Source organism: Ferroplasma acidarmanus Fer1, assembly GCF_000152265.2.
Lineage (GTDB): Archaea > Thermoplasmatota > Thermoplasmata > Thermoplasmatales > Thermoplasmataceae > Ferroplasma > Ferroplasma acidiphilum.
The window spans coordinates 1,672,475-1,787,817 of record NC_021592.1 but is presented as its reverse complement, the minus strand read 5'-3'; the positions used below and the strand labels follow the sequence as shown (position 1 = coordinate 1,787,817).

Below are 115,343 nucleotides of genomic sequence, written 5' to 3'. Positions count from 1 at the left end.
CATGTGAGGTAATGTTTTTCTTATAGATAATTGTTTAGGTGGTTCTTTTTATATTCATTTAAAAGGAAATTACACCGGTACTGTGGCAATATTTTTACCATTTAAGACAAAATGGTTTTATCTTATAGTTGATTTCAGAATATGGAAAAATATTACGTTGAAGTTAAGGCATATCCTACTATAGGGATATTACTTCTGGGTGGAGTATCGGACAATAAGAAACGCCTCCCCAGGCATACAACTGCAGGAATAGCATATACAGGGCTTGATGATGATATATATGTCAAAACTGATCTGTACCTTTCTAACCAGAAATCAGGCATTATAAACGGAAAGGAGGTTTCACCCGATTCTCCACGATCCCCCTTTGTTGTCATAGACAAATACAGGCATGAGATTCTTATGCGCCATCCGGAATATTCTGAAGTTTCATTTGTATCTGAAAACAAAAACGTGATCAGCGGGAGTTCTGATGCAGGTGCTGCCGCAATTGGCGAGTGCATACAATCTATATTTGAATACAATATAAATATATTTAATTTCGAAAACGACCTGCAGCAGATATCTGAAAGTGCTGGAAGAAGCATGTTCGGCGGCTTTACAATAAATCATGCCAACGGAAAGGAATCATTAACAGATGAAATCCTGGGGCCTGAGGACTTTGAGGATTTTGTAATAGTTGCATGCAAATTTTCGGAGGATAGAAAACCGTCTGATACCATACACAGCAATATCATAAATCATGAAAAATATGCGGAAAGGGTAAAAAACTCTGAATTGAGGGCGAAGGAACTTGAAAAAATGGCCGATAGCGGCGATATTAAAGGCATATTTGAAGCAGGTGAAAAAGATACGCAGGAATACCACTCCATGCTAAGGGAAGTTGGTGTGTCTATAATTACCGATGAAATGCAGAGGCTTATAGAGAAAGTTGAGGAGCTGAAAGCTGAATTCTGGAATGCGTATATAGTGACCGGTGGAACCAATGTATTTGTTGCAGTGGAAAGGAAGAATATGGAAAAGATGAAAAATGCGGCAATGGAGTTTAAGTGTACACCGGTGTATCTTAAGGTAGCAGGGAAACCGGACGTTATATCTAAGAATTTCTAGTCTTTCTTTTGACTTTATTGTATACCTTTCCATAGGGGAACAGGATAATTGTCAGTATGGCTGCAATGGAGAGAAATAGCCCGGCATATGAATACTCAGGAACATGTGTGTAATATTGCCTTGGCCACTCACCCTCTAGCCTTAGAATATTTAGCTTTACCAGCCCGAACCATGGTACATACCCATAAGCTTTGCCAACTATCTGGTTCAGTGACACTGGCTTGATTCCCCAGATATTCTGGTCAGAAGCATAATATGCATTGTATGTCCTGTTATAGTAGCCAGAATTATAAGAAAGGCACGCTAGGTTGTGGTCGCCAACAGTTATAAATCCAGAATCGCCTGCGTAACCGGATACATTGACTATAAGATTTCTATGTGCATATCCTATGCCATCCAGAACTATATTGTCTTTATAAAAATGGATATAGGATTGGTTATGGTATCCTGCTATTTCCGGGCTGGTTCCATTCCATTCCAGATAGAATATAGCCCTGTGTATGGTCACAACATTCAGTGCACTGTTGTGGTATAGTATTACATTTCCATATTCGCCGTATGTACTAATATTGCTGCTTCTTCCCTGGACATAGGTTACTATATCGTTTATATTATTGACTTTTTTTACCAGCACTACAGTTCCCTCATCTATAATTCCATACTGCCATTGAGCTGAATGTTCCATACTGTACGATTCCACAACTGATGCAGGAGGGAAAACGCCGGAATATACAGTTATGCCTACCAGGGCAATAATCACTGCTGCAATGAAAATGATAGTAAGTACCCTGTATTTCCTTTTATTTCCTGCGTTTCCCATATGCAGTAATGGCATTTTTATATATTAAAATATTTTGCTTATTGGTGGGTTTTTTAAATAGTAACAAAATTATTATTTATTCTGAACTATTATAAATATATGATAAGGAAACTATATTACTTTCTGTCAGTATTTGCCGGGTCAATTGTACTGGGCCTGATAGTTTCACTTAGCTCCAGGAACTTTATTGCAGTTTTCCTTCTTTACACTGCCATATTTTTCATTCTCGGTGTTTCATTTACCGTTTTTCCATTCGTCTATTACAACCATTTTTCGGAATTGAGAGTACTTAGCAAAATACCTAAATACCCTCCGGGCCAGATTATCAATATTATGGATGCTACAGCAACATTTAATGTATCAATAAAGAATAATAATTTTGACATTATTCAGGGACTGGAACATGAAAAATATATTGATGCAAAGGTTGCTTTTGTTGGCCATTTCATAGAATTTTATCAGTACTCACATCCATATGTGCTATCATATATACCATTTCTAAAAATAAATTCCCTTTCCATAACAGGAATAAGGCAGGGGAAAAAAAGCCACTCTATTATTAATCCTGAACTGCCATCCATGATTAAATGCAATTACTTTGAAATATTAACGGATTCGGGAATATACAAGATTATAGTTCTCCAGATAAGCACGGACAGATTCATAGACGCTATACAGAATTCAAGGAAAAGCTAAATGGGTTTACTTTTACAACCATACCAAAACACTTAAATTATAGTGTTAAATTAATGACAAGTATGGCAAAGGACAACCAGAATGAAAACTTCCAGTCAGGAGCAGGTTTAATACGTTATTTCAATGAAGAGGAAATTAAAGGTCCTGCCATAGACCCGAAATTAATTATTTATATTGGAATAGCCATGGGAGTAATAGTTGAACTTGCAAAGGTATTCTGGCCAGTCTAGATTTATTAATTATTATCAATAACCAGTTCCATGGATATTTTTCATTTCTGTTTTGACAAATAATTTATATAACTTTATATTAACCAATAGATGACTCATTCTGTTTTGAAATGCCCTTCCTGCAATGCCGAATATACCATAGACAGCAACATATATATATGCGGGAAATGTGGAAACATACTTGATGTGTTCCATCATAATATGGAATACTCATTAACAAATATGAAGGGGGTATGGAAATATAAGAATCTTATACATCCCGAAATCCCGGAAAAAGCTATAATTACAAGGGGAGAAGGCAATACAATGCTTTACCGCAATGCCAGAATTTCAAATTACTCCGGAGTTGATAAAATATTCCTCAAACACGAGGGTGAAAATCCAACCGGGTCGTTCAAGGACAGGGGAATGACAGTAGCTGTTTCTGAAGCTGTAAGACTTAACTTTAATAAAACCCTCTGTGCCTCTACCGGAAATACATCAGCGGCTGCTGCAAGCTATAGTGCTTTTGGTGGCATAGAGAGTTATGTAATGATTCCTGGCAAAAATGTCTCGGCAAATAAATTATTCCAGGCTATTGCATACGGTGCAAACATAGTGGATATTGAAGGTGATTTTGACACCGCCATGGAGAATGTGAAGAAAGCTATAGCTAAACGGAATGATTTTTATATTCTCAATTCATTAAATCCATGGAGAATAGAGGGGCAAAAAACAATAATATACGAGATCATGGAAAAGATTAAACCGGATTTTATAACGTTCCCTGCCGGAAACCTCGGGAATACATCTGCATTTGGCAAAGCCCTCATGGACCTTAGAGCCCTCGGAGTTATAGACTATGTGCCAAAGCTTGTTGCAATCCAGGCTTCAGGCGCGTCACCATTTTATGATTATATCAATGGAAAAGAAGACACTATTCATCCGGTTAAGGCAGAAACCATAGCAAGTGCAATTAAAATTGGAAATCCGGTAAATTATAAAAAGGCTAAAAGGGCCATAGAGTTTACAAAGGGAATAGTTGAAAAGGTTACGGATGAACAGATAATGGAAGCAAAAAGAGAAATAGACAGGTCGGGAATCGGGTGTGAACCGGCTTCCGCTGCATCTGTAGCCGGCGTAAAAAAACTGAAGGAATCTGGAATAATAAGCAGGGGAGATACAGTGGCATCCATACTAACAGGAAACATATTGAAGGACGTTAGCCTGGTTCCTGAACATAAGACATTGAGTATACAGGATATATTTCAATAAAAGTTAAAATCTATTAACTATATTTTCATGATGGAATTAAAAAAATAACTTATTATTTATAAAGAATATATTTGTAGACCTCAATATCCTGCAATATATGTGGTATAAGGCAGTATTCATCCGGCATGTGCGCACTCTCAATTACGGTGGTTGACCATACGGCAACAGAAAACCCCTTTCCCCTTAGAAAAGATGCAAATGTCTCACCACCAATTCCTACCGTAAAGGCATCTTTCCCGATAACAGATTTTATTGCCTTTTTTAACAATACTACTATCTCAGCACCATCAGGTGTTGGGTCCGGTGCATCAACCCTGTCAATAACAGTGTATTTAATTTTGGCACCGGATGTTTTGGAAAATTTCTCTATGAGACCATCTATGCTTTTTAATATTTCGTCTGCAGGATACTGGGGAAGTATTCTAAAATCCCAGTAAAAAACATCCCTGCCCGGTATAGTGTTAATGTTATCAATATTCTGTTCGTGCTTTGTTGGTTCAAATGTGGAATATGGCGGCACGAACAATTTATTTGTCTTCCCGAACTGATCATGCAGGTTGAAATCCATCAGGTCTATGAATTTGCACGCTACACGGAAGGCATTCAATGAATTTTCAGGCATGCTGGCATGGCCCTGAATGCCATTTATTTCAAACTTTAACTGCATGGTGGATTTCTCTGCTGTTTCTATAATAAAGCCGCCCTCTGTTCCTGCATCAGGAACGATAATAAGATCATCTTTAGCGAATATGCCTTTCGAGATAAGGTATTTAATTCCGTAATCATTTCCTGTTTCCTCATCCGATACGAATGCTACGTTAAGGTTCATTTTCATTTGCTCTCTTTTAATATGCTTGAGCAAAAGAAGCATGGTAAATATTGATTGGCCATTATCTTCTGACCCCCTGCCATAAATTCTATCTCCTTCTATGGTAGCCTTAAAAGGCTCATGCTTCCAGAGTGATATATCCCCCACAGGAACAGTGTCCATATGGCATATGACCCATAAGGTTTTACTGGAACTCCCTAATTTTAATACAATATTCGGCCTTATTGTCCCGGTATTGTCCGTGGTATTATACTCGTTATAACTGTCATAGCCAAGTTCGTTCAGGATTTTTTTTAATTCCAGAGATTTTTTAAGTTCGCCTTCTCCACCGGATTGTGGTGAAATAGATTTAATGGCTAATAGTCTCTGTGCAACTGCAACTATAAATTCCCTATCTGATGCTTTAACCAGTTCCATGCCTTGTCATACATTTGAATGATATAAGAGTTTTTCAGGGATTGCACATGGATATTGAATCTTTTAAAACAATTTCACCACCACTGGATGAAAATACCAGGTACTGGAATTTTACCCCGTGTTCCAGAGTTGAATAATATGCATGTGAAAATTCAGGGTCCCTGGCAGTATTTGGAAGAAAACATTTGGCATTCTCATTGAAAATGAGAAATAAAACAAATGATTCATAACCCGAGGCTATAAGATCCATAAGGGTTTCAAGATGCTTTTTTCCCCTCAGGGTGGGTGCATCGGGAAATCTGGCAATCCCATTTTCTACAAGTGTTGCAGACTTTACTTCTATGTATGCATTGTTAAGCCTGAAATCCAATCTGCTGTTTCCCACTTTAACCTCCCTCTGCCACCCTTCCTGGATAAACATAGAGGCTATACCGGAATGGTATCTAGAATCGTTAAATGTCCAGATATCATCATTTTTGCAAAAAGTTACAGAATAATGTGTTTTTGTACCATTAGTTTCCCTTATCAGTATTGAATTCCCGGGAAATATAAGTTCTTCAAGCCTTCCTGGATCGTGTATATGAACATCCACTTCCTTATCATCTACCATTGCTTTTACCATGAATCTATTTGGACGGGAGACAACTTTTGCTTCAATAAGGTTCGGAAATTTTGCAACAACATATCCCGGTTCCCTCTCTATAAATGGATACATTAAACTTTATTTTCAATTTTTATATATAACTTTGGAAAAAATAATGGATAATGAATAGATTAATCATCCAGTTGCATGGTGCTGAATCCGTAAACCATGGGATTTTTCAACATGGAAGTTTTTTCTGCATTGATCTTTACATGCTTGAATTTATTGAGAATATCATTAAGGGCAATTTCTGCTTCCAGGCGGGCAAGTGGTGAACCAAGGCACATATGTATTCCCATGCCAAAAGCAAGATGGTCATTGTTCTGCCTTTCCATGTTAAAGGTGTCTGGGTCTTCAAATTTTGCTCCGTCACGGTTTGCTGATCCCAGCCATATGGATAGCCTCTGGCCTTTTTTAATTTCCTGTCCATTGAGAACAGAATCCCGTGCGGCAAATCTATGCGGGAGGAACTGTATGGGAGAGTAGTATCTCAGTGTTTCTTCAATGAATCCCTTTTTAAGTTCTGGTTCTTGCCTCAACTTATCTGCAATTTCAGGATGTTCTGAAAGAACCTTAACCATGTTTCCTATTAAATTTGTGGTTGTTTCATTTCCCCCTATTACAAGCAGCATAACATAGCCTATTTTCTGGTTAATTGATAGGGGCTCTGAGTGAAATAACCCTTTATTGATTGTTGAAATAATATTGTCTTCAGTGTTGGTTTTGAAAATTTCTGCCATTGTAGAATACATGTACCTGTTCAGATCCTGGAATCCCGCATCTGACCTGTTTCCAATTATATAATCCGACCATTCCTTGAATTTGCTGCGATCGTTCTCAGGAACTCCGAGCAATTCTGAGATTACAGTTACCGGCAACATAACTGCATAGTCCCTGATGAAGTCTGAATTTTTATTAATGCCTTCCATAAGCCTCTTTGATGTGGATTCTATCATATCCCGGTATCCAGTTATTTTAGATGTAAGGAAATATGGTGTCGTTACATTGCGGAGTTCTTTATGGTCAGGGTTGTCCATTGTAATAAAACTTGCCCCGGGGCCCTGCCTGTTTTCCGGGATATTTCCGGCATATGATGGATCTGATGAGTATATGTCAGGGTTCATTAGAACAAAATAAACTGATTTATAATCAAATACATCCCATGAACCGGTATCATTATTGAAATGCACAGGGCTTTCCTTTCTCATTTTTCTGTAATACTGGAATACGTCATGTTCCATATTTCATAATAATCTAATTCTATTATAAGATTTTCAAATGGGTAGAATAAACAAAAGGTTAGTACTGTTTATTGCATCCATGATTCCATGGAAATATACAAGACGGACCCGCCGGGATTTGAACCCGGGTCATCGGCTTCGAAGGCCAGCAGGATATCCTAACTACCCCACGGATCCTTATGTATATTGCTAATTTGTTATTTAATAGTTCGATGTTGCAGGTCTACAACACCTGCTGTATCCATAGTATTGCTGCTCCTTGCCCTGCGATGATATACAAATATAAAAATCAGTGATGATAGGGAGATTATCGCGGTAAAAACAAGATATGCGCCGATGCCGGCTGAAATATCTATCCTGGCTTTTGATACAAATATTTCACCAATGCTAACATTGATTCTTGAAAAGTGAAGAATAAACAGTGGCAAAATTGAAATTGCAGTAATAATTCCAATGTTTCTCAATATGAACATTGCATTGTTCGCCTGGACACGGAATTTCTCTCCAAGGGCATCCGTTATCATTGTTGTGGAAGGAGACCAGAAAAATGAACCGCCAAATCCTGCTATAAGCAGTAGTTCAGGTATATATTTTAGATAAATTCCAATTATAAGTACAGGCACACATTCAAGTATTGTCCCTATTGCCATAATTGTCTCGGGATGTCTATACCGGTCGTATAATATCCCTCCTATGGGGCTTGAAACTATAGAAGCTACCGGATATGTAAATATTATAAGCCCGGTATCTATGCTGCTTAATCCCAGATCACTCTGGAAATAAAGGCTCAGAGCGAATAATACAGAGAAAAAGACAAAAGATTCCAGGAAAGATGCAAGGGTTATCAGGGAGAACCTTATATTTCCCAGCAATTTTCTGTCTATTACAGGTTGCTTTATCTGAACATATATAAATACTGGCAGGATAATAAGGGCAATAAGTAGATAGTATTCATTTATCAGTGCGATTCCCATAATTAACGGTATTAAAAACAATGCCATTGAAATTGTAGATTTGTATTTGATTGGCAGTTTATTTACTTTATCTTTCTTTATTATTTTATAACCGGCAAATATTGTGCCTATGCCTATTGGGACATTTATGAGAAAAATATATCTCCAGTTAATTGCAACAAGGAATCCTCCAAGAACAGGGCCGATAAGAGTTCCTATAGACCATGCAATAGAATTCAACCCTATGGCTTTGCCCCTTTCGCCTTTCCTGAAAGCTCCCAGGATTATTGGTATATCTGAAGATGTCATTATTCCGGCCCCAATGCCTTCCACAAACCTGAAAATTATAACCATTGCAATATTCAATGACACTGCAATAATAAGTGAAGAAACGGTAAATATAGAAAAACCGATTATATAGAAATTCCTGTTGCCGATCCTCTTTGTGATCTCTATTGCAGGTACCAGCATAACCGTTGTTGAAATTATATATGCAGCCACTACAAGTGTCAGGTATGATATCCCGGAGTGGAATGTTTGCCCCATGGCCGGGAGGGCAAGATATACGATAGTAGAATCTATAGCGGCCATCAATGTACTCAGTGTGGTCACCGTCAGAATTCCATACCTGTGATCCATTTCTGGACATGCCACAAACCTATAAATTACTTACCTGATTGGAAAATAATACTGGAATTCCCTTGGTATTAAAACAGATGTGCGGGCAATAATTTCTGGAATTATACCGGATTATGCTTTACTCTTTCAACAACAAGGTATTTTTCTTTTTTTATAAGAATGTTTTCCCGGGCAAGCAGGTCAAATATGTGCTCATCCATAGCTATTTCAATATCATCATTGATAAAATAATACATTTTAGGCTCATTGCAATGCCTTTTTACCTTTATAGAAATATCATGTATTGTCTCACAGAACCCGCCATCACATGATACAGTCTCCTCGTTATCCCTCATTACCAGAATTTTTTTGCTCAGGATATCTTTCAGATTTTCCTGAATTTGTATTTTGCCCGAATTTATATTGAAATCTATCATTATTTGCACCAGTATTTTTAATTTTGTACCGTATACACAATGTACATATTTAACTTTGTATGTCAACTATAATGGCAATATCAATATTTTAATAGGACGTGTTCATATATAATTATATGATAACGGTTTACAGCCCTTTGAGAATCAGTTTTGCAGGAGGAGGCACAGATATTAGCCCATTTTACGAAAGGTACGGTGGTGCAGTCCTGAACACTACAATAGATCGGGGAATTATGATACGTTATGAGGATGATGGTAGCTCGCTTGAGGTTTCATCCAGAGATTTCCTGAGAACTGCGCTTATTTCAACAAATAACAGAACTATGGAAAACAAAATTATTGACATGTTCATGGAAAACGGCATAAACACCGGCAGGGTAATAATGAATAGTGATGTCCCTCCAGGTTCAGGGCTTGGCTCCAGTTCTGCACTCATAAATGGAATATTAAAAATGATAAATGCAATAAAAAAAAGGAATGTAGACCCCTATGAACTGGCAAAAGAATCATATCTTACTGAAAAGGATAAATTTAACATTATACTGGGCAAACAGGATCCATATGCAATCTCTATTGGTGGTTTAAAGTATATGGAATTTCGAGAAAACGTTGATAGTACACAGAAATTTGACCTGTCGGATCCATTCGTGAAAGATCTCCAGAGTTCCATATTGCTGGTTTATACAGGCAATACGCGGGAAAGTTCCAGAAGCCTTCAGGATCAGGTAACTAAATCTGAACATGGTGATGAGCAAACAATGGAAAATTTGAATAAAATCAAACACCTTGCACTGGAAATGAGTAAAGCCATTAGCGCGCATAATAGAAATGAGGTATGCAATATAATTAATGAGGGGTGGAATATTAAAAAATCTCTTGGAGCAAATGTAACAAACCAGCGCATAGATGAAATAATAAGCTATGCAAAGGAAAATGGGGCAAAATCAGCCAAATTGCTTGGCGGAGGTTCTGAAGGTTTTATTCTTTTAATTGGAGAAAAGAATGGCATAGATTCACTTCAGAGGAAAATGATGTTAAAATCTGATTTTGTAATCCGCGTCCGTTTTGACAACTGCGGAACGAGGGTAATAAATAACTATATTTAGCCAGGCTAGGAGAAAGAAGAAGATGGAAAAATGAAATATATGCCCGTATAATATGTATGGTAAAAGTGAACTACCTCATGCTAAAGCATAGAGGCTTCCTGCTTCATTGACCATGCTTAACTTCACATAGGGGCTTATATTAAGCCCTTCAAAGCCAGAGGCAATAATCTCCACAGGCGTTAGTTCCCTACGCTCCATAGGTACATTTAAATTTATATTATATTTCTTAAAATAATTATTTAATTTTTTATTTTTAATTTTTAATAATTCATTTAATTTTATTGTTCCATAATAAATCATATTCAATGAAGAATTATAATCCCTATCAATTATAAAACCACAGTTATGGCATTGATATATTCTTTCATCTAATTTTATATCATATTTATTATGGCATTTAGAGCATTCCTTTGTGGTAGGAATAAAACGATCTATAAGTATAAGTGTTGATGCCTTATGTTTAAGTGCATCTATTATTCCACCTATGCCTGTAGACTCTATCCTTTTGCCAAAGAGATACTTCCATCCTCTTATATTGTCATTCTGTGTTACTACTATATCATAATTGGATGTTAGATAATGGGTTATTTTGTTAATAGTATCTTTTCTTTTGTTCATTGTCTTATTCTGTTCTTTGTTTAATTTGTTTTTATTTTTATAATAATTCCTGGATTGCCCTCTGCTTAGTTTTTTAGTTCCTTCTGCATATTTAGCTTTCCTTGACAATGACCTTTGCAATCTTATTTCTTTTCTGGATTTTGGTATATTATAGTTTAATATTGATCCATTAGAGCATGTCAACTGGTTCTTTATTCCTAAGTCAAATGATATTATTTTTTGATTATTGACAGGTTTTTCTAAAATGTATTTATTTTTGTATGCTGTTATGTTGATATAATAATTACTGTTTTTATTGATTAACAATGCACTTGCCGGTTCATAATAGCATTCTAAGTTATCCAGGCCATTTACTTTTAACAACTGCTTTATATTCTGTATTTTAATATAATTATTGTTTATTATTTTATATGTTATAGTATATTGATTCAATGGTATTGATGTTATAAATGATTTAAATTTCAATTTTCCTATCTTAAGTCCCTTTTCTTTTAATTTATGGAGGCCTCTTATATTGTCCATTGCCCTGTTAATAATTTCCTCCTTCATCTGTGATGATAAATATTTTAATTTCCTTGTTTCATAATGGTCTATTACATACACCTGTACATTCTTTATTTTAGGATCTATATTAAAAATATCATTGTTGAATTCTTTGTTTATAACATAATTATATAGCCATTTAGCTTCTAAAAAGATTGTGTTTAATGCCTTTATAGTATTATTATTTAATTTATCATTGTCTATTTTTAGTTTAAGTATTATTACATCCTGCGTTTTTCTTCTTTCTTTTGTTATTCTTAACGAATTTTTAATTTTGTTCCTCTTTTCTTCTATCATACTTCCTTCTATTAATTTTATTATATCAATTTAATATATAAATTATTTCCATTTATTTCTTTATTTCCAGAAATTCATCCACATCTTAAACTCAGTGTCTTTCTTTCTGGTAGAATGATTTGTAATTTCTATTACCCATGATATTTATGCAGAATTAAAAGCATTGAATGGAGATAAATCCTTTCCAGCCATTTTAGAAGAACTCCTGAACAATCAAAAGGGGAATCCACAAATACTGGATAATTGTATTGGAATTTTAAGCGAGGAAGAAGCAAACACAATTGAAAATGATACCAGTAATAACAGAAAGAGATCAATGAATAGAAATTGAGATAATTAAAGATTTTATCAATTTTAAGTATATAATTGCATCACCATACGTTTAAGGTTGAGTAAAGGATATTCCACCAATTGAAATATGGTATAATAAAAAATATCCCCGCTTCCAGTAGTTGCTGAAACAGTAGGATAATACCTTATTGCAGGTATGTCATAATTCTCTTTCTGCATGTGCCATATCCGTATTGGCATATACAGAATATTCATTATCGCTGATTGCTATGATTCCCACAGAAACTTTAAATTTATCTATTTCTTTTTTAACTATTTCGTTCAGGTCATCTGTTCCAATTTGCTGGTATATTCTGAAGGATAATAGGTCCTTTGCTATGTCCTCACCTATGCCGGTAGCCACAACAGCACCTTTTTCGCCCTGGTATATGCCTGCACCGATAACCGGAGAATCGCCCACCCTTCCCCTTAACATGGGAAAAGCTCCACCTGTCGAAACTGCAGCAGCAAATTTATCATCAATCCTTGCCACAGCCCCAACTGTATCACTGGAACTTTTAACCATAAACTTAAATTTTTCAGGAAGTGTATTGTTTTTAATAGAAGCTTTAAGTTTATCCATCATCTCCCTGCTTTTCTCTGTTTCAGGGTTATAATATTCATATCCAAGCTTGCGTGCGAACTCAACAGCTCCTTCCCCGGCGAGCATTATATGTGGGCTTTTCTCCATTACATCCCTTGCAACCATAACCGGGTGTTTCACATTTTCTATGCACATAACAGAGCCGAAGCCCGAATCCGACATTACTGCGGCATCCATCTGTATGGAACCATCAATCCTCGGCACAGAACCGGTTCCTGCATTGAATGTGGGATCATCCTCCATCATTACAACAGATTTTACTGCTAAATCCAGGGAAGAACCATTCACATCCAGATTATCCAGTATATTTTGAAGCTTTTCATTGAGCGTTGAGGGGCTATTAGCACCACCGTGGATAACTATCTGATTTTTCATTATAATACATTTCAATTCACATTATAAATTTAGTTACATGGAAACAACACTGATTTGTAGAATTTATAGGAAAATATGGATAATAATTACAAAGGTATAATACAAAAAGATGTGTGCTAATTATTTTATATCTCTTTCATGCAATAATTTTATAAACTCCCTCATCCATTGTGGGTGATCAGGCCATGCCCTTGAAGAGATTAGATTCCCATCAACTACCACGGCAGCATCTACGAACGTCCCGCCTGCTATTGTTACGTCTGGAGCAAGTGCAGGATATGCGGCCGTTTTTCTCCCATGCAAAACACCTGCTGCAGCTAATCCCAATGGTGCATGGCAAAGTTCAGCAACCGGTGCATTCTTTTCAAAGAAATATTGTACAATTCTGATAAAATCTTTATCATTCCTTATATATTCAGGTGCCCTCCCGCCAGGTATTATAAGTGCATCATATTGGGATGGGTCAACATCCTTAAACGCAATGTCTGCCTGAACCTTATAACCTAACTTTTCAGTATATGTATCAAAACCATCTTCAAAATCATGTACAACCAGCTGGATTTTCTTCTTTTCCGGTGCAGCCAGATCCACATCGAATCCTTCTTCCTTCATTCTTTGCAATGGGTACATAACTTCCAGTGATTCACCTGCGTCCCCTGTTAGAATTAATATTTTTGCCATAAAAAATTATGTTTTCAGTGTATATTATTTTTTGTATTTCATGATTTTATGTTAGCCTGCGGATGTGTGCGGTTATCACTTCACTTAACTATACAAAAATTGGAACTGGCATGAAATGTTAGCACTCAGGATTTTAACCTGGCAAGTTTATTTAAGGATTTGTCTGTTTTCCCATTGACATATTTTTTTATCAGGTTAACCATGAAACTTTTCCTGTATCCATTTTTCTTAACAAATATGTAATTATTGTCTATATTTAATATATTTCCGTTATTTTCATATTTAAATTCTATATCATTCCCCATAGCATTTTTCATGGCTACAACCGCCGATTTTCTTCCAGTGAATGCCGTTGCGGGAAATGATTTCCCATCTATGGCCATTGAATCGCCACAGGCAAATACGTCATCATATGATAGTGATCGCATTTTGCTGTTAACGAGAATCTTTGAATTTTTAGTTTTTATTGGCAAATCTGAAATTATTGAATTGCCATAAATTCCACCTGCATATATTGTTAAATCTGATGTTATTTCTTCGTTATCTGTGATTACAGATTTCCCTGTCACTTCCATAACCTTTGTACCTTTCGTTATATTTACATTCCTTGCCAGCAACATATTATTAACATACTCTGAAGCTTCAGGAGATGAATGGTTCAGCAACCTGTCATGCGGGTCTATTATTGTAACTTTTTTTCCATTTATCAGTGATGCAATCTCGACACCAAGGTATCCACCGCCTATGATTGTAACGTTTTTTGAAGTTTGCAATCTTTTACGTATATTAACGGCGTCATCTATAGTTTCAAGTTTGGCTATGTTGGTTGAACCTTTGATATTGTTAACGTTATAGCTGTGCCCGAGTGCAATTATTAACTTTGAATATTCGTGCTTTCCATTATCAGTAACAATTTCCCTGTTTTCAAAATTTATATCCTTAACATTTTCTTTCAGATCAATATTTCTCGGCTTGTATGCATAGGAATTCTCCATACCGCCTATTATAGTGATTAATCTTGTTGATATTGTAATATGGTCATCCCTATCAATTAACATGGCATCGGGATTTGTAAGTTTAGCATAAATTCCGGACAATCCTCCACCGAGAATATATATTTGTTTAGCCATGCGGTTGAATCCTTTTATCATATTATAAACATACCATATATGCCATTAACAAAAACATATAACGCAGGATTATTATATTTAAGCGGGTCATTATAAAATATATGGCGCCGGATTAAAGGAAACTGAAAAATACTGTTAGAAGTACATAGGTTAGTCTTTCACGTTCTGGCCGATATTACTCTGAGAACTTGAAAAGTTTGTACATTTCAAAAATATGGTATATAATTAAAAATGCCAGGATATTTCCTGAAACTGAACTTCTGTATTCAGTCTCCGTTTCCGTGTTTTGTGTAATGGTCCATAACATCTCTGCTTTCTGGTTTAAAGGCATCCAGGTACTGACCCAGAACGTTGTTTACAAATTTGGAAACATCACTATGGCTATCCGCTATATTCTTATATATTTCATCTCTTACAAATATTTCAGGCATTATATGTGAATCAATACCATGGTATATATAATTTGTGAATATTGAATACGTCAATTGGCGAATATTATAATGTCGTTTATTTCATAATTTCTCATTTTTATACCTGTTAATGAAATTATTGATTTCTACATCTGTGAATTTAAGTTTAAACAACAGTAAATATCGTATTTTCTCAGCTGAACCGATTTGTTCTAAAATATCACGTCCTTTATCGTAGTCGTCTATTCCAAGAATACATCCCTTGCAGGCAATACATATATCCTGCAATTCGCCTTCTGCCCGTTCTATTAAGGCATCAATAAATTTTATTGCCTGTATTTTCCACCCTTTTTCAAGATAAGTTTCTATTACCTCAAGTGGAAATGAACCAAGAAACTCATCGCCGATTCCATTTTCCATGGCTAATATGGCGTATTCATTAGCACGGTCATACTGATTGAGCATAGAGTATAAACTCCATAAAGACATTGAAATCCACGGGTCAATGTATAACTCTTCAAAATTTTCCAGTATCCTGAGGGATTCGTCAGAATTTCCTGTTAACGCCAGTTCAAGTGCATATTCAACTTTATACAGAATTGAATCCTTATTCTGGCCATATAACAGTTTAATGATAATTAATGCATCCTTATGGTCTCCACCCCTGGAAAGTGCATAGAACTTGTTATACAAAAACCCGTCATTATCAGGATACCTCGCTATTAACTCATCTACATTCTTCAGTACTGCTGCATACTGTTCAGTTTCGTTAAGGAATGTAATATACTGCAAATTGGTAAATTCACTTTTGTTTAACTTAATTGAATTTTTATAGACTTTCCCTGCATCCTGTATTCTATTTTCGAGGATAAATATGTGTGCAAGATTATGGGCGAAATTCATATTTCCCGGATTGATTTTATAAAATTTCTCAGCAATTTTTACAGCATCTTCACGGTTTCCCGACTCATATAAGCAGTTAGTAAGTTGTACTATATACCCCTCATAATGGGTATTTACATATGCGTCCGAAAGTGCCTTGATGTAATCCTCAATGCCACCATCAACCCTCGCTATGGAAACAAGCATGTTATTGGCCTTGATGTTATCTTTTTCAATGTTTATAGCCTTTTTAGCTGATTCATGTGCAGCATCAAAATTTTTCATTTCCATATGTAGCTCCGAGAGGACAGCATAGGATTCCGCATCCTGTGGATCAACTTTCAACGCACTGTAATATACATCAAATGCGTCATTTATTAGACCTATATTCTGCAATGCGATTAATTTATTTTCATAAGCTTGCATATAATTTCTGTCATGCTCAAGTGCTTCATCGGCTTTACCAACTGCGTCAAAGTTCTTCCCTAGATTTATTAAACATCTGCTTTCCAGGGAATAAACAGAAGCTTTGTCCGGGACAAGTTTTTCCATAACATGCAATTCCTTCAATGCGCCTTCATAGTCCCTTCGCTCAATTAAAAGATTTACCTTAATATAATGATATTCGTAATTTAAAGGGTCAAGTGCTAAGGCCATATCTATTCTCTTTTTTGCATCTGAATAATCATAATTTTCCATTAAACCAATGGCTTTTTCCATATTTTTAGATGCAGCTGGTTGAATAGATTTATTAGGCATACCGAAACTATACGAATAATATATATTATTTTTTGTGTCATTACATATTGTATTATACGTCCAGGCAGCCATTTTAATATTGCGTTTTTGTAACCGCCATACATTCGATGCATAAACTTCAATTATATAAATCCGTGCTATCAAAACTATGCTGAATGTTAGCTTGATTTGCCTGTTATACGGAGGACTAGTAACGTTATACGCATCTGCCTTATATTGCAAAGAAATGTAGTATTTTTCATTATACTATGCACAGGATGCCTGTGTTAAGCTGAATGTGTAGAATACTATGTAAACTACACATCAAAGCAGTGAGCTTGCACTTCCAGATTTACTGGCATGGCAACCCCCTGCGGGAACGGAGCGCAATAGGCAGGTTGACTGCAGGGAACAACCCTTACCAGTCCTTTCAAATGATAACATTGCCCTCGCAAGTCGGGCAACCTAAGACACAATCCATGTGAGTCGGAAGGTTTTTATTATAAAATTAATAACAGAATAGTATGTAATCGTGTCTCAATTCCTTCATAAAACAAATGTGCTTCCCTGCCACTTGATCGTGAACATTTATTTCTTCCGGTTCAATGTATCCGGAAAAAGTGATGGAAGCATTAGAAATAGAAACATTCCCTCATTTCCTGAATCATCCACCGATTTTTTAAGCTCGTTTTTTACAGCAATTGAAAGTTTTTCAAAAACTGAATTTGAACATGTTCCATAGGAAAAAACTGTATATTTTTCATGTTTTCTCATATTTTGAATTTCTTTCTGCGTCATAGCCTCAATAGACTTTCCTATAATTTCCAGGTTCAAGGATTGTGCCATAAAGAATGAACTCAAAATTTCCCTGTACTCGTTATCCGGGAGCCCTGTAATTTCATCATCTATATTTTCATCATGAAAAGCAAAATAATCCTCATTCAAACTGTAATATTTTTCAACGTAATTCTTTTTTGGCCTGATTTCCGGTTCATTTACTATTCCACTGGAGACAAGATTCGAAACTACCTGATACAGGTTGGAACGGGTTGTCTTTATGTATTTTGACATCCCTGTAACCGTCATTTTATTGTTGTTAACCAGCAATGTAATGATTTTCATTTTAGTGGGGTTCCGAAAAGCTTCCAGTATCTCCCGGTATTTTTCATCCATCTGGATAAATCTATATATAAGATATAAATATACGTATAAGCACTAATTATATGTTAACATCAGACTTATACAGGCATAACAGGAATGCCTATGCCAGATACCTTATTTCAAGGAATATAGCGAGATTCTCCAACACAGCATATTATATATATTTCATGTGGGAAATAATTGCAAACTACCATTCTGTATTGCTTGTAAGCCTTATTCCCGGGTTTTCATTTCTCGGTTATCTTATTATAGCTATTCCGGAGGGAAGCATAATTGACAGGTACGACAGGCACCTGATTTATATTGGCATAAATATATTGATGGTTTTAACTTACTCTATCCTCTTCTTCGGGCGTAGCCTGTTTATTATATATGCAGTAGATTTTCTGTCCTCAACATTTATGTGGGTTGTCTCCGATGATTTCAGGGCATTGACCAAGGAGATCATGCCAGCTGACCATATGGCAAAAGCCCAGTCTGCAGACCAGTTAAGTTCAGGAATATTCACCCTTGCAGGGATAATTCTCGGTGGTGCCTTCATTTTTATGAGATATTCAACGGTGTATGTTGCCCTGATAGGCATCTCTATTTTCGCCCTTGCAATTATTTTTGTTCCCCGAACTATAAAAGTTTCCCACAGGAGCATCGTTAAGAATGGATTCAGGAGTACTGTAAAGATAATGAAAAATATACTTCCATTTCTTTTGCTTACCTTGCTATTAAATGGCATGTTTGTTGCTATAGACGTGTTTGCCTCCGGGCTCATAAACATAATAATGCATGCATCATCCATCTATTACACATTTTTTATAGCTGGCTTCCCTGCGGGTATGCTTGCAGGCGGGCTTATTTCCATGCATGGTTTTTACCGTCCATATCAGAGAAATAAACGAATGATGGCATTTTACATATTTATGACGGGTGTCATATTTATCCTGATATCTTTTAACAGGCTCCCGGTGATGGATGGAATACTGACATTTCTTTCCGGGGTTATACTGGCATTTATCAATGTTTATATTGAGACTATGATAATAAATTCCATACCGAGCAGCATTACCGGGAAATTTAACGCACTTACCGCAATGTTTTCTGTAAGTTCGTCTCCTGTAATGGCATTCGTATTTGGAGAGCTTTCAAGATTTCTTTATTTTCCCTACATAATCACCGTAGTTGGTGTAATAATGCTACTTTCATCTTTTACCGTAATAAAAATAATGGAAGGTTTCAACTCTGCCATGGAGAAAATAGAAAAGGAAAATCCGGAACTGTTTTAGTTCAACCGTGACATATAAAATATCATATCTATTAACAAGTATAAAAGCCCTATTAGTATTTTACCTGGATATCCCTGTCTTCATTATTGCCCGTTGGAAATTAACAAGGTGCTTAAGTTCCCTATCGGGCATTACAGTCATATACTCTCCGGAGAATGTGACTTCTGTATCCCATTTGGCATGAAATCCAGTTACAATAAAAGTTATTTCCCTGATATTGGTATCTTCCGGAACGTCTGAATATACACCTACCATTCCATCCTTATCAAGCAATGTATAGCTGCTAAATGTGGCCGTGTATACAGTATCTCCGGCCTTATAATTCACAGTTTTTGATTTTCTGGCATTTGTTATCAAAATATTTATAATATCAGGGGAAAGAATTTTAATGCTGCCCCTGGGAAAATCTTCGCCTATTTTATCATAATTTTTCTTTGCTTCGTTCTCAAAAGAATCCATTTCATTAGACATACATTCAAAATTTGAAAGTGCATATAAACCTATGTATTATCTCATTGAAATGGATTATTCTTATCTAATAATTTCGGGATTTTCGGATAACACAAAGGATTGTTTCTTCATATTATAAACAAAAACCTTTCTCTTACTGAATCACCCGTAGAATTCAATTGCCTTTGCAGCTTATAATTATAAATTAACATTAGGAAATGTTAAATCCTAAGTATCAATCAATATAATGAATGGATGGAGTTCCATTGATTGCAATCGTGCTAATGACTCCTGTTTGCTATAAAAGGAGATGAGTTAATGGAGTTTAAAAGCATAACATTCAGTAGTTCCATAAATCTGCAGGAGCTGGACAGGAATAATACAATATTTGACGATTTTTCTTTGAGAAATATTTTTTCAGGATTCATGGGAAATACCCGGAATGATGAACTGGAAAGGCTCCTCTACATGCCATTGAGGAACATTGATGACATTTTCTACAGGCAGGAAATCTTTAAAGACCTGGAAAATCCAGAGATATACAGGATTATTACACAATTTGCTGGCACAGGGTCACAGATATTTTATAATATCAAAAGGTTAAAAGATCTTTATGACCTGCAGCGTGAACGGTGGTTACTGGACTCCGTTTATATGTATTCCCGATCAATTGAAAATATGTTAGACAATATGCGAAAAGCAGGAGCAAAATCAAGAGGATTCACCGGGTTCATAAACTATCTGGATGCTTATGTTGCCTCGGATGAATTTAAATCACTTAAAAATGACGCAGAACAACTTGAGGAGGAACTATCATCAATAAGATATCTCATAAATATCAAAGGCGTGAAAATAACTGTAAGGGAGGACCGGGATTCGAAAGATTATGCATCTGAGGTTAAAGAGGCATTTTCAAGGTTCCTGGATGAGGATGAAACAATCCCGGGATATGATTCTACTCCGGGTTTTGGCCATGTAGAAGCTGCTGTAGTGGAACTGGTGGCAAAATTCTATCCAGAGCAATTCAATAGATTAAAGGACTTTTATAAAAGAAGGTTAAATTTCATGGATCCTGTAATTTCCAGATTTCTTCATGAAATCTTTTTTTATTTGAAGTATTTACAGTATATAACTCCACTTGAGGAATCCGGATTGCAGTTCTGCATACCGGAGATTAAAGGTGAAACGGATAGAATATATTGCCTGGAATTTTTTGATCTTGCACTTGCTGCCAAACTTAATGAACGCAAGCAAATTCCTGTTACTAACAATATTATTGTAAATAGAAATTCATCCGTGATTATAGTTACCGGGCCAAATAATGGTGGTAAAACAACATTTGCCAGGTCATTCGGGCAGTTACATTATCTTGCCCTGCTGGGATGTCCGGTTCCCGGGAAAGAGGCAACTATACTTCATGTTGATAATATATTTTCACATTTTGAAATATCTGAAAATCCAGAAAATAATATGGGCAGGCTTGAAGAGGAACTGGAAAGATTACATGGCATACTTGAAAAGGCAACGGAAAGGAGCCTCATTATTATTAATGAAATGTTGAGTTCAACCACGCTTAAGGATGGAATTGAAATAGGCAGGAATATAATAGATAAAATAAAGAAAATGAAATCTATTTGCATGTATGTCACCTTTATTCATGAATTGTCTGATTTGCCCGGAGTGGTTAGCTACGTAAGCCAGGTTGACAGGAAATACCCTGAGAAAAGGACATATAAGGTTCTTCCAATGAAATCTAACGGTATGGCATATGCAATGGCACTTGCGAGGAAATATAACCTTACATATGAAATATTGAAAGGGAGGATATCATGATAAAAACATATTTGCTTGACAGTGATGGAGTTGACAGATATAAAGAGGATTTGCCATGGAATAGCGATTCACTAATAGGCGACCTCGGGTTAAATCCAATATTAAATGCAATGTCTTCCGGCGATCAATTTCTCCTGAAAAATTCAACCACGTTCATTCTCAATAGCCTGAATTCCATAGAAAATATAAAGTACAGGCAACAGGTAATGCAGGATTTTATAGAACACCGTGATTACGCAGATAAAATATATAACATCACCGTTTCATTCATAACAGAGGCACAGAAGCAATTTTTCTGGTTCAGCGATAACGCTTCACTGTCCATGCAGATATCTATAGGAATAATAAAACTGTTTTCAGAAAAGATTGCTGAGATCAGGGAAATAATAGGCAATATGATTGGGGAAGCAAAATCTACGGGATTAAAGAAATTTTACAGTACTGTATCTGATACATTTGGCCCGGAGTATATGGCAACAATACTGGAGAATCTTGAAAGGCTGCAGTTTAAAGACGGCATAACAATGAGCGTATCTCTGGGAATGGGCAACGAAGGGAAAGATTACATACTCCATAAACCGGATACGGGAAAAAAGAATATCAAACAGATCGTTGGTGATAAAATCGGGCAGCATTATACATATACACTTCCAGAGCGGGATATTAGCGGTGGAGAAGAAATAACAGATATAAGGAACAGGGGTGTGAAAAAAACGGCAATGGTTTTGAAAAGGTCTGCCCAGAATTGCATGGAATTTTTTAAAGAGTTAAGGTGTGAAATTGGGTTCTATATATCATCAATTAACCTTCTGGAACATTTAAAATCCAGATCCGGCCAATACTGTTTTCCTGAACCTCAGGAAACAGAAAGCACTGCACTTGAATTTTCAGGATTGTACGATCTGGGGCTCATGCTTACTACGAATTCTAAAATTGTTCCTAACAACCTGGATGGAGATGGAAAGAATTTATTTGTAATAACAGGAACCAATCGTGGAGGAAAATCAACCTTTTTGAGGAGTATAGGGCAGGCACAGTTGATGATGCAGGCAGGAATGTTTGTTGCAGCTGAAAGCTATTCTGGAAGCGTGGTTTCCGGTATATTTACACATTTCAAGCATGAAGAGGACAAAACAATGGAAAGGGGAAAATTTGATGATGAATTGTCAACAATGAATCTTATTGCCGATCACATTAGAAGAAATAGTTTGATACTGTTTAATGAGTCATTTTCATCGACCAACACACGTGAAGGTGCAGAAGTGGCAATGGGAATTACAAAGGCTTTGCTGGAAAGTGGAATAAAAATATTCTTTGTGTCACATCTCTTTGAATTTGCTTCGGCAATGATGGAGCAGAATAACGAGAGTTCAGTATTCTTAATAGCGGAACGGGCGGATAACGGTGAACATACATATAGAATAGTTGATGGAAGCCCGTCAATAACAGGTTATGGAATGGATTTATACAGGAAAATATTTGGATAATGTTTTGCTAAACTTATTATAATTTATAAAATGATTTAATGCAATCACAGGTATATTGTTTTATCATCTTATAATTTGATAGTGCATAGAAAATTGATTCAATATAGCCAGCAGGTTTCTTTATATAACTGCCCAAAGGACGGATTGATATATAGCAGGTAAATTTTTCTTATATTCCGATATCCAGTGTCATGGAAATAGAATACTTTCTTTCTATCGTATTCTGTACCAGGTGATTCCATGCTCTTTACCTGTTAATTTAAGACACTGCATTATTTCCTGGTAATGCTATTCTGGTTAATACTGCGGAATAATTTATATTAAATTCACCCGAAACAATTATCTTTACATTATTATATACACACGATATGGATAAAATTACAGCTATTGTTCTGGCTTCCGGCAAAGCCCTGAGATTCAAATCAAATAAACTTCTATATGAAGTAAACTCTAAACCAATTATATATTATGTAATAGATAATGTTGCAATGTCTAATTTCCAGCAGCGCATAATAGTATTGAGGAGCCCTGAAATATCAGATTATTCAAAGCAATTAGGGTTGAAGGTTGTGTGGAATAAAGATTTCGAAAATGGCATGTCAGCTTCAATTGTACATGGAATTGAAAATGTTTCTCCTGAAATTGATGCAGCCATGATTATCCCTGGAGATATGCCACTCCTGGATAATGACACATTGAATGGATTAATAGAGCATTTTAAATCCTCAAGTAAGGGGATATCTGGATTTGAATATAATGGGACTATAATCAGCCCTGTAATATTTGCCAGAAAGTATTTCAGTGAACTTACAGGACTCAGTGGAGACAAAGGTGCGAAATCAATTATTATGAAACACTACGATGATTTTTCTGGCATGATAATTTCTGGAGACCTGCTTATAGATATAGATACAATGGATGACGCTTTAAAATTTAAAAACTTAATAAAACATAAAAATTAAAATAATGTACGGCAATAGAAAAACATGAAAATAGCTATCAGGGCTTTGCAATTACGTAGAATGCCGTTGGAATCAGCAATGCAGTATATTTCTTCTTTAAATTTTCCGGAAAATGAAATCATTGTTTTCCCTGAGAAATTTATAACAACAAAGGTAGACGTGAATTCATTTAGCAGGCTCCTGAATTCTATTAAAATAAAAAATATGATTATACTTGGCAGCCTTTCATATGTTGACCGGTTTGTATATAACAGGTCTTTCCTGATCCAGAACAGAGAGATAATAGGCTGGCAGGATAAAATAAATTTATATAAGGCAGAAAGCACAAAATATACCTCAGGCAACCAGTTAAAACTGTTTAATATTGGTGGACTTAAAATTGGCATACTGGTATGCTACGATCTGGATTTCCCCGATTATGCACGAATACTTTTCAGGAAGCATTGCGATGTTATTTTTAATCCTTCCCTGATTAGAAGAGATTTCCACAGTGAATGGCATCTATATGTTAAAACAAGGGCACTTGAAAACAGGATACCAATTATTTCTGTAAATTCAATTTCAGATGATTTTCAGGGCGACTCAATCGTGGTGGCACCGGAAGAAGGAGTAGGTGGTGTTAGAATAAATGCCGTCACATCAAAAAGTGATGATATTGTATATCAATTCGATACATCAGATTATTCAAAAGCAAGAGAGCAGAGGTTGCGTGAAGAAAACCTCAATATACAGAAGGTTAACTTCCTTGAAAATAAAAAATAAGTTAAAAGTATTGCATATTTATGTTAGGTTTTTATTTTATGCTATTATAACCTTATATGGATTTTAAATTTGAGGGAGAAAATATAAAACACAAACTGGTAGATATGGACCTGTACAAGGAACTGATAAATTACGATACTGAGCTGGAACCAGGAAAGGTTTCAACCGGTCACAGTTATCCTATTAAGGCCTTCGAGAAATTTCTGGGTTATTACGATGATTACTACAAAATTGCAAATAATCCCTCAACATCATTCAACACAGATTTCTCATTTGTCTACAGTGCCTGCATGTACACTAAAAAAGAAAACTCTGATATGGCTATTCTTGATGGAAAACCTGCAACAGGATACGTTGATAGGTATGAAAAACCACTTGAAATATTCAGAAAAAATACCGGCATAAGGGGTAGCTTTATATTTTACATTAAAAGATATAGAAAATACAGTGAAGCTAAAGGCTTGAGCGAATCATCCGCTGTGGCTTCCGCTGTCGCCAGGAGTTTGATAAAAAATGTTTTTGGTGAAATGGGCGCTAAGGATGATAGCTTTGTATCCAGGTATGCAAGGCTGGTATCCGGATCCGGTACAAGGGCAGCAATTAATGGGCCATCCATATGGCTATCTTATCCAGGGATGCAGGAACAGAATTCATTCGCTGTAAAGATTCCAGCTGATGTTGATAAAATAAACTATGCCATATTTCCTAAAAATATAGATTACAGGACCTCTAATGCACATATAGAAGCTGTAAAATCTATATTTTATAATTCCTGGTTAAATGAGAAATATAACAAATTAAATGAAATCATTGATGAAGATTTTAACATTGAACTGATGATGAACCGTGCAATGGAGGATATGTTTGCCCTTAATGCTGTACTTCTATCAAGGGGAAATGTTATCCAGACAGCCGAAAGCATCATTTTATTGAAGAATTTTATAGAATTTTCAAAAAAACATGAAGGAATTTACATAACAGGTGATACAGGCCCGTCATTAATGGTTATGTCCGGAGATAAAACGCTTTTAAACCAGTTCCTTGACACTGTAGATGATCCAAAAATAGTAGGTTCCCACCACCCCAAAGACCATAAAAAAAGGGAAAATGAATTCCGTAAAGAATCAGAAGAGTATTTTCGATCAATATAAATCAATTTTTCAATGAATATTCTTTATCCGTTTTTGTTAATAACTGGGATAGAAGTTTAATATTATTATTTTTAATAGCTCTGCTTACCATTAATATATCTGTATTGATATTATAGTATTTTGTTTCAGTTGAAAGTTGCTTATTTGCTATGCCTTTTAATTCGTGCAGAAGCTGCTCTGATCTGTTCATAATTTCTGCCATCTTCTTCCGCTCTGAATCTACTTTAAAATATTTCTTTACCGCTTCCTTCATTTCTTTTATTTCTTCCTGGCTGTGCTGCATAGTCTCACTTATCTTAATCTCTTTTATTGCCGCGGTATCATTGTCCCTGGCGGAGACTGTCAGTATGCCATTTTTATCAACACTGTATGTCACATCAATAGCAACTTCCCCCCTGGGTGCCGGTTTTATGCCTGAAAGTGTAAAATGCCCTAGCACAATATTATCTGTGCCAAGTGGCCGTTCGCCCTGGACTACCTTTACCTCTATTTCGCTCTGGTAGTCCCTTATCGTGGTAAAGGGTCTTGTTGCTTTACAGGGCACCGGCGTATTTGCAGGTATCATGGTAACTACAATATCGTTGCGTGTGACACTGCCCAGTGATATGGGCACAACATCACTAACCTTAATTTTAGATATCTCACCGGTACCCATATGGATAAATCCTGAGGCAAGTATTGCTGCCCCTGTAGACACAGCTGTGTCAAACTTCCCCTGTTTTACCGCCCTGGTGGAAAGATAGTTTTCAATGGAATGAAATAAAAAAGGAATTTTAGTAGGGCCTCCTGTAATTATAACTGTGTCCAGTTCATTTCTCTTTATGCCTGAATTCAATATGGCTGTATCTATGCATCTGTAAATTTCAGGTAACATGTCAGATACTATGCTATCAAGCTGTTTTGAATCCATAGTGTATTTAATTTTTGTACTCCCTAACAGTGAATCCCCTGTTTCATGATTTGAGAGGTAAATTTTCAATTTTTCTGCGTCTTTTCTAAGGTCTGGAGGATATGGGGATATACCATTAATCCGGAGAAAAGATTTCATCATTTCCTCTATACGCCTATCCATATCGGTACCACCGAGTCCCGTGTTTCCGGATGTTGCAATAACCCTGAAATCCTTCCCCTGTGCCCTTACAATGCTCACATCTGTTGTTCCTGAACCCATATCAAAAACCAGTATATTTTTTGCCTCTGCCTTTGATGCACGATTCCAGTAAGATATTGCTACTGCAGCAGGTTCGCTGACAAATTGTTTTACCTTTATTCCGGCTATTGCTGCGGCTTCACGGGTGGCGTTCCTCTGATTATTGTTGAAATAAGCCGGTACAGCTATTACAGCATCTTTTACCCTGTCATGCATATATTCTTCAGCAATGTTTTTGACCCTTGCAAGAATAATTGCACTCAGTTCTACGGGTGAATGGAATTTTTCCCCTGTACGATACAGGTACTCGCTTCCCATTCTTGTTTTAAAACCAGAAACGTTTCCACCTGGGTATTTCTTGAGCATCCTGTCGGCATCGGCTCCTGTAAACATTATATCTGACCCGCCAAATGTTATAGAACTTTTCAGGGAACTTCCAGTTTTCTTACCGGATAGTGGAATTGCAATGGTTTTATATTCTCCGCCGGTAACTAGGGCTACAGCTGCTGATGTATTGCTGGTGCCAAGATCAATTCCAATGGAAAACATTTAAAACACCTTTATATTATACATAAATAGAGATTAATAATATATGCTTTTATAAAGATTGTTGTATGACAGATGGATGACAAAATTTAAGTACAATTACATATTATAAGTATTGTGCATTTAAATGGCATGGTATGAAGTAATTAACGGTTCTGCAGATTCCGTGTATAATAAGAAGCTTTATAGTATTATGGGGCAGAAATTTGGCCTATTCTATTTTAATAAAGAAAATCGTATTCATATATTTTTAAACACAAACACCAGATATTCATTTATAAAACAATCTGTTGAGCTTGACCCTATTGATGCCATGCCTGTGATGAATCATTATTTTGTGTCTGAAAGCAGGAAGGAAAAAGATTATTATGATACGGGGGTTGAATTTACCAACATAAAGGATGTGATTGAAAAACTTGCTGATGGGCAGGGTATGATGTTCTGGTTTCTGTATTACAATAGGAAACCGGATAAAGACCAGTATGTTCTCCAGGAGGATAAATACCTTGTGAAGATAATCTTCATGCAACGAAATGACAAATATATGAAAAAAAGGCCAGATGAAGATTTAAACAATGTTATCCTTGGAAAGATTCAGGATTGCATCAGGGCTGACATTAACTGGAAAGAGATAAAGGGGAAAAAATATAGCCTGTATTCCGGGAATTTTAGGAAACCCCTTCTTGTTGGAAACAAAAAAATACTCTACACCTATAAGGCAAAAATTGAAGATTTCCTGGAACTGGATTACAGCTTGAAAGAGCCCAAACTCGCGGCACCACAGCAGACAGCACAGGAATTTATAGATTTTCAGCGTGATGAATCACCTACAGGAATGATACTGGATACAAAGACAGAAACAATTAATGCTATAGCAGGTGGAGAAAAAACAACACTGATTACAGGACCTGCTGGTGACGGCAAAATTGGCCTGGCTGCAAAAATAATGTCAAGTGCAGAAAAAACCGGCCGGGAAATAGCAATACTGAATACCGGAAAGTTCGACCCGTTCAAAAGTATAATAAACGGAAACTCTAGCTTCAGCATTAAAAGATTTGATATCAGCCAGGAATATTACGATCAGAGGATTGTAGATTCAGCTGCTGATGCGGCTGCCCTTGCCTCTAAACTGTGGGCTGCAATAGTCACTGGAACCGAATCACTTCGCAATCCATTGATAGTAATTAACTCGGCTAATGATATTGTACCACTATCGCCCGGGGGGTCACCGGCTTATGAAAATGAACTATGGGGCAGTTTTTTCAAGTATTATGATGCCGGAAGCAATGGCATGGGCATAATATTCCTTAAGGATGGGAACCAGGATGCTTTAAGACTTTACACGGATTATATTCTTAAAGCCTCGAATGAAAGTGAAGGCAACGGATTTGAAATTATTAAAAATTAATCGTATCCGTGGACTTTAATAAATTTTATCCCCAGTTTTCTCGCCATCGTACCATCAACACTTGTTCTGTCTCCTATTACAACAGAATTTTTAATATCAATATTATATTTTTTTGCTGCTTCCTCTATCATTCCGGTTCCGGGTTTCCTGCATTTGCATCCCTGATCAGGAAGGTGCGGGCAATAAAAGAACTCTTCTATTTTAACGCCATATTTCATTAATTCCTCTGCCAGTTTATTATTGAACGCTTCCATGTCTTCTACAGTATAATACTCCCTGCCAATACCTGATTGGTTTGTTACTACTATGATAATATAATTTTGATCGTAATATTCTTTTAAAATGGGAATTATATCATCATAAATTTTGAGGTCAGATAATTTATGTGTATATCCAGTATCATAATTCAGGGTACCATCCCTGTCAACAAAAACAGCTTTTCTTTTGCCTGCCATTATCGTGGTATCTATAATGTATTAAAATATTTTCCCAATTTCCTTTATTTTTCAAATAGTGATGGCATAAATTTTAATTTATACGAATAACAATGTTTTAGAATGAAAAAATAAATGTTTAAATGTAAAATTAATTATAAGAGCCGGCCTATTTATGAGGGATTGGCGTATTCGGCGCAGATAAATCCTGTATCCCCGGTCACATTTTGCAAAGCCCTCTTCTCTATATGTGTTTTGAACCCTGCTTCCTGCAGCTTCTTTTCTATATCGGCGTAACTGCCTTCATACAGTATCTGAATTCTTTTAAAAATCTTCAGGCTTTCATTGTCCTCAGCCAGCAGTTTCTTTATGGAGTTTTCTCCATCTATTTTCAATACACCACTGTCAATCCCGTATTTTTCTGCAAGTTCCTTAAGTGATAAATCCTTTTTCCCACCGCAGTAAGTAGCATTAGAAATAGCTATTCTTTTTTCCAGGTCATTTGCCTTAACATTTTTCATCAGTATTTCGTAGAAAGAGTCTTCTGGAACAGATATAACATTTTTAGCCTCGTTTAATGTGAAGTATATCGGTGAATCGCCTACTTTGCTGCCAATATCCAGTACAATTTCGCCAGCAACTTTTAAAAATGCATATTCATCGGCTCCAAATGTACCAAGGAAATTATGATTCTGGTCCATATTGCACATAAATAGCTGCCCTGATTTATACTTGAAATTCATGCATCCTGGAACAATTGAATTTTCGAATGTAAAAAAATCCAAATTCCCGTTGCACAGTCCGTTTTCTACACAGATTGCATACAGATAGGTCTTTTGCCTGTTCCAGAAAGAATCTTTGCCGTTCCTTGCAATTATCTTTATATGCTCCTTCTTTGTGGCAAGATCGAGTTTTACATGCCTGTAATTTACATAGGCTTTTTTATAATCTGCCTTATAATTTGTCTGACTCATCTGGGGAAATAGAATAAATGCTTATAAATTTATATTTGCTTTTGAGGCAACAATTAACGTTTATTTTAAATATCAAGAAAAAACAGATATCACAGATGGTTTTTCCCTTATTGATAACACAAATACCGGCTGAAACCTGTATACAAAATCGATAGGTTGATTTAGAAAAATAGCATATTATCTATATGATTGACATTACCGATAAAAATACAGTTAAGCGTGAAGCTATGGCTACCGGGACAATAAAACTGAATAAAGAAACAATAAAACTTATCCGGGAAAAGCAGGTAAAGAAAGGAGATGTCATAGAGACTGCGAAAATTGCAGGCACCATTGCAGTTAAAAATACGTCCGGAATGATACCCTATTGCCATCCGGTGCCTGTAATGTCCATAGATTTCAATTTTGAGGTTGAAGATTCGAAAATTATTGTCACCTGCAGGGTAAAGGCAATCTACAGGACAGGCGTGGAAATGGAGGCAATAAATGGTGTGCAGGTAGCTCTTCTAACTATATGGGACATGGTTAAATATCTGGAAAAGGATGAAACAGGTAACTACCCGGATACCTCCATTGGCAATGTTACTGTCGTGTATAAAAGAAAAGGTGATGCATATACATCATGAGGATCATGAATACAGTCTCAGGTACAGAATAATCACTGTATCATCAACAAGGACTCCCGATACTGATATTTCTGGGGACAAAATGGAGAGTTATATTGGCAACAAGTCTTCCAGGTCACTGATCAGGGACGATGAGAAGGAAATACTTTCAGAGTTTTTCCTCAATTATAGCGATTCTGATATTTTTATATATATCGGGGGAACAGGAGTTTCCCGGCTTGACAGGACGTCACTGGTACTGAGAAAAATAGCTGATAAAGAAATGCCTGGATTCGGGGAACTATTCAGGCAAAAGTCGGGTGGCGTATTCCCGTACCTGTCCAATGCTTCACTATTCATCTACAGGGAAAAAATAATATTTACACTTCCAGGGTCTGAAGATGCCCAGGAAATAGCATATAGTATAATAAAAGAGATGGTACCGCATCTCTACCATGAAATAACGAAGGAATAATTTTATTAACAATTCGCCAATTGCATTTTTATGAAATTTATAGATTTACACGAGGATATAGCTTATTCTTCCATGTACCGGGATGTTATTCACGGAACAGGTCAATCCGGAGTGGATATGCTGAAGAGATTTCCGGGATCAATTATTTTTTCGGTAGTTTTTCCCCATGTCAATATGCAGTATGGGGAAGAATATGGAACGTCAATACCTAACACAACCCTTGCATACCAGCAATTCAATTATTACAGGGAAATATCTAAAAAATATGGCATTAACCTTATAGAGGGAAATAAGTATGTGGATTCAGAACTAAATTTTCTAATATCCATGGAAGGAACTGATGTTCTAAACAGGCCGCAGGATATAGACATATTTTATTCCATGGGGCTGAGAAACCTTGGATTAACATGGAATTATGATACAAAATTTGCATCATCATGTTACTCTAAGAAGGACTACGGACTTACCGGTTCCGGGGAGGAACTGGTAAAAATATGTAACAGTTCCGGAATAATTATAGATCTAGCACACGCAGGCAAAAGGACAATACTTGATACGTGCAATATTGCGTCAAAACCTATACTGGATTCACATACAAATTTTAAGGTTTTGAAAGACCACCCAAGGAACATAGATGAGGATTCAATTAAAGCCATAGTGGATACAGGCGGTGTTATGGGCATAACGGGAATAAGGCCTTCCCTGCATACACCTGATATAAATGGAATGTTAGAGAGTATTACTTATCTTGGAGATAACTTTGGATGGAAGCATGTGAGCCTCGGCACCGATTTCCTGGGCATACCTGAACCTCCTGATGGCTTCGCTGATGTTAATGCAATAGAAAAATTAAAGGAAATGATAGGACTCCATTCAGAGGATGTGCTTTTCAACAATGCATTCCGTGTTATAAAAGCAAATTTATAAAATTATAAATCGTACCAGCCGCCTTTGCTGTCCATTTTTACCTTTTTGCTTCCCTTATAACCTGCGTACACCATTTCTTTCAGTATGGGTGGTGGCAGTATTCTCATGTCTCCGGTTTCAGAATAAAGGTAATCGCCTATTTCTTTCATGGTATCCAGGCCGATAGTATCCATGAGCTCAAAGGGCCCCATGGGAAAACCAAATCCCAGTTTTACCATTTTATCTATATCCTCTTTCCCGGCAATTCCTTTTTCATACAATCTGAGGGATTCAACAAGCCATGAATGGACAAAATTTGTTGTGAAAAATCCCGGATAATCGTTTACCACTACCGGCTCTTTGCCCATTGACCTTGCCATATCAAGTACCATATTTACTGTATCACCTGATGTGAAACGTGTTTTAACCACCTCAATAAGCTTCATCACCGGTGCCGGATTGAACCAGTGCATTCCTATAAGCCTTGACTTGTCTTTAATATTCATTCCAATTTCAGATATCATAATTCCGGAGGTATTTGATGCTATTACGGACCTTTCAGGTATATTTTTTTCAATGCTTTCCATTACTTTTAATTTCAACGGCATTATTTCCGGCACAGCTTCTATTGCAAATTCCCTGTCGTTTAACATTCCATAGTCTGTGGATACAGATAGATTTTTCATATACTCTGCTTTCTGGCCTTCCGTGATTGTTCCACGGTCAACAAGCCTTGAAAGCCCGAATTTTCCATCTGCAATGCTATTTTTAGCATTTTCCAGTATACGGTCATTTATATCAATTAAAAGTGTATCCATTCCGTTTCTCATAAAAACCTGGGCTATGCCCTGGCCCATTATTCCTGAACCTATTACAGCTACTTTTTTTGCCATAATGCTTTATACATTGAAATGATAAAAACTTTGACAGTTGAACAATTTGTTGGGGGCAGTATTTTTATCTTGTCCCGAACTTTGATGCTATTTCAACCATGTCTTCTACATATTCATTGAAAAACTTAATTATATCCCTGGATGTGATTATCCCTGAAAGCTTATTGTTATCTATGACCAGCAGCCGCCTTATAGCTTTCTTTGCCATCAGGCTTGCAACTTTTTCCATAGGTGTATCGGATGTGACAGAGGTTAGCGGGGCAGTCATAATATCTTTCAGGAGAACTCTGGACGGGTCAGCTTCAAGCGATAAGACTTTGTTAATATAATCCCATTCTGTAACTATTCCCTCAGGGATTTTTCCATCTCCAACAATAATATACCCTTCCCTATTCGCTGCCATATGTTTTGAACCTTCAAGTGCACTGGTATTCCCGTTTATAATCTGGCAATTTTTCCTCATTATGTCCTCTGCATAAAGCACCATATCTGATAATTATGTGTTAATATTTAAAATAGATGTGGAGGACAAAAATCCAAACTGGATTTCTGTAGTAATTAATGATTTCATTCACATATAAAATATAGTTGAATGCTTTTATTCTGTGATTTGCCATTTAATTTTTATGATGTTTCATAAGACCCAGGGTGCAATAATTATTTATAACCATTTATAACAGTATTTATCTCGAAATACAAAAAAAGTTAAGTGTGTAACATATTAATGAATAATAAATTTAGAGGGTAGAGAAAATGGTTAATGAAGATTTTTTAACAATGTTCCACAGGCTTACATCAGTAGGATGGTCTGAGGAAAATGGAGTGAACCGGCTTGCACTTAATGAATATGATATACAGGCCAGGAAAAACCTTGAAGATGAAATGAGGGCAGTAAAAGCAGATATAAAGCAAGATGATGCCGGTTTAATATTTGGAACGCTGGGTTCCGGTAATGACAATACAGCCATAGGTTCACACATGGATTCCGTACCCAATGGGGGAAGGTTTGATGGCTTCTATGGTGTAATGTCCGGCATGCAGCTTTTAAAGGATCTTGGAAGCACATTAAAAAACAGGAAAATTACAGCTATAGATTTTACCAACGAAGAGGGTGCCAGGTTCCAGCCATCACTTTTAGGCTCTGGAATGTCAACAGGCGTATTCACAAAGGAATTCGCCTATTCCCGGAAAGACAGCGATGGAATTACATTTGAAGAGGCCTTGGAGAAGTCTGGATACATGGGAGAAGAACAGAACCGGGTTAAAAACCAGGACATAACACGGTACCTGGAACTGCATATTGAGCAGGGCCCTGTTCTGGAACTGGAAAATTACCAGGTAGGAATACCAAAAGGCATAGTAACAATGGTTGTTGACAATGTATCCTTTACCGGTGAATCTAACCAGGCGGGGCCAACACCCATGAAGGTAAGAAAAGATGCACTGGTAGCCGCATCAAGGTTTACTGTAGCAGTAAGGGACATGGCAAAATCATCAGGAAAGGAATTAACAATGACGGTGGGAAAAATTAATAATTTCCCCAATGCATACAATGTTATACCTGGAAAAGTAACGATGAACCTTGATACCAGGAGCCCGGATAAAAAAACTGCAGAAGAGTATTCAAAAATGGCAAAGGAAATATCAGAAAAAATAGCCTCAGAGGAAGGTGTACCGGTAGATTTCAAAAACCAGTGGACTACGGAAACTACAATCTTCGATGAGGATATGAGAAAGGAAATAATAAAATCCTGCAAATCGCTCAACCTGAAATATAAAGAATTATATAGCTGGCCAGGGCATGACGCACAGTATATGAACAGGGTAGTTCCCACTGCCATGATCTTTATTCCATCACATAATGGAAGGAGCCATACAAGGGAAGAATACTCATCTGATCAGGATTTAATTAATGGATATTCTGTGTTGAAAAGGACTGTTGAAAGCCTGTAGCCAGATAAAATCATAAATTTATATCAATGTGGATAGTCTGGAAAATATCAAATTCTCTTTACCCGAACAGATTATAACCATATGGTTTATCCACATTTACAATAAGTGCAGCGGGGCCTTTAATATTCCTGAGCCATTCAATATCTTCCATGGTTTCATCGTTCTCCCTTGATTCTATATTAAAGGAATCCAGTACTTTCTTTAATTCAATGGAAAATGAAAGGTATTTCTTGCTTTCGTTATAATTGACATCAGAGAATTTTTTGAGTATCCCGTATCCATGATTGTCCAGTATTATAATTTTTACAGGGAGGTTATAGTTCTGTATTGTCCACAGCGTCTGGCTTGTATACATGAATGCACCATCACCTATAACACATAATACCTTATCCTTTACCGTTGCCATGCCCGCAGCGGCAGGAAGAGCCCAGCCAATCTGGCCTGATTTCCCTATGAAATATGAATCCGGCTTATATCCTACAATGTTTCTCAGGAAAGGAGATGCTGATATGGATTCGTCTGATATGGTATAATCACCGAAGTTTTTTGATATTTTAAGCATAACTCTTTGAATCTGGGAATTTTTATCAATTGAAGGTTTACCCGGTATCACAGAAGGCTTCCTGGGCTTAATGTACTCTATTGCACTTTGAAGGAAAGCAGCAGGGTTCATGAAATAGGAATCTCCAATTTTTCCGGATATATCCATTCCTATCTTTATTATCTCTTTGCCTTCAAGGAGGTCGGCCTTGCTATATGGATATAGATTAATATCACCGCCAACGATAATAATAAGGTCATATTCTGAAAGTTTGTCATTTATTACAGCCGCAACAGGCGGGAGATCGCCGGCGTAGTTTCTATCGCCAGAGTCAAAGGGTGCCCTGCTTGCAAATGGCTCTGCAAATACCGGAATTCCAAGTTTGCCAGCAAAATCCTTTGCGTACTCTATCCCCTCATACATATCCAGTTCATACCCGGTTACCATAACAGGGTTCTTTGAATTATTAATTATTTCTACAATAGATTTGACCGCATTCATATCCACGATATTTGAATTGCTATCAGGCATGTTTAATCCAGAATATTTTCCTTCCTCCTCCATTATATCCATTGGAAAACCCAGGAAGGAGAGAGAGTATGGTGGTGTCATTGAACTGATATATGCCCTTCTAATTGACCTTTCTATGTCATTTGCAGAATTTACTTCAAATTTGTATTTAACATAAGGTGAAATCATATCGCTTATATTTCCTGAGAGGAGAGGATCATAGAATATATGCCTTGAATCCTGTTCACCTGCGGTAATTATAACCGGCACCCTATGCACAAATGCGGAATAAATAAATGCCATGGAATTACCGACTCCAAGAATGCTGTGTAGATTTACAAATGATGGCTTCCTGGTTAACTGTGCCCTTCCATCTGCCATGCCAACAGAAATAGAATCATGGAGTGTTAGAATATACTCATCACTGGATACACCTTCCAGCATCGGTATTTCTGTAGTTCCGGGATTTCCAAAAACAGGAAATAGTTTCATATTTTTCAGTGATTTATTGAAAATTGTATAACCTAGCATAATTATCGTTTCTCTGAATCTCCCATAGGATTACAAAATATAAGTTTTTTTAATTAAACATTGATACTTGTATTATATTCAGGAATTAAATATTAAACATAACTTGAATATTAATTTTTATATTAATAATAGAATTTATAATAATTCAAATTATATGGTTTTTGATCAACAAAATTTTCAAAATGTTGTTCTATTAAGTATATTCGATAATACAAAAATTTGCAATAACATTTATTTTACGAAGTCTCTATATTCTATAGAATACCGCGCGTATGAACTAAATTCCGTTCAATGTGGAATGGAAAATTATACTTTAAGCAATGTGCCACCTCTATAAATTTTATGATTTATTTTTCAATTCCAGTATTTTATTATCAAGTTTCTTCACCTTTATTAAAAGCGATAAAAACCTGGCGATAGTATATTCTGGTAATCCTACATAGAATCGCTTTAATCCTGTAATTTTATAGTATTTCATTAACCCATTGAAATGAAAATCTGATACAAATATGGCATCTGCGGCGCATTTTATTCTTCTTGATGCCTTCTTAAAAATATTATTTTCATACCTGCTTTCCCTGCCAGGGCCTACATGCCGGATTTTCATGCAATTATAATCAGTAACGAGATCTGTTGTTTTAATTATGCCCAGACTTTCACATACCTTTTCAAAGTAAACGTCCTCGAAACAATTAAGATCTGGCCATGCGTCTATATTTGTAAAAACTTCCCTTGCTCCTGCAAATATATTGGGGGTGCATGTAGACCCCTTCAGATGTATAACTACAATTTTTCCCTTCTCATATTTTGCTTCGTATGTATCAATAATTTCTTTTAAATTAAGTATCTCTACATCGAAATCTATTAAAATTATATTGCCCCCAGAAGCATTTTCTATTGCTATTTTTTTACCCATGCCTCTTGTGGATTTTCTATTTATTAATTTAATTCGATCATGGTAATTTGCTAATAATTTGCCTGTATTATCTGTTGAACAACTATTCACAATTACAATTTCGTGCTCTGTATCTATAAATTTTGATAAAAATTTGTTTACAATCTCTTCAGAGTTATACACAGTTGTACATATTGAATATTTCATGGAAGTTGATAATTTAAATATATTAAATTATGCCGGTGTCCGATAACATAGCAATAAATCTATAGAAATGGTTCTAACTGCATTTTTTTCAATCACGTTATAAGTATACTCAACATTATTAACGAAATGAGCGGTAATTAAATTTTAGGCACATTGTAAAGCAATCATTCACGAGTCCAGGGATAAGCATGATTCAAACTACAGTGAAAAAACTGTGATTAGCTAAATAAATCGGGATAGAGCCCCAAAATAGGGGATAAAAGTAGATTTACTCAAACTGGAACTTATTTTGATTTACTAAATTACAGATACATTGTTATTTTCTAACTTTCATAGAATTTTATTGCGTCAAGAAATTCTGTATATGTTTTATTAATATCATATTCCATTGCAGTAGCTTTCGCTGATTCCGAAATCCTTTTTAAGTCAATGCGCTCCTCCATCAATTTGGCAAATTGCAAAAATATTTTCTCTGGATCTTTTATTGGTACCAGGAAGCCATTCTGGCCATGTACGATAACAGTTTCCGGCCCACCACAGGCAGTTGATATGGCTACACATCCAGAAACCATGGCCTCAATAAGTGGTTCTGGGATTCCTTCTTCAATGGAAGGCAGAATAAAGAATGTTGCATCACCGTAAAGTTTTTTGAGGCTTTTCTGGTTTATATTGTAGTGAAACTGTATGTATTCTGGTAATGGCAAATTATAATCACCGAAGGCACTTATAGAAATATCCGGGTATTTATTATGTATTAGCTTTAAAGCGTCTATTGCATACTTAGCTCCTTTTGCCGGGTTCAGCCGCAATGGAACCAGCATAAGATGCTTATCTTTGCTATCAAAATCTGTACTGGATTTATATTCATCAAGATTTATTCCCTCTTTAACCAGTGGAAGGCTCTCGTCAAAATTCTTATTAATTAAGGGATTTACTGCGATTTTTCTACTGATACTGTAGGCCTTTGAGAGATATTTTAAATTTTCAGGATTACTATTCTGTATATCAACTGAATAATCATGATAGAGCAAAAAATAAATGTTTTCTACCATGTTTCTTTTATCTGGAACCAGTACGCCCCACCAGTAACTTGTGACCAGCCTCTTTATCTGCAATGCCGGGAGTTTATAATTTGAAAGGAAAAAATGGATTCTATCATCAAACAAGACTTCACTATGCCTCCACAATATATTTAAGTATATCTTTCCTAAAATTTTACTATAAAGGATCCTGCCAGCTATACCTTTAAATATATCCATCCTGCTATTTTTTTTAGAAAATCCATATAAATTTGAAATATATGAGTAAGACATATAAAGTATACCCACGGTCGCTCCGTCTCTGGCAAGTGAATTTGTTATGGAATAAATCTGCTTATTTACAGCGCCTGAGGAACTGCTAAATGGTTTTCCCCATGTAATAAACAGGTAATCTAATGTTTTCTTCTTTTCCATATGACTTTCATTTAATCCCAATATATAAAATAGTCCTATTAAAGGGACGTGGAGAGTTAACCTGAATAAACTATGGCTGGTTTTTCACTTATAAAGTAGATAATGGTTATTTATTCTGAATACTTGCAGTTCAGAACATAGAATATTTAAAATATAATTCATTAATTACATCCCTGTTTACAGTTGAGATTAGCTATAGTAGGATCGATGAATCTTGAATTCGCAGGCGGTGGCGAGGCAAATGCCCGTGATATTGCAGAGTTGTTTGTGAGGCAGGGATATGATGTAACCCTATTCGGTGCAGGAATCCCGAAAGGGTATGAAACAAAAGCGGGCAAGTATTCATTCAATTATGTTCCTGATGCTTTTACTTTTGACATAATGGCAACCGGCCCTGTTTTGAAAATCTCCCATATATTATCTATGGGGCTTATAGGGATATATACCTATAATCGCATATATGAAAAAATTAAGGATTTCGATGTTTATTATTTTGTTTCACCAACTTTACTTTTCAGAAATGTGGGTTACAGATTAATGAAAGAAGGTAAAACAGTTGTACTTGGAAATCATGGAACATACTTTGAAGTTCTTGATATGTATGGTTTTGCATCCAAAGCATATTCTAAAATACTTACGACCATGATATTCCATAAGCTTTTAAAAAACAGAATGAAATTTTACATCCATGTACAGAATAAGTACCAGGCACAGTACTATGAAAAAATAAAATGCGATCGATCATATATAAGGGAAATTCCGTACAATAATGTCAAATTCAATGGCTATAAATGCCTGGATAACGATAATTTTTCTGTAGTTTACCTTGGCCGCCTGATGGAAAGTAAAGGGGTTGATATGTTGCTCGAGCTTGAAAAGAAGGCAGACATAAATCTTCATATTATAGGCAAAGGGCCTTATATGGAAAAACTCCAGCAGATGAAAAATCAGAATACTATAATCCATGGATACGTTTCTTCTGAAGAGAAAATAAAACTCCTTGCGGAGAGCGATGTGATGATTGTCCCATCAATAAATGAGTCTTTATCTATTTCTGCCATAGAAGGGCTGGCGTCCGGGCTTTACCTTATAGTTTCATCCACTTCCATGGGCCCTAGGTACATTGTAAGGCAGGACAATATTTTTGGAGTTGCTGTACCTAGAAATCCAAAAAATTTTATTAAGGAGATAGAAAGGATAAAAATAATTAAAGAAAGAAGCAAAACTGATTTTTACAGGGAAAAAATGCTAAGGCGCGAAATAGCCAGTAAAATGTTTGATGCTGACGTTGTTGATAAAGAACTGATAGAGCTTTTCAATGATGCTATAAAAGACAGTAATAGGTAGATCTAATAACCGGCAGTTCCTTTTACAATTTTATGCGGTTTATAATTCCTGTCTATAGCCTCCATTTCTTCCCTGTCTAGTTTAACATCCAGTGCAGCTATATCATCTTCCAGGTATTCTGGCTTTGTAGCCCCTATGACAGGGATGAATCCTTTATTTAGCACGTATGCAAGGGCAAGTTGTGGCACTTTTACCCCTTTTTTCTTTGCTATATCCTCTACACTCTCAAGTATATCAAAATCCGAATCACTGAAATACCGTTCTTTCATAACTGGATATGTTTTTGTCCGTACCGTTTCATTCTCTAATCCTCTCTTATATTTCCCTGAGAGGAATCCGGCAGCTATAGGCGAGAATGGAGAGTATGCAATTCCATGTTTTTCACAGAATGGTATAGCATCCCTCTCGTCTTCCCTGTAAACTGCATTATAATGGTTCTGTAGTATTGCAGGTTTTATATTCTCCTGCATTTCCATTATTGTTGAAAATTCAGCAAGCTGGTATCCCATAAAATTGCTAAGCCCTATATATCCGGCTTTACCGGATGAAATAAAAGAGGATAGTGTATGTACCGTATCCCTGAAATCTACATTATCAAATATAGTATGCAGGAAATAAATATCTATATAATCTGTTCTGAGATTCTTAAGGCTGTTTTTCATTTCATTGAATAAAATTGCCCTGCTGAATCCCTGTGTGAAATCATTTACCTTTCCACCGCCTTTCGTACTCAAAACAAGCTGGGGCCTGTAACCTGTAATAGCTTCCCCTATGATTTTCTCAGATTCACCGGATGAATATATATTGGCCGTATCAATAAAATTAATGCCGTAATCTATGGCTTTTTTAATTATTTTCCCTGATGTTTCTGGATCAGCCATCCATTTTGAACTGCCAAATGACATCCCGCCAAGGCAAAGCCGGGACACTTTTAAATCTGTATATCCTAATTTAGTATACTCCATAATATAACAACATAATTTTATATTTAAAATTTGGTTAAATGCTTCAACTGGAAAATAGTTTGCCTGCGTGTAATCTCAAATAAAGTTACAGCCCTATTGCCATAAATACAGAATTCTTCCGGTTTACGTCTTATTATAAGAGTTACGTTTTTCATGGAACAACATTTCCTGCACAATTATTCTATCTACAATAGTTTAATCCAAATATTCTAATCCTTAAATATTATATAGAAACATGATTTGTGAGGATCTGGGATACATGATTTTATACAACAGATCAGGGAGGTCTGTAATTCTTACACATGACGAAACTGTAGATTTATGCCTGAAAGCCCAGGAAGCTGGGTTGGACCTTCCAAAATATATAATGAAAAATTATATGAAAGATTTAAAATTGATAAAGTTCAGATACGATGAATAATTGCTATCATTCATCTTTCATTCTTTTGAAGATAATATTTTTATTATACAACTCCTCTATCTGCCGTGGTGTCATTCCCAGTTTACCTAGAATTTCATCATTTCCACTTCCCAGAGATGGTGGCGGAAATCTAATTTCCCCCGGTGTCTTTGATAGTTTAAATGGCGTGCCTGGAATTTTAATTTTGCCATAACCGGTATCCATATCAATAATCATTTCCCTGAATTTTATCTGGCTACTGGATACGGCATCAGCTACAGAGTTTACCGGCGCGCATGGAATTCCGCTTTGAATAAGCGTCCTGTATATATCTTCTGTGGTTTTATTTTTTAATACATTTTCTATCTCCTTTTTCAACAGTTCACGGTGTGAAACCCTATCAACATTGGTTTTAAACTCAGGGCGGCTTCCCAGTTCTGGACCTATTGTTTCGCAGAATGTTTTCCAGAGCTTTTCTGTACCCACAGTTATAACTATTTAACTATCTGATGTCTTATATGCCTGGTATGGTGCAATGCTGGAATGAGCAGAACCCAGTTTCTCCGGATTTTTTCCTGTTGATAGGTATGACATTAATTGATGCGTCAGTACAAGGAAATTTGAATCTAACATGGAAAGGTCAATATACTGCCCTTCACCTGTGCGTTCCCTGCTATAAAGTGCCGAAAGTATTGATACCGTGGCAAATAACGCAGTTGTAATATCCGCAATTGGAACGGCAAACTTCACCGGAGATTCGCCTGGATTTCCTGTGATTCCAAGAAGCCCGCTCATAGCCAGAATGGCAAGGTCATATCCAGGATAATCTCTCATAGGTCCAGTTTGCCCGTATCCTGATATGCTGCAGTACACAATGTTCTTATTGATAGTTCTTGCTATATCATATGAAAATCCAAGTTTCTCTATAACACCTGGCCGGAAATTTTCAACCAGTACGTCTGATTCTGCAATTAGCTTCCCCATTATCTGTTTGCCCTCTTCAGTTTTAAGATCAATTGCCAGGCTTTTTTTATTCCTGTTTGTGCTCATGAAGTATGAGGAAATTCCGTTCATATATGGCGGTGCCCATGACCTTGTCTGATCACCAACGGGAGGTTCAATTTTTATTATCTCGGATCCAAGGTCACCAAGCAGCATAGTAGCAAATGGCCCGGACATAGCCTGGGTTAAATCCAGTATTTTTATTCCTTTCAGGGCGTTTTCCATATTGAATCAATACTCAACTGTATATATTATTTGCCTGGTATGCCATTGAAAATATTTAATACCGACCCGGCAATGTTTTCCTATGTCTGAAAAAGTATTAGTTATAGGAACAGGGTGTTTCTGGTGCAGCGAAGCAATTTTCAAGTTGATTAAAGGTGTAAATAATGTAGTCCCTGGATACGCAGGCGGGCATACTGAGAATCCGACATACAGGGAGGTATGTACTGATAAAACCGGGCATGCCGAAGTTGTTAAAGTCTCCTATGAGCCTGATGTAATTAGCCTTGAAAAACTTCTTGAACTTTTTATGGCTACGCACGACCCGACATCTCTCAATAAGCAGGGAAATGATATTGGAACACAGTACAGGTCAATTATACTGTATAATGATGATGCGGAAGAAAAAATGATAAAGGATTTTCTTAAGGAGCATCAGAAAAATTACAGCAAACCTATAGTTACAGAGGTTCAAAAGCTCGATAGGTTCTACGAAGCAGAGGATTATCACCACAATTATTTTGCAAATAACCAGTCAAATCCGTACTGTGCAATGGTAATAAAACCTGAAGTAAATGATTTTATAATGAAACACGGAAATATATTAAAACTTCAAAAATAATGGGAAATACGCTATATACTGATTTCTGGCAAATAATATAAGTGTGATTAAATTAAATTTCAATACTATTTGTCCGGGAGAAATTTAAAAGGGTGGAAAAACAACATTAAAAATTAAAAAAAGTAAAGACGTGGTATATTTATGTTACAATGATTTTTTATTCGCCTTGTATTATTTGTAATAGGTTCTATGTATATGTAATCTTATGAAACTGGAAAATAATATATCAGGTAAGAAATATTTTACAAAATTTAACTCTACACATATGATATTCCGCGATAACTCTATAAATAACTATTTTATACTAAACTATGAGATTAACTTTCGTTACATTTACCGATTTAAAGGCCGGTAGAGGAACTGAAACTGTTTTATTTAACCTGTTAAAATACAAACCTGAAGATATAGAAGCGACAGTTTTATATACAGATGACCATGGAAATAACCCACTTATTCTTTCCGATGATGCTGTTAAGGATTTGATAAAAGATTCAAAACAGATAAAAATACAGTGTGATATCATACTGTACTATCCTGATTATGCAGTAAAAAACACAAAATTAAAATTCCTATTTGTTGCATCGCTCTCAAGTGGGAAAGGTTTAGACATATTGTTGCCATTGATTGAAAAAATGAATAATTCAGAGGTGGAGTTCCATATCGCAGGTGGTGGGGAATTAGCTGATAAAATAAAAACAAATAAAAGAATAATATATCATGGGATTTTAAATGATACTGATCTTGCCAGATTATACAGGGAATGTGATGTGTTTATTTATCCAAGCCATGCTGATACATTTTCTATAGTTACTTTGCAGGCATTATCATCAGGATTATATGTAATGTGCTCCGATTACCTAAAGGGCAATTTTGATGATTTTGAAAATAAGTATCTGGAATATTTGCCATTGGATATAGAACAATGGTATAGCAGGGTTAATGAAATAATAAATAACAACAGTATAATAAAACATGATAAAAGTGAAGAATACAGCTATGTAAAAGATAATTATGACTGGTCTGTAATATCAACAAAATTTTATGGGTATATGGCAGAATATTATAATGAGAGCAAAGGTATAAACAGATAAAATCCAAATTCGGATATTAAAAAGGTGTAGAAGGAAAATGGACTGTTACAGTGAATTTATTTTTCCTCAATTCTTCTGCCGATGAATTAACCTTCATTTTATCTATTCCAAGATTCTGAGAAAATGACATGTCCACTATTTTTTTCCCGGGATTTACAATTATTATTCCAACATTTGCATCATCCTTATTTACCCCGGCACTTTTTCCGTATTTATCAATAAATGCCTGTATTTTTCCGATATTTGCACAGAGGTCGTCAAGACTTCTATTCAATTCTGCAAGTGGAACACACATGGTTGATGATTTTAAGCTGTGCCTGATATTGTAAGCAACACAATTAGCCATAAGAGACTATTTTTCATTGAAATATAATATTATCTGTTTCATTAATATCTACACATTTATACATGGAACAGTTTTTGCACTTATTTGCACTATATTTATTCATAAAAGCTGTAGAAATAGCATTATATTTAAAAATAGTTTTGCATATTATCTTATAAAAATCTTAATAAGGGAGCCTGTATATATCCATTTATGGATTATAGAGACCGGTATGTTGATGGTAAAGGAAAATACATAGATGATATGACTTTTAATGATATGCTTTATATGAATGTTTTCAGGAGCCCCTATGGGAAAGCTAAAATTAAGAATGTAAAGGGCGGGCTCAATGCCTCTGAATTAAAACTTTTTTATAAGTCCTCTATGGGAGAGATGGCTTCATTGGGGGGAAAATCAAATTCGGCTTATTTTGAACCTGTTTTCGCCATAGACAATGTAAATTATGAGGGGCAGGCTATAGCTGCGGTATTTGGAAAAACCAGATATGAAAGCGAAGACCTGCTAAACACAGTATCCGTTGATTATGAGCCAATGCAGGCAGTATCCGGGATAGACGAGGCCATTAAAGCCCCACCCATACATGAAGGCACAGAAAACAATATACTGGCGGAAACTGAACTTGGAGAAGATTTTGATGAAAATGACATTGACTTTGACCTTACCATGGAAGACACTTTCTTCAATGAAAGGATAATAGCTAATTCCATGGAAACAAGGGGGTGCATAGCAGACTATAAGGATTCTAAATTAACATTCTATGTGTCTACCCAATCTGTCCAATCAGTTAAAGCAGGACTAGTACAGGCGTTGGGTATGAAACCTGAAGATGTCAGGGTAATACAGGCAGATACAGGGGGAGCTTTCGGTTCAAAGGGTTCATTTTATCCTGAATATGTAATGGCAGCATATGCTTCAAAGAAATACGGAAAACCAGTAAAATGGATAGAAACAAGAAAGGAGCACCTGGAGGCTGCATATCCCGGGCGTGGAGCGAAAGGCAAAATAAAAATTTATGCCAGGAATGATGGGAGAATAACAGGCATAAAGGGAGATGTGTATGTGGATGCAGGAGCCTATGACGCCGGGACAGGAGGTTTCGCATCAAGATTTATAGCATACCAGATAACCGGGCCATACCACATAGAAAAGGCGTATATGCGTGCTTATTCTGTTCTCACAAATAAGGCACCTATGGGCCCATACAGGGGAGCAGGCAGGCCAGAGGCTGCATTTTTCATGGAAAGAATGATGGACCTCTTAGCCGACAGATTGCAGATGGACATTTCAGAAGTAAGGCTTGTCAACGCCTCCACTGAACCTTTCACATCCCCCACCGGATTGACAGTAAAGGAGGCAACAAGGCCATTCCTGGAAAAAGCACTTGCAGAAGTAAATTACCGTAAAATTTCAAGAGAGGAGAAAACAGGTATTGCATTTTTTGTCCTTATTCCCGCATCACGTCCCGGTGAGAGTGCAAGGATAGATGTTTCCAATGGGAAAATTACTGCCCAGCTTGGAGGAAATGTGCATGGGCAGGGCCATGAACTGTTTGTTAAGAGCATTCTGGAAAATGAACTTCAGGTTGAACAGAATTTAATTTCCCTGGAGAATGGAGATACAGCAGAAATGGAGAACGGAGTCGGCAGCTGGGGAAGCAGGACTGCAATAGCCGGAGCATCGGCTCTGATGAAAGTGGCTGGCCAGATAAAGGAACAGGTAATAAAAAAATATGGAAAATATAGCCCGGAGAAATTATTATCCGGAAATTACAGTGCTTATGACTTCCTGAAAATCGATTACGACGTTAATTCCGTAAACTTCAACATGATTACCGCTGAGAGAAACAGAAGCGGGCTTGTGACCATGAAAGACTGGTACAGCTATTATGACCTTGGCCATGTATTGAGCCCGGTAAATGTTATCGCACAGATAACCGGTGGTGCACTTGAGGGCGTTGGCCAGATGTTTTCTGAATCTTTAAGGTATTCACCTGAAGGTCAATTAATGACAACAAGCATCTCTGATGCAGGGCTTCTAACGGCGGATTACGCACCTAATTGCCATATAAAATGGGTTGAAAACGGATCACCTTCACCAAGCCAAGCAAAAGGATTGGGGGAAGCACCAACAATTGGAACACCGGCAGCGCTGGCACGTGCGGTGGAACTGGTTACAAGAAACAGGGTGGTCAATACACCTATTAAACTGGAAGATATAGAAAATTTTCAGTAAAAATATAACAATATTTTTAATTTTATATTCAATATATTTTTAACCTGCTCGATATCTTTTTAAGCATGGTAAGATAATAGTTTATAATGAAATTAGAATATAATGGTTTTCATGCGAATTTCAATCCAGTTGGGGCATATCTTGAAGATTTGCAGAAGGATGGTACCCCCATAATTAGAAAGAGTAATGATAAAAATAGCACACATGGTGGGGCCGCTGTTTTATTTCCATTCGGAAACAGAATTCAAAATGCAGAATACTCATTTAACAATAAACAGTATTCGCTGCCGGAGAATGATGGGAAAAATAGCATACATGGGCTTGTCAGGGAACTCCCATTTGATTCAAATTCCGGTGATAACTATATAGAATTTTCAAGCCATTTTAAATCAGTATTTTACCCCGGGGAAGCTCATATTAAGGTAAAATATGAAATAACTGGAAACATGTTTGTTACGTCTTTTTATGTTAAATCCCTCACGTCCAGAATTCCGGTTGAAATAGGATTTCATCCATACTTCAATGTACATGGCAGTTATTCAATATCATATAACAGCAGAATTGTACTGTCCCATTATTATTTCCTTTATATACTGTATGAATTTATATTTTTTCATTTTACCACCATTTTATTTTTATATGCCATTGCTGGTGTAACTATATTATCACCATCTGACAGTGAGTCATGCATCCTTTCATAGTTGTAATGGTATACTACCTCTTCCCAGGTACTGAAATATGGCCTTAAACGTTTTATGGTATAGTTTAATCTCTCCAGTTTTCCATTTGTTTCAGGGTGTTTTACCCTTCCAAGTATGTGTTTTATATTACTGTTATCTAAGTATTCCTGGAACTTATTGTGATCTCCAGGTATTCCATTCTTACCATTTGAAAAGAACTGTGTTCCATGGTCTGTTAATATCTCTTCAGGCTTACCGTAAGTGTTTATTGCTATTTCCAGTGCTTCTATTGTATTATCTATTGTTTCCTCACCGTATATTCCCATTCCTACTATGAACCTTGAAGCATCATCTTCTATTATTATTAACTTCTCACTGTCACTGTATTTAGTCCAGTCCATATGCCATAGTGAGTTGCTATGTTTCCTCTCATATTTTATATATTTTCTCTGTTTCTTCTTATTATTGCTGTTATCAACCATATTTAATAATAACAGTATTCTGTATATATTGTTTTTAGCTATTATTATCCCCTTTCTTTTAAGGTATTTCCTTATTCTTTCAGGTCCTGACATAGGGTATTCATATCTTATTTTTTTAACTATTTCTATATCCTTGCTGTTTAATTCCCTATGTTTCCTTTTACCTATTGTATATTCTCCATTATCCCTGTATTTTTTGTATATGTAATTTACATACCTTGTTGTTATTTTCATTTCCTTAGCTATTTCTGTAGATGATCTTCTCTTATTTTTCTCCCTTATTATATATTTTATTTTTTTCTCATTTAACTTCATTCTGGGCTTATATTCTTTTATTATATTTTTAGAGGGTATATATAGGAAATATTTACGGGACAATATATATAACAGCAGAATGAAAAAATTCAATTACAGGAATGTGTACTTTCCAGACGGAAGCACTGTTGATGTTGATTATAACGGCAAGGAATTAAATAAGATGCCTCTTGACAACTGCTTTTATCTTGATTCTACAGTAATTTTAAAAGATGAAAAACATTCGATCAGGATAACCAGGAAGAATATGCCATACCTTGTACTGTATAATGGCCAGTATGCAGGTAATGATTCTATAGCTGTTGAACCTATGACGGGAATACCGGATGTGTACCATAATATGGTAGGGCTTGTAACACTTGAAAAGAATGCTGAATTTGTATGTTCCTATTCCATAGAAGTTATATAAAATAAGTATTTTCATTGAAATTATTTATCCTATAACATATATTTATATCTTTAATTGAATTGTTTTACTGATAGAAATGGGAAAAATAGATTTAACCGGAAAGGTAGCTATTGTAACCGGTGCAAGTGGTGGAATTGGAAAAGCTATTGCAATTGGGCTGGCATCTGCAGGCGCCTCCGTTGCAGTCCATTTTGGCAGGAACAAAAATGCTGCAGATGAAGTAGTAAATAAAATTGTGGCAGCTAGGGGGAAAGCCATCGCAGTGAGTGCAGATATGGCAGATCCGGTGGCTGTTGAGGAAATGTTCAGGAAAGTAGATTCTTCCCTTGGGCCTGTTGATATTCTTGTGAATTCAGCAGGGATAGATGGTGTCCGTGCAATGCTAGGAGATGATGATATAGAAAACTGGAAAAAGGTAATATCTATAAACCTTTACGGGCCTTATTTCTGTTCCAGAATGGCAATTCAGAGAATGAAGAAGAAAAATAGGGGAGTAATCATCAATATTACCTCTGACCATGTTAATATTCCCTGGCAGGGTTACAGTGCATATTGCAGTTCAAAAGCTGGTCTGGACATGATGGCTAAAACACTGGCACAGGAAACGGCGACTATGGGCATCAGAGTTATATCAATTGCACCAGGTGCCATAAAAACTGCTATAAATAAATCTGTCTGGGAAAATCCGGATACCCTTAAAGACCTTGATGATAAAATAGCCATGGGATTCCCGGGAGATGCAGAAGATGTAGCGGATGCAGTCCTGTTTGCAGCAAGTGATATGGCAAAATACATAACAGGAACTACAATTGTCGTTGATGGCGGAATGCTGATATATCCAGATTTCAGGCATGGCGGATAAATTATTCCTGTAAAAATACAATTTTTAGCTAAATTTAAATAAATTTTAAAAAAAATATTTATTGTTTTTTATCTGTTTTAGAGTTATCGGAATATCCCGACATGGATGCGTTTCTAACTGTTGCCAGAGTATTGTTTTCAAATATATCATTAATCTCCTCCACACTCTTGCCCTTAGTTTTTGGCATTATGTAGAAGAAGATAACAACTGCCATTATTGAAAGCACTGCAAACACAGCCATGGTGTATCCAAGCCCTATTTTCAGATCCATCACAGGAAACAGCTCAATTATTGCAAAGTTTGATATCCAGTCCACAACGGCAATAAGGGAAGCAAATAATCCCCTGTACTGTGTCGGGAAATATTCTCCCTGGATGATCCAGCCGGTACCACCAACACCGAAAGCAAAGAATATTATGAACCCGGCGAATCCTATGAGCAGGCCAATATCTATATGTGAAAGGTACAGTACTGCACCCAGCACATCGAAAAATGCCATGCCAGAGTATCCTAGAAGTGCCAGGGATCTCCTGCCGTATGAATCTATAAGCCTGAAACCGATAAGTGTGGCAAGTACATTTATAATGGCAAGTATTGATGATGCTTCAATTCCAAAAACTGCACTTGATATAGCAGTTCCACCTGTTGAACCGAATATGTGGAGTTTCGCAATAACAACCGGGCCATAATAGAAGGGAATGTTTATACCGGTAATTTGCTGGAACATCATAAAAAGCCCTACTATAACAAAAGCCCTTTTTATTCCGGGTGTTGCTTTTTGCTTTGTTTCTTTTGCAACAAGGTAATCGTGTGTATTTTTAATTTCAGACAACTTTGCCGTAACATTAAAACGTTTCAGTGATGCTATTGCCTTATCGTATTTTTCATGCAGTATCAGCCATCTTGGAGATTATTATTCTCTTTCCACTGTTCCATGGAGTTCTTTTTTATAAATCTCACAATCTTAGCCCTTGCATATGAACCTCTGGATTTGGTAGAAGCATTTTTCCTGGGTGGTATTACTGCATTATATCCAAACATATTGTAGATATATTTTGAATCATATCCCCTATCTCCAAATATTCTTAGAATATTATTTTTCATCTTACTCAATAGTTTTCTGGCAGCCTTAGAATCATGTGTGATCTGTTCCCCCAAAATTTGGACAGTTTTTTAGTGTAATATTGAGACACTTTCATTCCTCCTGCTTATATTAATTTTCCTGTTTTTCAATCTTCTTTCCTCCTTTTTCTTTCTCTCCTTCAGAAACTTATTCCTGAATTCTTCACTGCTGTTCCATTGCTTTTCAAATTCTACAGGTGTTAAATAGCCTATAGAAGAATGTGGCCTGTAATTATTGTAATCATTGAATGCATATTCTATTAATTCCTTAGCATCTTCATAGCTTTCAAGGTCATTTAGCCATATATAATCAGTTTTCAATGAATTGTGGAATGATTCTATATCACCATTGTCCTCAGGTGTCTGTTTCTCTATGTACTCATGAGGTATATTCAATAGCCTTGCAGGAGTTTTGAATTCCCTGGCTATGTACTGTGGGCCATTGTCTGTCCTAAGTACCAGATTGTTTAAGTTAGAATCTTTGTATCTTATGGCATATGCATCTTCTATAGGCTTTACACAGTCTTTAGCTGTGCATGCCCTTGAGAAATTATATGATAGCCACCTTTTAGAGAAACAATCCTTTACAGCCATTAAATAGCACATCCCATTATGTGTCCTGACATAATGGATATCAGTTTCCCATAGCTGGTTTATGTCTGAGGGCTTTGTTAAATTCCTTTTATTTGTCCTGTTCTTATGCTTTGCATATGGGAGCTGTAAATTATTAGATTTTATTATTCTCCTTACTGTTTTTATGTTTATTTTAACCCCTTCATTCCTTAATACAGCCCATATTCTCCTGTGCCCGTATGTTACCCTTTTTCCTGATATTTCCAGTACCTTATTTATTATATTTTCAGGTATCCTTGATTTCCTATGCCTTACTGTACTTTTCCTGTTATAGTGGATATATGACCTCTGTATTCCTGTTATTTTAGAGAACCTTGATACAGACAGTTTATCTCCAAGGTTATTCACTGTTTCCATTATCTCCTCCCTCTGTAATTTTTTTTTAATTCGTCTATGACTAAGGCCTGGTCACCTACCAGCCTCTTTAGTTTATCAATCTCCTTCTCATACCCATTGTTTACTCCAGAACCATAGAATCCCTTTTTCCCTGATTCTATAAACTTATCCCTCCATTTATAGAAGTTTGATACAGATACTCCATGCCTTCTGCATAGCTCTGCTATATTGTTTGCTGTAAATGATTCCATTACTATTGCTACCTTTTCATCTGCTGTAAATTTCTCCATCATATCACCTCATTATATTCTAATTTATATTTATCCATTTCTATATATTCCACTTGATAACTGTCTAAATAATAAAGGGTACGCACCAAGAAGCATTACAAGGTTCACCGAGACAGCTGAAAGAATTGCCCCTATTGTATATATAGCAGCATCCGTTATTAGCAGGAATTTTCTTCCGTATTTATCCGTAAGAAGTGCAGCTATTAATGCACCTACTGCAGCACCAAGTGATGCTCCTGCTATTAAATAGCCGTATACAAATGGGTCTGTTGTTGCAAGATTTTTCGCAAAGGGTATAAAACTTAGGTCAGTTCCTATGTTGGAAGTATCATATCCAAATAGGAAACCACCTATCGTAGCCAGCAATGTCACTGCCCAGTAAAATTTTGTGGTAATTTTACCGTTCAATTCATTTAAAACCGGGTCTGTAGTTTCATTAGAAGTGTTATTCACAAAAATAAAAGTAAGTGTTTGTATATAAAATCATTTAATTCAGTGATTATATTCTGAAAATACTTAAACCATTAATATTCTCATATCTAAAAATTTGCACATATTATACTTTCCTACTATCCTGTTGCCACAAATATATTATATATATTAAATGCATGTTTTGACTATGTCTATAAATAACATAACAGTGTGCCCGCACTGCAATCTTGATATGGAATTGAAAACTGCACCTTACGAACAGAATAATGTTACTCTTGGTGAATTTGAAGCCTACGTATGTCCCAATTGTGGCAGAGTATTCTATACAGATAAGGGATATGAAGGAATAAATAAATTTTCAATGAAAAAGAAAAACTAAATGCATTAAATATTTATACTATACGTTATTAATTTTTATTTTGTGTACTCATAGAACCCTTTTCCAGTTTTCCTTCCAAGATATCCTGCTATGACCATATTTTTTAGCCTTTCCGGAGGTATGTATGCATCTCCGTATGCTTTGTTAAATGATTTCAATACATCATAGACAATATCCAGCCCGACATAATCGCCAAGTTCGAATGGGCCCATTGGAAAACCTGCTCCCTTCTTCATTCCTATATCAACAGATTTCTCATCTGCTATGCCTTCCTCAACTATCTTTATTGCTTCATTTATAAGTTGGATTAGTATCCTGTTCACTATGAACCCTGACCTTTCCTTCGCTTTTACGGGAACCATTGCATCCCTATGGTTTCTCAATCCAGAAATAAGTGAATATGCTGTTTCAACAGTTTTACTGCCTGTCTGGAGAGCTGGTACAATCTCAACCAGTGGCATTGTGTATGGAGGATTGAAGAAGTGGATAATGATATTATTCTCCGGATATTTATAATTGGCTGCCATCTCTGTTATACTCAGTGATGATGTATTTGAAGCAAGTATCGTATTTTCACCAAAATAACTGGATAGTTCTCTGAACAGATCGTTCTTGATTTCCTGTTTTTCGAAAACAGCCTCTATTACAAGCCCACACTGTGACAGTTCTTTGTATGATTCAACTGGATGTATATTGGAAATAATTCCATCTATATCGAGCTGCTTGCCGAGATTCTTTTTAATAGTATTTTTCTGGGTTTCCGTCAGTTCTATCCCATTTCTTTCTATTCTCTTTATTTCCTTGTCGGGCATGGAATCCATATATGATTGGTAGTCATCCAGTACCTTTCTCACATGGGAAATACCTCTGTTGACATATTCCATATTCTGGTCTTTTAAATATACACTGTAACCATTAAAAGCAAATACCTCGGCAATAGAAGAACCCATTGCTCCTGCACCTATTATTCCTATTTTTTCTATCAATTTAACACCGCCATTTCATTTTCACTGGATATATAAAATTTTGCAGAATGACAATAGGGAATGCTAAGAAATACTGTATAAAACTTACAATTATAGAAAATAGATTGCCATGTTGAGAAGCCAAATAATCTAGATTAAAATTACCCATCTCGCATCCAGATCTGAAATGTAAAGTACATTAAACCGATGAAAAAGCTATAAATTAAATTTGTATTTAGCTCTATGGTTAAACTGATTTTATTTGATATAGATGGTACATTAATGGAAGAATCCCCTACCCATACTGCAGCTTTTGATTATGTATGCAAGGAAATTTACGGTGTGGATACCGATATAAAATCATTCCCGAGGCATGGGATGACCGATACTGGCATTATGTATGGATTATTGAAAAAACAGGGAATTCCTGAAGTGGAAATTAAGGCTAAACTGGATATTGCATTTCAGGCTTTGATAGGATATGTATCAACCAATCTGCAACCTGCGGACTATAAATTGCTTAACAATGTTAAAAATGTGCTTGACGCGGTAAAGGTTAACGGGCATATATCGGGCATCCTAACAGGGAATCTACAGCCTATCGCCGAAATAAGGCTCCAGCATGCTGGTATAGAAGAGTATTTTATTACCGGTGGGTATGGAAGTGATAGTATAATCAGGTCAAAACTTGTTGATTATGCAATACAGAGATATGGAAGTAATATTAACCGTTCTGAAATTTATCTCATAGGGGATACTCCACTAGATATAAAGGCTGCAAGGGAGGCTTCAACCGGTGCTGTAGGCATTGCTACGGGCGTATACCCTATCACCGATTTAAGTGCAGCCGATCTGACACTGAAAAATTTTAAAGATATAAATAAATTACTTGATTTCCTTAAAAATTAATTATCCTTTGATGCTTTTTCCAGGCTCTCCAGTCTCAATTCGGTCCAAGCATCACTTCGGCAAGCCCACCTATGATTAACACTATCATTACATTTACGCGTTCATCCTGGAGCTAAACGCTGGCTTTCTCCTAAGGGATCGTAATTCATTTTTTAGTTTGCATATGGCACTCACAAATTTATATCAGTAAATGGCAGGATAATATTTTCACTGGACTTCGCTTTTAAAGTTGAAACCGTTTTATCTGTAAGATGTACCGGCACCAATTTCTTTGCATGGCTCTCGCTGAAACCTCTCAATGCAGATGAATAGGTTGAGTGTTTGGATAGTTTAGCTATTTCAGCGTCCTCATCTGTGAACGTCATCTCATGTAAAAATATGTCAGCCTTTTCCCCCACCTGTGAGATATTATCATTATAAGCGGTATCCCCTGTATAAGCTACAGTATTCCCACGATATTCCAGCCTGTACATATTGTCAGGAATGCTGTGATTCCCTGTAAATGCTTCAATATAATCATTTTTAACCTTATCCGTAAACTTTGTTTTAACTTCATATATCTCTCCATTATTGTTTATTTCAACATAATTAGATTTCATGCTAAACATATAATGGTCAGGAGTGTTATATATCTTCAAGAGCTGTTCAGTATTTTTCATTATTCCCTTTGGCCCAAGGATTATTACTTCATCTTTTGCTTCTCTGGCTGCCCTATACCAGAGTATTTCAGCAAGTCCACCATAATGGTCAAGATGCATGTGGCTAATCAGTATTTTATCCACCTGTGCCGGGTTAATCCCACTTTCAAGCATAGATTCTATTGTATGCGGGCCACAGTCCAGAAGAATATGGCCATCAATAATAATGGAAACATTTCTTTTCCCGGCCTGAATATGGGAAGCCCAGTTCCCGAGAAATTTTATCTCCATGGAAAATTACCTCCTTCGGAAATTTTTGCAATTTTTGACATAGGACATTAAAGGCAATTTCCTAATTAATTGTTTTCCCATTTCTATTATAGGCACACACATTATTATAGAAAATTAATTACGGAAAAGAACTTTTTATATTTTATTTTAATTACCAGGAATGAGATTAAAGCCATTTCCTGTGATGGTTGTTATATTTATGTTGATATTTGTAACTGTGTTTCCAGTTCATGTCTCAGATGCATTTAATAATGCCTTAACACCTACATATATTTCTGGGGATAAAACTACGACACAGGTCACCAATGCCTCCAATGGCAGTGTAAATATTGTTACTTCAAGTTCTACCCCTTCTTACTATGTTGAAAACGAAAGCGCGTATAAAAGCACTGAATATACATTTAACGTAACAGGTGGGATAAACCCGGATAACAATGGTGGTACGGAAAATTATATTATTTTAAAACAGGAGAACAAAACACTTTTTAGCATTTCGTATGGAAGAAAGGATACAATTACAACTGTTTCCGGTTCACAGGATTATAATGGGATATTAAATCTTTCCGGGGAGAATATAATGTATAGTATCCATATAATAATGAACAACGGTATACAAAATCATGCTCTAATCTGGGAAGGAAAAGAACCGGCAATCCCCCATGTTATTGCCCTTAAAAATTCCTATAATTCTGGTAATATATCATTCATGTTTGGTGGGCAATTCTCACATCAAACTATAGGAAAATTATCGGTTAAACATTATACTGGCCTTCTACTTCCAGGTAGCCAGAACACACATAAATTGACACATCAAAAATCTTTAATTTTAAACCCTGCACCTATTAAAAAGAATCAGACTGCCTTTTTAGATTCCAGCTTAAATTCCATAATTTATATTCACGATAAGGGCGTAATTGAACGTTATAATTATCATACAAATAATTACTCAACTCTTGGGGAGATACACAATTTCCAGACTGAAAATATATCATCTATCCAATCCGGGAGCCATTATATCTATTATACGTGGAACAATTCATTTACCAGTATATACACCATTAATAAAACTGATTTGAATGTGGAAAACTATACTTATAGAAACTATAATATGACACATCTACTCTTTTTCAATGGAAACTATGTATTTTATAATCTAAATGGCGGTATGATGTTTGCAAATGGGGATAAGATCAATATTGCCAATGTTTCCATCCTGAAAGTTAATGTTTCCAGGGACATTAACATTATAGCCATGAATAAAACAGGTATTGAGAACTATACTGTTACTGCAGATGGACGGATAGTGAAAACTGGTGGGTGGGAAATAACAGGAAAATATAACATTAAATATTTCTATCTTAACAATGGGATTTCATCATACTTTGAGAGGGGCAACTTATCAAGGTCTATGAATGGTTATTTATACTATCATTTTTCATATATTGCAAATAATATAGGCATTGATAATGGCAATATTGTACAAAGCAGCGAGGGTAGTATGGAGGCACTTGGAGTTAATGCTCCGGATACCCTGTCTTCATCAAATGGGACAATTATAGCCGCGAATGGACAGAATATAGAACTGTATAGTAATTTCTCAATAACATCGCCATATAAGATTACTATCAGGTCTGTTAATGAAGATGTAAAATTCAACAACACAATATTAACACTGGATATAAACTCAAGTTTACCATACCATATCAGCGCAGTAGCATTGAACAAAACATACAATACCAATAACAGCACTTTTAACCTTACATTTACAGGCATTCACAGCGGGTATTACACAATAGATTTTATGGCGGCGAACATTGCAGGGTATACATATAATAGTAGCTATGTTTTTAAGTATAACAATAGTAGAGATCTCATAAATAATACTGTTACTAAAATAAGTAACGTAAGAATAGTAAACGACAATGGCAAATTCTATGTTAAAATTAACGGAAACCTAACAGCCAATGCAACCATTGCGTGGTATGTAAATGGTAAATACTCTAATGCAGGAAAAAGCCTTACAACAAAATTGGGCGCAGGAATTGATAAAATATCTGTAAAAGTAACTGATGGCGGGAAAACATATACTGATTCAAAAATTGTTTATTATACTGGAAACCTGCCATACTATGCCGGGTTTGCCGGTGTTTTTGCCATACTCGCCATATTTCTGCTTGAAACTCTTTATTTTAATAATAAAAACGTTGATGAGTTGATAATAGAATTAAACGGTTCTACACTGAAAAAAATACTGAAATCAGGTCGCAGGAAGAGAATTAGCGGGAAATTGATCAAGTCCAGAATAAAGGCACTTAACATTTCCGGTAAAATATCTATTGAAAAGGATATGGATAACCATAAATTTATTTTTGCAGATAAATCATTTATAAAATCCACCAGGGAGCCGGTTCACGGGAATACAAATTCAGAAAATAATAATGGATTTAAATAATTTTAGCCGTATTCATTGATTTTCCGGTAAATGCAAAAATAATTAAATATATTAATATTATGATATTATGAAAATACTTGTTGTTGGGGCTAACAATTTTGGACAGAAACATCTTTCCGGAATAAAGGACATGGAAATAAGCATAGTAGAAAGAAAACCAGAAGTTATAGAAAAAACCGTGGAAAAATTCAAAATAGAAAATGTGTACAGCAGCTTCGAAGATGCAATAAAAGACCGCTTTGACATAGTTGACCTTGTGGTACCTCATTATCTACATAAGGAAATGGCTATAAAGGCTATGGAAGCAGGCAGCAATGTCCTTGTAGAGAAACCTATTGCCACTACACTGGATGACGGAGAAGCTATGATACGGGCGTCAAAGGATTACGGGGTAAAATTTATGGTTACAGATCAGTATTTCTTTGACCCATCGGTAAGGGCGGCTGTTAAATTTATAAAAGAAAATAGAATAGGAAGAATAAACACTATAATAGTTCGTGACCAGAGATTTTTTGAGCATGGAGGCTGGAGAACCGATAAGGATCAAATGGGTGGAGGTGCCCTTATAGACGGAGGAATCCATTTTCTAGATACATTATTGAATTTTGGAGGGAACTATGAAAGCATTCATGGAAAAAGCATTCACGGCGGATCTATTCTTAATGGTGAAGACAACACCGCTGCCTTATTCAAATTTGAAAATGGCACCTATGGATTATTTTTCTATTCATGGTCATACAGAAACCCACCTGAATTGCCGGCATTTGAGATAATAGGGGAGAAAGGTTCTATTTATGAGGATGTTAAATCCAGGACATCATGGGAAGTTGGAACGCCTGTAAGGACAGTATATGGCGACCTGATACTCAATGGAGAGAAAGCAAATGTGAAAAAGTATGATGTGTATACCGCTGAAATAATGGAATTTGCGGATAGTGTCAAAAATAATACTGAGGTTCCTTTCCCTCCAGAATTAGCACTGCGGGATTTGAAAGCGGTACTGGACATATATAAGCTTTAAAAGAATGAATATATAAAAATTTAATATTATATTTTCACAAAATGGTAAATTTATTGTGTGAGAAGTTCCAGTAAAGTTTCAGAGATCTTTTTCTCTTTTTCACTTATTTTATCGGCTGGCAATTGTTCTCCTGTTACCAGATTTCCGTATGCAAGATGCACTGAAAGAGCTTTAACTCCCCTTAATTTAGCTATAAAGTAAAGCCCGGCACCTTCCAGTTCCACTGCAATATTCCCATCTTTTGCCAGTTTTTGACCGAATTCTTTATTATGGGTCATCAGGGCATCGCTGGTAAATACATTTCCCACAACAGGCCCGAGCCCTGCAGCCGAAAGTTTTTCCTCTTCAGCCTTGAGCATCTGGTAATCCGGTGTCAAAGCTATTGAATATTGATCTCCAAGATACTGTTTGAATACTCCGCCAAAGTTATAAGAATATCCTATAGGCAGTATTGGTGTTCCAGGCTTTACCTTATCAGACACAGAGAAGGATGAACCGAAACGCACAATTTGTTTTGCACCCATTCCTATTAAATCATCCACAACAAGTGCCATGGATGGAATTCCTATTCCATGAAATACTGTTGTAATTTTCTTACCGTTGTACTCTCCTGTATATGTATGATAACCTGCAAACTCAGACACTTTCTCTGTATTTTTCAGGTATGAATTGATAATTTTCTGCCTGTCAAGATTTCCCAGTATAACTACCTTATCACTTATCTGTCCTTTTTCAGCTTTTATTATTGCCATGATAATGAATTACAATTTAACCCATATATGTTATGTAGTTGCATACATAACGGCAAAATTTAAAATACTATCCAGATATATACTTATTAATTGACTATAATCCGTTATAATGTACAATTTTTGCGCATAAATAGTAAAGTTTATAAGTGGTAAAATTGGCATCTGCCCTGTTCATATTGAAAAAAGTTTTATGGAAGTTTGCGTTTAAATAAATATGTACGATGACATAATTCCACTTCAAACAAGCTTGCAGAATAATAAGAAAGATTATGCAATAGCCACTGTAATTAAAACATCGGGGTCATCAATTGCCAAACCGGGATTTAAGATTCTCGCATCCGGCAAAAGCATTTTATACGGTACACTGGGAAGCCCGTCCCTTGATAAGGTTGTTCTCGGTGAATTAAATGCTTCAATTGAAAAACAGGAAACGAAATATCTTAAAATTGCACTGGATAAGGACAACAAGACCTCGGATTATTCCATGAATACTACATGTGGCGGAATGATAGAATTATTCATTGAGCCATATGTACACCGACGTAATATAGTAATGCTTGTGGAATCCAATGATGATAAGCTTCTTGAAGCTATGATGGGACTTATGGATTATACCGGCATGGAGCCTGTTGTAATAAATATAAATAAAAAAGAAGAAACTGAAAAACTCATGTCAGAAGATTACAGTGAAGACTTTGTAGTTCTTCTAACCAAGACCGAGAATGAAATAAAATTCATATCACATTTTCTTAAAAATAAGCCGGTGTATCTCTCCATAGTTTCAAGCAAAAACAGATTCAATAAGGACATGGAACAGGTTAAAAATCAGAACCCTGGACTTGATACCTCCCTGATAAAATGCCCTGCAGGAATAGATATAAAAGCTATTACCATAAATGAAATTGCCATCAGCATAGTTGCTGAAATCATAAAAGAGAAAAATTTACGGCATATGCAATAAATTAATTTTCATTGTACGTTGCCATATTTCCTGGCCCTTCGTGGATAGTAACCTTTAACCTGAAATTTTCCATCAGGCCCAGTAGTTTTGCAAATATTTTATCATAACAGTATTTTGCTATGAATTCTGCTGTGTCGGCAGAATATGGAAAGGCAAAAATGTCTGATCGGGACATTGTCCCCCTGTATTTGCCCCTTACATAAATATCTATAAATCCAGGGTTTTCATTTTGCCTTATATCATCTTCAGGTATCATGAATTTATGGTCCATGTTCTCTATCACAGGCTTTATTGCCTGCTTTACTATGGTGAAATCAATTGCCATTCCACTGGCTTTTACACCATCTGAGTCTATTATAACATCTATAGAATAATCGTGGCCATGGAAATTTTTGCATTTTTCATTATCAGGAACGTAATGGCCAGAACTCCATGTTAAACCCTTTAATGCCCCTACAACTTCAATCCTGTACATTTTTATTCACCCATCATCTTCAATGCTTCATTCTTGAGCGATTCCAGTTCAGTTTTTACCACATCGCTATATTTTACAGATGAAGTTACCATGGTTGCACTTTCCTGCTTAACCCCCCTCATCATCATGCACATATGTTGCCCCTTCGCCGTGACCATGACAAAGAGCGGGTTCAAATTATCATAAAGCAAATTTACTATTTCGGATGTCATGTTTTCCTGCAGCTGTGGTTTGCTTGCTATTTTATTTACAGACCGTACCAGCTTGCTCACCCCCGCTATGTATCCAGCAGGGCGTGGAAGGTATGCTATATTTATATTTCCGAAAAAGGGCAGGAGATGATGTGAACACATTGAATAAAATGATATATTTTTGACAATCACCATGCTCTCATGCCCTGTAATTTTAAATTTTGTGAAAGTGAAATTCCTTGCCCCGTACCATTCTCTGTAGAAATTTTCAATGCGGCGTGGAGTATTTTTAAGTTCCTCATCATTGAACCACCCGTATTCTTCATGCAGGTTGTAAACCAGAGCCTTTATGCTTTCTTTTAATATATCTCTACTATTTTCTTCCATTTATACCCCTCTTATTTCCCCGTATATGTATTTATGTTCCTGAAGCATCAACCGTGCGTTTGAAGGTGCCTTATCAATAAACGCATCTGCAAGCACCTTTATGTCTGTGCCGTATACAGGCTGTACTACTATTTTCACATTTTTGCCTATCTTTTCAATTTCTTCCATTGCAACGTTGAAGTCATTTAAATCATTTACAACAAATTTTATATAATCGCCTTCTTCCATGTATGATATATTTTTATCATTGAATTTTCTGTACATTCCCGATGATGGAAGCTTGAAATCTATGTCCTTCTTAACTTTTACATGGTTGGGCAAAAAACGGCCTATGTTCAGGCTGCCTGAAGTTTCCAGCAGTATATTATATTCCTCTGAAAGCCTGTCCACAAGAACAGAAATATCCTTCTGGAGTAGTGGCTCTCCACCTGTCAGGCAGATCCAGGATGCTCCATGCCCACTATTAATATTCCTGGCTGATTCAACTATTTCATCTATTGACATTTCTTTTCCTTCGTAAAAGGAGTACTTTGTATCACACCATGAACACCTGAGGTTGCAGTATTCCGTACGTATGAAAACCATCTTTTCACCGGAATAAAGACCTTCCCCCTGAATGCTGAGAAATATTTCATTTATATACATTTTTAAAAACCTTAAATAAGGGCTATTAATGAATTTCCAGTTCATTCAGTGTTGATTCAGGGTTGTATTTTCTGGTGAACTCTATGTTATCAAATTTAGTGATTTTAACTTCCATCAATGGGTCAGCAATTCCGGAGAAAAAGTGCCCGCCATAAAGGCCATGGTCTTTTCTTGCCACCCCTATATGTATATGAAACCTGTTTTTGTCATTTGCAATTGAACCATGGAATGCCACAAGCTCTGATCTGTCCTCTATTAACAATTCATCGTATTTGTTTATATTCCAGTACCCGATTTTCAAATTTTTTATCATGCCTATGCCCATATCAATGAATCCTGTTTTAATTGAGTATTTTTCAACAAGAAGATTTAAATTGGACAGAACATCTTCATTAGCTTCAAATTTAGCCACTATTATATTATTTTCAGCATTAGATTGCATGAATGCAGATACTTTAAATGTATTAATTCTTTGTTATGCCAACAACCCAGAGAAACATAGTGGCAGCAAAAGACATTCCCAGAACGATGGATAATATATCGATAGCAAGCGCATTTGCCAGATAAAGTTTAAAATGGGATATGACATAAACTACCTCTATAACAGTGATTATGCCTATTATTATATTAACTTTTATCAGGTTTTTAACCCGCTTATTTTCCACGCTTTCAGTATAGAATAATTGCATATAATTTTAAGGATTTTAAATGTATAAATTCAATATTATATAGGAATAGCAAAAAAATTATCCGGTGATTCCAGAAACAAATAGTTCATGGACTCCTGTATTTCCTGTAAGTTCCGGATGGAATGTCAAAGCCATTATATTTCCCTCTCTCACAATAACAGGTTTTCCACTTTCTAAACCAAGCACTTCTGAATTCCCGGTAGATTCAATCTCAGGAGCGCGGATGAACACTGCATCAAAGTTTCCTATTCCAGATATATTTATTTTCTGTATAAATGAATTGATCTGCCTTCCATAGGCGTTTCTTTTTATGGATATATCGATGAGATTCATCCCCTCTACCTGTTTGTCGCCCGTATCCCTGGAAACGAGTATTGCGCCTGCACATGTACCCATAATATGAAGCCCTGAATGTGCCATTTCAACAATCTTTTCATACATTCCTGATTTTTTAAGAAGCATGTATATAACTGTGCTTTCGCCGCCAGGTATAATTAACCCGGATATGCCAGCAAGGTCATTTACAGTTTTAACCATTATGGGAACAGCATGGTATTTCACGGGCAATCGTTTTATCATCTGGAAATGCTCAGACACATCTCCCTGTATATCCAGTATTCCGATTTTCATAAATATTCAAAAATAATTTATCTGTTTTGAAGTTTTTCTATCTCAGATATGTCAAGCCCATGCATGCCCTCAAGTCCGGATGAAACATCTGAAAGCAATTTATAGTCCTCATAATTTTCAGTTGCTTCAACTATTGCTTCGGCCATCTTCTGTGGATCCCTGGATTTGAATATTCCACTTCCCACAAATACGCCGTCCATGCCCATTTTCATCATAAGTGCCGCATCGGCAGGTGTTGCAATTCCACCGGCAGCAAAGTTAACCAGTGGCAGCCTCTTTAAATGTTTTATCTCCTTTAAAACTTTATATATCTGATTGGATATTTCCCTGAAATCCATTCCATAATATACATTATCATATGGCATTTCCTTATCTGCACCGTAAAGGTCTGATGCTGTCAGGTTTCTCAAAGTGGTGTAGCTTTTCGATATATTTTCGGCAACTGCGTACATTTCGTCTGATGTGATGGAATTCAATATGTATATACCATCGTTAACAGTGCGAATATGCCTGACTGCTTCTATTATATTTCCTGTTCCGGCCTCTCCTTTCGTCCTTATCATTGCTGCGCCTTCAAATATCCTTCTCACTGCTTCTGGAAAAGTCCTTGCACCGCATACAACCGGAACTTTATACATTTTTTTATTTATATGGTAAAATGGGTCTGCAGGAGTGAGCACTTCGCTCTCATCAAGCATATCAACACCCAGTGATTCCAGTATTGAAGCTTCGCTTAAATGCCCTATCCTGACTTTAGCCATAACAGGTATAGAAACAGAATCAAGGATTTCTTTAACCTTAAGTGGATCTGACATCCTTGCAACTCCACCCTGGGCACGTATATCGGAAGGAACCCTTTCCAGTGCCATTACGGAAACTGCACCTGCTTTTTCGGCAATTTTTGCCTGTTCGGCATTGGTAACATCCATAACAACACCTCCCTTTGTCATTTTAGCAAATCCGCGTTTTAATAATTCATCCCCATATCTCAACTTCTGTAAATCCAGCATAATAAAACTATATAATAATTACATATTTACACTTTCCCGATGTATCTATATCTTTGAATACTTTCGGGATAATACAAAAATATTTAATTTGAAAGGCTATACCAATCTATGGACAAGAAGATTTCTATTATTGGCGCAGGAGCAGTAGGTGCAAGTGTAGCACAGGTTCTGGCTATCAAGAATATCGCAGATATTAGCATTTTTGATATTGTTGAGGGCGTTGCAGAGGGAAAAGCACTGGATATACAGGAAGGAGCACCACATTTTGGCTTTGATTGCAAATTGCAGGGATTTTGCACCCAGGACCCTAAGGAATATGCAAATTTAAAAGGTTCAGATGTAATAGTAGTTACAGCCGGGCTTGCAAGAAGGCCAGGAATGAGCAGGGACGATCTTCTGGTAAAGAATATAGGAATAATGAAGGATGTTGGGGAACAGATAAAGAAATATTCACCGGATTCAATAATAGTTGCTGTAACAAATCCAGCAGATATAATGGCATACGCATTGCAGAAAGCATCCGGAATTAGCCCAGAGAGAATAATAGGATTGGGCGGGTCGCTGGACAGTTCCAGATTCAGGACTTTCCTGGCTGAAGCACTTAATGTATCTGTAAGGGATGTAAATGCTTTCGTAATAGGTGGGCATGGTGACGATATGGTTCCGTTTATACATTACTCCAGTGTTTCAGGAATACCCATATCTGATCTTCTTAGCGAAGAGAAAATACAGGAAATCATTAAAAGAACCAGATTTGGAGGGGGAGAGATACTTAACCTTTACAAAACAGGAACAGCATTCTATGCACCATCAATATCCATTTCTGTAATGGTTGAGTCTGTAGTTAACGATCAACACAGGGTAATTCCATGTGCAGCATACCTTACAGGAAAACACGCTGAAAATTATAAAGTCAGCAACGCCTTTATCGGAGTGCCAATAAAAATTGGAAAGAATGGCGTTGAGGAAATATATGATTTAAAATTCAGTGAAGCCGATGCAAAGGAATGGATGAAGAGCGTAGAATCTGTAAAGAAAAACAACAAACTTGCAGATGATTACTTCGCATCACACTGATAATTCGTATAAAACAAAAATATTATATTTTATTTCATTATAACATTACATAAAAAATATATACTGGTGATAATTTCATGGAAAAAAAAGAATATGATGCAGTTATTTTAGGAGGTGGGCTAGCCGGATTAATGGCTGCCAATATGGTTGCGGCAGGCGGTTTTACTGTTGCTGTAGTTTCGAAGGTTTTTCCAACACGTTCACATTCTTCAGCTGCAGAAGGAGGCATAGCAGCCTACATTATGGGTAATTCTGACCCGAATGATGATCCTGATTTTATGTCCTATGACGAGGTCAAGGGAGGAGATTATCTGGTAGATCAGGATGCTGCTGAATTGCTGTCCAAAAAGTCTGGAGAAATAGTTAATTTGCTGGATGCATGGGGAGCTCCTTTTAACAGGCAGCCCGATGGAAGGATAGCATTAAGGTATTTTGGAGGGCAAACCTATCCAAGGACAAGATTTATTGCAGATAAAACCGGAATGGCATTGCTGCATACCCTTTTCGAGCATTCAACGGGATTTAAGAATATTGATTTTTACAATGAATATTATGTTCTTGACATTGCAAGAGAAGGCGATAGTGTAAATGGGCTAGTAGCAATGGAAATGAAAACGCTTGACCCCATATACCTGAAATCAAGGGCATTGCTTATAGCATCCGGCGGAATAGGCATGATGTATAAACATTCAACAAACAGTTACATCAACACCGGCGATGGGCATGGCATAGCATTGAGATCCGGTGTGGCACTTAAAGACCCGGAATTCGTACAGTTCCATCCAACCGGTCTTTATCCATCCGATATATTAATTAGCGAAGCAGCAAGGGCTGAGGGTGCAATATTGAAAAATAACAAGGGAGAAAGATTCATGGCACGCTATGCGCCCCATAAATTTGACCTTGCACCAAGGGACATTGTTTCCAGGTCCATGGCAATTGAAATCCGTGAGGGGAGAGGATTCGAAGGCGGATATTTAGGCCTTGATCTCAGGCATCTGGGAAAGAAATATATCCTGGAAAGATTAACACTGGCATACGATGCAGCAAAGAACTTCTCCGGCGTGGATGCTGCTGAAGAGATGATACCGGTAAGGCCGGCACAGCATTACTTCATGGGTGGCATAGATGTTGACATAACAGGAACAAACCATGACCTGAAAGGTGTATTTGCCGCAGGAGAAGCTGCGTGTGTTTCTGTGCATGGTGCTAACAGGCTGGGTTCAAATTCACTTCTGGAAACCCTTGTATATGGAAGGGAAACTGGAAATGCCATGGTAGAATACCTTAAATCCCATAAAAAAATAGAGTCAAACAGTGACGTGGACAAGCTGGTAGATAATGCCTATGCCTATATAAAGAGAGAAAGCGGTGAACATTTCGGCGTCCTGACAGAGGAACTCAGGGATATCATGTGGGACAACGTTGGCATATTCAGGGACAATGACAAACTTGCACAGGCTATTTCAAAGATAAAAGATCTGAGAACAAGATCAAGGTCTATGTATGTTACGGACAAATCCACAAATTACAACACCGAACTATTCAATGCCCTGGAAACAAGGAATATGATTGATGTTGCATATGCTATGGCTACTGGAGCATTGAACAGGACAGAAACAAGGGGTGCACATTTCAGGGATGATTTCCCTGAAAGGAATGATAAGGACTGGATGAAGCATACCATAACATATCTTGCCGGAGATGAAATAAAAATATCCTACAAGCCTGTTACGTATACAAGGTGGAAACCTGAACCGAGGGTGTATTAAATGGAAGAAAAAGAAATAACCGTGAATGTTAAAAAATATAATGAGAAAGACGGTGCATTCTGGAAGTCCTACAAACTTAGTGTGGATAAATACACACAGATGACAGAGGTTCTTAGAAGGATAAAATCCGAACAGGATCCTTCCCTGGCTTACCGTGCCTCCTGCCATATGGCTGTTTGTGGAAGCTGTTCAATGAAAATAAATGGCGTCCCGTCACTGGCATGCAGGACAATAGCATTGCAGGCTACAGATGAAAAAAATGAAATCAATCTGGAGAGCATGGACTATTATCCCGGAGTTAGAGACCTTATAACAGATATAGACGTATTTTACGACAAGATGTACAAGGTAATGCCCAGGTTAGTAGCCGATAATTCCGTACTTTCAGGTGAAAATGAACAGAGGATGACTCCCGAAGACCAGACTGAGGTATGGAAATTTGAGGAATGCATTTACTGTGGCCTTTGCGTGTCTGCATGCCCTTCTGTAAAGGAGGATGAAAAGTTCCTTGGTCCTGCTGCCCATGCAAAAGGATTCAGGTTCGTGGACGATGAAAGGGACACAAAGAGGCAGGAAAGGTTAGACATTTTAATGGACAGTGCATACAGATGTACATCATGTTATATGTGCTATGAGGTGTGCCCGCAGGATGTACAGCCAGTAATAGCAATAAAGAAAACAAAGAATTATCTGGATGAATACAAAGGAAATACTGCGATAACAGTTGCGGCGAGAAAGCATGATGATGCTATAGAAAATCTTATAGCGTCAACAGGAAAAATAAAAGAATCAACACTATTTTTGAAAAGTTTCGGATATGGTGAAGCAATGAGAGATGCGGTGGACATGCTGAAAGCAGGCAAATTCAAATACGCATTCGAAAAAGATTCCAAAGTTAAAAATATGGATGAAATAAAAAAATTAATGGGTGAAAAGAAATGAAGGTAGCATATTATCCGGGATGTGCATCCCATGGAATAGCGAAAGATGTTGATATAGCCACACAGTTAATAGCAAAGGATCTTGACCTTGAGTTAATGGAGGTTGACGACTGGAACTGCTGTGGTGGAGGATTTATGGATGATAAAAATGAATCGTCACATACATCTTTGAATCTTAGAAACCTTGAGAAGGTAGAAAAAATGGGGTATGACAAAATGGCAACTCCGTGCAGTGTCTGCCTTAATTCACACAAAATTGCAGTGGACAAATATGAAAACGACCCTGTTCTAAAAGAAGATGTTGACCAGAGATTAAAAAACGCCAATATGGAGGAATACGATAACGGAGTTGAATCTGAACACTTTATATGGGTATTAATAAGGGACGTTGGAATAGAAAACATCAGGAAACATGTAAAAAGACCCTTAACTAATATAAAGGTTGGAACATATTACGGATGCCAGTTGTTGAGGCCATCAAATGTAATGGGATTCGAATCTGCATTCAATCCACACAGCGTAATGGACCTTGTAGCCGCAACCGGTGCAACACCCGTAGCTTTCCCGATGAAGTCAGCATGCTGTGGTTTTCCCCTGATGGGATCAAACCCAACTGTGGCACTCAAAATGGCAAACAACGTACTCAGCAGTGCAAGGGACAATGGTTCAGAAATATTAGTTCACCCCTGCTCACTTTGCCACCTGCAGCTGGATGTTACACAGACTAAGATACAGAGGCAGTTTAAACAGGACTGGAGGCTTCCTGCACTATACATAACACAGCTTATCGGACTTTCATTCGGTTACTCGCCAAAGGAATTGGGATTGTCAAAAATGTCAATGGAATATCTTAGTTCAAGAGGCATATCATGAATTACGATGACCTTCTAAAAGGTACTGAAATAACAGGCCAATCTGAAGTTCCACCCAGGCCGGGCGAACCACCATTTGCCACTGAAATTTATTATAAAAAAGATGACCTTTTCTATGGAAAACTCCATGTAAGAAAATTAAACAATGCTATGTACCTGTCAGTAATTTCTAAAATTCCCTTTAACTGGAAACAGCTTGTGGGGGATATGAAATTCTCCGGCACTATGGTTGACTCCGCAGGAGGACTCCTATGGCTAAAGGAAAATGACAAAACCCTGGCTCAGGATCTTGCGTACATTGAGAAATATCTTACAGATATGAAAAACAAAGATGCTAAAAGCAAAGAAGCTAAGAAATAGTCAATTAATAATATTTTTTTATTGTTAACCAGTAATTTTATTTATATTTTAAAAAATTTGAATTAAAAAAAAATTAATTTTATAATTCTATATCGTTTTCAGAGAATGTCTTTATGGGGTCTACTATTGTATATCCATCCTTATCGGAAACATCCTGTAATGCCGGCGGGTACTTCAGGTAATCTGGAATTACACCAGCAAGCCTTTTGGTATAGCTCGGTATTGTATTGTTTTCATAGAATACTCCAATAGGTATGTGGTCTCCCCATTCCATAGATTTTCTATAGCCTCTATCGAATTTTGCCTCATCCTCTTCCTTGCTGTTAACAACAGGGTCCCATGATTTGTCATCCTCAAGTTTGTACACTCTCTGCCTGTACCAATCAAGTGTGTTCACATCATTGTATGTAGGGCATGGCTGAAGCACTTCTATTACTGCTGAACCCTCGTGTTTAATGGCCCTCTGGATTAATTCTGAAAGCTGCTTTATTTCAGATGAGAACGCCCTTGCCACGAATGAGTATCCTGATGCCATTGCAAGCGTAATAGGATTAATTTTTCCCAATATGTTTGGCCTTGGAAGGCTCTTTACCTTCTCTCCCAGTGGGAGTGTTGGTGCTGCCTGTCCCTTTGTTAACCCGTATACTGAATTATTGTACAGTAAGACTTTTACTCCTGAGTTTCTCCTTCCTTCACCTACAAAATGCCCAGCTCCGATACTCAGCAGGTCTCCATCGCCACCCATAACGAGCACGTTAAGGTTTGGATTGGCGAGTTTTACACCCACTGCATATGGAATTGCCCTTCCGTGAAGTGTATGTGTCCCGGCTATGTTTAGATAATGGGGTGTTTTTCCAGAGCATCCTATACCGGATACTGCTACAACATCTTGAGGATCCATTTTCATAGCTGACAAAGCCTGTGTTACCGCACTTACTATACCAAAGTCACCACATCCAGGGCACCAATCTATTGTTATATTGTTCCTGAAGTTGTAACCACTACCCTTATCTGATACGCTTTTTTGCATTTTTACCACCTTATGAACCTTCCTGGAGTACTTCCAGGGCAGGTTTCTTTTCCATTATATTCTTCGTTGACCTTAGAATTTCGTCCAGGGTCATATGCCTGCCATTATATTTCAAAATGAAATTTTCTATTTTTATGCCGGTATTCATTCTTATTACCTTTGCAGCCTGTGCAGTCATATTGCTTTCAACATCTATTATAAGATGGGATTTCTTCAGTACCTTCTCAACATATTCTGCAGGGAAAGGCTCGAACATTCTCAGGTATAAGAGGTTAGCTGATATGCCCTGCTTCTTTAGCTCGTCTATTGCGTCAAGCAGCAAGCTTTTCTGGCTTCCCCAGGTAATATATGTTATATCTGCATTTTTATCGCCGTAAAGTACGACCTTGTCCTCAAGAGGGATCTCATTGTCTGCTGTAATGAGTTTCTGCATTCTCTTTTCCATCATTCTATCTCTCATCTTTGTATCCTCTGTGACATGGCCAAGCTCATCATGCTCGTCTCCTGTCATCCAGAATATATCCTTTCCGAATACTCCGTATGGAGATATTCCGTCCTCAGTATTTAAGGAATACCTTTTGAAGTTTTCATGGTCTGTGTTTTCATTGTATTTTACAATCTTTACCTTTTTAACATCTATTTCTGGCACAAGATCCATTGTATTTGCAAGGGTTTTGTCTATCATATGTATAACTGGCATCTGGTACCTCTGTGCATAATTTAAAGACTTCATTCCATCGTATATGCATTCTTCCATATCGCCAGATGACATGACTATCTTCGGAAATTCACCATGACCGGTATTCAATGCGAACATTAAATCTGCCTGCCCGTTCCTGGTTGGCAAACCGGTTGATGGCCCGCCACGCTGGTAAAATGTAATCACAACAGGTATTTCTGTCATTCCTGCATAGCCTATACCCTCTGCCATCAATGAGAAACCTGGCCCGGATGTTGCTGTTGCAGTCCTGGTGCCTGTTAATGCTGCGCCATTTGCCATGTTTATTGCTGAAAGTTCATCCTCGCACTGTACTACTACCAGACCTGCTTTTTTCAGGTCTTTTCCAGCTGTTTCAAGGAATTTCATCTCCTCATGGCTTTCCAGCAATGTGCTTTCATCGCTGGCAGGTGTAATCGGGTAATATGTCTGAAATCTTAATCCACCCATCAATTTGCCGAGAGCTGTTGAATCGTTTCCGGTTAACAGCATTCTAGGAGGTGCTGGATATGTTGGAAGTGTTTCAACCTTAATTGATGAATTTTCCACGTAATCATATGCAGCTTTTATTACATTAATATTGGACTCAATTACTTTCGGCTTCTTCTTAAAAGCGAATTTAATACCATCATTTGCATGGTATATGTCAAGTCCAAGCAATGCAAGTGTTGTCCCTGCTCCCAAGGTATTATAATACCGGTTTGCCGGCCCACCGTGGACATTCTCATTTATCAATTTATCAAATGGTATTGCAATTACATCAATGCCTGTCTTTTTAAAATAATCCAGAACTCCCTGTACATCATAGGTAAGATTTCTTGATGAAAGCTCTTCCTCAATTCTGCCAAGTGTATCAGATGTGATCATTCTGGCATTTTTCAGATTAAATCCGTTAAAAGCTGAATCGTATACCACTCTTGATCCCTTTGCAACATCGAACATGTGTTCAAATAAGGTATCCGGATCAAGAGCCACCATTATATCCACCGGATATTTCAGTGATTTTGGCCTTTCGTGCTTTATTCTAAAATGTATGTAGCTATGCCTTCCTTTAATATTGGAATGGAATTCCCTTATCCCGTAAATATTATAGCCGGCCAATGAAAATGCCATACTAATCATATTTGCAGCACTATCTATTCCTCCGCCTTGTGGACCTCCCACAAGAAGATTGATATCAGTTTCCTGCATTGTTATCCTATGATAAGCCTAATTTAATTTAAAAACTTTATCATCGGATTATAAGTATGAAATTTTAAATAGGTACTTTTTTTATTCAAAAAATCCGATTTTTCTGTAGATAAATTGAATTTTTTATATGTATTTTAACCATTCCATGACGGGATCGTCGTCTATCATGTCCATTTCTGTCTTGCCAAATGCAGATATGGTTACGAATTTAGTAAAATAAGCTATGCCATCCTCTATGTATCCATACATTACGTGCTCTACAGATTCTCCTTCCGGAAAATGCGCTTCAGCTTCAGGTGCATTCGGTACAAAATGAAGGTCGAATTTATCTCCATCGGTGTAAAGCCTGTATGATGAATTTTCCATTACATAATTTTTCAGTGTTTCAAAATTAATATTTGGTTTCATAAAATGAAATTAAATCAAAATATATAAATATAACATATTTCCAATTATTTCTGCAACAATGATGGTATGTCATCAGGATAATTGGCAACCTTTATTCCGGCATCTTTAAATGCTTTGATTTTAGAATCTGCAGTTCCTGTGCCTTTCTCTATAATTGCACCTGCATGGCCCATCTTCTTTCCTGGTGGGGCGCTGATTCCTGTTATATACCCTGTTACCGGTTTCTTTACATATTTTTTGATATATTCTGCTGCCTTTTCCTCCTCGCTTCCTCCGATTTCACCAACAAGGACAATCTGCTTTGTCTGCGGGTCTTCGTTGAATATTTTAATTATATCTGAGAAAGTTGTTCCAATTATCGGGTCTCCTCCGAGACCTATTACTGTGCTTTCACCGAATCCTGCATCTGTAACCGCCTTAACTATTTCATATGTAAGTGTCCCGCTTCTTGAAGCTACAGCTACATTCCCTACGCGGAATATATTATTTGGCATGATTCCTATTTTAGCCTGCCCGGCAACTGTTATTCCTGGGCTATTTGGCCCTATCATGAAAACACCCTTTCTCCTTGCCTCATGGTAAAGTTCCATTGTATCGTGTACCGGCACATGTTCTGTAAGTATGTATATTAATTTTATGCCATTTTCTATTGCTTCCAGGGCAGCATCCTTTACAAATGGAGCTGGAACAGATATCATCGAAGCATCTGGCTTCAGATCCAGTGTGTCTGCAACATTATTGTAAACATCTACACCGTTGACTTTTGTTCCGGCTTTTCCCGGAGAAACGCCGGCTACAACATTTGTTCCGAACTTTATCATTTCGCCTGAATGGAATGCACCCTGATGTCCTGTCATTCCCTGGACTATTACCTTTGTTTCCTTACTTATTATAACCATTTTATTCAACCCCCTGTATACGGGATAATTCTTTTACAGCATCTGTCATGTTGGTGAAAGCTTTTATACCGCTTTCAAGAAGGATTTTCTGCCCTTCCTCTTCATGCACACCACTGAGCCTGACAACTATAGGCTGCTTTATATCAAATTTCTTTTTTGATGAAACTATTCCATTTGCTACCGTATCTGCCTTTGTTACACCGCCAAATATATTGACAAATATCAATTTTGGCCTTGCACGCATTACAAATGAAAATGCGTCTTCAACAATTTCAATATTGTCTGTACCCCCTAGGTCAAGGAAATTTCTTGGCTTAAGTTTGTGCAGCGTTAAAGAGTCCATGGTTGCCATTGTTAATCCTGCACCGTTTGCTATAACGCCTATGTCGCCATCCATTTCTATAAAGGTAAAGCTCTTTGATGCTGCTTCATTTTCCAGAGCAGTTTTGTCCGGATCTGTTATCATGTAATCCTTATGCCTGTATAGGGCATTGTCATCTATTATTACTTTTGAATCTCCTGCTATTATGTTATTTTCTGCATCTATTACCAGCGGATTTATCTCGGTAAGCAGTGCATCTTCACCCACAAAGGCCTTATATAGTGAAGATAGAAGGTTGCTGAACTGTTTCTTGTTCTCAACTGGAATATAGGAAAGGGCTTCCCTTGCTATATAATCAGAATACCCCACCATGGGATCTATATGTATTTTATGGATGTTTTCTTCCGGAACGCTCTCTATTTCCATTCCACCGTCTGCAGATAGTATTATAACAGGCTCTTTTGTTGCACGGTCAAGCGTAATGCTGAGGTATATTTCCTTTTTAATGTTAAGCATACGCTCTATGAGCAATTTCTTTACAGTAAGATTATTTATGGTAGAATTTAACAGCTTGTCCGAAAACTCTGATAATTCATTGCTGTTCCTGGCGAATTTAATACCGCCTGCTTTGCCTCTTTTTCCTGAAAGAATCTGTGATTTAATAGCCACAGGATATTCGAACTTTCTTAACTCTCCAACATTTTCTATTACATATCCGTCGGGTACCGGTATTCCGTATTTTTTGAATATTTCCTTACCCATGTATTCATAAAGATTCATTGAAATCTATTATACATTAATAAAGGATATATAATATTATTTTTTAGGGAATAAGTTTAATGGCAATTATTGCCAGATTTTCTAAATTTCTTTATTTTTATGTCATTCAACAGCTACCTGAGTTTATTTTCAAAGTATGTAATATTTTAAATGATAACATATTTAAATAAGAATTAGCATTAGGAGAACGATGATATACAGGGAATTCGGCAACACATCTTTCAAAACCTCAACGATCGGCATGGGTACATACTACGATATGAGATGGATATTCAAAACATACCTGGGCATATATTCTGGTAGGGATCAGAAGATAGATGCATACAGGGCAGGAATAGACAACGGGATTAACCTTATTGATACTGCCGAGTTGTACCGGACAGAGAAACTTGTGGGAACAGCAATAAAATCGTACAAAAGGGATGAATTATTCCTGGCATCAAAGGTATTCCCCACACACCTATCACCGAAATCCCTTGAAAAGGCCCTGAACCGTAGCCTTAAAAATCTTGATACAGATTATATTGATTTATACCAGATACATTTTCCAAACCCTACAGTAGACATCAAAAAAACCCTCCGTACCATGGAAAAGATGGTAGATAAAGGCAAGATAAGGCATATAGGTGTCAGCAATTTCACACTAAACCTTTTAAAGCGTGCACAGGGAATACTCTCAAAATATGAAATAACATCGATCCAGATAAATTATAATGTCTTCCACAGAAACAGCCAGAAAGGCATGATAGATTATTGCAATAAAAATCATATAGCTGTAATGGCATATTTTCCCCTGGGGCATGGGAAGGTAACACAGCCACAATTTAATAAGTATTTTGACCATGTAAGAAAAACTATAGGGGACGTTCCCAATGCCAATATAGCGCTTGCATACCTCATAAGCAGGAATCAGAATGTATTCCCCATTCCCCGGGCTTCGAACAGGGCCCACGTTTTGCAGAACGCAAAAAATTCAGATATTCTTCTAAACGAAGATGATATAAAATATCTGGAAAAGAATCTATAATTTTAAGTTAAAATAAATATATATAATATGTTTCAATCAATAAATTGACCGAAATGATAATTGCATCCATATCCTTCAGGGAAGGAAAGCTTGAAGAGTCTGACAGCCGGTCCAGCATGGAGTTGGAAGATATAAAAAAGACACTTGCGTATGCATTTCTTTATGATTTTACCGTCAACGTTTACACAGATCGGGAAGAATATAAATTTCTATCCATAATGTCCATAAAATATAACGATAAAGGAAACCTGTTTTTCTCAGGAGTTTATTTGCATAACAACTTAAGGGTAAGAAAAAATTTTTCATGGAGAGAAATACGCAATGTTAATGTAAATATAGAAAAAGACCCTGAAAGGTCAATTTATTGAAAAAATATTAGATCAAGGCAATGGGATATACCATTAGCCGCATTAATTATTGATGTTCCCTTCTGCGGTAGTTTCCACTGCTTCTTCCTGGCCGGCTTCCGGTTTCCCTGCGGGAAGATGACCTCCTTTCCCTGCCGCCTGATGGCCTTCTGCCACGGCTGTGGTAATCCGGTTCCGGGGCATTTTCTTCATTATCACGGAACTGTGCTATTAATTTGCCGTAATTGATATCGGTGTACTCCGTTTCAAGATCTATGTTTATTTTCTCCATTTTTATCCTGTTTCTTCTCTGTATGCTCTGTATAAGGCTTTTCTGGCTTGGGTCGAATATTGTCATTGCCCTTCCATCCTTGCCCATTCTCCCTGACCTGCCAACACGGTGTGCGTATGTTTCGGTACTATCAGGAGCATCAAAGTTGATTATATCTGTAATATTTGGAATGTCCAATCCCCTTGCGGCCACGTTAGTTGCAACGAGTATCCCTGAATCTATATGCCTGAAATCTGCTATAGACCTCTCACGGGCATGCTGCTTCATTCCCCCATGGATCAGTACGTTATTGAATCCTGATCTTGAGAGTATTAGATTTAAAAGGTCACCGGACCTCTGAGTCTTCACAAACACTATAGCTTTTCTGGAATTATAGCTGTGTATATAGGACATAAGAGTGGAGAACTTGTCAAACTTCTCAGACACAGTATAAAGATGTTTTATTGATGATGGTATAGCTTCATCCCCACCTGCATCTACAAATTCAGGGTTGTTCATGAAATGGTTTGCTATTGTCTTAACCTCTGCAGGCAATGTTGCCGATAGCAATATAGTTTGCCTGCCTTCAGGGGTAAATGAGATAATTTTCTTTATGTCATCTATAAATCCCATATCAAGCATAAGGTCTGCTTCATCAAGTACCAGATACTTGACATGGTCAAGTTTAAGGTATTTCTGATTGTATAAATCCAGTATTCTTCCCGGTGTCCCGATCACGATATCTGAACCGGGAAGTTCTTCAACCTGCCTTATTATGGATGCTCCACCATACACAATTGTTGATTTGATTCCCGAAATTTTTCCGAGCCTTGAGGCAACCCTGTGGGTCTGAAGCGCAAGTTCCCTTGTCGGCAATATTATTATTGCCTTTACACTTTTACCCTTTAACTTTTCTACTGAATTCAATACAGGCAGTAGATATGCTGCTGTTTTACCTGAACCTGTTTTAGAACGTATAATAACATCCTTTCCCGTCAATACTACAGGAATTGCTTTTTCCTGGATTTCTGTTGGTTCCGTAAACTTCATTAAGCCTAATGATTTCTTTAAATTTTCTGATATATCCATATTTTCAAAACTAGACAATTTTAACACTTTATAAGATATAGTATATTACGATATATACTTAATTATTTAATTTTTAAAATGGTTTATCCGGCAATGATGTGGTTCGACTTAACTATATAATCATATTGACTCCTGCATATGAAAGCATTCTCATTGCAATAATGCTGTATTTCCGTCACACAGTATATTTGATATGGCCATCCTTTTCATAGGCAACAGGTGCCATTCCAGATGTATATAATATATCCTGTTCTTTATTGGCTTTATTTTTAATATTTTGTGAAACCTGAAAGTATGCACTTATGGTTTTTACCTGGCTGTGCCATCACAGTTATTTAAATAAAAAATTTTTCCTTAATACATGGTCTCAAATGTAGTCATTTCTATTAACAATGTTCCGGGGATTCCCATGAATATATGCTACAACATTTTCAAATGCTTTTTCTACTGGAACCTGCATAAAATTTCTAGCAAGTCCGGCAACATGTGGCGTAATTATCACATTTTCTGGAATTTCTCCTTTGATTTCCGGCTCGCCCCACCATACATCTGTTAAGAACCATTTATTTTTATTTTCCTTCAGGAACTTAATCATATCATCCCTGTTTACTATTTCAGACCTGCCTACGTTGACTATAATATTTCCCTTAACTGATGAAAGGAATTTATAATCTATCATTCCCCTTGTATGTATATTTAAGGGCAGGCTTATGAGTATTACATCCGAATTTTTAGCAACATATTCACTGTCCATGGAGAAAACATCCAGTGCAGGGTCTTTCTTTTCTGTCCTTCCTAAACCGATGGTGTGCATGCCAAAAGCTTTAGCACGAATGGCAACTTCCCTTCCTATGCCACCATATCCCATGATTCCAACAGTCTGTCCATATATTGACTCTGATAGTTTCCTGTTATAATTTCCATTTCTTATAGCTATATTAGATTCGCAGATATTTTTATATTTAGCTAGTATTAATGCCACAGCATGTTCAGCAACCGGAATTGACCATGCATCTGCGTTGCTGCATATTACAATTTTTTTATCTATATTTTTAAAATCCAGATGGTTTACTCCGGCGGAAATACTCTGCATAAATACGGTTTTTCTTCCAGGTTCTGGTTTCCCGGCAAATACAACTATATCGGCATCATCCGAAAATCCCTTAACTATTTTGCAACCGGTCTTCTCTTCCATCATCTTCAGAAAGTCATCCGGTATATCGAGTCCTGCAAATTTAACCTGAAGGCTGATTATCATAATAGCCAATATAGCATATTATTAATAGTTTACCGGTTCAGGCAGTTATTGCAGGCTATAATATAATCGGCAATTGCAGTAATATGAATTCTGATTTATGCGTAAAGTTTTAATAATCAACTTATATATATTTTTATGATAATGAAAGATTCTGAGAGAACAGAATACTTTGACAAAACTGCCATAGAAATCTCAAAAAAATACAGGGGAAAGATCCGGACACTGTCAAAGGTGCCAATCACTGGAATGGGGGATTTTTCATCCTTATACACTCCTGGGATTGCAGCAGTATCCAAGAAAATACAGGCCGATAAAGAACTGGTATATGAGTTAACAGGAAAATGGAATTCTGTAGCTATTCTTACAGATGGTACCAGGGTCCTTGGAATAGGCAATGTCGGTCCTGAGGCATCAATTCCGGTTATGGAAGGAAAAGCCCTGCTTTTCAATTATTTAGGTGGTGTCAACGCTATTCCCATACCACTGGTTGTAAATAACAATGAAGAATTTATTACAGCGGCAAAGGCAATACAGCCATATTTTGGAGGGTACAATTTAGAAGATATACAATCACCAAGATGCTTTTTCCTTCTGGAAAGCCTGCAGAAATCAATGGATATACCGGTATGGCATGATGACCAGCTCGGAACTGCATCAATCATCCTTGCAGGCGTTATAAATGCACTGAGAATACTGAATAAGAAAAAAGAAGAAGTAAAGATAGTTTTCAATGGGGCAGGAGCAGCCAACATTGCTGCCATTTATTTATTCGGTGCTGCTGGATTCGACAAGGGAAACATAATAGCCATAGATTCAAAGGGAATTATAGAACCTGACAGGCAGGATATTGATGCCCTTATGTTTAAAAATCCATGGAAATATAAAATAGCCCTGGAAACCAATAAGGAAAGGATAAAGGGCGACCCTGCAAATGCATTTAAGGGGGCTGACGTGGTTATATCTGCATCAGTTTCTATTCCGGGAACCATAAAAGATGAATGGATCAGATCCATGAACAGGGACCCTGTGATATTTGCACTGGCCAATCCACTCCCGGAAATCTGGCCGGGTGATGCAAAGAAAGCGGGCGCAAGGATTGTGGCAACTGGAAGGAGTGATTTTCCCAATCAGATAAACAATAGCATGGTATTTCCTGGAGTTTTCCGTGGGGTGCTTGATGCAAGGGCTAAAGGAGTAAATTTCGGCATTATGGTTGCTGCTTCCTATGCAATTGCCGACTTCATAAAAGAGCCAACTGAAGACCATATAGTGCCATCCATGGAAGATTTTGACCTGTTTCCAAGGGTTGCATCCATTGTAGCTAGAAAGTGCGTTGAATCTGGGCTTGCCAGGAAATCAGACTCCACAGAAGGTTTTTACAGGGAAGCGTCTGAAATTATAAATAACAATAGAAAGGTGTATAACAAATTATTCGATTTATAGGTGACTAAATATGGTAAATATAAGATTAATGGAGAAAAAAGATGTGGAAATGGTAATGGAGCAGCTTTTGAGATTAAAACACCTGAATGAGGAATTCGATCCTCTTCTGAAAGTGTCTGAGGGGAATGAGAAGGAAATATCTGAAAAAATAATCAGGATTATTGAGGATAAAGATAACCATATAAATCTCGTGGCTGAGGAAGGAAACAGGGTTATCGGGATGATAACTTCCGATATAATATTCAGGATATATTACGACCCGAAATATGAAGCAAGAATAAGGGAATTTTATGTTATGCCTGAATTCAGGGCAAAGGGCATCGGGATGAAATTAATAGGAAAATTGAAGGAAGTTGCTGCACAGAGAAATATAAAAATGGTCAGCGCCGAATTCCCATCACTCAACCTCCTGGCTTCAAAATTCTATGAAAGCATTGATTTTAAGGAATTAATAAAAATATACTCAAAAATAAATTAAAAAATTTTTACTTTTTTGCAGATAAGGCAATGTATTTCAGGATGTTTCCGGTTTTAACGTAGTTCAATTCGGCATTTGTGTTTATCAGGGCTTTCCCCTTAAGGGTTTTTCCATTAATGGAAATATTCAATTCCTTTCCTATGGAAATATTATTTATTCCATCTATATTAACTACCTCATCCCCTTTCAGATCAGGCAGTTTATCAACCTGAACCGGAACTATGCCCATATCCACAAGATTGCTCCTGTGTATTCTTTCGAAGCTTTCTGCAACCACTGCCTTGACTCCAAGAAGTGCGGTTACCTTGGCAGCCCAATCCCTGGAGCTTCCTGATCCGTATTGCTTGCCTGCGAATATGACCAGAGGAGTTTTATTTTTCATGTATTTCATTGCTGCGTCGTATATGCTCATTTCCTGCCCATCCGGATAATAGATGGTGCTTCCACCAGCATGGCTGACCATAAGGTTTCTTATCTTTGTATTGGAAAAACCGCCACGTAGCATTACCTCATGGTTCCCACGGCGGGCGCCGAATGTATTCATTTCAGTTATCCCCATTGATGCAAGGTATTTTCCTGCAACAGAATCCTTTGCTATTGGCCCTGCTGGAGATATATGGTCTGTTGTTATTTTATCGCCGAATACTGCAAGTATCCTTCCATTCTTAATGTCAGTAACCGGCTCCATATACATCCATGGTGGCATTTTAATGTATGAGGAATCTTCCTTGAAATCAAATAGAAGCCCCTTGCTGGATTTCATGGATTCCCAGTTATTGTCCCCCTTGAAAACATCTCCATATTCTTTCTTATAAACTTCAGGGTCCATGGCAAGATGGAAATATTCTTTTATTTCATCATTTGTTGGCCATAAATCTTTCAGGTATACCGGTTTTCCATTATCATTGCCTATCGGTTCGTTTATGAGGTCAATATTCATTTTCCCTGCTATGGCAAATGCCACTACCAGCATGGGTGATGCAAGAAAAGCTCCGGCTATATATGGATTTATTCTTCCCTCGAAGTTTCTGTTTCCGCTCAGGACTGCAAATGTCTTTACATTGTTTTTCAGCATATCGTCCTGTACTTCAGGAATTAAAGGCCCTGCATTTCCTATGCATGTTGTGCATCCGTATCCTACAAGTTCAAATCCAAGCCTGTTCAGGTATTTCATAAGGCCGGCTTTTTCGAGATATTCTGTTACAACCTTTGATCCAGGTGCAAGGCTGACTTTTATTGTGTTAGCCACAGTAAGGTTGTGTTCAATAGCCTTCTTTGCGATCAGGCCGGCACCAAGAAGCACGAATGGGTCTGATGTGTTGGTACAGCTGGTAATTGCTGAAAGCACAACAGCACCATTTTTAACAAGTTTTCCGTCGTTGCCCTCTTTTAACAGGTCTTCTATTTTTCCCTTTAAATCCTCTATATTGATAAGCTCATCCGGGTTTTTCGGCCCTGCAACTGCACTTTTGATTTTAGAAAGGTCAATTTCAACAGTTTCCGTGTATTTTTTTGGCCCATTATAGAATAATCCCTGCTCCTTAAAGTATTTTTCAACAGATTCCGTGCTGCGGTTTGTCCCTTTTAAATACTTAAGTGTCTCAGAGTCAACAGGGAAGTAACCTATGGTTGCGCCATATTCAGGAGCCATGTTTGATATGGTTGCCCTGTCCTGTGCAGTGAGTTCTGATATATTACCATAGAATTCAACGAACTTTCCAACAACGTTTTTTGACCTCAGTGTTTTTGTGATATACAATACAACATCTGTAGGTGTAACTCCTGTAGGCATAGTTCCTTTTATATTAACGCCTACAACATCGGGCACATTCATGAAATAGGGTTCATTGAGCATGGAAGCTTCAGCTTCAAGCCCTCCTACTCCCCATCCCAGGACTCCAATGCCGCCTATCATGGTTGTATGTGAATCTGCACCTATAAGGCTTTCTGGGAATATTTCATCCTTTTCTATAACGGCTACAGATGATAGATACTCCAAGTTAATCTGGTGCACAATTCCATGTCCCGGGGGAACAATTCTCACATTTTTGAATGACTGCTGGGACCATTTAAGAAAATCATAGCGTTCTACATTCCTTTCAAATTCATCCTTCATGTTTAATATTATTGGCTCTTCTCCCCTGAAAGAATCTACAATTATGGAATGGTCGATTACAAGATCTGATTTTGTTGCAGGGTTTACGTCATCGGCATTTAATTTATTTTCTTTGTAGTATTCCCTCATAGCTGCCAGGTCCACCAGTATTGGAACACCTGTGTAATCCTGAAAAACAACCCGGGAAGGCTTGAATGCCATCTCTGACCCTGATTTCATATTTGCTATGTTTTCAATTGAACGTTCATCAATATCAACACCGTCATAGTTCCTCAAAACATTTTCAAGCAAAATTTTAAGTGAATATGGCAGATTTTCAATATCATATTTACCTGCAAGTTGTGCAAGCGGAAAATATTTCAGGTTCCGCCCATTAATATTCATATTCTTATATTGTATTTCCATAAATTGTAAAGCCAAGATGATATTTTAAGATTTTTATCCGGGAGTAAGTCATTTACTTTTAATTTTTTTATTTAGATAAATGTAGCCAGTGGAAATGTTATATAGCTAAATAGATTTACATTATTATGCAAAAATTGGATTCTATTACACCGGTTATAACTCCATTTACGGATAACAAGGTAGATAAAGATAAAGCGGTAAAGCATGGAGAGGATGTTATTAAGGGCGGCATGAAATATTTATTTCCAGGTGGGACCACAGGGCTTGGCCCATCTATGGCTTCAGGTGAGAAACTGCAACTCCTTGATGCCTATGCCCATATTCCTGAACATGTCATACTACAGGTTGGTTCCCTGAATCTGGAGGAGTCAATAAATCTGGCAAGGGAAGCTAAAAAATACAAAATACATGCGGTTGCAGCGCTTCCTCCGTACTATTTCACAGGAATAAAAAGGGAGTGGCTCATAAAATATTACACAAAGATCTCTTCAGAATATCCAACAATAATATATAACTATCCGGAAACAACTGGATATAATATTACTTATGATATGGTTAACGACATAAAGAAAGCCGGGGGAGATGTGATAGGAATAAAAGAAACAACGTTCAATATGAATGATATACTCAATACAAAAATGTACGTCCCGGATTTCAAAGTGTATACAGGGCCTGACCAGTACATACTTTCTGCATACAGGCTCGGGCTCGACGGCTTTGTGTCCGGTGCCTCAAATTATGGATATAAAGTAATAAATAAAATTATAGAAAACCATGATAATAAGGATGGTGACAGATACCAGTTCTTATTGAATGAGCTTGCGGACTTATCAAGGAAATATGGAACAATTTCTTCTATTTATGATATGGTAGAAATTATGACGGGAATAGATGCTGGAAACCCCCGTGAGCCATTCTTCAAATTAAGCAAAGAGGAAAGGAGTTCACTGGAAAAGGAAATGAATGAAGCATTCAAAAAATATAATTTTAAACCTTAAATCTATTTTAATTCTGCATAGGGCAGTAGGTTATCCTTTATTTTCTTAAATTTTATTTCTACTTCCATTCCAATTTGAGGATTATTGCCAGAAATATCCATATATGCACGGAACCCCTCGCTGAACGATATTATGCCGTAGAAACCATTATTGAATTTTGTGTAGCTGTATACTTTCCCATTTCCTGTAGATTGCATAATTTTCAGGTCTCCTTTTCCACATACAGGGCAACTATCACGTGGGTAATAATATACCTTTCCGCAATTCATGCATTTAGTGTATGGCAATATTCCTGTGGAAAAATGTTTATTATATTCCTCATAAATTTCATTCAATTTCATTTACTCACCCAGTATCATTGAGACTGAATGGTTCCTTGCCCATCCTCCCATTCCATTTATAAAAGCTTTGTCAGGATTTTTAACCTGGTTTCTGCCTGCCATTCCATTCATCTGCAATAATGCCTCATAGAGCAATACACTCCCGCTCATATAGGCAGGTTGCCCACGGTTCAGGCTTCCACCTCCGGTGTTCAGTGGAAAATCTCCATTAACTGATATGGAATTTTTTTCCAGAAATTCACCTGATTTGCCAGGAGGCACAATGCCTGTGTTCTCAAGCTGTATCATTACGGTGATGCTAAATGAATCATACAGTTCATAGAAATCACATCTTTTAATATTATCACGGAAGCCGGATGAACTTTCAGCTGCAGGAGTAATAGTTATATCATCTATTTCTGTAGGAAGTGCTGACTGGTGTGCTTCTCCGTATTTTTTTATACGGATTTCCCTTAACTTACCTGCATTTTTTGACACAATGAAAGCGTGGAATCCATCTACAGGATATACTATTTCCAGCAGGTGCAGTGGAGATGATATCATAGGAGAGCCAAGTACATCCTCAACAGTAATGGGTCCGGTAAACATTGAATACCCTGACCTGTTGGCATTTTCCCTCTGTTTGACTATGAGTGCTGCCCTCTGTTCATCTGTTGTCCCGTATATTTTCATGTGGCGCTGAGCCAGCAGGGCATAATCCGAAACTGGATTTGTATAATTATATCCTGACAGCAGGGTCTTATATGGTGTGTTGGCAATTTCAGGATAAAGGTTTTCAATAGAATCCACTGTCTGTTTCTTTTTCCTTACTGCTGAACCTTTGCCTCCGAACAGGAGTAAAATATTTTCAGCCATCCCCGATTTTATAATGTGTTCAGCTCTCCAGAATGCAGAAAGCACTGAAGGCCCACCATATTCCAGGGAATCTATGTATTTTGGCTTAATTCCAAGATAATTGCATAGCTGGTCCGGAAAAAAATGCATGTATACGTTTCCATCAAACACGCCAGGAAGAAATGTTGTCATAAAGCCATCAATATCTTTTCTCTCCAATCCTGCCATGGAAAGTGCTTTGTTTAGCGCCTCATTCATTATTTCATATGCTGTTCCATCATAATTTTTGTATATAGCTTCTGAAAAACCCCTTATCAGTGATAAATCACCTCTACAGAATGTATTCCTGAACGTTTAATCTTTCCTGATGCATTCAATGGCATGTCCCTTACAAAGATTATCCGTGCAGGCACTTTATATCTAGCCAGTTCTTTTTTGCATACGCTGTAAATACTTTTCTTCATTTCCTCATAGTTGTCTGGGACTGAAGATAGTTTAACATATGCAACCGGGACTTCACCTTTATATTCATCATTTTCTCCAACAACTACAACGTCTTCAACATGATCACAGGATCTTATTGCATTTTCAACCTCGGCAGGAACTACCTTATACCCCGATACGTCTATAAGGTCTTTCTTCCGGTCAATTATATAGATATATCCCTTGCGATCAATATAGCATATATCACCTGTTTTCAGCCCATATTTTCCAAATGCCTTTTCTGTGTCTTCAGGATTCTTATAGTATCTTCTTATAACCTGTGGCCCTGAAACTACCAGTTCACCGCCCCTTGCCCTGACTATGCGTGTATAATTTGCCGGTTTTCCAGCTGTAACTATGCCATTATATAATGGAATATTGTCTGTATATGGATATTCCCATAGTGCAACCGGAGAAGTGCTTTCAGTTAATCCATATGCCATATATACCCACTTACCTGACATTGCTTTCCATTCGATTTCAGTTTTATAGGGCATGGGCATTCCGCCTGCCGACCACATTCTCATCGATGAGAGCCGGGTTTTGATTTTATCAACATTAGACCATGCATTAATCATGGCCCGGTAGGCCGTGGCAACAAACATGGTAATGGTTGTATTTTCTGATTCTACAGTTTCTAGTGCATTTTCCGGGTTAAACCGGTACGTCAATGCCATGGATGAATGCGACAGCATTGTCAGGGATATGCCAAAAATTAGCCCTGTTATGTGGAAGAAGGGTGCGATACACAGGTTTTTGTCATGTGGTTGTACCGAATACCATTCACGGTATATATACGAAGCTGAATATATATTGCTATGGGTTATCTCAGCAGCCTTCTGCCTGCCTGATGTACCGGAGGTAAATACAAGCATTGCTATACTCCCTGGTTCCGGATAATATCCCTTGAATTCTTTCTTGAGTCGAAGGTTTAATTCTTCTTTCATTATTCCTGTGATGTACTTTTCTGCCATATTATCCGGAAGTTTCCCGAAAGTCTGTGGGTCTGTATATAAGACATGGAGGCTCTGTATCTCCATCAAGCTGGAAAATTTCTCCCTGAATTCACTGCTGATTACTACCACCCTTGCATCTATGAACTTAATTTTCCCTGTAATTTCATTCTCAGAATCCAGAGGGCTCAATGGCACAAAAATGCAGGAATTTTTCCATGACGCGTATTGCACTATGGGGAACTGAGGTATATTTTCTGCTATTATTGCTATAATGTCACCCGGATCGCAATACATAGAAAACTCTACAGCAACGGCATTTGAATATCCTTCAAATTCTCCATAGGTCATAATATTCTTAAAATATGTGATAAATGGATCGCTTCTTTTTGAATCTTCAAGTACCTCGACCATGGTTTTCACAGGGACATTCCTCCACCTACTTCAAGTAAAATTCCGTTGACATAATTGCTATCCTCTTTCATCAAGAATGAAACAGCGTTTGCCACATCATCACCGGAGCCCATACGTTTTAATGGAATTTTTTCAATAAACTTTTCCTTTATTTTTTCAGGCATCTGGTCTGTCATCGGAGTTTTTATGAATCCCGGAACAATGGCATTTGATGTTATATTATACCTGCCCAGTTCACGTGAAAGCGTTTTAGTAAACCCGATAACCCCTGCCTTCGCAGATGAGTAATTGGCCTGCCCTACATTTCCGTTCCAGCTTGCAGAAGAAATATTTACTATTCTTCCACTTAGATTTTCAATCATTGAATCAACAAATTGCTTTGTAACGTTGAACATGCTGTAAAGATCAGTTTTTATTACGGCGTCCCACTGATCAAATGACATATTTTTGAATAGGGCATCTCTGTTTATGCCAGCATTGTTTACTATGCCGTATATCTCTTTTTTATCTATTGTTGAAAAAGCCTCAACGCAGGCATCATAACTTGATACATCACATTTTATCCCTTCAACATTGCCATATCGGGAATTCAGCGACTTAGCCGAATCAAGTACGGCATTATCATAGTCAACCATAATAATTCCATATTTTTCTGATGCCATTTTTTCTGCTATTGATCGCCCTATTCCCCTGTTAGACCCGGTTATTACAATTTTGCCTGACATAAATTATCATTCTCCAAGATTGAATAACAGGAATGCCGGCTATTTACATACATTATGGGCTGAACCCATTGAATAGGAAATAGGCTCGAATTCCTGCCATCTATGAAAGTATAATATATACAGATATTAATTTTAGCGTTTACATGTATTTAAATTGGGAATTCAATTGTTATATATGGCAATATTTGCTATTATTTCTGCACAGGCTGAAATGAATTACAATGGCAAAATATTTTTATAAGCAGGTTATAATCAGAAATGAACAGGGTTATTCTTAATGTGGATACTGGAATCGATGACGCTTTTGCAATGATTTTGTTGAAACAGTACAATATTACTCCAGAATTCATTGTTGCTTCTTCAGGAAATTCATTGCTTGAGAATACTTACAGGAATACAGCTGGTGTGGCAAAGTTGCTTGATTTTGATTGCCCTGTGTACCATGGATCTGCCAGGCCACTTATAAAACCCCATTATTATGAAAATTTTCATGGCGATAAGGGGCTTGGAACATACGAATTTAATGATCCGGTTCAGGAAAAAGATCACCATAATGGAATAATTAAAATGTATGAAGCATTAAAACGGGAAAAACATACCATAATCTGTACATCTCCTTTAACTTCCCTGGGAATCCTCATGAGACTGGATAATAGTATAAAAGAGAACATAGAACAGATAATAATCATGGGAGGCGCATTTGGCATTACCCCATATGGAAAGGGAAATATGGGAAATGCTGAATTTAATATATTTTACGACCCGGAGGCGGCTAAAATAGTCATGGAAGAGGATATCAACGAAACTATTGTTCCACTGGACGTTACAATGAACAGGGAACTTGCAATAAAAAGTATACCGCCGAGTAGTTCTGGCAGCCCATTAGAAGATTTTATCCATAAAACCACAAAATTTATGATAGAAGAGCATGGCACTTTTGAAATGCATGACCCCATAGCAGTTTTTTCCTTCATAGAACCTGATGCTTTTAAGTTTGTGAATGGGGAAATTACAGTCAAACCTGATGGGAGTACAGAATTTATAGAAAAGCGTGATGGGAAAAAGAGAATAGCTACCGGGATAAATCCACAGGCTTACCGGAAAGGGCTTGTGAACAGGATATATGGCAATTTGGCATAGTCAGGAACAATGCATCGGTACCAGCTAAATAATTGCTTTTCTACATATGAATTTCTAAATAATTATTTGGAATTATAATGATGTATAGAATTTAAATGCTTTTCAAAAAAACTTTATTTATTATTCAAATAAAGCATAATGAAATCTTATGATTTTTATATTTCAGCCCCACTGTTTAATGAGATGGAATTGAAATTTAACAGGGAACTGGCAGGCTTTCTTGAAAAACGTGGCTTTACAACCTACCTCCCACAGAGGGATGGTGGGGAGGACGAAATGCTTTTGAAAGACCCTGATTTATGGCCGGAGACGAGCAAAAGGGTATTTAACCGGGATGTTGATGCCCTTAAATCCTCATCAGCACTTATTATGGTAATGGATGGCAGGGTGCCGGATGAAGGTGCCTGCGTTGAACTTGGAATGGCTTATGCCTTTGGCAAAATATGCATCGGATTCCAGACCGACAATAGGAGATTTGCATCAGGGCAGAATAACCTGATGCTGGATTATTGCATGTCATATGATATAGTGCATGACTGGAATGGCCTTGAAGTGCTTCTAGGAAAATTAAAGGAAAAAATTAACAGATAATATTCCCGGTTAAGAATTTAAATACTATTTAACCATTTATGGACATGAACAAGACCTACATGCCCCGGAGAAACATCAGCTCAAACCTATATCTTAGCTTTAGTAGAGATGAATGGGCAAAGAGAAGGGGAAATCTTAATATTACTCTGTCAGAAAGTGATATTAAAGGGATACTTGCGTTAAATGATAAAATCACTGCATCTGAAATACAGGACTTTTATTTTCCTATTACAAGGCTGTTGCAGCTCTCAATAAATAATAACATTAACCTTTACAGGGAGAGAAACGATTTTATGGGCATTAAGCCCAGGAAAATGCCATTTATTATCGGGGTGACAGGAAGTGTTGCTGTTGGAAAAAGTACTACTTCGAGGCTTTTGAAAACCCTATTAGAGAGAATAAATCCAGATTTGAGAATTTATATAGTATCAACGGATAATTTCCTTAAAAGCAATGCCCGGCTTATGGAAGAGAATATTATGGAAAGAAAGGGCTTCCCTGAAAGTTATGAAACCCAGGACCTCATAAATTTTCTTGTTGATATCAAATCCGGTGTAGCCCGCACGCAGATACCGGTATATTCACACCTGAAATATGACATACTCCCGGAAAAGCAGGACCTTGTTGACCCGGATATACTGATACTGGAAGGGCTGAATATATTGCAAGTAAAAAATCCTGGAAAGAAGGATGAGATCTATGTCTCCGATTTTCTTGATTTTTCCATATTTATTGACGCAAAGGTGGAATATATTAAAGAATGGTTTGTAGAACGGTTTTTCCTGCTCATGGAAACCGCGTTTAAAGACAAAGACTCCTATTTCAAGAAGTATTCAGAACTCACAAAGGAAGAAGCCAGGGAATTATCATCAAAGATATGGGATAACATAAATGGCAAAAATTATTCTGAAAATATTGTTAAAACAAGATACCGTGCAGAATTAATAATTGAGAAAGGGAAAACACATAATATAGAGAATATTATGATGAAGAAACTATAAAGCCTGTTACTCTGGAAGAGTACTGGCAAATAACATTTATTTTTTTAGTTAAATTCATTCCTGGCATGTAGTCTTTCGTTGAATTTCTCAAATTTTGTGTTTTTGCAAAATTTATCTATGGCAATATGCATCAAGCAAAACATATAAATAAAAACCAAGTATAATTTGTATATGGAAAGATATTTTATGTATCCAGATATAAATGATAATTTAGTTGTTTTTGTCAATGATAATGACCTATGGAAATACAATATTAACACAAAAAATATTGAAAGATTGACTAACAATTTAGGCATAGTTACAAATCCAAAAATTAGCCCAGATAAAAGATATGTCTATTTCAGATTGATGACAGGAAAATCCGGCGAATCTTCCGACATATATTCAATAGACCTTGAGAGGGGCAATTTAACCAGGGTTACATATCTTTGTGGTAAAAGCACGAGCAGAAGAATGTATACATCAATTGCAGGCTTTGATAAGAATGGCAATTTGATAATTTCAACCGATGCATATTATCCATTCGGAACGCCTATGTTATACAGAATAGTGAATGGAAATATTGAACCCCTAAATCTTGGGCCAGCTTTAAATATTATATATTACGCAGATTATACCATAATTGGCAGAAATACAATAGATATGCCCCACTGGAAGCGATATAAAGGAGGGACAAGGGGAAAAATATTGTCATGCAAGAATGATGATTTTAAAATAATAATAGACCTGGAATCAAATGTAAATTCACCTATGATTTACAACGATGAATTATATTTTATTTCGGACCATGAGGGGAGTGCAAATATATATTCAACCGATTTTACTGGAGGCAATCTCAAAAAACATACAGATTTTAAGGATTACTATGTGAGAAATGCCAGTTCAGACAACAAAAAAATAATCTTTCAGAAATCCGGATCTTTGTTTACATTCCAGAATGACATAGTAGAAAAACTGGAGATAAATATAAATATACCATCAGTGAATATTGAAAGCAGGATTGTAAAGGCAACAGATTATTTGACAGATTATAAAATAAATTATACCGGAAATTTAATTGGCTTGATAAGCAGGGGGCAAGCATTATTTACAGGCATCAAAACTGGCCCTGTTATGAATATAAATAAATTGAAAAATCAGATAATTGAATTTATGAATAATAACGATATAATAATATATAATTATAATGAAGAGAATAATCAAATATTATTATACAGTGTTGATAAAACATTGAAAAAATTCTTTGACTTCAAAAATGGCATAATTTTTTCCTTGAAAGCTTCACCTGATGGCAAATACATCGCAATTGGGAATAACAGATTTGAATTATTTATCTTAAACCTTGAAAATGGAAACATAAATAAGATAGATGAAAGCGAATCAGGAACAATAGACGATTTTTCGTGGTCAAATGATTCCATATTGCTTGCATATTCCTATCCTGAATCAGAATACTACGGATATAACGGCAGTTCGTCCATAAAGATATTTGATTTAAAAACCAATAAAAAATATGACGCAACAACTCCCGGTGCTATAGACTTCAAACCTGTTTTCAGTAACGACGACAATTATCTATTTTACCTGTCCAAACGGTCACTTGACCCGGTTGCAGACCAGCTTGTGTTTAATTTAGGTTACCCGAAAATAACCAAGCCATTTGCCATACCTGTGAAGGAAAATATCTTCCCGTTGTTTTCAGATATACCTGAAGAATTGCATGAAAATACTCCTGGCGAATACAAGCTTGACAATATTGTACAATTAAGCGAAGTTTTTCCAGTACCGGCAGAAGATTATGCTAACATCATTCCGGTAAATAATGGTGTCCTGCTGCTACATTATCCGGTTGAGGGGTCAATGAAATACTATCTCTTCAACAACGGCGAAAAAACAGGGAATATTGAGCTATTTGACTTTAAAAAGAAAAAAAGCGAATTATATGAAAGTGAAGTTGTTAATTACCTTATATCCGGAAATAAAAAATTCCTGCTAATTGGAAAATCCAGCAATAAATTCATAGAGAGGGAAATTGAAACGAAAAAGGATGAGGATATAAATTTAACAAGATTGAATATTACAATAGAGCCCATGAATGAATGGAAAAACATGTTATATGAAACTTTTAATTTAATCAAAGAGAATTACTGGAGTAAGGAAAAGGTTGAAGAACTGGGAGATGCCCCCTATCTAAAATATAAGAAATTATTAAATAAAGTGAGCACAAGGTTTGAGTTGTCTGATTTAATTAGGGAAATGCAGGGAGAATACAGCACATCCCATTCATACGAAATAGGCGGTGACCTCTCAAATGTAGAGTCAATAAGTGTTGGAAAACTCGGTATCGACTATGAATTCAAAAACAACAATTATATAATAACCAAAATTTATAAGGGAGACCCATCCAATGAAAACGAAAAATCACCATTGCTTTACACAGATATAAAGGAAAACGATATTATAAAGTCCATAAACGGTGTGAGCCTTGACGCAGCAAATAACCCTGATAAATTATTATCAGGTCATGCAAATGAAATAATAACAATTGAAATTGGAAATAGAAATAAAACTAAGAAATACTACGTTAAGACAATGATTGATGAAAAATATTTGAGGTACAGAGAATTTGTTGAAAGAAACAGAAAATATGTTCATGAAAAAACCGGCGATAAGATTGGATACATCCATATACCTGATATGGGAATGAATGGTTTCAATGAATTTTTCAGGATTTATGATCGGGAAGCTAACAGGAGTGGCCTGATAGTGGATTTTAGATTTAACGGTGGTGGCTTCGTTTCACAGTTATTATTGGAGAAATTATCAAGGAAGAGGATCGGTTACGATGTTCCACGTAGAGGCATTATAACTCCATACCCGGTAGATTCTGTCAATGGGCCTATGGTCGGATTAACAAATGAATATGCAGGGTCAGATGGTGATATAGGAACCCATGTTTTTAAACTTATGGGGCTTGGCAAAGTTATAGGCACAAGAACATGGGGTGGTGTTGTTGGTATAAACCCAAAAATAAAATTGCTTGATAATACAACGGTAACACAGCCACAATTTGCAACATGGTTTAAGGATGTGAAATATGGAATGGAGAACTATGGCACAGATCCGGATATTTACGTAGAAAATATGCCACAGGATTTTATAAAATCTAGAGATGTGCAGCTCGATACTGCAATAGAATATATTTTAAAGGAAATGAATGATTATAAAAAACTCGATTTGGCTTAGATGAATATGTAATCAAAAATTTCATTTTATATTGCCCTCTTACTGGTGGTAATTTTTAATATTATTAGAGTGTCTCACATTTCATAAAATATCAGACAAATGTCGAACATTATTAACAAAAAAACAATAATGGGATATGCCCTCACAGCAAATCCCATTGATTATGGAAATCATAGATAATATTGTTTCGCCTGATGACAGGAAAAGAAAGTACACAGATAGACAGATATTGAAGGTACTGATAGTTTTACAGATTTTCAATATATCTTATAGATCAGCCAGAATATTCCTCACAAACCATGAGGAATATATCAGAATGGCTGGTATCACAGAAATACCAAGCTTCCAGACCCTTTCAAGGAGGGCAAGGATGATAGACCTCCATGCAGTAAACAACGAAATTACCTATCTTTATTCAGTTGAATCCATAGCTGCAATAGATTCATTTATAATCCATACATGCAAGCATTCAACTGCAATGAGGAGAAAAGTATGGGGTAATTATAAAGACCCTGTATCTGGATGGTCAAAGACCACAAAGGGATGGTCTTATGGTAGAAAATGCCATATGTCAATAGATATAGATTCTCTCATTATAATGGAATGGCTTATTACAAAGGGAAATATGCATGATTCACATGTGTCGCATGATATGGTGGATTCTGTGAGAGACTTCTCATATATTCTTGCAGATTCAGCTTACGATGCATCAGATATTTATGATTATATATTTGAAAATACACATGCTCTACCTGTAATTGATACAAATAAGAGAAGAGGAATAGTAAATGATAAGTTACCGGTAAACAGGAAAATAGGAATTGACCTGAGAAAGGAATATGCTTCAATGTATCCTCTTAGATGGGAAATAGAACGTACCTTCAGCATACTTGAAGAGATTATGAAAGCAGAGTATATCTGGTACACTGTGAACAGGGACTATGATACTGCAATTGGATTAAAGGCCATTGCGTACAATCTCATGGTAATATCAAACAGGGAACTGGGAGAAAAACCAAGGGGGATAATGAAAATCGTCAATTGTTAAAATGTGAGACACCCTATAATATTATAGTATAAGTATAGAATTGCAGTGCCATGGATTAATCCAGTTTAATCCGTCCTTACTATGTACTTTCTTTATATAAATAGTCCAGTACTATTATAGAGTTTAAAAATAGATTTCAAGGAAGGTATTTTAGTCTGCCTGCAAAGTATGCTGGAAATTAAGGATTTGCTAAACTGTATAGATTGAAAGTACGGTAAGCAATGCTAAATCCCATAAAAATACATGTGAAAATTGCTAATGCAAGAAAAGAAATGATGAATCGGACACGGCATCATCATAACAGGTAAGGAAATACCATTCTAAGTTTCTTGATTAATATTTTTATACTGGCCAGGAAAAATAATATTTATAAAAACAATTGTTTCTTTAAAATTCTATGTGATTCTACCAGCAAAAACTTTGGTGAGTATCTCAATTTAAATAGGATGATTATGAATGTGGACATAGGGAAAGGCTACAGTAAATTTCTGCATAAAATACATAAAAGGTATTAGAGAATACCCAAATAGATTAATTTATATATGCAATATTTTTACCGTAATATGGTAGTTAAGAGTTTTGATAACGATGTTGTGGAGCACAGGCTTGAAGTAGTGGGTGTAAACCCGATTCCAAACCAGGCAAGGACAATGTCGTCCCGGAAGATTATGATATTCTGGGCAATGGCAAGTGCATCTGCACTAACACCCATAGTAGGATTGGAACTGTATAATATGGGCCTTCCATTTGCAACTATAGCTATAATTGTTGCCCTATTAATTGGAATTATACCAGCTGGCCTTGTTGCTGAAATGGGAAGGCAGATTCCTGTGCCTTCACTGGTAGTTTCCAGGAAAACATATGGATTTATGACTTCCGGTGCCTATTCTCTGGTGTTCACTTTCCTTAACTTAGGATTTTTCGGCCTCAACGATACTGTAGGGGCTGCAATTATCAGTGGGCTTACACATTCAAACATTATAATATGGTATGTTGTTATGGGTGTAATTCAGGTTGTACTGGTTTTATTCGGTGCAAAATGGCTGGAATACTTTTTCAGGTACAGTGCACCTGTGCTTATAGTAAGCTATATTATACTTGCATATTTCCTTCTTACAACATATACCATTAATTTTTCCATGCTAATGCATCCTATAGGGGCATTTACCTGGGGTGCAGCATTGAATTTCCTTCTCGGATTTTCTATCCTCGCATGGTCATATAAAATTTCAACACAGACCAGGTTCGGGTATCCATATTCGGAGCATGACAGTAGTGGCAAAAAACTGAAATATTTCATATCCAGCCCGGTAGGCATAATGATACCGGTACTTTTAATGGGGCTGATAGGCCTGGTAGGCAACAGTGTAGCAACTGGTGGGTGGAATATAGCAACATTATCATTCCCCGGGCTCCACGGGCTTTTTGGCATAGTAGTGTTCATAGCTGCCCTCGGTGTATCACTGGCAATAATACATACAAATGCGATGAATTTATATCCTGCAACCGCTGATTTGCTGGCAGCACTCCAGCCTGCATTCAGGAAAAAGCCCAATGAAAAGCTTGCACAGCCCATAGCAACCATATTACTTGGTGCTGGTGGAATTATACTGGCAATTGCAGGAATACTAGCACATATAGAAACATTCATAGATGACCTTGCATCCATTATATTTCCATTTACATTCATATTGATATTCGACTGGTTTGTACACCTCAGGCATACAACAAAAATAGGGGATTATTACAATATTCCCAGAACAGTCTTCATGAACCTCCGTATTGATGCGCTCATACCTGCCCTTATAGGCACCATAATAGCAATGTTTGGAATCGGGCCATACGATGTCATATTTAACTATTTCCCCCAGGCAGGGTGTGGGACACTATTCTAATACCTCCCCATATTGAATAAATTGTGCCAGACATTGGTGCATAACAGTGCATTGCCTATCCTGTCATCCCTTCTCTGTGCCATATTCCATCCCAGCATCTTCTTGTCTGCTGCAAATCCTGATTCTGAATTGCTTCTTTTATGGTACTTTTCAAGGTAATTCATAGTGTCATTGAGAAATTCCCTTATTATAGATTTCCATTTATGTGAACCGTGCAATGTAGAATTCTTCTTAGGTATAATGTATACCTTTGTATCCCCTAATTTATCTACATATGAAGGTGATGAATAATACCTGTCAAGCCTTATAGAATCTATATTAATACCTATTTTGTTGACAATCCTCATTGCATTGTCATATGCATTTCTTTCAGATTTCATGCTTGTTCCGGAGGCTATATACATCCTTGTCCTTAAATCCATAATGGAAAAGGAATATGCAAACAATCTTTTTCTATGCCCTTTTGATTTTTTATCCTTATGTTCTTCCTTTCCAATTTCTTTATTCTCCTTTGCAAGGTCTTTCAACCTCTGTGCATAGGATTCGTAGTTCTTCTTTACTGTTAATGAATAGCCCGTGCCATCGCCTGTTGCATCTGAATTTGCAATATTCTTATTCTTCAGTAACAATACATGGAGATTGAATATGGCCATTACAACTTCATTGTCTGAATATAGCCTTTCTATTGTTTTATATGATACATCTATGCCTGAAAGCATAGAAAATATATCGAGCATATTAACAAACATCCTGTTTGATTCGCCAACAAGCTGTTTTATAAGTATTAATTTCACCCTCTGGGCAAGTAATAATGAATGTGGATGCCCTGGCCTTTTAGCAATATGCATAATGGATACGGCTTTTTCAATAAGGGGATCAAGTTCCTTCATTGCAGTTTTAATTCTCCGTGAAAACTCGGATTCGTATGTTCTCCAGTTTCTCCCCTTTTCCGGATGTTCCTGTACATACTTCTTCCCCAGTATATTGTTTATCTCCTCAAGTTTATACTGTATGTCCTCACTCCTGACAAGACCCATAGATAGATATATATACAATGTATATATACATTACTATGGGAAAAGTGGAAATACATGAGACAACAGAGGTCTCTATAAAAGGAATATATGGATTCATAGAGAGGAAAGTAACAAAGTTCGGATCGGGTGCAAAGGTGGATTGCCCTAAGGAATTTCTCGGCAAAAGGGTTTACATTGTAATAACCAGGGACGAATAATAGTGTCCCACACCCCCCCAGGCACTCTTCGGATCACTTATCGGACTCGGAATATATATTCTTGTCTACTATGGATATTCAAAGAACCATATAAATTCAAAGGAACATTATTCTGAAAAAGTTGAGTACGCCGATTTTGGGGTGGAATAAACTATATTTTAATAAATATTTTTATGAAAACTTTTAAATAAATATATCCAGGCATTAAAAGTTGTTATCCATATATCCGTGTATCATTTTAACAGGCTCAAAGAATACTTTAGCATGGGGTAAAGAAATATAGGTAGCTCTAGTTAAATTTATATATAGTATACTCATTTCAGCCTATATCGCAGTAATTCATTTTTAATGCAGCTGTTTAATGCTGTATACTTGAACCAGGAGGGATAGTATTATGTCAGAGAATAAATTTATAGGATTTACACGGAATGAACTGCTTCAGGTCTCGGCTGCATGGGGAGGATGGATACTGGATGGCTATACATCAATAGCATACCTTCTTGTGTTCTCATACATAAGTGTTTTAATATTTCCTAAGTATCTGGGTTATCTTGCACTTATACTTACACTGCTTCCTGTCACTTTTGGCGCAGCTGCGCGTTCTGTAGGTTCCGTAATACTGGGCAATTTTATCGGCGATCGGAAGGGAAGGAAGAACCTGCTGAGTATTTCAATTATTGGATTCTCAGTGCTCTCTGCTGCCATAGGGCTTCTGCCAACATATTCCCAGGCAGGGATTGCATCTCCAATTTTGCTCTACGCCCTGCTTTTCCTGGATGGTATTTTTGCAGGCGCAGAGTATGGCGGTGGTACAGCACTGTCCATGGAAAGTGTCAGGCCTGAGAAAAGGGAACAGGCAGGTGCATTCGTACAGTCCGGCTATGGTACAGGGTATTTTCTTATTGTGTTTGTGGAGATTTTATTGCTCAGATCAATGGGGTCTGCTGCATTTGCTTCCTATGGATGGAGGATACTGATGCTTACAGCCATTATACCCGGAGCTATAACACTTATAATCAGGCGGCTTTCAAAGGAAACAGCAGTATTTGACCGGATGAAAGCGGAAAACAGCATTGAAAAATCGCCTGTAAGGAAAATGTTCAAAAATCGCAGCAGTATAGTGTTCGGATTTATGATAACTGCAGGTTTGCTTTTCATGAATACTGCCACAGCTTCATTTTATCCGGTGGTAGGCAGTGTTGATTTTCTTAACCTTGGCTCCGGGCTACTCTATGCGTTGCTGGTTATAAACTTCTTTTCACTCATAGGGGTCTGGAGCGGGGGAATACTTGCAAGGAGCTTCAGGGACAGGCGGCGCCCTATGCTTATATTCTCAATTATATTTACAGTTCCAACCGCACTCTTTGTGATATTTGGATATACAACGAATATTATGGATTTCACCATTGTATTCTCAATCCAGTTATTCCTTGAGGCACTTATATTCTCCGCCCTGCCAGTGTTTCTCGCAGAATCATTCAGCAAAAAATTCAGATCAACTGCGGTGGGGCTCATATATAACGGAGGAGCAATATTCGGTGGAACAGCCATTGTCCTGCTAACCGCTCCAGCACACATAATAAATATACGGACACTCTGGATTGTTGAAGTGTACATTGCAGGAATAATCTTAATCCTTGGATTAATATTCTATAAAAAGCAGGAGAACACTTCAGATCCAATAGAGAATTAATATCATTTATTTTAATATAATATACATCTGCAATTGCAACCGGCATCTATAGCTATATGAAAAGAAACTAATTTTTTGCATATTTTTAAACAGTTTTTTAATAAAATAAACAAGTCCCGTTATAACTCCTATACTGGATGGATTAACATGGATATTATTTCCATGTTTAATACACTTTCAAATCTGGAAATTTAAGGAGTAATACAGGATCAATTTTTGGGGTACCACCAAATAGATAGTAAGAGGTATTGCCTCTCTGGCTGCAAATGGTCAATTTAATGATTCCGGCAATTCAGAATACAGACATGCAGGGTCTCTGGCGAAAATATCTCCGTAACGGGCATATGCCCTTGACCTGGACCCACCGCATGAATCTCCCCAGTTGCAGATACCACATCTTCCACCAAAATTTTTGCTATTCCTTAACATCTTAAGTGTTTCATTGTTCCTGTATATATCGACAATAGAATTCTGCTTCACATTCCCAAGTTTATATGTAAGGAATCCACTTGGAATTACATCCCCATTATGTCCCACAAAAATTATTCCCTTTCCATCTCTGGTGCTGGAAGTTCCATGAGGAGTGTTCCTGGAATCCGGCAATCCAAGGAGATCAACTGTTTGGTCCATAAGTTCATAATAGAGGTCTCCGGAATAGTTTTCATTTCCTTCATCCATTACGCGCCTGAAAATAGGTGATTCTACGGTCCTTATAACAATTCCATATTTTGTTGCGAATAGCAGCCAGTGGTTTATATCCTCAAATTCTACAGGGGTTAAATCTTCAGAGTCAATGGCCCTGCCTGTCTGTATAAGGAAAAATACCTCCCATGTTTTAACATTGTTGTCAATCAGTAGTTTTAGAAGAGATGGTAATTGATGTATATTTTTTCTCATTACCACCGAATTTATCTGTAATTTCATATTTTTTGCATTGAAAAGTTTAATCATGTCAATTGTTTTGTTGTACACGCCGTCCCCTCTTAACCAGTCGTGCATTTCACGGTTTCCGTCCAGTGATAGGGATGCAGAAAGTATATGATGTGCCTTGAAATAATCTATTCTTTCCGGTGTCAATAGATCTGTAGCAGCAGGGCTTATTGATACTGGAATCTCATATTCATTTGCTGTTTCAATAATTTTATTTATATCATTACGGCGCATCATATCGCCGCCTGTGAGGATAAGAATAGGGTATGGCTTTCCGAAATCACGGATTGATTTTATAAACGCCGATGCTTCTTCAAAGTTCATTTCATCTGGCAATGGTTTCTCCAGTGCAGAGGCCCTGCAATGCCGGCATGCCAGGCCACATGCTTTAGTAGTTTCCCAGAATATGAGTATTGGCTTTTCATTATAGTTAATCATAATTTAACAGATGCCAATAGATATAATAAAATAATGAAAAATTGTGAATATATTTTCAAAAAGCAGATAGATTAAATAAGTGAAGGAAAGATGCTAATTAAAAACAGCATATGAGTGTTCAACTTAACTCTAACATATAATTAATGAAAAACATTTAATCAGCAATTAGAACTCAATAATAGTGATCTGTAGCCTTTAATTTTAGACGGTTATAATTGAAGAATATATAGAACAAAATATTCACTAGATTATTTACTGTGCTTTATCGGAAAGCCCACAGGCCTTAGCCTTGGAAGTATTTCAGCTCACAAATTTGCTTTTTCATTTTCATAAATGACCGTAGATATAAATATATTTGAATCAATAAAAAGATTACATATTTTTAGAAAGCGCCCCGAACGGGATTTGAACCCGTGTCACAGGCTCGACAGGCCTGTATGATAGGCCGCTACACTATCGGGGCAACCTTGTATTCCCGTAATTGTATAGTTTTATATAAACATTTTTTATTTTTTGTAAATTCTGAGGAAAAACCAGAGAAAATACGATACCATGAGAATACCGGACACGAGTTCCAGGACAATCCTAATGAACAGGGATTTTTGATAAAAAGATGCTATAATGATTGCCGAATTAATGCCCATGACAGTTAATAAAATTATCATAAATTTTTCAGGAGGAATTCTTTTATTCTGCTTATACAGTTCCATGATATCACTGTCAATTGTATCCATGCTATATAATCCGTTTATGTTTATTACGATTTTACGTCTAATGCCGATATCGTTTATTACTAAACTATTGAGTGAAATATAGTTTAATCACCAATTCGTTTAAATAATTAATTACTATTAATGTATGTTGCCTTATGGGAGACATCGAATTATTATCATGGAATTATAAAGATACACCCGATACATTCAGCGAAATTATCAAACGTGATTACCGGTATTTTGAGTCTATGATGGAATCCAGATCCATTAAAAATTATGTTATCCTTGTTACATGCAATAGAATTGAAATATATTTCCGGCCTGAAGAGATTTTAATGGGTAGCATTGAAGGATCATTATATCTTGAATATCCCGAGTCCGTAAAACATCTGTTTATGGTGGCTTCAGGCCTTGAATCTATGGCTATTGGCGAAAATGATATTTTAAGGCAGATAAAATCATCCTTTGACATTGCTTCCAAAAGAGGAAAGCTGGACAAATTTTTATCCTATACATTCCGTAAAGCCCTTTCTGTTGGAAAGGATGTGAGGACACTCACTGATATTTCACATGGAAAAACGTCCCTATCATCCATAAGCCTGGATATTATAGAAAGCCAGTATGGTTTGGCAGGGAAAAAGTTATGTATAATAGGAACAGGGAAAATGTCTACTGCACTCTTAAATTACCTTGCAGGTTCAAAAACTATTGTAACTGTTGCTGGAAGAACTATTGATCATGCGAGGGATCTGGCAATAAAGTATGGAGCCAATTATTCAGATATCGGTAATATTCAGTCGCTAATAAAATCTAACGAGATAATAATCGCTGCAACATCGTCAAAGAATTATATAATAAGAGCAGAGGATTATTCCACTATTAATGAAAATAAAATCATGATTGACCTTTCCAACCCCCCAAATATAGAACAGGCAATGAATGAATACATTGCGTTTTATGACCTGGACAGAATATATAGTATTTCCAAGGAAACAAGGGAGCATAGAAAGCTTGAAATTAAGAAAGCGGAAGAAATCGTTGAGAATGAATTGACACTGTACACCTCCAAAATCAACGAAATGAAGTCCGATGATATTATTGCGGCATTTTACAAATTTGCCAACCAGATAAAACAGGATGAGCTTGAAGAGCTGGCAAGGAAAACAGACATAAAAGAAGCCCAGATGGAAATCATAGACATAATGATGAATTCATTTACAAAAAAACTTCTTGCACCCTATACAGATTCTATAAAAAACTTTATCAAAAACAATGAAAACTATTCGTATATACTGGAGGAATATGATACAATGCTCGGGAATATGGTGAAAAATGGAAAGAAGGCAGAGATCAGAAAAAAGTAGAACATACATTATTTAAGAAACTAAGTTATTTTAAAATAAAAAATTTATTTTACATCATTCCGCGATGGGAAAATATCCCATAGAAAAATATATTGTAATATAGAGGTGCATAATCCCCACCGTATGCTATAAGGCCGTTGTTGGTGTACGGTATTGTACCATTAAAGTTGTTCCAGTAGTTTCCTCCCTGGTAGTGTGTGCCTATTATGCTTCCCCTGAGTGCAAAGCCGTTCACGTAGTGTGTTATGTATGCAGGTTGTTTTGTTATATTCCACATGTTGATGTAAACAGCAGGATTTCCAGAATATATTGACGTATTTGGGCTGTATGCAGTTAGTGTGGTGTCAAAGAAGTTATTGTATATTGTGTCACCGGAGCTGTATTCAGCTATTCCAAGCGGCGCTCCCCATATGTCGGTTACCTGCTCAAAGGTGCTATTATATGTTTGCGGTGCGTTTACAAAATAGTTTCCCCATACAGTTACATTAGGGCTTTTGTATATTAACATCCCGCTATCCATTACGTTAAACAGGTTGCTGCCTACAAGGTCGTTTGTTGAGTTCCATATAACAAGGTTCCCAACCGGGAATCCTGTTAATGCCGACGCAAAGTATCCACTTATGTCATTTGATTTCCATATGGTTACATTGGAAGCGTTGTATAATTCATAGTTCAGGAAGTTATACCCCGGAAGATCGTAATCGGATACATAGGATGTATATGCCGGGTTCTGGCTTGTATATTGTATAAACAGTGAAGGCATGTTTTTCATGACCACACTTGCATTTGTGTTATGCAGCAGAACCCCTGCAAACACAGGGAATGCGAAATCATTGAATCCCTCGAATAAAGAGCTTATAGGCATTATCTGATAGTTGTCCATTATATAGGGATTTCCGGCAGTTCCATTTCCGTATAATGATATGTTTGCAATCTGGGCATTGTCAAATGCATATAGTGGAGTGTATATGCCCATATTGTAATCATGATTCAATGAAACATTCTGGCCTGGCATGAAGTATGCATTCATGTAATTGCTCAGCAATGCCTGTGCTGTGTATTGCCCGGATGGGAGGGTAAAACTATATTTTCCGGATAGTGAAAGGGGTGCCCACTGTGCATTTGATGCATTAAAGGTATTTCCTGTAGATACAAACATGAACGCATTTGACGGTGCCACCGTGCCACTATAATGTGTCATTGCATTGCTGCCGTATATATTCCACATGCCATAAATAAAAGAAGGCCCCGGTGTTAAATATGCTGTGTCGTTATCCCATGAAACTGCTACACCTTCTGAAGTTTCTCCGGTTTCAGAACCCACATCGTATGCAGAGGGTACATTAACATAGCCACTGCTACCCATATATCTGAGGTTCATTGTTGCGTTTACGTTATATATGGATGTGGTGCTTCCTCCGCCTGGCCCTCCAACCATGATTTCAAAATCATAGGGTATATAGCCGGTAGGCGTTATCTGTGTACCGCTTGCAAGGTATTCCGGAGCCTTTGCAGTAAATGTGGAAGGCTGCCCGTATGTGGAATTAAATATAGCATAATCATATGACCCGGACTGGACATGGTTATCACTTGTTATGGAATAGTTGAAAAACACTGCGCTGTCCCTGTCCACTACAGTTGAGTTCAGGTATAGATTAAGTGAGAATGGTGTTGTCACGTGGATAGTAGGACCTATAGCATAGTAGAACGTTGGTGCGCATAGTATACCATCATCTGAATGGAACACATTGCTGCTAATTGTAACTGCGGGGGATGAGAAATTCCATATATTTGTAAGGAACTGAATGGTTTGTGTCCTCTCTGAATAGAATGCAACGTTCTGCGTCCAGAATGTGTAAGTTGAATTACCAAATAGGGTAACATTGGTTAGAACAGAATTCAACTGGAAAGTTTCACTTGTCGGCCCATCATTCAGCAGGTAAAACTGGCTCATGTTTTGTATGCCTATGGAAGCCATTACACTGGGTGTTGTTAAATTATAGCCTACAAGTTTTCCGGATTCGTTTTGAGTACCATAGAATCCAATTCCCATAGGAGCCGGAGCACTCTGGTATGATGGTGCGATTACCCCATTATCCCGTGTAATATTATTGTAAAATGCAGGAATGCTGGCATATTTTAAAGGTATCCCTTTTTCTTCAAGTTTTTTCTCAATAGCAAGCAATCTCGAATCACTATTTTGTTGCGTACTCTGATGAGATACGGCAGGTGTGGCTGCCGGTGCTGTTGTTCCCTGTGATGAAACAACAGCGAAAGCTAAAGCAACAAATATTATAGCTACCACAATCGCTAATAATTTCTTCATAAAAATAAAACGTTTCAAACTATAAAAATTTTACTTAATAACTATTTATAACCATAATCATCATTATAAAAGTTGAAATACAACCTCAACAACATTGCATTTTCCTTAATTATTTCTATATTATAAGTATATCATATTATGAACCCGAAACTTGAAGAAGCAATTGCCGGACTGAGGTGCGTTAATAAACCGGTTAAGCAGATAGCAAAAACACTTGGGGTAAAAAAAGATGCAATTGAAAAAATAATAAAGGAATGGATAATGGATACAGACCCATACATAAATAAACTTGTAGGGGAAAGAAAAGTAAATAACATACCCGATACCAATGAGATGAAACTTCTTGTTAAAATGGCTCCTGATGATCTACTAGGTGATAAAAGGATTCTGGATTACATCGCAAAAAAAAGAAATGACCACCATGACAGATTCATGGATTGTATAAGGTATAAAATAAAAATTATGCTTGAAAACAAAAAATAAAAATTATCCTACTTCTTCCATATTCTCTATATCCTCAAATTCCGAGTTGTCTATTATTCCCTCATCCTTCACTTTATTCATTCCTTTCATAATTGCCATTCCTATGCCAACAACTATAAGATTCAGCAGGAGTGCAAATACACCTATATAGACAAAATGGAAATCCTTGTACAGGGAACTTTTGAAGTCTAGCTGTGCAAGCATAACTATTGTAGTCGTTAATCCCACAGCCCAACCTGCTGCTACCGGGTACTTATTTAGTTTTCTTGTGAAGAGCGCCAGGTATACCGCCGGAAGGGTTTGCATTATGAAAGCCCCGCCAATTGTCTGCAGGTATACTATTTCTCCTGATGCTGCAGGTACAAGCGAGAATGCAAGGGCAGCTAGAATTACAACGATAACCAGTACCCTCGATAGGTTTGTCTGTGTCCTTTCCGATGCCTTCGGATTTATGTATTCCAGATAAACATTTCTTGTAAGCAGATTGGCAGACGCCAGGGCCATAATGGATGCTGGAACAATACTCCCTACTACTACAGCTGCGAAAGCAAAAGCCGTAAAGGAGGCTGGGAACAGATCGAGTACCAGGCGTGGCAGGGCTTCACTGCTTACCGTTGGATATTTGTTGAAATAGACCACTGCCATTATTCCTACTATAGCTACAAACATTAGCAGTACATTGTAAAGTGGTAGTAAGGAAGCGTTTCTTCGTATGGTTTTAGAGTCTTTAGCCCCCAATGTTCCGGTAATTGCATGTGGATAAAGGAATAATGCCAGGGCAGAGCCCAGAGCAAGTGTGGTATATCCCACATCTATAACCGGAGAGATATTCAGGAGGTGCGGGCTTATTGTAGCTGCTTTCCCGAATATTGCACCAAATCCTCCCAGTTTAATAGGTATATATATTATAATTACTATAACTGCTACCCATATAATAGCATCCTTTAATATTGATGTAAGTGCAGGGCCTCTTAAACCGCTTACAAATGTAAATCCTGCTACAAGGATGAAAGCAATTATCAGACTTATTGTTATAGGAAGTGACAGTGAGGCAAGTACATACTTAATTCCTGTAATTTGCAGTGCTATATAGGGCAGTTCTGCTAGGACTCCTGTAAGCGCTATGAGCATTGCCAGCGACCTTGATGAAAATCTGTCTTTCACAAAATCGGAAGCTGTAATGTATCCACGCCTTTTTGAGACATTCCATAATTTGGGCATTGTTCCATATACGATTGGATAAATCATTACACCGTATGCTATGGCGAACATTGCGAAAGCTCCTCCACCCACACCGGCTGTTGCTGCTGCACCAGGAACGGCTATTAACGTATACGCAGTATAAAGGTCACCTCCCAGCAGGAACCACATTACTACAGTTCCAAATCTCCTTCCTCCAAGGCTCCATTCTCCCTTGGCATCCATATCTGCCGGTTTTCTCCAGAAATATGCCATGTAACCTGCGAATAGCACTATTACTATAATAGCAAAGAATAGGGCAAGGTCGAGATCTGTAAACATCAGTGCACCACCCTCCTTTTCTTTTCATTGTTCTCTATAAAATAAACAGTTGACGTCAGGGCTGCTGCTATAAATATCCATACAAGCTGATACCAGTAAAAGAATGGTATACCACCAAGCTCCGGTTTAACCCTTGTATATATAGTTACCCCGGCTACCATAAAAATATATGGTAAAGCCAATAGTATAAATTTCAATATCGGATTCATTAAAAGGTTTACTATTACATAATATATAAATTTTCCTATTAATGCATCAATAAAGCTTTATTTTTTGAATAATAAAAATTATGTATTTTTTTTATATTATTTAAAATATTATATTTAATGTTATTAAATTTATATAATATTAAAGAAATAACTACAGAAATATTATTAAATAGTAAAATTATCAAAATATTAATAATTTTCTGGATAAGTGCTAACATTAACCATGGAAAGCGTATTCATCGCTTTAGTTTATTCCCGGCAAATTACATCTCAGAATATAGTTAACGGCAATATAACATTGAAATGTAAATAGGAAAAGCACCTGTTCTGTGAAATATAGTTTAAAAACTGGAACTAAATATTTATTTAACTCGATTTTATTATCATAATGTGAAAGATACATATGTCGATAAAATTCAGGCAATACGCGAATTTTTAAAAGAAAAAATAGGGGAAAAGCATGCAGTTCTGGGAATAAGTTCCGGGATAGACAGTTCCCTAGTACTGACATTGCTGGCAACTTCTATTGATAATAATAAAATAAAGGCAATATTCATGCCTGATAAATACACAAAACAGGATGACTATGAAGACATTAAAAAACTTTCAGAATCAACCGGTTTAGATATTATTACTGTAAATATAGAAAGCGTACTTGAATCATATAGAGCATTACTTGATACTTCAGATAAAAAACTTGAGGGGAACATAAGGTCCAGAATCAGGGCAAACATACTTTATTACCATGCTAATTTGCTGGGAGGAGTTGTAATAGGAACAACAAACAGGACAGAATATCTGCTCGGTTACTACACAAAGTATGGCGATGGTGCCTGCGATATTGAGCCCATTGAAGGAATATTTAAAACGGATGTGTGGAAAATTGCATCGATCCTAAAAGTTCCCCAATCCATAATAGACAAAAAACCATCGGCAGGCCTGTGGGAAAATCAATACGATGAGGATGAACTCAAAATGGATTACCATGAAATAGATAGAATACTTTCGGATATATTTGATAATCATACACTTAATGGAAAATATGAAAAACTTATGGAGCTATACCTGAAATCAATGCACAAAAGAGAACTCCCAAAGGCTATGAACTGAGATGATTATTTCCCCGGTCACATATGATTATTATGAAATAAGCTTCATATTGATTGTTGCGGCTTTTTCTATACCTATATCTAGAAAAGCTTCAATGGTTTATATACCAATACTCATAGTAATGGGATTAATTTTCGGCCCTTTGCTGGGATTCATAAAGCATAGTTTTGCAATATACATGTTATCATCCTTTGCAACCATAGGTGTAGGAATGCTGGGGTTGGTGATTATCCTATATTATGAGTCACATAATTTCAGCCCACGTATCCTGAGAAAATATTTTTACAAAATTGCAGCCCTGGATACAATAGGCATGGTTGTTACAGCTGTGGGTGCGGGAATATTTTTCTCATTGTTGACGGGGGCACCTATGATTATAGGCTTTATATTTGGAGCTATAATATCTCCAACAGACCCTGCATCACTTATTCCAACATTCAAAAAACTCAATATAAGGGACGATATATCCGGGACACTGATAGGTGAAAGCCTTTTTAACGACCCACTTGGCATCATACTTTTAAGCATCGGCATAGGCATTCTTGCCCCAAATGTTTCTTATTCATCCTTTTTCACATTGCTTACATCCCATGTTGGTCTTGTACTGGGTTCTAGCTCTTTCCTGTTGCTTGAAATTGCAATCCCCGCAGCTGTTGGAATTGCCTTTGGATTTTTCATAATTTACCTCAACAAATATTTTAATTTTGAATCATTGTTAATAGCCCTCACGCTTGGTATAGTATTGTTCGAATTCACATCCCTTGAAGCAGTTGGAATAACACCGTTCCCCGCAATAATTGCCACGGGGGCAATAGTCGGAAATTTTTCTGATAAAAGCATATTCTGGAACAGGGAAACAAATTTTAATGAAAACCTATCATTTATGGCACAATCTATAATATTTATCCTGCTCGGGAGCATACTTACCAGAACCCAGATATTCAATTATATTATATTCGGATTTATTATTTCACTCATAGTAATATTTGTGGTAAGGCCTGTTGCCGTATTCATTTCAATAGGGTTGGCAAATATGGGAAAGAATACAATAAAATTTGATACCAGGACAAAGGCGTTTATGTCGCTGGTAGGGCCAAGAGGTGTTGTTCCTGTGGTTCTTTCAACAGTCCCATTTGTACTTGGGCAGGCAAACCATATCCCACTTTTAATAGAATATGGAACAATAATTTATGCCTCTGTTTCATTCGTCGTCCTTATATCAATAATATTGCAGACCATTTATGTCCCCTATGCCGGCAGGCTGCTTCTGGGAGAAAGAAAACATTAATAGGATAAAATTTATACTGGATATGGCAATACAGCAATCAGGGCTCATAGATCAGCGGTAGATCGCTTCCTTGGCATGGAAGAGGGCAGGGGTTCAAATCCCCTTGAGTCCATTAGCAATGTCACAGGGTTTGGAAGATTTGAACATGGAAAATTCATTGCAAAATTTTATAGATTTACCTTTAATCCTTTCTAATGCTTCCTCTGTGTTCATCCTCGAATATATTCCAGTAGTGGCTAAATCTTCATGGCCCAGCATTTGGCGGAGGCTTTCTAAATCTATGTCATTTTTAATCATATTATGTGCATATGTATGCCTGCATTTATGCCAGCTGAACTCATTTATACCTGTCTTTTTCTTAATATCCTGGAGTTACCTTTCCTTTCTTGGTTGTGAATAGGTATGGCATATCGTTGTTATTTCTAATGAATGAGTAATCCATTATTACCTTCCTAGTATTGTCATCTAAAAACACATCCCTGCTCTTTTCACCTTTTCCATAATTTACAGTTAAAAAATTATTATGTATGTCTTCTACTTTTATATTGCATATTTCGGATCTTCTTAAACCTGTATTAAGGGCAAGCAGTATCATTGCATGGTTACGTTTGTCTTCTATTGTTTTCCCCTTACTTTTCACAATTAATGTTTGGATCTGGTCAGTGGCAAATGCCCTTTTTCTGAAAGAATTATTTCTTAATTCGGGAATATAATCTATTTTATCAAGTCCTTCGAATGTGAGCAGGCGATTTAAATATTTTATATATCCATTTACTTTCTGTTTAGGTGACCCATTTCTCCTTTCTTTCCTTAAAAATTCAAGCATTGATTCCCTCGAAGACAAATCTAAATGCTTTCCCAGGTATCGTATTTTCCTTAAAGTGTCTATTATTGTGCTTTTTGAAAAGCGTTCATACATCCAATCTTCAAAATCAGTATAGTTTACCATGAATTTATCACCTGTTCTTAATAACAGTACGGTACTCATTTATGCCATTCTCTACTAACGCGCTAAGTTTAATCTCAGGGTGCTGTTTCAAAAAATCATAGTTCTCCTGGCTTATGGTTATCATTTTTTTAATTCTCATGATAAAGACAGTATATAATTGCATATAAATGATTGCTATTTTCGAAAGCTGAAATATGAAATATATGTTTAACTTAAATACCGTTTCCTATTTTAGATATATGAAAGGTGATATTTATCGATATGTCTAATCTTGGAAAGTACGCACCATCAATACTAATATTTTTATTAGATCATGATAAAGTCAAAAAAACTGATTTGTTGAAAGTAGTCCCATCTACAGGCACTATGGAAAGCACTGTGAAAAGATTGGAAGAACAAGGCGTCATTCGTACAGAGAAGAAATATATTGGTAGAAGGATTATTTATATTTCCCTGACAGAATACGGACATGCCATAGCTGGGCAATTTAAAAATATCAATGAAATAACAAACAGTAAGTCCAGTGGACAATACAAAATATGCCCTGTATGCGGTACTAAAAATGATGAGGATGCAAAGTATTGCAAAAATTGTGGAAGCAAATTAGATAAATAAAAATTTTAAAACTTATTGTAACTTTGTGGTTATCTTTTAAAATTCTATATACCAATAATTAAATAGTGAAAATGTCTATATTCGTATATGTTAATTGATAGAAATAAATTTGGGGAAATTCAGAAAAGTGCCTGGATCACTCCATCTGAATTCAAAACAAAATTAATAGAGAATCAGGGAAAAGATATAAAGCTTCAGTTAAAAGGCGAAAAAAATAGGTACGTAACTATTGTACGTGTTTCCCAAAATGAAGTTACTCTAAGTGAACCAGGGGGAGAAGTTATTTCAGTTCCTCTATCAAATGTAGCCGGTTTTACCACCGAAACTGACTGGTATAGACAAAAGAAAATGTAAATTTTTGATAGAATTATAATAGAAAAATATTCTAAAATATGGTAAAAGTTTAACAATTTGAAATGAAGTCCTTCCTGAATACCACATTTTACAATATTTAAAGAATGCAATGCACCAGAACAATATAATTAAAAAAAAATTACCTAGATATTGTGTAAAACCACAAAATTAATTGCTCTGTTTTTATAACATTTAATTCTCATATGAATTCGAATCCAGTAAATACTGATGCACGGATAGTTTGTATTACAAAAATTAACCGATAAATTATTAAATAATAAATTATTCACTAGTATTATTACAGAAATATGTATATATATTCATGTGTTAATTTCGTTGTGAATAAAAAGAGGGTAATAACAGGTGTATTAATGGCAGCAGTATTTGTAATGATAGCCTTTGTCCCTGCAACGGACAATATGCATACAGCTCAAAACAATACAGCAACTAATAACATATTACCACAATTTGAAATGAACGCCAGTACCATAAATAATATAAATAGCAGGTTTGCACAGAATAATTTTGAAAACAGGAATTTAAATTGGAAGCCAGTTAATTTGTCGAAATCCTCATTATTAAATAGAAGCTCAATTAAAAACTTCACAGAAAAATATGCTGTAATCAATAATCAGATATATTTACAATTGACAATAAATAACAGCAAAATGCCGCGAGGTGCTAGAAATCAAAATACAACATTAGTAGGAGCCAACTATATAGAATATATCGAAACAACAGATAATAGCCTTAATATAAAATCGATAATTTATCGTGAAAATGTGAATAAGAATATAGGGAACAAATCGGTTTATATAATTAATGGCAAGAACGCTAAATTAATCTCTGTGGACCCAGAGACATACCATCAATCATATGGATGGGGAAATGCATGGGTATTCTATGCGTCTGATACTTTTCAGGGTCCTATAGGAACAGGTGACTTTACCAATCTTATGACACTCATAGGGGGTGTTACAGGACTGGCAGTAGGAGCTGTTTTTGCTGCTTCTGCAGCCATAGCGGCCGTTGCAGGAATATTGGGGGCGGTTGTTGCGTTTTCGTGGGCAAGTTTTGTAAATTTACATACCACCAGTCAGGATACTACTGTTCCATATGTCGAGATAGCCGTCTCTGAGGGATATTGGTGGGATTTTTGGGATACAGGAGCCTATGGAGAACTTGGCGCGCACTCAAATCAGGCATATAATTTTAATGGTCAACTGGTATATTCAGGAGGATGGCTATATTTTCCATTTTTAACAACTGAACCCCTGGGTACTGGTCTGCAAATCACAAGTTTAGCACCGCATGCCAGTGTTTGGCCAAGCGTATCTCCACCATGGTGATATTATGAACAGGTCAGAAAATATAAAAAAGATAAACAATTACCTAAGAATTTTTGCAATAATTTGGGTATTTATGATTAGTATAGTGAGTTATAGATTACTTTATCTTGGCTCTATAGGCAATATTATAAGCTTCTCATATAATTATTATACCGGCATCCTGCCTGCTATACTTGTAGCACTTGCAGCGTTAGATATTTTTTTCTATTTAGACTATTTAAAAAGTAAAATCACTCATAAACATATGAAATCTAATCTTGCATTATGGATACTTTTAGTTGTTATGTTATCGCTTTATGTATTCATTTTACCGTTTTTTCCACCTAATATTGAACCAAACATTTTTAAAATATTCTCGTATTCTATGATTTTCATTATTACTATTATCCCGTTTATCGTTTCACTTGCTATACCTATATATTTATTAGTAAATAGTAGAGGCAGAGTTAGAACTTATATGCAGTGAATGATATTAAGTTTCATTCGTTCAGAAAAGACTTGATATATAGGGTGGACATCAAAACTATTGCCATACCCTGTATGTCTATTACATACTTGGATTAAGATTTCGTGGAGAATTGGGG

The 115,343-nt window shown here is 36.7% G+C and carries 116 protein-coding genes, 3 tRNA genes and 2 pseudogenes (1 of these 121 cut by a window edge); 56 read left to right on the top strand and 65 right to left on the bottom strand.

What is annotated here, in order from left to right; genetic code table 11:
- On the bottom strand, window positions 1-3 hold the 5' end (the start) of the coding sequence (locus tag FACI_RS09020; protein ID WP_019841797.1) for a CBS domain-containing protein. Its footprint begins 843 nt before the window's first position; only the first 3 of its 846 coding nucleotides appear in the window; it begins with the start codon at window positions 1-3; its stop codon lies off the left edge, out of view.
- A gap of 138 nt (window positions 4-141) precedes the next feature.
- Between FACI_RS09020 and FACI_RS09015 the strand changes: the two genes are divergently transcribed.
- Window positions 142-1,110 carry a mevalonate-3-kinase gene (locus FACI_RS09015; protein ID WP_009887886.1) on the top strand — a complete coding sequence of 323 codons (969 nt, stop codon included), beginning with the start codon at window positions 142-144 and terminating at the stop codon, window positions 1,108-1,110.
- On the opposite strand, the gene FACI_RS09010 is transcribed toward FACI_RS09015, so the two are convergent.
- Window positions 1,097-1,930 (bottom strand): S26 family signal peptidase, encoded by an 834-nt coding sequence (locus tag FACI_RS09010; RefSeq protein WP_019841795.1) that lies wholly within the window; start codon window positions 1,928-1,930, stop codon window positions 1,097-1,099. The genes FACI_RS09015 and FACI_RS09010 overlap by 14 nt on opposite strands.
- Window positions 1,931-2,029: 99 nt before the next feature.
- On the opposite strand from FACI_RS09010, the gene FACI_RS09005 reads away from it, so the two are divergent.
- The 3 genes from FACI_RS09005 (at window position 2,030) to thrC (ending at window position 4,110) form a co-directional block, all read left to right on the top strand.
- Window positions 2,030-2,626 carry a hypothetical protein gene (locus FACI_RS09005; protein ID WP_009887884.1) on the top strand — a complete coding sequence of 199 codons (597 nt, stop codon included), beginning with the start codon at window positions 2,030-2,032 and terminating at the stop codon, window positions 2,624-2,626.
- Between the two features lie 62 nt (window positions 2,627-2,688).
- A complete protein-coding gene (locus FACI_RS09000) occupies window positions 2,689-2,856 on the top strand; it encodes a preprotein translocase subunit Sec61beta (RefSeq protein ID WP_009887883.1) in 168 nt (55 codons plus the stop codon).
- A gap of 90 nt (window positions 2,857-2,946) precedes the next feature.
- Window positions 2,947-4,110, top strand: coding sequence for a threonine synthase (gene thrC / locus FACI_RS08995; protein ID WP_019841792.1), 1,164 nt, complete (start codon window positions 2,947-2,949; stop codon window positions 4,108-4,110).
- Between the two features lie 52 nt (window positions 4,111-4,162).
- On the opposite strand, the gene FACI_RS08990 is transcribed toward thrC, so the two are convergent.
- From FACI_RS08990 to FACI_RS08965, 6 genes are all read right to left on the bottom strand, one after another.
- Window positions 4,163-5,356, bottom strand: a complete 1,194-nt coding sequence (locus tag FACI_RS08990; protein WP_009887879.1) for a M20 family metallo-hydrolase — start codon at window positions 5,354-5,356, stop codon at window positions 4,163-4,165.
- A gap of 34 nt (window positions 5,357-5,390) precedes the next feature.
- On the bottom strand, window positions 5,391-6,071 hold the full coding sequence (gene sfsA, locus FACI_RS08985) for a DNA/RNA nuclease SfsA (RefSeq protein WP_009887877.1): 681 nt from the start codon (window positions 6,069-6,071) through the stop codon (window positions 5,391-5,393).
- A 59-nt stretch (window positions 6,072-6,130) separates the two neighbouring features.
- Window positions 6,131-7,240 carry a cytochrome P450 gene (locus FACI_RS08980; RefSeq protein ID WP_009887875.1) on the bottom strand — a complete coding sequence of 370 codons (1,110 nt, stop codon included), beginning with the start codon at window positions 7,238-7,240 and terminating at the stop codon, window positions 6,131-6,133.
- Between the two features lie 103 nt (window positions 7,241-7,343).
- Window positions 7,344-7,417: transfer RNA gene (locus FACI_RS08975), tRNA-Arg, on the bottom strand.
- 20 nt (window positions 7,418-7,437) lie between these two features.
- Window positions 7,438-8,832, bottom strand: a complete 1,395-nt coding sequence (locus FACI_RS08970) for an MFS transporter (protein ID WP_009887874.1) — start codon at window positions 8,830-8,832, stop codon at window positions 7,438-7,440.
- Window positions 8,833-8,933: 101 nt separating this feature from the next.
- Window positions 8,934-9,248, bottom strand: coding sequence for a hypothetical protein (locus FACI_RS08965; RefSeq protein WP_009887873.1), 315 nt, complete (start codon window positions 9,246-9,248; stop codon window positions 8,934-8,936).
- A gap of 116 nt (window positions 9,249-9,364) precedes the next feature.
- On the opposite strand from FACI_RS08965, the gene FACI_RS08960 reads away from it, so the two are divergent.
- Window positions 9,365-10,354 (top strand): GHMP family kinase ATP-binding protein, encoded by a 990-nt coding sequence (locus FACI_RS08960; RefSeq protein ID WP_009887872.1) that lies wholly within the window; start codon window positions 9,365-9,367, stop codon window positions 10,352-10,354.
- 75 nt (window positions 10,355-10,429) lie between these two features.
- Here the strand turns inward: FACI_RS08960 and FACI_RS08955 are convergent, their stop codons facing one another.
- Window positions 10,430-11,812, bottom strand: coding sequence for an RNA-guided endonuclease InsQ/TnpB family protein (locus FACI_RS08955; RefSeq protein ID WP_009887871.1), 1,383 nt, complete (start codon window positions 11,810-11,812; stop codon window positions 10,430-10,432).
- A 124-nt stretch (window positions 11,813-11,936) separates the two neighbouring features.
- On the opposite strand from FACI_RS08955, the gene FACI_RS10495 reads away from it, so the two are divergent.
- Complete coding sequence (locus FACI_RS10495) at window positions 11,937-12,143, top strand: antitoxin VapB family protein (RefSeq protein WP_084593863.1); 207 nt, start codon at window positions 11,937-11,939, stop codon at window positions 12,141-12,143.
- A 159-nt stretch (window positions 12,144-12,302) separates the two neighbouring features.
- Here the strand turns inward: FACI_RS10495 and FACI_RS08945 are convergent, their stop codons facing one another.
- The 6 genes from FACI_RS08945 to FACI_RS09885 form a co-directional block, all read right to left on the bottom strand.
- Entirely contained in the window at window positions 12,303-13,121 is an 819-nt protein-coding gene (locus tag FACI_RS08945; protein ID WP_009887867.1) for an isoaspartyl peptidase/L-asparaginase, read from the bottom strand.
- A 120-nt stretch (window positions 13,122-13,241) separates the two neighbouring features.
- Window positions 13,242-13,802, bottom strand: a complete 561-nt coding sequence (locus tag FACI_RS08940) for a DJ-1/PfpI family protein (RefSeq protein ID WP_009887866.1) — start codon at window positions 13,800-13,802, stop codon at window positions 13,242-13,244.
- 125 nt (window positions 13,803-13,927) lie between these two features.
- A complete protein-coding gene (locus FACI_RS08935; RefSeq protein ID WP_019841786.1) occupies window positions 13,928-14,932 on the bottom strand; it encodes an NAD(P)/FAD-dependent oxidoreductase in 1,005 nt (334 codons plus the stop codon).
- Between the two features lie 266 nt (window positions 14,933-15,198).
- Window positions 15,199-15,363 carry a hypothetical protein gene (locus FACI_RS10340; protein ID WP_155951103.1) on the bottom strand — a complete coding sequence of 55 codons (165 nt, stop codon included), beginning with the start codon at window positions 15,361-15,363 and terminating at the stop codon, window positions 15,199-15,201.
- A gap of 81 nt (window positions 15,364-15,444) precedes the next feature.
- Window positions 15,445-16,983, bottom strand: coding sequence for a tetratricopeptide repeat protein (locus tag FACI_RS08930; protein ID WP_048074082.1), 1,539 nt, complete (start codon window positions 16,981-16,983; stop codon window positions 15,445-15,447).
- 567 nt (window positions 16,984-17,550) lie between these two features.
- The gene (locus FACI_RS09885; protein ID WP_009887861.1) at window positions 17,551-18,135 is read right to left on the bottom strand and encodes a winged helix-turn-helix domain-containing protein; all 585 of its coding nucleotides are present in this window, start codon (window positions 18,133-18,135) and stop codon (window positions 17,551-17,553) included.
- 50 nt (window positions 18,136-18,185) lie between these two features.
- Between FACI_RS09885 and FACI_RS08920 the strand changes: the two genes are divergently transcribed.
- Window positions 18,186-19,400, top strand: a complete 1,215-nt coding sequence (locus FACI_RS08920; protein ID WP_009887860.1) for an MFS transporter — start codon at window positions 18,186-18,188, stop codon at window positions 19,398-19,400.
- A gap of 60 nt (window positions 19,401-19,460) precedes the next feature.
- On the opposite strand, the gene FACI_RS08915 is transcribed toward FACI_RS08920, so the two are convergent.
- Complete coding sequence (locus FACI_RS08915) at window positions 19,461-19,871, bottom strand: hypothetical protein (RefSeq protein ID WP_009887859.1); 411 nt, start codon at window positions 19,869-19,871, stop codon at window positions 19,461-19,463.
- A 297-nt stretch (window positions 19,872-20,168) separates the two neighbouring features.
- On the opposite strand from FACI_RS08915, the gene FACI_RS08910 reads away from it, so the two are divergent.
- From FACI_RS08910 to FACI_RS08890, 5 genes are all read left to right on the top strand, one after another.
- On the top strand, window positions 20,169-21,683 hold the full coding sequence (locus FACI_RS08910) for a MutS-related protein (protein WP_009887857.1): 1,515 nt from the start codon (window positions 20,169-20,171) through the stop codon (window positions 21,681-21,683).
- Window positions 21,680-23,170, top strand: a complete 1,491-nt coding sequence (locus tag FACI_RS08905) for a MutS-related protein (RefSeq protein ID WP_009887856.1) — start codon at window positions 21,680-21,682, stop codon at window positions 23,168-23,170. The genes FACI_RS08910 and FACI_RS08905 overlap by 4 nt, the downstream gene beginning before the upstream one ends.
- A gap of 368 nt (window positions 23,171-23,538) precedes the next feature.
- Window positions 23,539-24,132, top strand: a complete 594-nt coding sequence (locus FACI_RS08900) for a nucleotidyltransferase family protein (protein ID WP_009887854.1) — start codon at window positions 23,539-23,541, stop codon at window positions 24,130-24,132.
- A 24-nt stretch (window positions 24,133-24,156) separates the two neighbouring features.
- Window positions 24,157-24,894, top strand: a complete 738-nt coding sequence (locus tag FACI_RS09880; RefSeq protein WP_019841781.1) for a carbon-nitrogen hydrolase family protein — start codon at window positions 24,157-24,159, stop codon at window positions 24,892-24,894.
- 56 nt (window positions 24,895-24,950) lie between these two features.
- The gene (locus FACI_RS08890) at window positions 24,951-26,045 is read left to right on the top strand and encodes a mevalonate 3,5-bisphosphate decarboxylase (protein ID WP_009887850.1); all 1,095 of its coding nucleotides are present in this window, start codon (window positions 24,951-24,953) and stop codon (window positions 26,043-26,045) included.
- Between the two features lies 1 nt (window position 26,046).
- Here FACI_RS08890 and FACI_RS08885 read toward each other — a convergent pair whose 3' ends face one another.
- Window positions 26,047-27,744 (bottom strand): Hsp70 family protein, encoded by a 1,698-nt coding sequence (locus FACI_RS08885; RefSeq protein ID WP_009887848.1) that lies wholly within the window; start codon window positions 27,742-27,744, stop codon window positions 26,047-26,049.
- 124 nt (window positions 27,745-27,868) lie between these two features.
- On the opposite strand from FACI_RS08885, the gene FACI_RS08880 reads away from it, so the two are divergent.
- Entirely contained in the window at window positions 27,869-29,149 is a 1,281-nt protein-coding gene (locus tag FACI_RS08880; RefSeq protein WP_009887847.1) for a hypothetical protein, read from the top strand.
- Here the strand turns inward: FACI_RS08880 and FACI_RS08875 are convergent.
- A complete protein-coding gene (locus FACI_RS08875; protein WP_009887846.1) occupies window positions 29,146-29,604 on the bottom strand; it encodes a D-glycero-alpha-D-manno-heptose-1,7-bisphosphate 7-phosphatase in 459 nt (152 codons plus the stop codon). The genes FACI_RS08880 and FACI_RS08875 overlap by 4 nt on opposite strands.
- A gap of 152 nt (window positions 29,605-29,756) precedes the next feature.
- Window positions 29,757-30,557: a class I SAM-dependent methyltransferase gene (locus FACI_RS08870; protein ID WP_009887845.1), complete on the bottom strand. Its 801-nt coding sequence runs from the start codon at window positions 30,555-30,557 to the stop codon at window positions 29,757-29,759.
- Between the two features lie 185 nt (window positions 30,558-30,742).
- On the opposite strand from FACI_RS08870, the gene moaC reads away from it, so the two are divergent.
- From moaC to FACI_RS08855, 3 genes are read left to right on the top strand one after another with little or no spacing between them, the layout of a single operon-like run.
- On the top strand, window positions 30,743-31,183 hold the full coding sequence (gene moaC / locus FACI_RS08865) for a cyclic pyranopterin monophosphate synthase MoaC (protein WP_009887844.1): 441 nt from the start codon (window positions 30,743-30,745) through the stop codon (window positions 31,181-31,183).
- A complete protein-coding gene (locus tag FACI_RS08860) occupies window positions 31,167-31,637 on the top strand; it encodes a MogA/MoaB family molybdenum cofactor biosynthesis protein (RefSeq protein ID WP_009887843.1) in 471 nt (156 codons plus the stop codon). The genes moaC and FACI_RS08860 overlap by 17 nt, the downstream gene beginning before the upstream one ends.
- Before the next feature lie 30 nt (window positions 31,638-31,667).
- On the top strand, window positions 31,668-32,564 hold the full coding sequence (locus FACI_RS08855) for a dipeptidase (RefSeq protein ID WP_009887842.1): 897 nt from the start codon (window positions 31,668-31,670) through the stop codon (window positions 32,562-32,564).
- A 2-nt stretch (window positions 32,565-32,566) separates the two neighbouring features.
- Here the strand turns inward: FACI_RS08855 and FACI_RS08850 are convergent, their stop codons facing one another.
- Both FACI_RS08850 and FACI_RS08845 read right to left on the bottom strand, forming a co-directional pair.
- Window positions 32,567-33,436: a 3-hydroxyacyl-CoA dehydrogenase NAD-binding domain-containing protein gene (locus tag FACI_RS08850; RefSeq protein ID WP_009887840.1), complete on the bottom strand. Its 870-nt coding sequence runs from the start codon at window positions 33,434-33,436 to the stop codon at window positions 32,567-32,569.
- A gap of 64 nt (window positions 33,437-33,500) precedes the next feature.
- Window positions 33,501-33,923: a CBS domain-containing protein gene (locus tag FACI_RS08845; protein WP_009887838.1), complete on the bottom strand. Its 423-nt coding sequence runs from the start codon at window positions 33,921-33,923 to the stop codon at window positions 33,501-33,503.
- A 266-nt stretch (window positions 33,924-34,189) separates the two neighbouring features.
- Here FACI_RS08845 and FACI_RS08840 point away from each other — a divergent pair, with 266 nt between their 5' ends.
- Complete coding sequence (locus FACI_RS08840; protein ID WP_009887836.1) at window positions 34,190-35,389, top strand: M20 family metallo-hydrolase; 1,200 nt, start codon at window positions 34,190-34,192, stop codon at window positions 35,387-35,389.
- A gap of 58 nt (window positions 35,390-35,447) precedes the next feature.
- On the opposite strand, the gene FACI_RS08835 is transcribed toward FACI_RS08840, so the two are convergent.
- From FACI_RS08835 to FACI_RS08825, 3 genes are all read right to left on the bottom strand, one after another.
- Window positions 35,448-36,971: a thiamine pyrophosphate-binding protein gene (locus FACI_RS08835; RefSeq protein ID WP_009887834.1), complete on the bottom strand. Its 1,524-nt coding sequence runs from the start codon at window positions 36,969-36,971 to the stop codon at window positions 35,448-35,450.
- A 340-nt stretch (window positions 36,972-37,311) separates the two neighbouring features.
- Window positions 37,312-38,073, bottom strand: a complete 762-nt coding sequence (locus FACI_RS08830; RefSeq protein WP_009887832.1) for a glycosyltransferase family 2 protein — start codon at window positions 38,071-38,073, stop codon at window positions 37,312-37,314.
- Between the two features lie 323 nt (window positions 38,074-38,396).
- Window positions 38,397-39,527 (bottom strand): glycosyltransferase family 4 protein, encoded by a 1,131-nt coding sequence (locus FACI_RS08825; protein ID WP_009887830.1) that lies wholly within the window; start codon window positions 39,525-39,527, stop codon window positions 38,397-38,399.
- A 183-nt stretch (window positions 39,528-39,710) separates the two neighbouring features.
- On the opposite strand from FACI_RS08825, the gene FACI_RS08820 reads away from it, so the two are divergent.
- Window positions 39,711-40,874 carry a glycosyltransferase family 4 protein gene (locus FACI_RS08820; RefSeq protein WP_048074081.1) on the top strand — a complete coding sequence of 388 codons (1,164 nt, stop codon included), beginning with the start codon at window positions 39,711-39,713 and terminating at the stop codon, window positions 40,872-40,874.
- Window positions 40,875-40,876: 2 nt separating this feature from the next.
- Here FACI_RS08820 and FACI_RS08815 read toward each other — a convergent pair whose 3' ends face one another.
- Window positions 40,877-41,839 carry an aldo/keto reductase gene (locus FACI_RS08815; protein ID WP_009887827.1) on the bottom strand — a complete coding sequence of 321 codons (963 nt, stop codon included), beginning with the start codon at window positions 41,837-41,839 and terminating at the stop codon, window positions 40,877-40,879.
- 235 nt (window positions 41,840-42,074) lie between these two features.
- On the opposite strand from FACI_RS08815, the gene FACI_RS08810 reads away from it, so the two are divergent.
- Complete coding sequence (locus FACI_RS08810; RefSeq protein WP_009887825.1) at window positions 42,075-42,260, top strand: hypothetical protein; 186 nt, start codon at window positions 42,075-42,077, stop codon at window positions 42,258-42,260.
- Window positions 42,261-42,266: 6 nt separating this feature from the next.
- Here FACI_RS08810 and FACI_RS10410 read toward each other — a convergent pair.
- A pseudogene (locus tag FACI_RS10410) lies at window positions 42,267-43,466 on the bottom strand (CaiB/BaiF CoA transferase family protein).
- Between the two features lie 82 nt (window positions 43,467-43,548).
- Between FACI_RS10410 and msrA the strand changes: the two are divergent.
- Both msrA and FACI_RS08795 read left to right on the top strand, forming a co-directional pair.
- Complete coding sequence (msrA, locus tag FACI_RS08800) at window positions 43,549-44,085, top strand: peptide-methionine (S)-S-oxide reductase MsrA (RefSeq protein ID WP_009887820.1); 537 nt, start codon at window positions 43,549-43,551, stop codon at window positions 44,083-44,085.
- A 311-nt stretch (window positions 44,086-44,396) separates the two neighbouring features.
- On the top strand, window positions 44,397-45,176 hold the full coding sequence (locus FACI_RS08795; protein WP_009887818.1) for a glycosyltransferase family 4 protein: 780 nt from the start codon (window positions 44,397-44,399) through the stop codon (window positions 45,174-45,176).
- A gap of 16 nt (window positions 45,177-45,192) precedes the next feature.
- Here FACI_RS08795 and FACI_RS08790 read toward each other — a convergent pair whose 3' ends face one another.
- Entirely contained in the window at window positions 45,193-45,522 is a 330-nt protein-coding gene (locus FACI_RS08790; RefSeq protein ID WP_019841776.1) for a TA0956 family protein, read from the bottom strand.
- A 192-nt stretch (window positions 45,523-45,714) separates the two neighbouring features.
- On the opposite strand from FACI_RS08790, the gene FACI_RS08785 reads away from it, so the two are divergent.
- Window positions 45,715-47,754, top strand: coding sequence for a xanthine dehydrogenase family protein molybdopterin-binding subunit (locus FACI_RS08785; RefSeq protein ID WP_009887815.1), 2,040 nt, complete (start codon window positions 45,715-45,717; stop codon window positions 47,752-47,754).
- A gap of 86 nt (window positions 47,755-47,840) precedes the next feature.
- Window positions 47,841-48,455 carry an aldose 1-epimerase gene (locus FACI_RS08780; protein ID WP_009887813.1) on the top strand — a complete coding sequence of 205 codons (615 nt, stop codon included), beginning with the start codon at window positions 47,841-47,843 and terminating at the stop codon, window positions 48,453-48,455.
- Here the strand turns inward: FACI_RS08780 and FACI_RS08775 are convergent.
- A complete protein-coding gene (locus FACI_RS08775; RefSeq protein ID WP_009886695.1) occupies window positions 48,368-49,231 on the bottom strand; it encodes an IS481-like element ISFac5 family transposase in 864 nt (287 codons plus the stop codon). The genes FACI_RS08780 and FACI_RS08775 overlap by 88 nt on opposite strands.
- 79 nt (window positions 49,232-49,310) lie before the next feature.
- Between FACI_RS08775 and FACI_RS08770 the strand changes: the two genes are divergently transcribed.
- Together FACI_RS08770 and FACI_RS08765 are read left to right on the top strand one after the other, a co-directional pair.
- Complete coding sequence (locus FACI_RS08770) at window positions 49,311-49,640, top strand: aldose epimerase family protein (protein ID WP_009887809.1); 330 nt, start codon at window positions 49,311-49,313, stop codon at window positions 49,638-49,640.
- Window positions 49,641-49,716: 76 nt separating this feature from the next.
- The gene (locus FACI_RS08765; protein WP_009887808.1) at window positions 49,717-50,502 is read left to right on the top strand and encodes a glucose 1-dehydrogenase; all 786 of its coding nucleotides are present in this window, start codon (window positions 49,717-49,719) and stop codon (window positions 50,500-50,502) included.
- A 58-nt stretch (window positions 50,503-50,560) separates the two neighbouring features.
- Here the strand turns inward: FACI_RS08765 and FACI_RS08760 are convergent, their stop codons facing one another.
- The 5 genes and pseudogenes from FACI_RS08760 to FACI_RS08740 all read right to left on the bottom strand — a co-directional run bounded on the left by FACI_RS08760 (window position 50,561) and on the right by FACI_RS08740 (window position 53,336).
- Window positions 50,561-51,361 carry an MFS transporter gene (locus tag FACI_RS08760; RefSeq protein WP_394325019.1) on the bottom strand — a complete coding sequence of 267 codons (801 nt, stop codon included), beginning with the start codon at window positions 51,359-51,361 and terminating at the stop codon, window positions 50,561-50,563.
- Window positions 51,362-51,411: 50 nt separating this feature from the next.
- Window positions 51,412-51,654, bottom strand: a pseudogene (locus tag FACI_RS10510) (transposase); the annotation flags it as partial.
- A 21-nt stretch (window positions 51,655-51,675) separates the two neighbouring features.
- On the bottom strand, window positions 51,676-52,614 hold the full coding sequence (locus FACI_RS09865) for an IS3 family transposase (RefSeq protein WP_009886825.1): 939 nt from the start codon (window positions 52,612-52,614) through the stop codon (window positions 51,676-51,678).
- Window positions 52,614-52,883: a transposase gene (locus FACI_RS08745; RefSeq protein ID WP_019841506.1), complete on the bottom strand. Its 270-nt coding sequence runs from the start codon at window positions 52,881-52,883 to the stop codon at window positions 52,614-52,616. The genes FACI_RS09865 and FACI_RS08745 overlap by 1 nt, the downstream gene beginning before the upstream one ends.
- A gap of 30 nt (window positions 52,884-52,913) precedes the next feature.
- On the bottom strand, window positions 52,914-53,336 hold the full coding sequence (locus FACI_RS08740; protein ID WP_009887802.1) for an MFS transporter: 423 nt from the start codon (window positions 53,334-53,336) through the stop codon (window positions 52,914-52,916).
- 166 nt (window positions 53,337-53,502) lie between these two features.
- On the opposite strand from FACI_RS08740, the gene FACI_RS08735 reads away from it, so the two are divergent.
- Complete coding sequence (locus FACI_RS08735) at window positions 53,503-53,694, top strand: hypothetical protein (protein WP_009887800.1); 192 nt, start codon at window positions 53,503-53,505, stop codon at window positions 53,692-53,694.
- A 35-nt stretch (window positions 53,695-53,729) separates the two neighbouring features.
- Here the strand turns inward: FACI_RS08735 and FACI_RS08730 are convergent, their stop codons facing one another.
- Complete coding sequence (locus FACI_RS08730; RefSeq protein WP_009887798.1) at window positions 53,730-54,680, bottom strand: 3-hydroxyacyl-CoA dehydrogenase family protein; 951 nt, start codon at window positions 54,678-54,680, stop codon at window positions 53,730-53,732.
- 222 nt (window positions 54,681-54,902) lie between these two features.
- On the opposite strand from FACI_RS08730, the gene FACI_RS08725 reads away from it, so the two are divergent.
- Entirely contained in the window at window positions 54,903-55,568 is a 666-nt protein-coding gene (locus FACI_RS08725; protein ID WP_009887797.1) for an HAD family hydrolase, read from the top strand.
- A gap of 170 nt (window positions 55,569-55,738) precedes the next feature.
- On the opposite strand, the gene FACI_RS08720 is transcribed toward FACI_RS08725, so the two are convergent.
- The gene (locus FACI_RS08720; RefSeq protein ID WP_009887796.1) at window positions 55,739-56,497 is read right to left on the bottom strand and encodes an MBL fold metallo-hydrolase; all 759 of its coding nucleotides are present in this window, start codon (window positions 56,495-56,497) and stop codon (window positions 55,739-55,741) included.
- A gap of 160 nt (window positions 56,498-56,657) precedes the next feature.
- Here FACI_RS08720 and FACI_RS08715 point away from each other — a divergent pair, with 160 nt between their 5' ends.
- Window positions 56,658-58,949 (top strand): hypothetical protein, encoded by a 2,292-nt coding sequence (locus tag FACI_RS08715; protein WP_009887795.1) that lies wholly within the window; start codon window positions 56,658-56,660, stop codon window positions 58,947-58,949.
- A 67-nt stretch (window positions 58,950-59,016) separates the two neighbouring features.
- Window positions 59,017-59,970: a Gfo/Idh/MocA family protein gene (locus tag FACI_RS08710; RefSeq protein WP_009887794.1), complete on the top strand. Its 954-nt coding sequence runs from the start codon at window positions 59,017-59,019 to the stop codon at window positions 59,968-59,970.
- Between the two features lie 50 nt (window positions 59,971-60,020).
- Here FACI_RS08710 and FACI_RS08705 read toward each other — a convergent pair whose 3' ends face one another.
- A complete protein-coding gene (locus FACI_RS08705) occupies window positions 60,021-60,722 on the bottom strand; it encodes a phosphorylase family protein (protein WP_009887793.1) in 702 nt (233 codons plus the stop codon).
- A 214-nt stretch (window positions 60,723-60,936) separates the two neighbouring features.
- On the opposite strand from FACI_RS08705, the gene FACI_RS08700 reads away from it, so the two are divergent.
- On the top strand, window positions 60,937-61,683 hold the full coding sequence (locus FACI_RS08700) for an XdhC family protein (RefSeq protein ID WP_009887790.1): 747 nt from the start codon (window positions 60,937-60,939) through the stop codon (window positions 61,681-61,683).
- A gap of 1 nt (window position 61,684) precedes the next feature.
- Here FACI_RS08700 and FACI_RS08695 read toward each other — a convergent pair whose 3' ends face one another.
- The 7 genes from FACI_RS08695 to pdxS form a co-directional block, all read right to left on the bottom strand.
- A complete protein-coding gene (locus tag FACI_RS08695; RefSeq protein ID WP_009887789.1) occupies window positions 61,685-62,158 on the bottom strand; it encodes a 6-pyruvoyl trahydropterin synthase family protein in 474 nt (157 codons plus the stop codon).
- A gap of 2 nt (window positions 62,159-62,160) precedes the next feature.
- A complete protein-coding gene (gene folE, locus FACI_RS08690; RefSeq protein ID WP_009887788.1) occupies window positions 62,161-62,736 on the bottom strand; it encodes a GTP cyclohydrolase I in 576 nt (191 codons plus the stop codon).
- Complete coding sequence (locus FACI_RS08685; RefSeq protein ID WP_019841771.1) at window positions 62,737-63,381, bottom strand: 7-carboxy-7-deazaguanine synthase QueE; 645 nt, start codon at window positions 63,379-63,381, stop codon at window positions 62,737-62,739.
- 25 nt (window positions 63,382-63,406) lie between these two features.
- The gene (locus FACI_RS08680) at window positions 63,407-63,823 is read right to left on the bottom strand and encodes a PPC domain-containing DNA-binding protein (protein WP_009887786.1); all 417 of its coding nucleotides are present in this window, start codon (window positions 63,821-63,823) and stop codon (window positions 63,407-63,409) included.
- 22 nt (window positions 63,824-63,845) lie between these two features.
- The gene (locus FACI_RS08675) at window positions 63,846-64,046 is read right to left on the bottom strand and encodes a hypothetical protein (protein WP_148285754.1); all 201 of its coding nucleotides are present in this window, start codon (window positions 64,044-64,046) and stop codon (window positions 63,846-63,848) included.
- Window positions 64,047-64,127: 81 nt separating this feature from the next.
- Window positions 64,128-64,700, bottom strand: a complete 573-nt coding sequence (pdxT, locus tag FACI_RS08670) for a pyridoxal 5'-phosphate synthase glutaminase subunit PdxT (RefSeq protein WP_009887784.1) — start codon at window positions 64,698-64,700, stop codon at window positions 64,128-64,130.
- Window positions 64,701-64,717: 17 nt separating this feature from the next.
- A complete protein-coding gene (gene pdxS, locus FACI_RS08665) occupies window positions 64,718-65,710 on the bottom strand; it encodes a pyridoxal 5'-phosphate synthase lyase subunit PdxS (protein ID WP_009887783.1) in 993 nt (330 codons plus the stop codon).
- Window positions 65,711-65,818: 108 nt separating this feature from the next.
- Between pdxS and mdh the strand changes: the two genes are divergently transcribed.
- From mdh to FACI_RS08640, 5 genes are all read left to right on the top strand, one after another.
- The gene (gene mdh, locus FACI_RS08660) at window positions 65,819-66,787 is read left to right on the top strand and encodes a malate dehydrogenase (RefSeq protein WP_009887781.1); all 969 of its coding nucleotides are present in this window, start codon (window positions 65,819-65,821) and stop codon (window positions 66,785-66,787) included.
- 77 nt (window positions 66,788-66,864) lie between these two features.
- Window positions 66,865-68,559: a succinate dehydrogenase flavoprotein subunit gene (locus tag FACI_RS08655; RefSeq protein WP_009887780.1), complete on the top strand. Its 1,695-nt coding sequence runs from the start codon at window positions 66,865-66,867 to the stop codon at window positions 68,557-68,559.
- Window positions 68,560-69,501, top strand: a complete 942-nt coding sequence (locus FACI_RS08650; RefSeq protein WP_009887779.1) for a succinate dehydrogenase/fumarate reductase iron-sulfur subunit — start codon at window positions 68,560-68,562, stop codon at window positions 69,499-69,501.
- A complete protein-coding gene (locus FACI_RS08645; RefSeq protein WP_009887778.1) occupies window positions 69,498-70,373 on the top strand; it encodes a CoB--CoM heterodisulfide reductase iron-sulfur subunit B family protein in 876 nt (291 codons plus the stop codon). The genes FACI_RS08650 and FACI_RS08645 overlap by 4 nt, the downstream gene beginning before the upstream one ends.
- Entirely contained in the window at window positions 70,370-70,732 is a 363-nt protein-coding gene (locus FACI_RS08640; protein ID WP_009887777.1) for a succinate dehydrogenase subunit D, read from the top strand. The genes FACI_RS08645 and FACI_RS08640 overlap by 4 nt, the downstream gene beginning before the upstream one ends.
- Window positions 70,733-70,811: 79 nt before the next feature.
- Here the strand turns inward: FACI_RS08640 and FACI_RS08635 are convergent, their stop codons facing one another.
- The 5 genes from FACI_RS08635 to sucC form a co-directional block, all read right to left on the bottom strand.
- On the bottom strand, window positions 70,812-71,762 hold the full coding sequence (locus tag FACI_RS08635; protein ID WP_009887776.1) for a 2-oxoacid:ferredoxin oxidoreductase subunit beta: 951 nt from the start codon (window positions 71,760-71,762) through the stop codon (window positions 70,812-70,814).
- Between the two features lie 10 nt (window positions 71,763-71,772).
- Window positions 71,773-73,671: a 2-oxoacid:ferredoxin oxidoreductase subunit alpha gene (locus FACI_RS08630; protein ID WP_009887774.1), complete on the bottom strand. Its 1,899-nt coding sequence runs from the start codon at window positions 73,669-73,671 to the stop codon at window positions 71,773-71,775.
- 123 nt (window positions 73,672-73,794) lie between these two features.
- Entirely contained in the window at window positions 73,795-74,079 is a 285-nt protein-coding gene (locus tag FACI_RS08625; protein ID WP_009887773.1) for a hypothetical protein, read from the bottom strand.
- A gap of 44 nt (window positions 74,080-74,123) precedes the next feature.
- Window positions 74,124-74,978 (bottom strand): succinate--CoA ligase subunit alpha, encoded by an 855-nt coding sequence (gene sucD / locus FACI_RS08620; protein ID WP_019841769.1) that lies wholly within the window; start codon window positions 74,976-74,978, stop codon window positions 74,124-74,126.
- Window position 74,979: 1 nt separating this feature from the next.
- On the bottom strand, window positions 74,980-76,080 hold the full coding sequence (gene sucC, locus FACI_RS08615) for an ADP-forming succinate--CoA ligase subunit beta (RefSeq protein ID WP_009887771.1): 1,101 nt from the start codon (window positions 76,078-76,080) through the stop codon (window positions 74,980-74,982).
- Between the two features lie 190 nt (window positions 76,081-76,270).
- Here sucC and FACI_RS08610 point away from each other — a divergent pair, with 190 nt between their 5' ends.
- Together FACI_RS08610 and FACI_RS08605 are read left to right on the top strand one after the other, a co-directional pair.
- On the top strand, window positions 76,271-77,107 hold the full coding sequence (locus FACI_RS08610) for an aldo/keto reductase (RefSeq protein WP_009887770.1): 837 nt from the start codon (window positions 76,271-76,273) through the stop codon (window positions 77,105-77,107).
- Window positions 77,108-77,160: 53 nt separating this feature from the next.
- A complete protein-coding gene (locus FACI_RS08605) occupies window positions 77,161-77,475 on the top strand; it encodes a hypothetical protein (RefSeq protein ID WP_009887769.1) in 315 nt (104 codons plus the stop codon).
- A 46-nt stretch (window positions 77,476-77,521) separates the two neighbouring features.
- On the opposite strand, the gene FACI_RS08600 is transcribed toward FACI_RS08605, so the two are convergent.
- Both FACI_RS08600 and FACI_RS08595 read right to left on the bottom strand, forming a co-directional pair.
- Window positions 77,522-78,832 carry a DEAD/DEAH box helicase gene (locus tag FACI_RS08600; RefSeq protein WP_148285753.1) on the bottom strand — a complete coding sequence of 437 codons (1,311 nt, stop codon included), beginning with the start codon at window positions 78,830-78,832 and terminating at the stop codon, window positions 77,522-77,524.
- A gap of 349 nt (window positions 78,833-79,181) precedes the next feature.
- A complete protein-coding gene (locus FACI_RS08595; RefSeq protein ID WP_009887766.1) occupies window positions 79,182-80,072 on the bottom strand; it encodes a 2-hydroxyacid dehydrogenase in 891 nt (296 codons plus the stop codon).
- 135 nt (window positions 80,073-80,207) lie between these two features.
- Between FACI_RS08595 and FACI_RS08590 the strand changes: the two genes are divergently transcribed.
- Window positions 80,208-81,515 carry an NAD(P)-dependent malic enzyme gene (locus tag FACI_RS08590; protein ID WP_009887765.1) on the top strand — a complete coding sequence of 436 codons (1,308 nt, stop codon included), beginning with the start codon at window positions 80,208-80,210 and terminating at the stop codon, window positions 81,513-81,515.
- Window positions 81,516-81,525: 10 nt separating this feature from the next.
- The gene (locus tag FACI_RS08585; RefSeq protein WP_009887763.1) at window positions 81,526-81,993 is read left to right on the top strand and encodes a GNAT family N-acetyltransferase; all 468 of its coding nucleotides are present in this window, start codon (window positions 81,526-81,528) and stop codon (window positions 81,991-81,993) included.
- 7 nt (window positions 81,994-82,000) lie between these two features.
- On the opposite strand, the gene acnA is transcribed toward FACI_RS08585, so the two are convergent.
- Window positions 82,001-84,514, bottom strand: a complete 2,514-nt coding sequence (gene acnA / locus FACI_RS08580) for an aconitate hydratase AcnA (protein ID WP_019841766.1) — start codon at window positions 84,512-84,514, stop codon at window positions 82,001-82,003.
- 125 nt (window positions 84,515-84,639) lie between these two features.
- Between acnA and FACI_RS08575 the strand changes: the two genes are divergently transcribed.
- The gene (locus tag FACI_RS08575) at window positions 84,640-85,512 is read left to right on the top strand and encodes a dihydrodipicolinate synthase family protein (RefSeq protein WP_009887760.1); all 873 of its coding nucleotides are present in this window, start codon (window positions 84,640-84,642) and stop codon (window positions 85,510-85,512) included.
- A 2-nt stretch (window positions 85,513-85,514) separates the two neighbouring features.
- Here FACI_RS08575 and FACI_RS08570 read toward each other — a convergent pair whose 3' ends face one another.
- The 4 genes from FACI_RS08570 to fabG are packed head-to-tail and all read right to left on the bottom strand — an operon-like array spanning window position 85,515 to window position 89,262.
- A complete protein-coding gene (locus tag FACI_RS08570; RefSeq protein ID WP_009887759.1) occupies window positions 85,515-85,853 on the bottom strand; it encodes a Zn-ribbon domain-containing OB-fold protein in 339 nt (112 codons plus the stop codon).
- Complete coding sequence (locus FACI_RS08565) at window positions 85,854-87,005, bottom strand: thiolase family protein (protein ID WP_048074080.1); 1,152 nt, start codon at window positions 87,003-87,005, stop codon at window positions 85,854-85,856.
- Window positions 87,002-88,537 (bottom strand): class I adenylate-forming enzyme family protein, encoded by a 1,536-nt coding sequence (locus FACI_RS08560; RefSeq protein ID WP_009887757.1) that lies wholly within the window; start codon window positions 88,535-88,537, stop codon window positions 87,002-87,004. The genes FACI_RS08565 and FACI_RS08560 overlap by 4 nt, the downstream gene beginning before the upstream one ends.
- 5 nt (window positions 88,538-88,542) lie before the next feature.
- Window positions 88,543-89,262, bottom strand: a complete 720-nt coding sequence (gene fabG, locus FACI_RS08555) for a 3-oxoacyl-ACP reductase FabG (RefSeq protein WP_009887756.1) — start codon at window positions 89,260-89,262, stop codon at window positions 88,543-88,545.
- Window positions 89,263-89,520: 258 nt separating this feature from the next.
- On the opposite strand from fabG, the gene FACI_RS08550 reads away from it, so the two are divergent.
- From FACI_RS08550 to FACI_RS08525, 6 genes are all read left to right on the top strand, one after another.
- A complete protein-coding gene (locus FACI_RS08550; RefSeq protein WP_009887755.1) occupies window positions 89,521-90,402 on the top strand; it encodes a nucleoside hydrolase in 882 nt (293 codons plus the stop codon).
- Between the two features lie 138 nt (window positions 90,403-90,540).
- Entirely contained in the window at window positions 90,541-90,993 is a 453-nt protein-coding gene (locus FACI_RS08545; protein WP_009887754.1) for a nucleoside 2-deoxyribosyltransferase, read from the top strand.
- A gap of 44 nt (window positions 90,994-91,037) precedes the next feature.
- Entirely contained in the window at window positions 91,038-91,994 is a 957-nt protein-coding gene (coaA, locus tag FACI_RS08540; protein WP_048074079.1) for a type I pantothenate kinase, read from the top strand.
- A gap of 171 nt (window positions 91,995-92,165) precedes the next feature.
- Window positions 92,166-95,240, top strand: coding sequence for a S41 family peptidase (locus tag FACI_RS08535; protein WP_048074078.1), 3,075 nt, complete (start codon window positions 92,166-92,168; stop codon window positions 95,238-95,240).
- A 136-nt stretch (window positions 95,241-95,376) separates the two neighbouring features.
- A complete protein-coding gene (locus tag FACI_RS08530; protein WP_009887750.1) occupies window positions 95,377-96,288 on the top strand; it encodes a transposase in 912 nt (303 codons plus the stop codon).
- Window positions 96,289-96,851: 563 nt separating this feature from the next.
- Entirely contained in the window at window positions 96,852-98,183 is a 1,332-nt protein-coding gene (locus FACI_RS08525; protein ID WP_009887748.1) for a purine-cytosine permease family protein, read from the top strand.
- Here FACI_RS08525 and FACI_RS09860 read toward each other — a convergent pair.
- Window positions 98,180-99,220, bottom strand: a complete 1,041-nt coding sequence (locus FACI_RS09860) for an ISNCY-like element ISFac3 family transposase (RefSeq protein ID WP_009886142.1) — start codon at window positions 99,218-99,220, stop codon at window positions 98,180-98,182. The two genes, FACI_RS08525 and FACI_RS09860, sit on opposite strands and share 4 nt — an antisense overlap.
- 35 nt (window positions 99,221-99,255) lie before the next feature.
- Here FACI_RS09860 and FACI_RS08515 point away from each other — a divergent pair, with 35 nt between their 5' ends.
- Window positions 99,256-99,417: a DUF2080 family transposase-associated protein gene (locus tag FACI_RS08515; protein ID WP_009886141.1), complete on the top strand. Its 162-nt coding sequence runs from the start codon at window positions 99,256-99,258 to the stop codon at window positions 99,415-99,417.
- Between the two features lie 394 nt (window positions 99,418-99,811).
- Window positions 99,812-101,110 (top strand): MFS transporter, encoded by a 1,299-nt coding sequence (locus tag FACI_RS08510; protein WP_009887747.1) that lies wholly within the window; start codon window positions 99,812-99,814, stop codon window positions 101,108-101,110.
- Between the two features lie 270 nt (window positions 101,111-101,380).
- Here the strand turns inward: FACI_RS08510 and FACI_RS08505 are convergent, their stop codons facing one another.
- The 3 genes from FACI_RS08505 to FACI_RS08495 all read right to left on the bottom strand — a co-directional run bounded on the left by FACI_RS08505 (window position 101,381) and on the right by FACI_RS08495 (window position 103,212).
- Window positions 101,381-102,478, bottom strand: coding sequence for a TIGR04053 family radical SAM/SPASM domain-containing protein (locus FACI_RS08505; RefSeq protein WP_009887746.1), 1,098 nt, complete (start codon window positions 102,476-102,478; stop codon window positions 101,381-101,383).
- Window positions 102,479-102,868: 390 nt separating this feature from the next.
- A tRNA-Asp gene (locus FACI_RS08500) sits at window positions 102,869-102,941 on the bottom strand.
- Between the two features lie 43 nt (window positions 102,942-102,984).
- Window positions 102,985-103,212 (bottom strand): hypothetical protein, encoded by a 228-nt coding sequence (locus tag FACI_RS08495; protein WP_009887745.1) that lies wholly within the window; start codon window positions 103,210-103,212, stop codon window positions 102,985-102,987.
- Window positions 103,213-103,346: 134 nt separating this feature from the next.
- On the opposite strand from FACI_RS08495, the gene hemA reads away from it, so the two are divergent.
- Complete coding sequence (gene hemA, locus FACI_RS08490) at window positions 103,347-104,555, top strand: glutamyl-tRNA reductase (protein ID WP_009887744.1); 1,209 nt, start codon at window positions 103,347-103,349, stop codon at window positions 104,553-104,555.
- Window positions 104,556-104,604: 49 nt separating this feature from the next.
- Here the strand turns inward: hemA and FACI_RS08485 are convergent, their stop codons facing one another.
- Entirely contained in the window at window positions 104,605-106,881 is a 2,277-nt protein-coding gene (locus FACI_RS08485) for a thermopsin family protease (protein ID WP_009887743.1), read from the bottom strand.
- A 138-nt stretch (window positions 106,882-107,019) separates the two neighbouring features.
- On the opposite strand from FACI_RS08485, the gene FACI_RS08480 reads away from it, so the two are divergent.
- Complete coding sequence (locus tag FACI_RS08480) at window positions 107,020-107,364, top strand: hypothetical protein (protein WP_009887742.1); 345 nt, start codon at window positions 107,020-107,022, stop codon at window positions 107,362-107,364.
- Between the two features lie 3 nt (window positions 107,365-107,367).
- Here the strand turns inward: FACI_RS08480 and FACI_RS08475 are convergent, their stop codons facing one another.
- Both FACI_RS08475 and FACI_RS08470 read right to left on the bottom strand, forming a co-directional pair.
- A complete protein-coding gene (locus FACI_RS08475) occupies window positions 107,368-108,885 on the bottom strand; it encodes a sodium:solute symporter family protein (protein ID WP_009887741.1) in 1,518 nt (505 codons plus the stop codon).
- Window positions 108,885-109,094 (bottom strand): DUF3311 domain-containing protein, encoded by a 210-nt coding sequence (locus FACI_RS08470; RefSeq protein ID WP_009887740.1) that lies wholly within the window; start codon window positions 109,092-109,094, stop codon window positions 108,885-108,887. Before FACI_RS08470 ends, FACI_RS08475 begins: the two co-directional genes overlap by 1 nt.
- Window positions 109,095-109,484: 390 nt before the next feature.
- Here FACI_RS08470 and FACI_RS08465 point away from each other — a divergent pair, with 390 nt between their 5' ends.
- The 3 genes from FACI_RS08465 (at window position 109,485) to FACI_RS08455 (ending at window position 111,604) form a co-directional block, all read left to right on the top strand.
- Window positions 109,485-110,204 carry an NAD+ synthase gene (locus FACI_RS08465; protein WP_009887739.1) on the top strand — a complete coding sequence of 240 codons (720 nt, stop codon included), beginning with the start codon at window positions 109,485-109,487 and terminating at the stop codon, window positions 110,202-110,204.
- Window position 110,205: 1 nt separating this feature from the next.
- Entirely contained in the window at window positions 110,206-111,492 is a 1,287-nt protein-coding gene (locus FACI_RS08460; RefSeq protein WP_009887738.1) for a cation:proton antiporter, read from the top strand.
- Window positions 111,493-111,532: 40 nt separating this feature from the next.
- Window positions 111,533-111,604, top strand: a tRNA-Ala gene (locus FACI_RS08455).
- Here the strand turns inward: FACI_RS08455 and FACI_RS10490 are convergent.
- The 3 genes from FACI_RS10490 to FACI_RS10445 are packed head-to-tail and all read right to left on the bottom strand — an operon-like array spanning window position 111,586 to window position 112,580.
- The gene (locus FACI_RS10490) at window positions 111,586-111,837 is read right to left on the bottom strand and encodes a tyrosine-type recombinase/integrase (RefSeq protein WP_369678032.1); all 252 of its coding nucleotides are present in this window, start codon (window positions 111,835-111,837) and stop codon (window positions 111,586-111,588) included. The genes FACI_RS08455 and FACI_RS10490 overlap by 19 nt on opposite strands.
- A gap of 13 nt (window positions 111,838-111,850) precedes the next feature.
- Window positions 111,851-112,441 carry a tyrosine-type recombinase/integrase gene (locus FACI_RS08450; RefSeq protein WP_048074077.1) on the bottom strand — a complete coding sequence of 197 codons (591 nt, stop codon included), beginning with the start codon at window positions 112,439-112,441 and terminating at the stop codon, window positions 111,851-111,853.
- Between the two features lie 7 nt (window positions 112,442-112,448).
- Complete coding sequence (locus FACI_RS10445; protein WP_256378718.1) at window positions 112,449-112,580, bottom strand: hypothetical protein; 132 nt, start codon at window positions 112,578-112,580, stop codon at window positions 112,449-112,451.
- Window positions 112,581-112,702: 122 nt separating this feature from the next.
- Between FACI_RS10445 and FACI_RS08445 the strand changes: the two genes are divergently transcribed.
- From FACI_RS08445 to FACI_RS08435, 3 genes are all read left to right on the top strand, one after another.
- Window positions 112,703-113,056: a zinc-ribbon domain-containing protein gene (locus FACI_RS08445; protein ID WP_009887735.1), complete on the top strand. Its 354-nt coding sequence runs from the start codon at window positions 112,703-112,705 to the stop codon at window positions 113,054-113,056.
- Between the two features lie 87 nt (window positions 113,057-113,143).
- Entirely contained in the window at window positions 113,144-113,410 is a 267-nt protein-coding gene (locus tag FACI_RS08440; RefSeq protein ID WP_009887734.1) for a hypothetical protein, read from the top strand.
- 338 nt (window positions 113,411-113,748) lie between these two features.
- Entirely contained in the window at window positions 113,749-114,759 is a 1,011-nt protein-coding gene (locus FACI_RS08435; protein ID WP_148285751.1) for a hypothetical protein, read from the top strand.
- Window positions 114,760-115,343 lie beyond the last annotated feature (584 nt).

What these genes read in the sequence shown, in the direction of transcription:
- FACI_RS09015 (WP_009887886.1), top strand. Translation starts at nt 142, where the DNA reads ATGGAAAAATATTACGTTGAAGTTAAGGCATATCCTACTATAGGGATA.
- FACI_RS09010 (WP_019841795.1), bottom strand. Translation starts at nt 1,930, where the DNA reads ATGGGAAACGCAGGAAATAAAAGGAAATACAGGGTACTTACTATCATT.
- FACI_RS09005 (WP_009887884.1), top strand. Translation starts at nt 2,030, where the DNA reads ATGATAAGGAAACTATATTACTTTCTGTCAGTATTTGCCGGGTCAATT.
- FACI_RS09000 (WP_009887883.1), top strand. Translation starts at nt 2,689, where the DNA reads ATGGCAAAGGACAACCAGAATGAAAACTTCCAGTCAGGAGCAGGTTTA.
- thrC (WP_019841792.1), top strand. Translation starts at nt 2,947, where the DNA reads ATGACTCATTCTGTTTTGAAATGCCCTTCCTGCAATGCCGAATATACC.
- FACI_RS08990 (WP_009887879.1), bottom strand. Translation starts at nt 5,356, where the DNA reads ATGGAACTGGTTAAAGCATCAGATAGGGAATTTATAGTTGCAGTTGCA.
- sfsA (WP_009887877.1), bottom strand. Translation starts at nt 6,071, where the DNA reads ATGTATCCATTTATAGAGAGGGAACCGGGATATGTTGTTGCAAAATTT.
- FACI_RS08980 (WP_009887875.1), bottom strand. Translation starts at nt 7,240, where the DNA reads ATGGAACATGACGTATTCCAGTATTACAGAAAAATGAGAAAGGAAAGC.
- FACI_RS08970 (WP_009887874.1), bottom strand. Translation starts at nt 8,832, where the DNA reads ATGGATCACAGGTATGGAATTCTGACGGTGACCACACTGAGTACATTG.
- FACI_RS08965 (WP_009887873.1), bottom strand. Translation starts at nt 9,248, where the DNA reads ATGATAGATTTCAATATAAATTCGGGCAAAATACAAATTCAGGAAAAT.
- FACI_RS08960 (WP_009887872.1), top strand. Translation starts at nt 9,365, where the DNA reads ATGATAACGGTTTACAGCCCTTTGAGAATCAGTTTTGCAGGAGGAGGC.
- FACI_RS08955 (WP_009887871.1), bottom strand. Translation starts at nt 11,812, where the DNA reads ATGATAGAAGAAAAGAGGAACAAAATTAAAAATTCGTTAAGAATAACA.
- FACI_RS08945 (WP_009887867.1), bottom strand. Translation starts at nt 13,121, where the DNA reads ATGAAAAATCAGATAGTTATCCACGGTGGTGCTAATAGCCCCTCAACG.
- FACI_RS08940 (WP_009887866.1), bottom strand. Translation starts at nt 13,802, where the DNA reads ATGGCAAAAATATTAATTCTAACAGGGGACGCAGGTGAATCACTGGAA.
- FACI_RS08935 (WP_019841786.1), bottom strand. Translation starts at nt 14,932, where the DNA reads ATGGCTAAACAAATATATATTCTCGGTGGAGGATTGTCCGGAATTTAT.
- FACI_RS10340 (WP_155951103.1), bottom strand. Translation starts at nt 15,363, where the DNA reads ATGCCTGAAATATTTGTAAGAGATGAAATATATAAGAATATAGCGGAT.
- FACI_RS08930 (WP_048074082.1), bottom strand. Translation starts at nt 16,983, where the DNA reads ATGCCTAATAAATCTATTCAACCAGCTGCATCTAAAAATATGGAAAAA.
- FACI_RS09885 (WP_009887861.1), bottom strand. Translation starts at nt 18,135, where the DNA reads ATGGATGAAAAATACCGGGAGATACTGGAAGCTTTTCGGAACCCCACT.
- FACI_RS08920 (WP_009887860.1), top strand. Translation starts at nt 18,186, where the DNA reads ATGTTAACATCAGACTTATACAGGCATAACAGGAATGCCTATGCCAGA.
- FACI_RS08915 (WP_009887859.1), bottom strand. Translation starts at nt 19,871, where the DNA reads ATGTCTAATGAAATGGATTCTTTTGAGAACGAAGCAAAGAAAAATTAT.
- FACI_RS08910 (WP_009887857.1), top strand. Translation starts at nt 20,169, where the DNA reads ATGGAGTTTAAAAGCATAACATTCAGTAGTTCCATAAATCTGCAGGAG.
- FACI_RS08905 (WP_009887856.1), top strand. Translation starts at nt 21,680, where the DNA reads ATGATAAAAACATATTTGCTTGACAGTGATGGAGTTGACAGATATAAA.
- FACI_RS08900 (WP_009887854.1), top strand. Translation starts at nt 23,539, where the DNA reads ATGGATAAAATTACAGCTATTGTTCTGGCTTCCGGCAAAGCCCTGAGA.
- FACI_RS09880 (WP_019841781.1), top strand. Translation starts at nt 24,157, where the DNA reads ATGAAAATAGCTATCAGGGCTTTGCAATTACGTAGAATGCCGTTGGAA.
- FACI_RS08890 (WP_009887850.1), top strand. Translation starts at nt 24,951, where the DNA reads ATGGATTTTAAATTTGAGGGAGAAAATATAAAACACAAACTGGTAGAT.
- FACI_RS08885 (WP_009887848.1), bottom strand. Translation starts at nt 27,744, where the DNA reads ATGTTTTCCATTGGAATTGATCTTGGCACCAGCAATACATCAGCAGCT.
- FACI_RS08880 (WP_009887847.1), top strand. Translation starts at nt 27,869, where the DNA reads ATGGCATGGTATGAAGTAATTAACGGTTCTGCAGATTCCGTGTATAAT.
- FACI_RS08875 (WP_009887846.1), bottom strand. Translation starts at nt 29,604, where the DNA reads ATGGCAGGCAAAAGAAAAGCTGTTTTTGTTGACAGGGATGGTACCCTG.
- FACI_RS08870 (WP_009887845.1), bottom strand. Translation starts at nt 30,557, where the DNA reads ATGAGTCAGACAAATTATAAGGCAGATTATAAAAAAGCCTATGTAAAT.
- moaC (WP_009887844.1), top strand. Translation starts at nt 30,743, where the DNA reads ATGATTGACATTACCGATAAAAATACAGTTAAGCGTGAAGCTATGGCT.
- FACI_RS08860 (WP_009887843.1), top strand. Translation starts at nt 31,167, where the DNA reads ATGCATATACATCATGAGGATCATGAATACAGTCTCAGGTACAGAATA.
- FACI_RS08855 (WP_009887842.1), top strand. Translation starts at nt 31,668, where the DNA reads ATGAAATTTATAGATTTACACGAGGATATAGCTTATTCTTCCATGTAC.
- FACI_RS08850 (WP_009887840.1), bottom strand. Translation starts at nt 33,436, where the DNA reads ATGGCAAAAAAAGTAGCTGTAATAGGTTCAGGAATAATGGGCCAGGGC.
- FACI_RS08845 (WP_009887838.1), bottom strand. Translation starts at nt 33,923, where the DNA reads ATGGTGCTTTATGCAGAGGACATAATGAGGAAAAATTGCCAGATTATA.
- FACI_RS08840 (WP_009887836.1), top strand. Translation starts at nt 34,190, where the DNA reads ATGGTTAATGAAGATTTTTTAACAATGTTCCACAGGCTTACATCAGTA.
- FACI_RS08835 (WP_009887834.1), bottom strand. Translation starts at nt 36,971, where the DNA reads ATGCTAGGTTATACAATTTTCAATAAATCACTGAAAAATATGAAACTA.
- FACI_RS08830 (WP_009887832.1), bottom strand. Translation starts at nt 38,073, where the DNA reads ATGAAATATTCAATATGTACAACTGTGTATAACTCTGAAGAGATTGTA.
- FACI_RS08825 (WP_009887830.1), bottom strand. Translation starts at nt 39,527, where the DNA reads ATGGAAAAGAAGAAAACATTAGATTACCTGTTTATTACATGGGGAAAA.
- FACI_RS08815 (WP_009887827.1), bottom strand. Translation starts at nt 41,839, where the DNA reads ATGGAGTATACTAAATTAGGATATACAGATTTAAAAGTGTCCCGGCTT.
- FACI_RS08810 (WP_009887825.1), top strand. Translation starts at nt 42,075, where the DNA reads ATGATTTGTGAGGATCTGGGATACATGATTTTATACAACAGATCAGGG.
- msrA (WP_009887820.1), top strand. Translation starts at nt 43,549, where the DNA reads ATGTCTGAAAAAGTATTAGTTATAGGAACAGGGTGTTTCTGGTGCAGC.
- FACI_RS08795 (WP_009887818.1), top strand. Translation starts at nt 44,397, where the DNA reads ATGAGATTAACTTTCGTTACATTTACCGATTTAAAGGCCGGTAGAGGA.
- FACI_RS08790 (WP_019841776.1), bottom strand. Translation starts at nt 45,522, where the DNA reads ATGGCTAATTGTGTTGCTTACAATATCAGGCACAGCTTAAAATCATCA.
- FACI_RS08785 (WP_009887815.1), top strand. Translation starts at nt 45,715, where the DNA reads ATGGATTATAGAGACCGGTATGTTGATGGTAAAGGAAAATACATAGAT.
- FACI_RS08780 (WP_009887813.1), top strand. Translation starts at nt 47,841, where the DNA reads ATGAAATTAGAATATAATGGTTTTCATGCGAATTTCAATCCAGTTGGG.
- FACI_RS08775 (WP_009886695.1), bottom strand. Translation starts at nt 49,231, where the DNA reads ATGAAGTTAAATGAGAAAAAAATAAAATATATAATAAGGGAGAAAAAT.
- FACI_RS08770 (WP_009887809.1), top strand. Translation starts at nt 49,311, where the DNA reads ATGAAAAAATTCAATTACAGGAATGTGTACTTTCCAGACGGAAGCACT.
- FACI_RS08765 (WP_009887808.1), top strand. Translation starts at nt 49,717, where the DNA reads ATGGGAAAAATAGATTTAACCGGAAAGGTAGCTATTGTAACCGGTGCA.
- FACI_RS09865 (WP_009886825.1), bottom strand. Translation starts at nt 52,614, where the DNA reads ATGGAAACAGTGAATAACCTTGGAGATAAACTGTCTGTATCAAGGTTC.
- FACI_RS08745 (WP_019841506.1), bottom strand. Translation starts at nt 52,883, where the DNA reads ATGGAGAAATTTACAGCAGATGAAAAGGTAGCAATAGTAATGGAATCA.
- FACI_RS08735 (WP_009887800.1), top strand. Translation starts at nt 53,503, where the DNA reads ATGTCTATAAATAACATAACAGTGTGCCCGCACTGCAATCTTGATATG.
- FACI_RS08725 (WP_009887797.1), top strand. Translation starts at nt 54,903, where the DNA reads ATGGTTAAACTGATTTTATTTGATATAGATGGTACATTAATGGAAGAA.
- FACI_RS08720 (WP_009887796.1), bottom strand. Translation starts at nt 56,497, where the DNA reads ATGGAGATAAAATTTCTCGGGAACTGGGCTTCCCATATTCAGGCCGGG.
- FACI_RS08715 (WP_009887795.1), top strand. Translation starts at nt 56,658, where the DNA reads ATGAGATTAAAGCCATTTCCTGTGATGGTTGTTATATTTATGTTGATA.
- FACI_RS08710 (WP_009887794.1), top strand. Translation starts at nt 59,017, where the DNA reads ATGAAAATACTTGTTGTTGGGGCTAACAATTTTGGACAGAAACATCTT.
- FACI_RS08705 (WP_009887793.1), bottom strand. Translation starts at nt 60,722, where the DNA reads ATGGCAATAATAAAAGCTGAAAAAGGACAGATAAGTGATAAGGTAGTT.
- FACI_RS08700 (WP_009887790.1), top strand. Translation starts at nt 60,937, where the DNA reads ATGTACGATGACATAATTCCACTTCAAACAAGCTTGCAGAATAATAAG.
- FACI_RS08695 (WP_009887789.1), bottom strand. Translation starts at nt 62,158, where the DNA reads ATGTACAGGATTGAAGTTGTAGGGGCATTAAAGGGTTTAACATGGAGT.
- folE (WP_009887788.1), bottom strand. Translation starts at nt 62,736, where the DNA reads ATGGAAGAAAATAGTAGAGATATATTAAAAGAAAGCATAAAGGCTCTG.
- FACI_RS08685 (WP_019841771.1), bottom strand. Translation starts at nt 63,381, where the DNA reads ATGTATATAAATGAAATATTTCTCAGCATTCAGGGGGAAGGTCTTTAT.
- FACI_RS08680 (WP_009887786.1), bottom strand. Translation starts at nt 63,823, where the DNA reads ATGCAATCTAATGCTGAAAATAATATAATAGTGGCTAAATTTGAAGCT.
- pdxT (WP_009887784.1), bottom strand. Translation starts at nt 64,700, where the DNA reads ATGAAAATCGGAATACTGGATATACAGGGAGATGTGTCTGAGCATTTC.
- pdxS (WP_009887783.1), bottom strand. Translation starts at nt 65,710, where the DNA reads ATGCTGGATTTACAGAAGTTGAGATATGGGGATGAATTATTAAAACGC.
- mdh (WP_009887781.1), top strand. Translation starts at nt 65,819, where the DNA reads ATGGACAAGAAGATTTCTATTATTGGCGCAGGAGCAGTAGGTGCAAGT.
- FACI_RS08655 (WP_009887780.1), top strand. Translation starts at nt 66,865, where the DNA reads ATGGAAAAAAAAGAATATGATGCAGTTATTTTAGGAGGTGGGCTAGCC.
- FACI_RS08650 (WP_009887779.1), top strand. Translation starts at nt 68,560, where the DNA reads ATGGAAGAAAAAGAAATAACCGTGAATGTTAAAAAATATAATGAGAAA.
- FACI_RS08645 (WP_009887778.1), top strand. Translation starts at nt 69,498, where the DNA reads ATGAAGGTAGCATATTATCCGGGATGTGCATCCCATGGAATAGCGAAA.
- FACI_RS08640 (WP_009887777.1), top strand. Translation starts at nt 70,370, where the DNA reads ATGAATTACGATGACCTTCTAAAAGGTACTGAAATAACAGGCCAATCT.
- FACI_RS08635 (WP_009887776.1), bottom strand. Translation starts at nt 71,762, where the DNA reads ATGCAAAAAAGCGTATCAGATAAGGGTAGTGGTTACAACTTCAGGAAC.
- FACI_RS08630 (WP_009887774.1), bottom strand. Translation starts at nt 73,671, where the DNA reads ATGCAGGAAACTGATATCAATCTTCTTGTGGGAGGTCCACAAGGCGGA.
- FACI_RS08625 (WP_009887773.1), bottom strand. Translation starts at nt 74,079, where the DNA reads ATGAAACCAAATATTAATTTTGAAACACTGAAAAATTATGTAATGGAA.
- sucD (WP_019841769.1), bottom strand. Translation starts at nt 74,978, where the DNA reads ATGGTTATAATAAGTAAGGAAACAAAGGTAATAGTCCAGGGAATGACA.
- sucC (WP_009887771.1), bottom strand. Translation starts at nt 76,080, where the DNA reads ATGAATCTTTATGAATACATGGGTAAGGAAATATTCAAAAAATACGGA.
- FACI_RS08610 (WP_009887770.1), top strand. Translation starts at nt 76,271, where the DNA reads ATGATATACAGGGAATTCGGCAACACATCTTTCAAAACCTCAACGATC.
- FACI_RS08605 (WP_009887769.1), top strand. Translation starts at nt 77,161, where the DNA reads ATGATAATTGCATCCATATCCTTCAGGGAAGGAAAGCTTGAAGAGTCT.
- FACI_RS08595 (WP_009887766.1), bottom strand. Translation starts at nt 80,072, where the DNA reads ATGATAATCAGCCTTCAGGTTAAATTTGCAGGACTCGATATACCGGAT.
- FACI_RS08590 (WP_009887765.1), top strand. Translation starts at nt 80,208, where the DNA reads ATGATAATGAAAGATTCTGAGAGAACAGAATACTTTGACAAAACTGCC.
- FACI_RS08585 (WP_009887763.1), top strand. Translation starts at nt 81,526, where the DNA reads ATGGTAAATATAAGATTAATGGAGAAAAAAGATGTGGAAATGGTAATG.
- acnA (WP_019841766.1), bottom strand. Translation starts at nt 84,514, where the DNA reads ATGGAAATACAATATAAGAATATGAATATTAATGGGCGGAACCTGAAA.
- FACI_RS08575 (WP_009887760.1), top strand. Translation starts at nt 84,640, where the DNA reads ATGCAAAAATTGGATTCTATTACACCGGTTATAACTCCATTTACGGAT.
- FACI_RS08570 (WP_009887759.1), bottom strand. Translation starts at nt 85,853, where the DNA reads ATGAAATTGAATGAAATTTATGAGGAATATAATAAACATTTTTCCACA.
- FACI_RS08560 (WP_009887757.1), bottom strand. Translation starts at nt 88,537, where the DNA reads ATGGTCGAGGTACTTGAAGATTCAAAAAGAAGCGATCCATTTATCACA.
- fabG (WP_009887756.1), bottom strand. Translation starts at nt 89,262, where the DNA reads ATGTCAGGCAAAATTGTAATAACCGGGTCTAACAGGGGAATAGGGCGA.
- FACI_RS08550 (WP_009887755.1), top strand. Translation starts at nt 89,521, where the DNA reads ATGAACAGGGTTATTCTTAATGTGGATACTGGAATCGATGACGCTTTT.
- FACI_RS08545 (WP_009887754.1), top strand. Translation starts at nt 90,541, where the DNA reads ATGAAATCTTATGATTTTTATATTTCAGCCCCACTGTTTAATGAGATG.
- coaA (WP_048074079.1), top strand. Translation starts at nt 91,038, where the DNA reads ATGAACAAGACCTACATGCCCCGGAGAAACATCAGCTCAAACCTATAT.
- FACI_RS08535 (WP_048074078.1), top strand. Translation starts at nt 92,166, where the DNA reads ATGGAAAGATATTTTATGTATCCAGATATAAATGATAATTTAGTTGTT.
- FACI_RS08530 (WP_009887750.1), top strand. Translation starts at nt 95,377, where the DNA reads ATGCCCTCACAGCAAATCCCATTGATTATGGAAATCATAGATAATATT.
- FACI_RS08525 (WP_009887748.1), top strand. Translation starts at nt 96,852, where the DNA reads ATGGTAGTTAAGAGTTTTGATAACGATGTTGTGGAGCACAGGCTTGAA.
- FACI_RS09860 (WP_009886142.1), bottom strand. Translation starts at nt 99,220, where the DNA reads ATGGGTCTTGTCAGGAGTGAGGACATACAGTATAAACTTGAGGAGATA.
- FACI_RS08515 (WP_009886141.1), top strand. Translation starts at nt 99,256, where the DNA reads ATGGGAAAAGTGGAAATACATGAGACAACAGAGGTCTCTATAAAAGGA.
- FACI_RS08510 (WP_009887747.1), top strand. Translation starts at nt 99,812, where the DNA reads ATGTCAGAGAATAAATTTATAGGATTTACACGGAATGAACTGCTTCAG.
- FACI_RS08505 (WP_009887746.1), bottom strand. Translation starts at nt 102,478, where the DNA reads ATGATTAACTATAATGAAAAGCCAATACTCATATTCTGGGAAACTACT.
- FACI_RS08495 (WP_009887745.1), bottom strand. Translation starts at nt 103,212, where the DNA reads ATGGATACAATTGACAGTGATATCATGGAACTGTATAAGCAGAATAAA.
- hemA (WP_009887744.1), top strand. Translation starts at nt 103,347, where the DNA reads ATGGGAGACATCGAATTATTATCATGGAATTATAAAGATACACCCGAT.
- FACI_RS08485 (WP_009887743.1), bottom strand. Translation starts at nt 106,881, where the DNA reads ATGAAGAAATTATTAGCGATTGTGGTAGCTATAATATTTGTTGCTTTA.
- FACI_RS08480 (WP_009887742.1), top strand. Translation starts at nt 107,020, where the DNA reads ATGAACCCGAAACTTGAAGAAGCAATTGCCGGACTGAGGTGCGTTAAT.
- FACI_RS08475 (WP_009887741.1), bottom strand. Translation starts at nt 108,885, where the DNA reads ATGTTTACAGATCTCGACCTTGCCCTATTCTTTGCTATTATAGTAATA.
- FACI_RS08470 (WP_009887740.1), bottom strand. Translation starts at nt 109,094, where the DNA reads ATGAATCCGATATTGAAATTTATACTATTGGCTTTACCATATATTTTT.
- FACI_RS08460 (WP_009887738.1), top strand. Translation starts at nt 110,206, where the DNA reads ATGATTATTTCCCCGGTCACATATGATTATTATGAAATAAGCTTCATA.
- FACI_RS08450 (WP_048074077.1), bottom strand. Translation starts at nt 112,441, where the DNA reads ATGGTAAACTATACTGATTTTGAAGATTGGATGTATGAACGCTTTTCA.
- FACI_RS10445 (WP_256378718.1), bottom strand. Translation starts at nt 112,580, where the DNA reads ATGAGAATTAAAAAAATGATAACCATAAGCCAGGAGAACTATGATTTT.
- FACI_RS08445 (WP_009887735.1), top strand. Translation starts at nt 112,703, where the DNA reads ATGTCTAATCTTGGAAAGTACGCACCATCAATACTAATATTTTTATTA.
- FACI_RS08440 (WP_009887734.1), top strand. Translation starts at nt 113,144, where the DNA reads ATGTTAATTGATAGAAATAAATTTGGGGAAATTCAGAAAAGTGCCTGG.